General features: G+C 64.7%; 102 protein-coding genes and 2 pseudogenes (2 of these 104 cut by a window edge). 54 read left to right on the plus strand and 50 right to left on the minus strand.

Annotated elements, in window-relative coordinates:
* On the minus strand, positions 1-324 hold the beginning of the coding sequence (locus tag XH96_RS30135; RefSeq protein ID WP_194389187.1) for a tetratricopeptide repeat protein. 1473 nt of this gene lie to the left of the window's left edge; the window shows 324 of its 1797 coding nt (coding positions 1-324); the start codon lies at positions 322-324; its stop codon lies off the left edge, out of view.
* Positions 325-608: 284 nt separating this feature from the next.
* Positions 609-2270, minus strand: a complete 1662-nt coding sequence (locus XH96_RS30140) for an electron transfer flavoprotein-ubiquinone oxidoreductase (protein WP_194389188.1) — start codon at positions 2268-2270, stop codon at positions 609-611.
* Between the two features lie 135 nt (positions 2271-2405).
* Between XH96_RS30140 and XH96_RS30145 the strand changes: the two genes are divergently transcribed.
* A complete protein-coding gene (locus XH96_RS30145; RefSeq protein ID WP_194389189.1) occupies positions 2406-3218 on the plus strand; it encodes a uracil-DNA glycosylase family protein in 813 nt (270 codons plus the stop codon).
* A gap of 125 nt (positions 3219-3343) precedes the next feature.
* Here XH96_RS30145 and XH96_RS30150 read toward each other — a convergent pair whose 3' ends face one another.
* The 4 genes from XH96_RS30150 to XH96_RS30165 all read right to left on the minus strand — a co-directional run bounded on the left by XH96_RS30150 (position 3344) and on the right by XH96_RS30165 (position 7672).
* Entirely contained in the window at positions 3344-4852 is a 1509-nt protein-coding gene (locus XH96_RS30150; RefSeq protein ID WP_194389190.1) for a glycosyltransferase family 39 protein, read from the minus strand.
* Between the two features lie 232 nt (positions 4853-5084).
* The gene (locus XH96_RS30155) at positions 5085-5957 is read right to left on the minus strand and encodes a ribonuclease HII (protein WP_194389191.1); all 873 of its coding nucleotides are present in this window, start codon (positions 5955-5957) and stop codon (positions 5085-5087) included.
* 72 nt (positions 5958-6029) lie between these two features.
* Positions 6030-6485, minus strand: coding sequence for a VOC family protein (locus XH96_RS30160; protein ID WP_194389192.1), 456 nt, complete (start codon positions 6483-6485; stop codon positions 6030-6032).
* A 23-nt stretch (positions 6486-6508) separates the two neighbouring features.
* Positions 6509-7672: a PA0069 family radical SAM protein gene (locus tag XH96_RS30165; protein WP_194389193.1), complete on the minus strand. Its 1164-nt coding sequence runs from the start codon at positions 7670-7672 to the stop codon at positions 6509-6511.
* A gap of 209 nt (positions 7673-7881) precedes the next feature.
* Between XH96_RS30165 and XH96_RS30170 the strand changes: the two genes are divergently transcribed.
* From XH96_RS30170 to XH96_RS30185, 4 genes are all read left to right on the plus strand, one after another.
* Positions 7882-10296 (plus strand): phosphoketolase, encoded by a 2415-nt coding sequence (locus XH96_RS30170; RefSeq protein ID WP_194389194.1) that lies wholly within the window; start codon positions 7882-7884, stop codon positions 10294-10296.
* A 2-nt stretch (positions 10297-10298) separates the two neighbouring features.
* Positions 10299-11489, plus strand: a complete 1191-nt coding sequence (locus tag XH96_RS30175; RefSeq protein ID WP_194389195.1) for an acetate/propionate family kinase — start codon at positions 10299-10301, stop codon at positions 11487-11489.
* 83 nt (positions 11490-11572) lie between these two features.
* Entirely contained in the window at positions 11573-13501 is a 1929-nt protein-coding gene (locus XH96_RS30180) for a hypothetical protein (protein WP_194389196.1), read from the plus strand.
* 10 nt (positions 13502-13511) lie between these two features.
* Entirely contained in the window at positions 13512-15122 is a 1611-nt protein-coding gene (locus tag XH96_RS30185; protein ID WP_194389197.1) for a PEP/pyruvate-binding domain-containing protein, read from the plus strand.
* Here XH96_RS30185 and XH96_RS30190 read toward each other — a convergent pair.
* On the minus strand, positions 15116-15955 hold the full coding sequence (locus XH96_RS30190) for an RMD1 family protein (protein WP_246789789.1): 840 nt from the start codon (positions 15953-15955) through the stop codon (positions 15116-15118). The genes XH96_RS30185 and XH96_RS30190 overlap by 7 nt on opposite strands.
* A 322-nt stretch (positions 15956-16277) precedes the next feature.
* Between XH96_RS30190 and XH96_RS30195 the strand changes: the two genes are divergently transcribed.
* On the plus strand, positions 16278-16853 hold the full coding sequence (locus XH96_RS30195; RefSeq protein ID WP_194389198.1) for a glycosyl transferase: 576 nt from the start codon (positions 16278-16280) through the stop codon (positions 16851-16853).
* A 63-nt stretch (positions 16854-16916) separates the two neighbouring features.
* A complete protein-coding gene (locus XH96_RS30200) occupies positions 16917-17876 on the plus strand; it encodes a helix-turn-helix domain-containing GNAT family N-acetyltransferase (RefSeq protein ID WP_194389199.1) in 960 nt (319 codons plus the stop codon).
* A gap of 270 nt (positions 17877-18146) precedes the next feature.
* On the opposite strand, the gene moaB is transcribed toward XH96_RS30200, so the two are convergent.
* Both moaB and XH96_RS30210 read right to left on the minus strand, forming a co-directional pair.
* Positions 18147-18710 carry a molybdenum cofactor biosynthesis protein B gene (gene moaB, locus XH96_RS30205; protein ID WP_194389200.1) on the minus strand — a complete coding sequence of 188 codons (564 nt, stop codon included), beginning with the start codon at positions 18708-18710 and terminating at the stop codon, positions 18147-18149.
* A 157-nt stretch (positions 18711-18867) separates the two neighbouring features.
* Entirely contained in the window at positions 18868-19809 is a 942-nt protein-coding gene (locus tag XH96_RS30210) for a neutral zinc metallopeptidase (RefSeq protein ID WP_194389201.1), read from the minus strand.
* Positions 19810-20227: 418 nt separating this feature from the next.
* Here XH96_RS30210 and XH96_RS30215 point away from each other — a divergent pair, with 418 nt between their 5' ends.
* The 3 genes from XH96_RS30215 to XH96_RS30225 all read left to right on the plus strand — a co-directional run bounded on the left by XH96_RS30215 (position 20228) and on the right by XH96_RS30225 (position 22684).
* Positions 20228-21358 carry a site-specific DNA-methyltransferase gene (locus XH96_RS30215; protein WP_194389202.1) on the plus strand — a complete coding sequence of 377 codons (1131 nt, stop codon included), beginning with the start codon at positions 20228-20230 and terminating at the stop codon, positions 21356-21358.
* A 192-nt stretch (positions 21359-21550) separates the two neighbouring features.
* Positions 21551-21877 (plus strand): hypothetical protein, encoded by a 327-nt coding sequence (locus tag XH96_RS30220; protein ID WP_194389203.1) that lies wholly within the window; start codon positions 21551-21553, stop codon positions 21875-21877.
* Between the two features lie 126 nt (positions 21878-22003).
* Positions 22004-22684, plus strand: coding sequence for a glutathione S-transferase family protein (locus XH96_RS30225; RefSeq protein ID WP_194389204.1), 681 nt, complete (start codon positions 22004-22006; stop codon positions 22682-22684).
* A gap of 58 nt (positions 22685-22742) precedes the next feature.
* On the opposite strand, the gene XH96_RS30230 is transcribed toward XH96_RS30225, so the two are convergent.
* The 4 genes from XH96_RS30230 to XH96_RS30245 all read right to left on the minus strand — a co-directional run bounded on the left by XH96_RS30230 (position 22743) and on the right by XH96_RS30245 (position 28915).
* Entirely contained in the window at positions 22743-24752 is a 2010-nt protein-coding gene (locus tag XH96_RS30230; protein ID WP_194389205.1) for a methyl-accepting chemotaxis protein, read from the minus strand.
* Between the two features lie 259 nt (positions 24753-25011).
* Complete coding sequence (locus tag XH96_RS30235; protein ID WP_194389206.1) at positions 25012-27558, minus strand: HWE histidine kinase domain-containing protein; 2547 nt, start codon at positions 27556-27558, stop codon at positions 25012-25014.
* Positions 27555-28139, minus strand: coding sequence for a biliverdin-producing heme oxygenase (locus XH96_RS30240; RefSeq protein WP_194389207.1), 585 nt, complete (start codon positions 28137-28139; stop codon positions 27555-27557). The genes XH96_RS30235 and XH96_RS30240 overlap by 4 nt, the downstream gene beginning before the upstream one ends.
* Positions 28140-28471: 332 nt before the next feature.
* On the minus strand, positions 28472-28915 hold the full coding sequence (locus tag XH96_RS30245) for a nuclear transport factor 2 family protein (RefSeq protein ID WP_194389208.1): 444 nt from the start codon (positions 28913-28915) through the stop codon (positions 28472-28474).
* A 91-nt stretch (positions 28916-29006) separates the two neighbouring features.
* On the opposite strand from XH96_RS30245, the gene XH96_RS30250 reads away from it, so the two are divergent.
* The gene (locus XH96_RS30250) at positions 29007-29930 is read left to right on the plus strand and encodes a LysR family transcriptional regulator (protein WP_194389209.1); all 924 of its coding nucleotides are present in this window, start codon (positions 29007-29009) and stop codon (positions 29928-29930) included.
* Between the two features lie 93 nt (positions 29931-30023).
* Here XH96_RS30250 and XH96_RS30255 read toward each other — a convergent pair whose 3' ends face one another.
* On the minus strand, positions 30024-30644 hold the full coding sequence (locus XH96_RS30255) for a glutathione S-transferase family protein (RefSeq protein WP_194389210.1): 621 nt from the start codon (positions 30642-30644) through the stop codon (positions 30024-30026).
* 128 nt (positions 30645-30772) lie between these two features.
* On the opposite strand from XH96_RS30255, the gene XH96_RS30260 reads away from it, so the two are divergent.
* Complete coding sequence (locus XH96_RS30260) at positions 30773-32050, plus strand: flavin-dependent oxidoreductase (protein ID WP_194389211.1); 1278 nt, start codon at positions 30773-30775, stop codon at positions 32048-32050.
* A gap of 151 nt (positions 32051-32201) precedes the next feature.
* Here XH96_RS30260 and XH96_RS30265 read toward each other — a convergent pair whose 3' ends face one another.
* On the minus strand, positions 32202-32624 hold the full coding sequence (locus tag XH96_RS30265; RefSeq protein ID WP_194389212.1) for a PaaI family thioesterase: 423 nt from the start codon (positions 32622-32624) through the stop codon (positions 32202-32204).
* Between the two features lie 202 nt (positions 32625-32826).
* Between XH96_RS30265 and XH96_RS30270 the strand changes: the two genes are divergently transcribed.
* Positions 32827-34572: a sensor domain-containing diguanylate cyclase gene (locus XH96_RS30270; RefSeq protein ID WP_194389213.1), complete on the plus strand. Its 1746-nt coding sequence runs from the start codon at positions 32827-32829 to the stop codon at positions 34570-34572.
* Positions 34573-34576: 4 nt separating this feature from the next.
* On the opposite strand, the gene mutY is transcribed toward XH96_RS30270, so the two are convergent.
* Entirely contained in the window at positions 34577-35674 is a 1098-nt protein-coding gene (gene mutY, locus XH96_RS30275; protein ID WP_194389214.1) for an A/G-specific adenine glycosylase, read from the minus strand.
* Between the two features lie 160 nt (positions 35675-35834).
* Between mutY and XH96_RS30280 the strand changes: the two genes are divergently transcribed.
* From XH96_RS30280 to XH96_RS30315, 8 genes are all read left to right on the plus strand, one after another.
* Positions 35835-36326, plus strand: coding sequence for a DUF721 domain-containing protein (locus tag XH96_RS30280; protein ID WP_194389215.1), 492 nt, complete (start codon positions 35835-35837; stop codon positions 36324-36326).
* 127 nt (positions 36327-36453) lie between these two features.
* Positions 36454-37110 carry a DsbA family protein gene (locus XH96_RS30285; RefSeq protein WP_194389216.1) on the plus strand — a complete coding sequence of 219 codons (657 nt, stop codon included), beginning with the start codon at positions 36454-36456 and terminating at the stop codon, positions 37108-37110.
* A gap of 217 nt (positions 37111-37327) precedes the next feature.
* Positions 37328-40792, plus strand: coding sequence for a chromosome segregation protein SMC (smc, locus tag XH96_RS30290; RefSeq protein ID WP_194389217.1), 3465 nt, complete (start codon positions 37328-37330; stop codon positions 40790-40792).
* A 113-nt stretch (positions 40793-40905) separates the two neighbouring features.
* On the plus strand, positions 40906-41883 hold the full coding sequence (locus tag XH96_RS30295; RefSeq protein WP_194389218.1) for a small ribosomal subunit Rsm22 family protein: 978 nt from the start codon (positions 40906-40908) through the stop codon (positions 41881-41883).
* Between the two features lie 137 nt (positions 41884-42020).
* On the plus strand, positions 42021-42581 hold the full coding sequence (locus XH96_RS30300; RefSeq protein WP_194389219.1) for a LemA family protein: 561 nt from the start codon (positions 42021-42023) through the stop codon (positions 42579-42581).
* Positions 42582-42710: 129 nt separating this feature from the next.
* Positions 42711-43916, plus strand: a complete 1206-nt coding sequence (locus XH96_RS30305; protein WP_194389220.1) for a M48 family metallopeptidase — start codon at positions 42711-42713, stop codon at positions 43914-43916.
* A gap of 196 nt (positions 43917-44112) precedes the next feature.
* Complete coding sequence (locus XH96_RS30310) at positions 44113-44865, plus strand: hypothetical protein (protein WP_028179390.1); 753 nt, start codon at positions 44113-44115, stop codon at positions 44863-44865.
* Between the two features lie 60 nt (positions 44866-44925).
* Positions 44926-45594: a hypothetical protein gene (locus XH96_RS30315; protein WP_194389221.1), complete on the plus strand. Its 669-nt coding sequence runs from the start codon at positions 44926-44928 to the stop codon at positions 45592-45594.
* A 37-nt stretch (positions 45595-45631) separates the two neighbouring features.
* Here XH96_RS30315 and XH96_RS30320 read toward each other — a convergent pair whose 3' ends face one another.
* The 5 genes from XH96_RS30320 to petA form a co-directional block, all read right to left on the minus strand.
* On the minus strand, positions 45632-46171 hold the full coding sequence (locus XH96_RS30320; RefSeq protein ID WP_018323310.1) for an adenine phosphoribosyltransferase: 540 nt from the start codon (positions 46169-46171) through the stop codon (positions 45632-45634).
* Between the two features lie 148 nt (positions 46172-46319).
* On the minus strand, positions 46320-48485 hold the full coding sequence (locus tag XH96_RS30325) for an anthranilate synthase component I (RefSeq protein ID WP_194389222.1): 2166 nt from the start codon (positions 48483-48485) through the stop codon (positions 46320-46322).
* A gap of 383 nt (positions 48486-48868) precedes the next feature.
* The gene (locus XH96_RS30330) at positions 48869-49543 is read right to left on the minus strand and encodes a dienelactone hydrolase family protein (protein WP_194389223.1); all 675 of its coding nucleotides are present in this window, start codon (positions 49541-49543) and stop codon (positions 48869-48871) included.
* A gap of 262 nt (positions 49544-49805) precedes the next feature.
* Positions 49806-51878: a cytochrome b/c1 gene (fbcH, locus tag XH96_RS30335; RefSeq protein WP_194389224.1), complete on the minus strand. Its 2073-nt coding sequence runs from the start codon at positions 51876-51878 to the stop codon at positions 49806-49808.
* Positions 51879-51940: 62 nt separating this feature from the next.
* Positions 51941-52471: a ubiquinol-cytochrome c reductase iron-sulfur subunit gene (gene petA, locus XH96_RS30340; protein ID WP_194389225.1), complete on the minus strand. Its 531-nt coding sequence runs from the start codon at positions 52469-52471 to the stop codon at positions 51941-51943.
* A gap of 279 nt (positions 52472-52750) precedes the next feature.
* On the opposite strand from petA, the gene XH96_RS30345 reads away from it, so the two are divergent.
* The 6 genes from XH96_RS30345 to XH96_RS30370 all read left to right on the plus strand — a co-directional run bounded on the left by XH96_RS30345 (position 52751) and on the right by XH96_RS30370 (position 56986).
* The gene (locus XH96_RS30345; RefSeq protein ID WP_061878523.1) at positions 52751-53209 is read left to right on the plus strand and encodes a tRNA (cytidine(34)-2'-O)-methyltransferase; all 459 of its coding nucleotides are present in this window, start codon (positions 52751-52753) and stop codon (positions 53207-53209) included.
* Positions 53210-53227: 18 nt separating this feature from the next.
* Entirely contained in the window at positions 53228-53860 is a 633-nt protein-coding gene (queE, locus tag XH96_RS30350; RefSeq protein WP_194389226.1) for a 7-carboxy-7-deazaguanine synthase, read from the plus strand.
* Between the two features lie 134 nt (positions 53861-53994).
* Positions 53995-54882, plus strand: coding sequence for an oxygen-dependent coproporphyrinogen oxidase (gene hemF / locus XH96_RS30355; protein ID WP_194389227.1), 888 nt, complete (start codon positions 53995-53997; stop codon positions 54880-54882).
* Positions 54879-55631 (plus strand): HAD family hydrolase, encoded by a 753-nt coding sequence (locus XH96_RS30360; RefSeq protein WP_194389228.1) that lies wholly within the window; start codon positions 54879-54881, stop codon positions 55629-55631. Before hemF ends, XH96_RS30360 begins: the two co-directional genes overlap by 4 nt.
* A gap of 322 nt (positions 55632-55953) precedes the next feature.
* Entirely contained in the window at positions 55954-56163 is a 210-nt protein-coding gene (locus XH96_RS30365; RefSeq protein ID WP_194389229.1) for a YodC family protein, read from the plus strand.
* Between the two features lie 352 nt (positions 56164-56515).
* Entirely contained in the window at positions 56516-56986 is a 471-nt protein-coding gene (locus XH96_RS30370) for a GNAT family N-acetyltransferase (RefSeq protein WP_194389230.1), read from the plus strand.
* Positions 56987-57124: 138 nt separating this feature from the next.
* On the opposite strand, the gene XH96_RS30375 is transcribed toward XH96_RS30370, so the two are convergent.
* Both XH96_RS30375 and XH96_RS30380 read right to left on the minus strand, forming a co-directional pair.
* A complete protein-coding gene (locus tag XH96_RS30375) occupies positions 57125-57808 on the minus strand; it encodes a hypothetical protein (protein WP_194389231.1) in 684 nt (227 codons plus the stop codon).
* A 210-nt stretch (positions 57809-58018) separates the two neighbouring features.
* A complete protein-coding gene (locus XH96_RS30380; RefSeq protein ID WP_194389232.1) occupies positions 58019-58753 on the minus strand; it encodes a hypothetical protein in 735 nt (244 codons plus the stop codon).
* 254 nt (positions 58754-59007) lie between these two features.
* Here XH96_RS30380 and XH96_RS30385 point away from each other — a divergent pair, with 254 nt between their 5' ends.
* Both XH96_RS30385 and XH96_RS30390 read left to right on the plus strand, forming a co-directional pair.
* Complete coding sequence (locus XH96_RS30385; RefSeq protein WP_246789790.1) at positions 59008-59514, plus strand: hypothetical protein; 507 nt, start codon at positions 59008-59010, stop codon at positions 59512-59514.
* A gap of 520 nt (positions 59515-60034) precedes the next feature.
* Positions 60035-61099, plus strand: a complete 1065-nt coding sequence (locus XH96_RS30390; RefSeq protein WP_194389233.1) for an SDR family oxidoreductase — start codon at positions 60035-60037, stop codon at positions 61097-61099.
* Positions 61100-61150: 51 nt separating this feature from the next.
* On the opposite strand, the gene XH96_RS30395 is transcribed toward XH96_RS30390, so the two are convergent.
* Positions 61151-63022, minus strand: a complete 1872-nt coding sequence (locus tag XH96_RS30395; protein WP_246789791.1) for a tetratricopeptide repeat protein — start codon at positions 63020-63022, stop codon at positions 61151-61153.
* Positions 63023-64963: 1941 nt separating this feature from the next.
* Entirely contained in the window at positions 64964-65329 is a 366-nt protein-coding gene (locus tag XH96_RS30400) for a hypothetical protein (protein ID WP_246789792.1), read from the minus strand.
* Positions 65330-65858: 529 nt separating this feature from the next.
* Here XH96_RS30400 and XH96_RS30405 point away from each other — a divergent pair.
* Complete coding sequence (locus XH96_RS30405; RefSeq protein ID WP_194389234.1) at positions 65859-66557, plus strand: Crp/Fnr family transcriptional regulator; 699 nt, start codon at positions 65859-65861, stop codon at positions 66555-66557.
* 231 nt (positions 66558-66788) lie between these two features.
* On the plus strand, positions 66789-67043 hold the full coding sequence (locus XH96_RS30410) for a hypothetical protein (protein WP_194389235.1): 255 nt from the start codon (positions 66789-66791) through the stop codon (positions 67041-67043).
* A 155-nt stretch (positions 67044-67198) separates the two neighbouring features.
* On the opposite strand, the gene XH96_RS30415 is transcribed toward XH96_RS30410, so the two are convergent.
* The 3 genes from XH96_RS30415 to XH96_RS30425 all read right to left on the minus strand — a co-directional run bounded on the left by XH96_RS30415 (position 67199) and on the right by XH96_RS30425 (position 69765).
* Positions 67199-68170 carry an ABC transporter substrate-binding protein gene (locus XH96_RS30415; RefSeq protein ID WP_194389236.1) on the minus strand — a complete coding sequence of 324 codons (972 nt, stop codon included), beginning with the start codon at positions 68168-68170 and terminating at the stop codon, positions 67199-67201.
* 1111 nt (positions 68171-69281) lie between these two features.
* Positions 69282-69515: a type VI secretion protein gene (locus XH96_RS30420; RefSeq protein WP_246789794.1), complete on the minus strand. Its 234-nt coding sequence runs from the start codon at positions 69513-69515 to the stop codon at positions 69282-69284.
* Positions 69516-69570: 55 nt separating this feature from the next.
* On the minus strand, positions 69571-69765 hold the full coding sequence (locus XH96_RS30425; protein ID WP_194389237.1) for a hypothetical protein: 195 nt from the start codon (positions 69763-69765) through the stop codon (positions 69571-69573).
* A 574-nt stretch (positions 69766-70339) separates the two neighbouring features.
* Here XH96_RS30425 and XH96_RS30430 point away from each other — a divergent pair.
* From XH96_RS30430 to XH96_RS30445, 4 genes are all read left to right on the plus strand, one after another.
* Positions 70340-70555: a dodecin family protein gene (locus XH96_RS30430; RefSeq protein WP_194389238.1), complete on the plus strand. Its 216-nt coding sequence runs from the start codon at positions 70340-70342 to the stop codon at positions 70553-70555.
* A gap of 161 nt (positions 70556-70716) precedes the next feature.
* A complete protein-coding gene (locus XH96_RS30435; RefSeq protein ID WP_194389239.1) occupies positions 70717-71022 on the plus strand; it encodes a hypothetical protein in 306 nt (101 codons plus the stop codon).
* 157 nt (positions 71023-71179) lie between these two features.
* The gene (locus tag XH96_RS30440; protein WP_194389240.1) at positions 71180-71365 is read left to right on the plus strand and encodes a hypothetical protein; all 186 of its coding nucleotides are present in this window, start codon (positions 71180-71182) and stop codon (positions 71363-71365) included.
* A gap of 39 nt (positions 71366-71404) precedes the next feature.
* Positions 71405-71731 carry a GcrA family cell cycle regulator gene (locus tag XH96_RS30445; RefSeq protein WP_194389241.1) on the plus strand — a complete coding sequence of 109 codons (327 nt, stop codon included), beginning with the start codon at positions 71405-71407 and terminating at the stop codon, positions 71729-71731.
* Between the two features lie 88 nt (positions 71732-71819).
* Here XH96_RS30445 and XH96_RS30450 read toward each other — a convergent pair whose 3' ends face one another.
* From XH96_RS30450 to XH96_RS30475, 6 genes are all read right to left on the minus strand, one after another.
* A complete protein-coding gene (locus XH96_RS30450; RefSeq protein WP_194389242.1) occupies positions 71820-73496 on the minus strand; it encodes a hypothetical protein in 1677 nt (558 codons plus the stop codon).
* 253 nt (positions 73497-73749) lie between these two features.
* Complete coding sequence (locus XH96_RS30455; protein ID WP_194389243.1) at positions 73750-74520, minus strand: sulfite exporter TauE/SafE family protein; 771 nt, start codon at positions 74518-74520, stop codon at positions 73750-73752.
* Between the two features lie 176 nt (positions 74521-74696).
* Positions 74697-75953: a CCA tRNA nucleotidyltransferase gene (locus tag XH96_RS30460; protein ID WP_194389244.1), complete on the minus strand. Its 1257-nt coding sequence runs from the start codon at positions 75951-75953 to the stop codon at positions 74697-74699.
* A gap of 10 nt (positions 75954-75963) precedes the next feature.
* Positions 75964-76227 (minus strand): DUF6111 family protein, encoded by a 264-nt coding sequence (locus XH96_RS30465; RefSeq protein ID WP_194389245.1) that lies wholly within the window; start codon positions 76225-76227, stop codon positions 75964-75966.
* Positions 76224-76859 (minus strand): CoA pyrophosphatase, encoded by a 636-nt coding sequence (locus XH96_RS30470; protein WP_371740184.1) that lies wholly within the window; start codon positions 76857-76859, stop codon positions 76224-76226. The genes XH96_RS30465 and XH96_RS30470 overlap by 4 nt, the downstream gene beginning before the upstream one ends.
* A 38-nt stretch (positions 76860-76897) precedes the next feature.
* Positions 76898-77509 (minus strand): DUF1285 domain-containing protein, encoded by a 612-nt coding sequence (locus XH96_RS30475; RefSeq protein ID WP_194389247.1) that lies wholly within the window; start codon positions 77507-77509, stop codon positions 76898-76900.
* Positions 77510-77780: 271 nt separating this feature from the next.
* Here XH96_RS30475 and XH96_RS30480 point away from each other — a divergent pair, with 271 nt between their 5' ends.
* From XH96_RS30480 to XH96_RS30495, 4 genes are all read left to right on the plus strand, one after another.
* Positions 77781-78779: a MoxR family ATPase gene (locus XH96_RS30480; protein WP_092261549.1), complete on the plus strand. Its 999-nt coding sequence runs from the start codon at positions 77781-77783 to the stop codon at positions 78777-78779.
* Complete coding sequence (locus XH96_RS30485) at positions 78779-79723, plus strand: DUF58 domain-containing protein (RefSeq protein ID WP_194389248.1); 945 nt, start codon at positions 78779-78781, stop codon at positions 79721-79723. Before XH96_RS30480 ends, XH96_RS30485 begins: the two co-directional genes overlap by 1 nt.
* Positions 79720-82533 carry a DUF4159 domain-containing protein gene (locus tag XH96_RS30490; RefSeq protein WP_194389249.1) on the plus strand — a complete coding sequence of 938 codons (2814 nt, stop codon included), beginning with the start codon at positions 79720-79722 and terminating at the stop codon, positions 82531-82533. Before XH96_RS30485 ends, XH96_RS30490 begins: the two co-directional genes overlap by 4 nt.
* 130 nt (positions 82534-82663) lie before the next feature.
* Positions 82664-84727, plus strand: a complete 2064-nt coding sequence (locus tag XH96_RS30495) for a hypothetical protein (protein WP_194389250.1) — start codon at positions 82664-82666, stop codon at positions 84725-84727.
* 12 nt (positions 84728-84739) lie between these two features.
* On the opposite strand, the pseudogene XH96_RS30500 reads toward XH96_RS30495, so the two are convergent.
* Positions 84740-84883 (minus strand): annotated as a pseudogene (locus XH96_RS30500) (IS630 family transposase); the annotation flags it as partial.
* Between the two features lie 148 nt (positions 84884-85031).
* Between XH96_RS30500 and XH96_RS30505 the strand changes: the two are divergent.
* The 6 genes from XH96_RS30505 (at position 85032) to XH96_RS30530 (ending at position 92103) form a co-directional block, all read left to right on the plus strand.
* Positions 85032-86171 (plus strand): epoxide hydrolase family protein, encoded by a 1140-nt coding sequence (locus XH96_RS30505; RefSeq protein WP_194389251.1) that lies wholly within the window; start codon positions 85032-85034, stop codon positions 86169-86171.
* 218 nt (positions 86172-86389) lie between these two features.
* Positions 86390-86794: a DUF2946 family protein gene (locus XH96_RS30510; protein ID WP_194389252.1), complete on the plus strand. Its 405-nt coding sequence runs from the start codon at positions 86390-86392 to the stop codon at positions 86792-86794.
* 145 nt (positions 86795-86939) lie between these two features.
* Positions 86940-89309, plus strand: coding sequence for a TonB-dependent receptor (locus XH96_RS30515; protein WP_194389253.1), 2370 nt, complete (start codon positions 86940-86942; stop codon positions 89307-89309).
* A 601-nt stretch (positions 89310-89910) separates the two neighbouring features.
* Positions 89911-90759: a sulfite exporter TauE/SafE family protein gene (locus XH96_RS30520; protein ID WP_194389254.1), complete on the plus strand. Its 849-nt coding sequence runs from the start codon at positions 89911-89913 to the stop codon at positions 90757-90759.
* 18 nt (positions 90760-90777) lie between these two features.
* Positions 90778-90957, plus strand: a complete 180-nt coding sequence (locus tag XH96_RS30525; protein ID WP_194389255.1) for a hypothetical protein — start codon at positions 90778-90780, stop codon at positions 90955-90957.
* A 33-nt stretch (positions 90958-90990) separates the two neighbouring features.
* Positions 90991-92103 carry a LuxR C-terminal-related transcriptional regulator gene (locus XH96_RS30530; RefSeq protein WP_194389256.1) on the plus strand — a complete coding sequence of 371 codons (1113 nt, stop codon included), beginning with the start codon at positions 90991-90993 and terminating at the stop codon, positions 92101-92103.
* A gap of 110 nt (positions 92104-92213) precedes the next feature.
* On the opposite strand, the gene XH96_RS30535 is transcribed toward XH96_RS30530, so the two are convergent.
* The 3 genes and pseudogenes from XH96_RS30535 to XH96_RS30545 form a co-directional block, all read right to left on the minus strand.
* On the minus strand, positions 92214-92729 hold the full coding sequence (locus XH96_RS30535) for a GNAT family N-acetyltransferase (RefSeq protein WP_194389257.1): 516 nt from the start codon (positions 92727-92729) through the stop codon (positions 92214-92216).
* 55 nt (positions 92730-92784) lie between these two features.
* A pseudogene (locus XH96_RS30540) lies at positions 92785-92922 on the minus strand (glycosyl transferase); the annotation flags it as partial.
* Positions 92923-93013: 91 nt separating this feature from the next.
* Entirely contained in the window at positions 93014-93505 is a 492-nt protein-coding gene (locus XH96_RS30545) for an NUDIX domain-containing protein (RefSeq protein WP_194389258.1), read from the minus strand.
* A gap of 92 nt (positions 93506-93597) precedes the next feature.
* On the opposite strand from XH96_RS30545, the gene XH96_RS30550 reads away from it, so the two are divergent.
* Positions 93598-94479, plus strand: a complete 882-nt coding sequence (locus XH96_RS30550; protein WP_194389259.1) for a metallophosphoesterase — start codon at positions 93598-93600, stop codon at positions 94477-94479.
* 120 nt (positions 94480-94599) lie between these two features.
* On the opposite strand, the gene XH96_RS30555 is transcribed toward XH96_RS30550, so the two are convergent.
* The 3 genes from XH96_RS30555 to XH96_RS30565 form a co-directional block, all read right to left on the minus strand.
* On the minus strand, positions 94600-95154 hold the full coding sequence (locus tag XH96_RS30555; RefSeq protein WP_194389260.1) for a hypothetical protein: 555 nt from the start codon (positions 95152-95154) through the stop codon (positions 94600-94602).
* 198 nt (positions 95155-95352) lie between these two features.
* The gene (locus XH96_RS30560) at positions 95353-95565 is read right to left on the minus strand and encodes a hypothetical protein (RefSeq protein WP_027575539.1); all 213 of its coding nucleotides are present in this window, start codon (positions 95563-95565) and stop codon (positions 95353-95355) included.
* A gap of 32 nt (positions 95566-95597) precedes the next feature.
* The gene (locus XH96_RS30565; RefSeq protein WP_194389261.1) at positions 95598-97229 is read right to left on the minus strand and encodes an isocitrate lyase; all 1632 of its coding nucleotides are present in this window, start codon (positions 97227-97229) and stop codon (positions 95598-95600) included.
* A gap of 230 nt (positions 97230-97459) precedes the next feature.
* Here XH96_RS30565 and XH96_RS30570 point away from each other — a divergent pair, with 230 nt between their 5' ends.
* Positions 97460-98905, plus strand: coding sequence for a short-chain fatty acyl-CoA regulator family protein (locus XH96_RS30570; RefSeq protein ID WP_194389262.1), 1446 nt, complete (start codon positions 97460-97462; stop codon positions 98903-98905).
* A gap of 158 nt (positions 98906-99063) precedes the next feature.
* On the opposite strand, the gene XH96_RS30575 is transcribed toward XH96_RS30570, so the two are convergent.
* Positions 99064-99357, minus strand: coding sequence for an antibiotic biosynthesis monooxygenase (locus XH96_RS30575; protein WP_035676462.1), 294 nt, complete (start codon positions 99355-99357; stop codon positions 99064-99066).
* Positions 99358-99585: 228 nt separating this feature from the next.
* On the opposite strand from XH96_RS30575, the gene XH96_RS30580 reads away from it, so the two are divergent.
* Both XH96_RS30580 and XH96_RS30585 read left to right on the plus strand, forming a co-directional pair.
* On the plus strand, positions 99586-100386 hold the full coding sequence (locus XH96_RS30580; RefSeq protein ID WP_194389263.1) for a hypothetical protein: 801 nt from the start codon (positions 99586-99588) through the stop codon (positions 100384-100386).
* Positions 100387-100561: 175 nt separating this feature from the next.
* Positions 100562-100912 carry a hypothetical protein gene (locus XH96_RS30585; RefSeq protein ID WP_194389264.1) on the plus strand — a complete coding sequence of 117 codons (351 nt, stop codon included), beginning with the start codon at positions 100562-100564 and terminating at the stop codon, positions 100910-100912.
* A gap of 179 nt (positions 100913-101091) precedes the next feature.
* On the opposite strand, the gene XH96_RS30590 is transcribed toward XH96_RS30585, so the two are convergent.
* Together XH96_RS30590 and htpX are read right to left on the minus strand one after the other, a co-directional pair.
* Positions 101092-101733 carry a tetratricopeptide repeat protein gene (locus XH96_RS30590; RefSeq protein WP_194389265.1) on the minus strand — a complete coding sequence of 214 codons (642 nt, stop codon included), beginning with the start codon at positions 101731-101733 and terminating at the stop codon, positions 101092-101094.
* A 135-nt stretch (positions 101734-101868) separates the two neighbouring features.
* Entirely contained in the window at positions 101869-102828 is a 960-nt protein-coding gene (gene htpX / locus XH96_RS30595; protein WP_194389266.1) for a zinc metalloprotease HtpX, read from the minus strand.
* Positions 102829-103111: 283 nt separating this feature from the next.
* Between htpX and XH96_RS30600 the strand changes: the two genes are divergently transcribed.
* The 5 genes from XH96_RS30600 to XH96_RS30620 all read left to right on the plus strand — a co-directional run bounded on the left by XH96_RS30600 (position 103112) and on the right by XH96_RS30620 (position 109848).
* On the plus strand, positions 103112-104467 hold the full coding sequence (locus tag XH96_RS30600; RefSeq protein WP_194389267.1) for an HlyD family efflux transporter periplasmic adaptor subunit: 1356 nt from the start codon (positions 103112-103114) through the stop codon (positions 104465-104467).
* Entirely contained in the window at positions 104467-106404 is a 1938-nt protein-coding gene (locus tag XH96_RS30605; protein WP_246790199.1) for a glycosyltransferase, read from the plus strand. Before XH96_RS30600 ends, XH96_RS30605 begins: the two co-directional genes overlap by 1 nt.
* 120 nt (positions 106405-106524) lie before the next feature.
* Positions 106525-107820 (plus strand): lytic murein transglycosylase, encoded by a 1296-nt coding sequence (locus tag XH96_RS30610; RefSeq protein ID WP_194389269.1) that lies wholly within the window; start codon positions 106525-106527, stop codon positions 107818-107820.
* Between the two features lie 244 nt (positions 107821-108064).
* The gene (locus XH96_RS30615) at positions 108065-108568 is read left to right on the plus strand and encodes a DUF1993 family protein (RefSeq protein WP_194389270.1); all 504 of its coding nucleotides are present in this window, start codon (positions 108065-108067) and stop codon (positions 108566-108568) included.
* Positions 108569-108747: 179 nt separating this feature from the next.
* The gene (locus XH96_RS30620) at positions 108748-109848 is read left to right on the plus strand and encodes an alkene reductase (RefSeq protein WP_194389271.1); all 1101 of its coding nucleotides are present in this window, start codon (positions 108748-108750) and stop codon (positions 109846-109848) included.
* Between the two features lie 186 nt (positions 109849-110034).
* Here the strand turns inward: XH96_RS30620 and XH96_RS30625 are convergent, their stop codons facing one another.
* The 6 genes from XH96_RS30625 to XH96_RS30650 form a co-directional block, all read right to left on the minus strand.
* Positions 110035-111777, minus strand: a complete 1743-nt coding sequence (locus XH96_RS30625; protein WP_194394325.1) for an ABC transporter substrate-binding protein — start codon at positions 111775-111777, stop codon at positions 110035-110037.
* Between the two features lie 130 nt (positions 111778-111907).
* Positions 111908-112237, minus strand: a complete 330-nt coding sequence (locus tag XH96_RS30630) for a DUF2160 domain-containing protein (RefSeq protein WP_194389272.1) — start codon at positions 112235-112237, stop codon at positions 111908-111910.
* 10 nt (positions 112238-112247) lie between these two features.
* The gene (locus XH96_RS30635; RefSeq protein WP_194389273.1) at positions 112248-113054 is read right to left on the minus strand and encodes a carbohydrate ABC transporter permease; all 807 of its coding nucleotides are present in this window, start codon (positions 113052-113054) and stop codon (positions 112248-112250) included.
* Positions 113054-114028 carry a carbohydrate ABC transporter permease gene (locus XH96_RS30640; RefSeq protein ID WP_194389274.1) on the minus strand — a complete coding sequence of 325 codons (975 nt, stop codon included), beginning with the start codon at positions 114026-114028 and terminating at the stop codon, positions 113054-113056. The genes XH96_RS30635 and XH96_RS30640 overlap by 1 nt, the downstream gene beginning before the upstream one ends.
* Positions 114028-115113, minus strand: coding sequence for an ABC transporter ATP-binding protein (locus tag XH96_RS30645; RefSeq protein ID WP_194389275.1), 1086 nt, complete (start codon positions 115111-115113; stop codon positions 114028-114030). The genes XH96_RS30640 and XH96_RS30645 overlap by 1 nt, the downstream gene beginning before the upstream one ends.
* 12 nt (positions 115114-115125) lie before the next feature.
* On the minus strand, positions 115126-115343 hold the 3' portion of the coding sequence (locus XH96_RS30650; protein ID WP_194389276.1) for an ABC transporter ATP-binding protein. It continues 862 nt past the right edge of the window; the window shows 218 of its 1080 coding nt (coding positions 863-1080); its start codon lies off the right edge, out of view; the stop codon is at positions 115126-115128.

Genomic DNA, 115343 nt, shown 5'->3' on the forward strand with positions numbered 1-115343 from the left:
GACCGCCTCCTCGAGGTCGCCGTCGGCGACCGACGAGATGAAGGCACGGTCGAGCAGCTCGTTGTTCTTGGGATCGGTCCGGAGCGCCGAACGGTAGAATGCGGCGGCGGAGGCCGCGTCACGCTCGACGCTGGCGTGGCGGGCGGCGAGATAGCTGCCGGCACCGGTGAGCGACTTCAGATCGTTTCGGGTCGGAAACTGCGCCGCCGTGTTCTCCGGGTGATCCGGCGTCTGCGCCAGGACCGCACCGGGGACCGCCACGATCGCGGTGCCCGTGAGAGCGATGGCGGCAGCAGTCCAGCGGATGAAACGATTTGAAAACATCAGGGGCTCGCCTTGAGTTGGTAGTGCCGGGTTTGCAACAGGGGGCCGTATCGCATGCGAACGCGGCCGGTGGCATAGGGACCCGGAACCGTCGGGGCGACAATGCCGCTTTTGGCGCTTCGCCGCAAGGATTCGGGCCGGCCGTTCCCCGCGCTTGCCGAAATCGGCCAGACGAAACCGCCGGGAGAGCCCCAAGACGCCGCTACTATGGCCTTATCGTGGCCGCGGCGCGTGGCCGCAGCCGGGTCCTCACGCGAACGTGCGCCAGATCACGCGCCCCGCCCTTACATCGCCTCGTAATTCGGGCCGCCGCCGCCCTCGGGCGGAACCCAGGTGATGTTGCCATTGGGGTCCTTCACGTCGCAGGTTTTGCAGTGGACGCAGTTCTGGGCGTTGATCTGGAAGCGCGGGCCTGAGCCCTCCTCGATCCATTCATAGACGCCGGCCGGGCAATAGCGGTTCGAAGGACCTGCGAAGACGTCATGTTCGGAGGTCTTCTGAAGGTTCATGTCCGTAACCTTCAGATGGACCGGCTGGTCCTCCTCATGATTGGTGTTGGACAGGAACACCGAGGACAGCTTGTCGAACGATATCTTCCCGTCCGGCTTCGGGTAGGCCTTGGGCGTGTGCTGCCGGGCCGGATCGAGCGTGGCGCGATCAGGCTTGGCGTGCGACTGGGTGCCGAACAGCGAGGCGCCGAACAGCGTGTTGCACCACATGTCGAAGCCGCCCAGCGCGACGCCGAGCACGGTGCCGAACTTCGACCACAGCGGCTTGACGTTGCGGACCAGAAACAAATCCTTGCCGACGGACGACGTGCGCCAGGCATTCTCGTATTCGACGAGTTCGTCATTGGCGCGATCGGCGGAAATCGCCGCTGCGACGTGCTCGGCGGCGAGCATGCCGGTGCCCATCGCATTGTGCACGCCCTTGATGCGCGGCACGTTGACGAAGCCAGCCCCGCAGCCGATCAGCGCGCCGCCGGGGAAGCTGAGCTTCGGCACCGACTGATAGCCGCCCTCGGTGATCGCGCGCGCGCCGTAAGCGAGCCGCTTGGCGCCTTCGAAGGTGCCACGGATCGAGGGATGGGTCTTGAAGCGCTGGAATTCGTCGAAGGGGGACAGATAGGGATCGTCGTAGTTGAGATGGACGACGAAGCCGACGGCGACGAGATTGTCGTCATAATGATAGAGGAACGAGCCACCGCCGGTCTTCATGTCGAGCGGCCAGCCGAACGAATGCTGGATCAGGCCCTTCTGGTGCTTGGCGGGATCGATTTGCCAGACTTCCTTGAGGCCGATACCGAACTTCGGCGGCTCGCTCTTGGCGTCCAGGGCGAATTTGCTGATGAGCTGCTTGGTCAGGCTGCCTCGGGCGCCTTCGGCGAACAGGATGTATTTACCGAGCAATTCCATGCCACGGGTAAAAGAGTCCTTCGGCTTGCCGTCGCGGCCGATGCCCATGTCTCCGGTGGCGATGCCCTTGACCTTGCCGTCCTCGTCATAAAGCACTTCGGCCGCCGCAAAGCCCGGATAGATCTCGACGCCGAGCGCCTCGGCCCTGCGCGCCAGCCAGCGGCAGACATTGCCGAGCGAGCCGATGTAGCAGTGATGATTGTCCATCAGCGGCGGCATCAGAAAATTCGGCAGCTTGATCGCGCCACCGGCCGTCATCCAGTAGAAGCGATCGTCCTTGACCTGCGTCTTCAGCGGGCAGTCGGCATCCTCGCGCCAGTCGGGGATCAGCTTGTCGAGCCCGGCCGGGTCGATCACCGCGCCCGAGAGAATATGCGCGCCGACCTCGGAGCCCTTCTCCACCACGACCACGTTGAGATCGGCGTTGAGCTGCTTCAGCCGGATCGCAGCGGACAGACCCGAAGGGCCGGCGCCGACGATGACGACGTCGAATTCCATGGATTCGCGCGGGGGAAGTTCTTCGGTGCTCATCTGATCTCAGCCCTTGAGACGGTCCTCGGTCGTTTGCGCCCTCTTGTTTCCGATTTTTCCGGGTAGGACAACCATGGAAATGCGTTTCGTCGGGGTGCAAGGCCGTCCAAGGTGATATAAAAGTCAGACTTTCCCATGATCCCTGAACCCGCACCCACCGTCCGAGAGCTGCTCGCCTTCTATCTGGAGGCCGGTGTCGACTGCGCGCTTGCGGAGGAACCGATAGATCGCCTGGCGGAAATCGATGCTCCGCCGCCCAGCCCGCGCACGCCGCCGGTCGAGGCACCGCGGCCGGTCGCCGCGCCCGCGGTCATGCGCGGCGAAGCCGCGCCTGCACCGGACGTCGCCATCGCCTCGGCACGCGAGGCCGCGCGCACAGCGCCGACGCTGGAGGCACTGCGCGAGCTGATGCAGGGCTTCGAGGGCTGCGCGCTGAAGCACACCGCAACGCGGCTGGTGTTCGCCGACGGCAATCCGCAGGCGCGCATTATGTTCGTCGGCGAAGCGCCGGGCCGCGACGAGGACATTGAGGGGCTGCCTTTCGTCGGACGCAGCGGCAAGCTGCTCGACCTCATGATCGGCGCGATCGGGCTCAACCGCACCACCGCCTACATCGCGAACGTCATTCCCTGGCGACCGCCCGGCAACCGCACCCCGACGCCGCAGGAAACGCAGATCTGCCTGCCCTTCATCCAGCGCCATATCGAGCTCGTGAACCCGGACGTGCTGGTGACGCTCGGCAATCCTTCGACGCAGACTCTGCTCGGAACGCGTGAAGGCATCATGCGCACCCGCGGCCGCTGGTTCGATTACGACACCGGCGGGCGCACCATCCGCGCGCTGCCGACATTCCACCCGGCCTATCTCTTGCGCTCGCCCTCGTACAAGCGATTGGCGTGGCAGGATCTGCGATCGATCGCGAAGGCGCTGGCGGAACGGGCGGTGTAACCGCAAACGCAGTCATTCCGGGGCTCGCGAAGCGAGAGCCCGGAATCCATCGAGCGGCAGAGTTTGCGGACGAATGGATTCCGGGCTCGCGGCTTCGCCGCGCCCCGGAATGACACTAGTCTAGCCTACGTCCCCTTTGGCCGCACGATGGCCCAGCCGATGCGGAGCAGCTGCTGGCGGCCGGTCACCAGCCATTCGAAGGCGCGCGGGACTTCCGGCACGATGCCGGGGAAGCGCTTGAGGATGTCCGGCGGCGGGGTGCCGGCGGTATCGGATGCGCGCCAGACCACGACGCCCCCGGTCTCGCTGAATTTTGCCTGATTCATCCACGGCGTGCGCGCAGGATCGGCATCGATGAACAGATGCGGCCGGCCGGAATGCAGCGCGATCAGGCTGGCGAGTTGCGTCTCGCCGGCGACGGCACGCAGGCGATGGTTGGTGCGACGGGCAAAGCTCTCGTCGAAGAAGTCCGAGATCGCGCGCGCCGGCATCGAGGTCGCAATCTCGTTGGCGCCGGTCCACGGCAGGAACAGGACGGCCAGCACCACGCCGGCGGCGGGCGCGACGATGGCAGCAGCCCATACCGTGCGCAGCATCCGCGTGCGGCGCATCGCGATGAGATCTCCGGCCGCAACGACCACGGCAAGCCCGGGCATGACCAGCACGACACCGGCGCCGCCGACGACGGAGTCGAGCCCGAGCAGGCCGGAGATCAGCACCGCGCCGAGCGGCGGAGCCAGCGCGAAGAAATACACGAAGTTGCGCGCAAGCGGCTGGACCGTCGGGCGGTAGATGATCGGCGGTTCCTCGCCCTTGCCGTCGAACAGCCCGGTGTTGAGGAAGGTCAGCGCCGGGATCGCGGCAGCCCCGAGCACCAGGCCGCCGAACAGCCAGGCCGCATGCAGCGCACGAGCGTTGAGCTCGGCGACTTGCGGCAAGGCCGGCATCGTCAACGTCTCGGCCCGCATCAGCCACACCGCATAGGGCAACGCCAGCACGGCGACGACGATCAGTGCAAAGAGCGGATCGAGCCCACGCAGGGTCCGGCGGCCGCCGGCGGTCGAGACCGCGAAGACGACGATCAGCCCGAGCAGAAAGATCGCCGCCGGCGTCGTCAGCAGCAGGAGGCCCGCTTCGATCGACCAGGCGAACCAGGCATTGCCGCGGCGCAGGCCGATGATCTGCCAGGAATGCAGCAGCAACAGCGCCCAGAGCGGCCGCGCCAGCACCAGGGGACCGAAGTCGAGCGCAGGCGAGGAGAAGGCCAGCACTGTCATCGTCAGCAGCACGGCGAGCACCGCCTGCTGCGAGCCGACCACGGCGCGGGAGAGATGATAGAGCGCGATGAAGGTCGCGATCTCGCAGAGCTGGGCGAGGACATAGACGCCCAGCATGTGGCCGCCGGCGGCGCGATAGGCGATGTCGGCGAGCCAGACCGGCAACGGCGGGCCGAGATCGGTGCCGACCTGGTATTCCCTGCCGAAGGCCAGCAGCGTCGCGAGGCTGCCGGGCGGGCTGCGGTAGAACACCAGCGCCACGAACAGCCACATCAAAGCCTGGAGCAGCACGGCAATCCACACGATCAGCCGCGGCCGGGCGCGAATGAGCTCGATGACCAGGGAGGTAAACCGCATGCAACGTCCGAATGATGCAGCCAGTCCAGCCGGCCCTATTCGCTCACGAACACTTTGATAAGGGGCACCGCGCGTCGTGGCAACTTCGGTCTGCCCCCTCTCCCCGTTCTTACCGGCTGAGGCACAAGCACACCTGAGCTATCGGTCGTCATGCCCGGGCCTGGGACGATGCGTAAGGCGTGGATGGCCGGGTCAGCCCGGCCATGACGGATGGTAGAGCTGTGGGGTCGATTTAGAGATTTGCCGAGACGTCGATCTCGACGGCTGTGTCCACTTGCACCTCGACCGCTGTCACCGCGAACAGATCCTGCACCGGCTCGACCGTCCACGGCATGTGCTTGGCGCGGGCGGCGACGACGGGAGCGAAGAAGCTGCGGTGGTGGATGGTTGGACCCAGGCGGTCGAGCGCGTCGAGGTGCTCGGGGACGGCGTAGCCCTTGTGCTGCTCGAAGCCGTAGCCGGGGCAGTCCTGCGCCAACGCGCACATCAGCCGGTCGCGCGTCACCTTGGCGACGATGGATGCCGCGGCGATCGACAGCACGATACCGTCGCCGCCGATCACGGCCTCGCAGTCGCATTCGGTGTCGAGCCGGTCGCGGCCGTCGACGAAGACATGCCTGGGCGTCTCGGGCAGTGCCACCACGGCGCGCTTCAGCGCCCACAGCGAGGCACGCAGGATGTTGTCGCGGTCGATCCGCGAGGGCGAGGCGACGGCGACCGAGACCTGCGCGGTGGCGCAGATCTTGTCGAACAGCTTCTCGCGCTCCTCGGCAGTCAGCCGCTTCGAATCATCGATGCCGCGCGGGATGCGATCGGGATCGAGAATCACAGCCGCCGCCACCACGGGACCGGCCAGCGGGCCGCGGCCGGCCTCGTCGCACCCGGCAACCGGCCAGACGCCGCGCTTGATCAGCGCACGCTCGCGGCGGAAGCTGGGGGGAGCAATGGCAATGATGCCTTTCCTGCCGGCAGGAACCTTCGGAGCCTTGACTGCAGATGTTTTGGCCGCAGGCGTCTCAGCCAGCTTGGCAGACGCAGCCTTCTTCGCAGACGCCATTTTTGGCGCGTCCTTGGCTGGGTTCTTGGCGGAATTGTCCCGAATCATAGCCGGGATCGTGCGCAAGGGGCTTCGCCGGCGCAACCGGGAACCCAGGATATTCCCACTATTCAGGCCGTCCTAGTCCGCCAGATGCACCCGGCGGTCCTCGCCCACCTCGATACCGGGCGCGACCACGACCTCCCAAGGATGGCCGTCGGGGTCGGTGAAATAGCCGGAGTAGCCGCCGTAGTCGGTCTCGTGCGCCGCCTTCAGCAAGCTGGCCCCCTTCCCGATGGCGAAGGCCAGCACCGCATCGACCTCCTCATGCGTCCGGCAGTTCCAGGCGAGCGTCATGCCGCGAAAAGTCGACGGCCTCGGCGCGTCCTGCAAGGTCGCATCTGCAGCGAGCTGCTCCCACGGATACAGGGCGAGCACCGGACCGCCGGTATCGTAGAAGGCGACGGCCTCGCCGGTTGCCTTCAGCCGGCGCGAGAAGCCGAGTGCATCGTAAAAGGCGATGCTGGCGCGGATGTCTCTCACGCCAAGCGTGACGACGGTGAGCCTCGGCACCGGAGCCGCCAATTCCTGACTCATACCATGCCTCTTCCACCTTCCCGTCAGAACAGGCTGAGCTGATCGCCGTTCCGCTTCGGCCGCGCAAAGTGATCCGTGGTCAGCTTGGAACGCCGCTTGTTGAGACCGAGCCTGTCGCAGGCGATCTCGAAGCGGCGGCCGATGGTCCAGGCCATCGGGCCGGTACCCTTCATCCGCTCGCCCCATTTCGCATCGTAGTCGCGCCCGCCGCGCATGTCGCGAATCAGGGTGAAGACGTGGCGATAGCGGTCCGGATAGTTCGCCATCAGCCATTCGCGGAAGAGATCGCGAACCTCGAGCGGCAGTCGCAGCAGCACATAGGAGGCTTCCTTGACGCCGGCATGGGCGGCGGCATCGAGGATGCGCTCGATCTCGGAATCGTTCAGCGCGGGAATCACGGGCGCGACCATCACCGTGGTCGGAATGCCGGCATCCGAGAGCAGCTTCAGCGCCTCCAGCCGCTTCGGCGGCGTCGAGGCCCGCGGCTCCATGGTGCGCGCGAGCTTCGGATCGAGCGAGGTGACAGAAATGGCGACCTTGGCGAGGTTGCGCTTGGCCATCCGCGCCAGAATGTCGATGTCGCGCACCACCAGCGCCGATTTGGTGACGATGCCGACCGGATGGTTGGCGCGTTCCAGCACCTCGAGGATTCCGCGCATCATCTTTCGCTCGCGCTCGATCGGCTGGTAGGGATCGGTGTTGGTGCCGATCGCGATCATCCTGGGTTCGTAGCCTGGGGCGGCGAGTTCCTTCTCGAGCAACGCCGGCGCGTCGGGCTTCACGAACAGCTTCGACTCGAAATCCAGCCCAGGAGAGAGGCCGAGATAGGCATGCGTCGGTCGGGCGAAGCAGTAGACGCAGCCGTGCTCGCAGCCGCGATAGGGATTGATCGAGCGGTCGAAGCCGATGTCTGGGGAATCGTTGCGGGTGATCACCTTGCGCGAGGTGTCGACACCGATACTGGTCTTGAACGGCGGCAGCTCTTCCAGGCTCTGCCAGCCGTCATCGAAAGCGACGCGCGCCTCGGCCTCGTAGCGGCCGCTGGCATTGGATTGCGCGCCCCGCCCTCGCCTTCGCGCGCGATCGATGGCGACGCCAAGCTCGGGGAAATCTGAAGGCGCACCCGCCGGCTCGGAGGGCGCCGTGACCGGCGGGTGCTTGAGAGCATGAGAGGATGCTGGACTCATGCAATCAAGATAGCATGCATAAGGAACAAATCAAGAACACAAACAAAAAACGTGAAAACAACCCCATGCAAAGTAGCCGCCCAAATTTCGGGCGCGCACCTTTGACCTCACGCAACACGCCCGTCACGAGGATTTCGTTTGATCCCCAACAGGGATCGATCGTGCCGGAACAAAGTTGGTGACGATCGCTGGGTGAAAGCCGAAGGAACATGACAATTCAACAAAAAACGGCCGCCGCGACCGGCGACCTCGATCTGCTCGATCGCTATTGGCGCGCCGCCAACTACCTCTCGGTCGGGCAAATCTACCTGCTCGACAATCCGTTGCTGCGCGAGCCCTTGCGGCCCGAGCACATCAAGCCGCGTTTGCTCGGCCATTGGGGCACCACGCCCGGCCTGAACTTCATCTATGCTCATCTCAATCGCGTGATCCGCGCCCTGGACCTCAGCATCATTTATGTCTGCGGCCCCGGCCATGGCGGCCCCGGCATGGTCGCCAACACCTATCTCGAAGGCAGCTACAGCGAGATCTATCCCGACATCGCGCGCGATGCGGACGGATTGCGCAAGCTGTTCAGGCAGTTCTCCTTCCCCGGAGGCATTCCGAGCCATGCGGCGCCGGAAACGCCGGGCTCGATCCACGAAGGCGGTGAGCTCGGTTACGCGCTGGTGCACGCCTATGGCGCGGCATTCGACAATCCTGATCTGATCGTCGCCTGCGTGGTCGGCGACGGCGAGGCCGAGACCGGCCCTCTCGCCGCGTCCTGGCACTCGAACAAGTTTTTGAACCCGGCTCATGACGGCGCCGTGCTCCCGATCCTGCATCTCAACGGCTACAAGATCGCAAATCCCACGGTGCTCGGACGGATGGGCGATGCAGAGATCCGCGATCTCTTCCGTGGGTTCGGCCACGAGCCGCTGTTCGTCACCGGCGATGATCCCAAATTGATGCACCGTGCCATGGCGGATGCGCTCGATGTCGCACTCGCCAGCATCCGCTCGATCCAGCTGCACGCCCGCGACGGGCGGCCAAGCATCGAGCGGCCACGCTGGCCGATGATCGTGCTGCGCAGCCCGAAGGGCTGGACCGGCCCGAAGGAAGTCGACGGCAAGAAGGTCGAGGGCTTTTGGCGCGCGCATCAAGTGCCGGTCGCCGGCTGCCGCGAAAACCCGGCACATCTGAAGGTGCTCGAAGACTGGATGCACAGCTACGAGCCGGAAAAACTGTTCGACGCGAACGGCGCGCTCGCTCCCGAGCTTCAGGCGCTCGCACCCGAAGGTGTCAGGCGCATGGGCGCCAATCCTCACGCCAATGGCGGCCTGTTGAAGAAGGAGCTGAAGCTGCCCGACTTCCGCAGCTTCGCAGTCGAGGTGCCGCAGCCGGGCGGCACCATCGCCGAAGCGACGCGCGAGATCGGCAAATTCCTGCGCGACGTCATCCGCCTCAACGCAAAACAGCGCAATTTCCGCATCATGGGGCCCGACGAGACCGCGTCGAACCGGCTGGATGCCGTGTTCGAGGCCACCGAGCGCGTCTGGATGGAGCCGATCGAATCCTACGACGTGCACCTCGCCCAGGACGGCCGCGTGATGGAGGTGTTGAGCGAGCATCTCTGCCAGGGCTGGCTCGAGGGTTATCTGCTCACGGGACGGCACGGCTTCTTCTCCTGCTACGAGGCCTTCATCCACATCGTCGATTCCATGTTCAACCAGCATGCCAAATGGCTGAAGGTCACGCGCGACCTGCCGTGGCGTCGCCCGATCGCCTCGCTCAACTATCTCCTGACCTCGCATGTCTGGCGCCAGGACCATAACGGCTTCAGCCATCAGGACCCCGGATTCGTCGATCTCGTCGCCAACAAGAAGGCGGACATCGTCCGCATCTACTTCCCGCCGGATGCCAACACGCTGCTGTGGATCGCCGATCACTGCCTGCGCACCTACAACCGCATCAACGTGATCGTCGCCGGCAAGCAGCCGGCGCCGCAATGGCTCTCGATGCGGGACGCGGCGACGCATTGCGCTGCCGGGATCGGCATCTGGACCTGGGCGGGAACGGAGGATGGAAAGGGCGAGCCCGACGTGGTGATGTCCTGCGCCGGCGACGTGCCGACGCTGGAGACGCTCGCCGCCGTCGACCTCCTGCGCAAGGCGCTGCCGGACTTGAAGATCCGCGTCGTCAACGTCGTCGACCTCATGACGCTGCAACCCAGGGAGCAGCACCCGCACGGCCTCTCCGACCGCGACTTCGACGGCCTGTTCACGTCGGACAAGCCCGTGATCTTCGCCTATCACGGCTATCCCTATCTCATTCACCGGCTGACCTATAGCCGCACCAACCATGCCGGCATGCATGTGCGCGGCTTTGCCGAGGAAGGCACCACGACGACGCCGTTCGACATGGTCGTGCTCAACGGGCTCGACCGCTATCATCTCGCGATCGAGGCGATCGAACGCGTGCCGGGTCTGGCGGCCAAGGCCGCGCATGTGAAGCAGCAGTTTCGCGACAAATTGATCGAGCACTCCCGCTATGTGCGCGAGCATGGCGAGGACATGCCCGAGATCCGCGACTGGGTCTGGCCGAACAGCGCCGGCGGCGACACGCCGGCCGAAGCCAGCGACTAGCCATGCCGGACACGATCCTCGTCCTCAACTCGGGATCGTCGAGCATCAAGTTCGGCCTGTTCGATGTCTCGGCGGCTGAGCCCTCCCTGCTCTGCAAGGGCCTGCTCGACGAGCACGAGGCAAAACCCCGGCTCGTGGTGAAGGGCCCCGCGGGCGAAGACCTGTTCGAGACACGACGGGACGCGCCGGACGCCGATGGCGGCCATCTGTTCGCCGACGTGCTCGGCTTCATCGAGGACCGGTTCGGCGAACGCAGCCTGCGGGCCGTCGGTCACCGCATCGTTCACGGCGGGCCGGATTATTCCGGCCCGGTCGCACTGACGGACGACATCACCGCGAAGCTGGAGGCATTGACGCCATTGGCGCCGCTGCACCAGCCGCGATCCCTTGCGCCAGTCCGGACCTTCGCGGCGATCCGGCCCGAGCTGACGCAGATCGCATGTTTCGACACCGCCTTCCACCACGGCCTCGCGCCGCCGGCGAGCCGCTTCGCCATCCCCAGGCGATTCGAGGCGCGTGGCATCCGGCGCTACGGCTTTCATGGCCTCTCTTTCGAATATGTCGCGGGGCGCCTGGCCGAGATCGCGCCGGAGTTCGCGACCAGACGGATTGTCATCGCGCATCTCGGCAACGGCGCCAGCCTCTGCGCGTTGCGCGATGGTCGCAGCATCGACACCACGATGGGGCTGACGCCGCTCGACGGCCTCGTGATGGGCACGCGCTGCGGCACGATCGATCCCGGCGTGCTGCTCTATCTGCAGCAGCACGAGAACATGTCGGTCGACGAGGTCCAGCACCTGCTCTATCACGAGTCAGGCCTGTTCGGCGTCTCCGGCACCTCCGCGGACATGCGCACGCTGCTGGCGAGCAGCGCGGCTGCGGCGCGAGAAGCCGTCGATCTCTTCACCTTCCGTGCGGCGCAGGCTGTCGCGATGATGACGACCACCCTCGGCGGCCTGGACTGCCTGGTCTTCACCGGCGGCATCGGCGAGCATGCCAAGGAGATCCGCGGCGCGATCGGCGAGCGTCTCGCCTGGATGGGCGTGCGCATCGATGCCGCCAGCAACGACCCAGCGCGCGGGCGCATCAATCGCGGCGACAGCACCGTCGATATCTTCGTTATCCCGACCAATGAAGAGATGACGATCGCGCGCCATTGCGCCGCTCTGATCCGTGGGCGCCACGTCACGTGACATTTTTATGAATGATCTGCCGCAATGCTGCCGCCGTGGTTTCGCGGCACAGATACCGCATCAATCCTGGTTGCGGACCGATCATGAAGACCCAGATCATCGAAGAGCTCGGACAAGGCAGCATCCTGTTGCCCGCGCTGGTGGCGGAAGGGCTCGCCGCCAACGACCGCATCAAGGTGCGGATGAGCGCGTTGCAGGCGGCGGCCCGGCATGCGCAGGAGCCTGACCGACCCGCGAATGACCTTGCCGTCGAAAGTCAGACTGCAGGCATCGCCCCCGCGGGGATCGCGGCGCTGATCGGAGGCGCCCGTCTGATCGGACAGGGCCGGCTCGCGGCCCCCGATCTTGCCAAGCTGATGCAGGAGATTGCGGACGATGCTGCGGCCATGATCCGCGCCGTCGGCGCCGGCGCGGTGAGCGACGGCGAACGGGCGCAGGCGCGGCTCGACGCGATCCGCACAGCCGGCCTGCTCGATGCCACCGGCGAGATCGAGATGTCCCGCATCTCGCGCCTGACCGGCGTCGCCGACGCAGGCAGCGACAGCCTGCATCGCCTCGTCATGGATCTGCACAAGCAGCTCAACAGGCTTGCGGCGAGTTGCTCGGAGGAAGCGCTCGACGGCGCCCATGTCTTCGGCTTGCACAGCGAGGACCGGCCAGCCGTCGCGGCCTTCATGAAGGGCCTGAACGCGACGCGGGGTCTCAAGTTCAACCATCCAGGCCTCGACACCATGGCTACGCGCGCCGGCGGCCGGCTGCTGATCCAGAACGACATCGGCACCACGGACGCCCATGTCGTCGTGATCGCGGTGAAGAAGAACGCGGTCACCGTCACCTACACGGACGTGCACCTGGCGCGGGCGAAGTTCTTCATCTCGCTGTTCGACGAATTCGAAGCAACCTGGAGCGGGCTCGATCGCCACACCGCAGCCGGCCTCGGCGAGGACAACTCATTCTATCTCGTCACCGGGCAGTATCAGGCCGGTCACGCCGCGGATCGCAACGAATTCCTCGCAGCGCTCGGTGCCGCACTGGTTTTCCTGATCGACTGGAACAAGGCGCGCAAGCTGCTCAGGACCTGGGTCGCCAAGGATGACGCGGCACGCATCCTCGAATGGGCTGCGCGTCAGCGGATCGGCCATCGCGGCTTCCTCGAGCTCGGCGGCAACGATCTGCTCGGCTCCGCTGTCCGGAACGCCGCCCCCACACGGATCGGATTCGGCGAGCGGCTCGACCAGGCGCTCGGCCGCAACGCTGCGATCGATTTTCTGAAGGCATCTCTGCGCGCCTCCACCGAGGCACTGCTTGCAGGCCGCTCGGTCAGGACGGTGCGCGACCAGATCGAAGCCGATCTGATGCGGCACCTCGATCGCGTCGACGGCACTCTGCTGGCAGCCGTGCTGCGTCAGATCGGCCTCGCCCACGATCTCGTCGCGGCGATCTCGCGCCATATTGCCGCGCTCCGCGCGAACCAGCCCGCCGACGGCAAGCTGTTGACGCAACGCTGCGGCGCGATCGAGCAGAAGGCCGACAGAATCGCGATCGAGAGCCGCAACGAGGTCGACCGCCTCAATGCCCGCCCGCTGATCGGCCAATTGATCGATCGCGCCGAGGAAGCCGTCGACGAGCTGGAGCAGGCCGCATTCATCGCCGCGCTGATGCCGGAAAGGACCGATCCATCCCTGCTGGAATCGCTGGCCGAGCTTTGCACCGTGGCAGAGACCGCGACCGAAGTGGCCGCGAGCGGCGTCGCGGCAGCGATCGACGTGCCGGAAGGACGGCGCGCCGATTCCGAGGACGCGCTCTCCGCCGTGACCCGCCTGATCGACGCCGAACACGCCGCCGACCGTCGCGAACGGGCGATCACTGCACTGGTCTTCCGCGGCGGCTTCGACGTCGCGACCTCGCTGTCGGTGATCGAGCTCGCCCGCGCCGTCGAGCGCGCCACCGACCGCTTCGCCGCATTCGGCCATCTGCTCCGCCGTCACATCATGATCGATCTCGCAGCTTGAGGAAGCCACCATGCATATCGTTCGTATCGGCGCTGAGGCTGCCGAACTGCAGCCCGCCGAGGAGATCGGCGCCAAGGCCGCCAATCTCGCCCGCATGGCGGCGCTGGGCCTGCCGGTGCCGCCTGCCTTCGTGCTCCCGGTCAAGCTCTGCGCCGACATCATTGCCGGCCAAGCGCAGGCCACGCGACACCTGCGCGATGGCTTGAAGGAGGGAATCTCGTTCCTGGAGAGCGCCACCGGAAAGCGCTTCGGGGACCGCCGGCAGCCGCTCCTGGTGTCGGTGCGCTCGGGGGCGGCGCGATCAATGCCGGGCATGCTCGACACCGTTCTCAACGTCGGCTGCACGGTCGATGCCGTGCACGGCCTGATCCGCGCGACCGGCCGGCCGCGGCTCGCCTGGGATTGCCGCCGCCGTTTCCTGGAGAGCTTTGGCGAGACCGTGCTCGAGCTCGACCCGGCCGCCTTTGCCGCCTGCATCTCGGAGCTCGTCGGAGCGGAAGACGCCGGCAGCGACCGTGAGCTCGACAGCGACGCGCTCGAGCGGCTTGCCGGCCGCGAGCAGGCGCTGGTCGAGGATCGCGCCGATGCCCCGCTGGAGGACGCCTTCGCGCAGTTGGAGGCGGCGGCCCAGGCGGTTTATCGCTCCTGGATGAGCGAGCGAGCGCTGACCTATCGAAGCCTCCAGCACCTCGAAGCGCTCGAGGGTACCGCCGTGACCGTACAGGCGATGGTCTTCGGCAATGGCGGACTTGCCTCCGGCGCGGGCGTGGCATTTTCGCGCGATCCATCGACGGGCGCGCGGCGCCCGATGATCGACCTCGTCCTCGATGCGCAGGGTGAGGACGTGGTTTCCGGAAGACACACACCTGACACGGCCGAGGCGATCGCCCGCGAGCTGCCGAAACTCGAATCGGAACTCGGCGATGTCCTGAGGCGACTCGAGCACGCGTTCGCCGACGTCCAGGACGTCGAGTTCACGGTCGAGAATGGCCGGCTCTGGATCCTCCAGACCCGCACCGCCAAGCGCACGCCGCGGGCCGCCGCCAGGATCGCGATCGACCTCGTGCATGAAGGCCTGATCTCGAAGGACGAGGCCTTGGAGCGGATTGCGGAAATCGACCTCGCCTCGCTCACCGAGACCAGGCTGGTTTCCTCCAGCAAGCCCGCGACGACCGGCATCGCCGCCTCCGGCGGCATCGGGATCGGACGCGCGGCGTTCTCGTCCGAAAGCGCCCAGCGCCTCTCGGCGGCGGGCGAGCCGGTCATCCTGCTGCGCCCCGATACCAGCACCGCCGACGTCGCAGGCTTCGCGCTGGCTGCCGGCATCGTCACGTCGGTCGGTGCGCGCACCTCGCATGCGGCCCTGGTGGCGCGGCAAATGGGCAAGCCCTGCGTGGTCGGCTGCCGCGAGTTGAAGATCGATCTCGTCGCAAAGCGAGCCCAGCTCGGCCAAGTCGGCTTTGCCGAAGGCGAGTGGATGACGATCGAGGGCGACGCCGGAGAGCTCTATCTCGGACGCTGCGAGACGATCCGGACCCGGCCCGAAGCCGAGCTTGCCGAGATCGCCACGTGGCAGGCGCAATCCGGCCAACACGGCAGGCGCGCCGCCGCGCCTCAGTGAGTGCCGGTCAGGATCTGGAAACAGCCGATCGCGACCTCGATCACGATCAGCACCACGACCGCAATCTCCAGGCGGAGCGAGCGCTGGGTGTCGATGATGTCGGTCAGTGCGTTGGCGGTCTCCGACACCGCACTGAGCTTGCGCTCGAGCGTGTCGAGACGCTCCTTCAATTCGTACTCGTCTTCGAGACGGGAATAGAGCCGGTCGAGCTCGGGCTTCTCCCAGAGCACGTCGGGCTTCTCGGCGATCGCGACGCGGCCGGCGACGCGCTGCTGCACCAGCAGTGCATTGCCGATCAGTTGCAGAATGCCCTTGCGCCGGCGCGGCGTGCGGCCGCGTTCGGCGAGCTCCCGCGCAAAGGGCTCGATCACGTCGAAGACCGCGGCGACGCGGCGCTCGTCGCGCGCCAGCGACGTGCTCTTGGCGAGCGCATCGGCAACCAGCAACAGCCGGTCGTCGGAGAATTTGGCGAGGCAGATCGGCCCGCCCGGCTGGATCGCCTCTGCGGCTTCGTCGTGGCAGAGCTGTGCCTGCGCGATCTCCTCCTCGAACGGGCTGAGCTCTCCGGTGACGCGTGACTTCAGGTTGTCGATGAGGACCTTCTCCTCGGACGGAAGCAGCCCGATCAGCACGACGACGCCGTAGCGGAAGATCACGGCAAGACCGCCATGGACGCGGAAGGCGGCCGGCGTCGAGGACACCAGCGTGCCGATCTCCAGCCCCGACGCGTTGATGCGGTCGCCCAGCATCAGCGCCCGGATCCGCAAGGTCGGCGCAGCCTCCTGCTTCGGCGACGCAGGCGCCATGCCAGCGGCGAGTTGATCGGCGTTCATGTGAGGCCTCCCCCGGGACCAGGATCGCACATTCTCCGTTCGACCTTATCTGGCAGGCTTCGTCCTCGTCTGCGAGAGGCCGACCGCGCGCAACGAAGTGTTGCCATGAAACTTCGGGCTAATACCGCCGGGATGACCTTGTGCCGAAACATTCGGCAATATCCAGGCCCGCACATGACACATTTGGCTGCGATGACTGGCTGCGGTTTACCATCGCATGCCGAAGCGCCGCCGGAAAGTTGCACTCGGCGACGCTACGGGTTTATGACAACATCATATAAAACTACGCTTCTCCCGAAGTGCAGACACTGAAGCCTCAATCATGCTGAGCGTCATCATTCCGACCGAAGGTGTCGAGCAGACGGCGGTCGCAACCCTGGCCGCGCTGGTCCCCGGCGCCGCCGCGGGCGTCATCCGGGAGGTCCTTCTGGTCGACCGCACGCGCAATGGCGTCATCGAGCGCGTTGCCGACGTCGCAGGCTGCCGCTTCATCGCTTTCGAGGGACACTCGCAAGGCGCCGCGCTCGCCGCCGGCGCGCTCCAGGCCCGATCGCCTTGGCTGATGTTCCTGCCCGCAGGCGCCGTGCTGGAAACCGGCTGGATCGAGGAAACCACCCAGTTCATCCAGGCGGTCGCCAGCAGTGGCCGGGATCGCGCAGCCGTGTTCCGCTATGCACGCTCGCCTTACGTAAATACCGCATTCCGCGACGTCGCCTGGGCCGTGGCGCGCAAGCTCGTGGGTCCGCTCGGCGATCAGGGGCTATTGATTGCGCGTGATCATTACGACCGGATCGGCGGCTACCCGCCCCAGGCCCGCCATTCCGAGGCGCGGCTGCTCCGGCGGCTCGGCCGGTCGTCCCGGACCATGCTGCGCAGCCGGATCGTCATGGTCGGCTGAAGCGCCGAGATACTTGCCAATGTCAACCAATTAATTGACAATGGCAAATATCGAGGTGATCCCATGCTGTCGAAAGCTTCGTCGTCAAGCGCCGTGGCCGAAGGGGCCGACGACGACCACGTCGCAGCGGTTCGCGCCTTCAACCGCTTCTACACCCGCAAGCTCGGTGTGCTCGACCAGCACCTCGGCAAGAGTCCGTTCTCGCTCAGCGAGGCGCGGGTGCTCTACGAGCTCGCCCATCGCCACGACCTTGCCGCAAAAGAGATCGGAAACGAGCTCGGTCTCGATCCCGGCTATCTCAGCCGCATCGTCCAGAGCTTCGACGAGAAGGGGCTGATCACGCGGAAGCCCCTGCCCGCGGACCGCAGGCAATACCAGCTCAGTCTGACCGCCAAGGGCCGGCAGGCTTTCGCCAAGCTCGACCTGAGCTCGCAAAACGAGGTCGCCGCGATGCTGGCTCAGCTCTCGCCCGGCGATGCGACGCGGCTCACGCAGGCCATGGCGACCATCGAGGCCGTGCTGGAGCAACGCCGAAGCCCGCCCGCGGCGTTCATGCTGCGCAGCCACCGCGTCGGCGACATGGGCTGGGTCGTCTCCCGGCAGGCTGCCGCCTACGCCGCGGACTACGATTGGGACATCAGCTACGAGGCGCTGGTCGCCGAGATCTGCGCGCAGTTCATCAGGAATTACGACGCCGCGCGGGAGCACTGCTGGATCGCCGAGGTCGGCGGCGAGCCGGTCGGCTCGGTGTTCCTGGTCAAGGCCACGGACGAGATCGCAAAACTCCGCCTGTTGCAGGTGGAGAAGAAAGCGCGAGGCCTCGGCGTCGGCCGTGCGCTGGTCGAGCAATGCATCCAGGGCGCCCGCGAGCGGGGCTACAGCAAGATGACGCTGTGGACGCAGAGCATCCTGGTGGCTGCACGCGGCATCTATCAAAGCGCAGGCTTCAGGCTCGTCGCCACCGAGCCGCATCACAGCTTCGGGCAGGATCTTGTTGGGGAGACCTGGGAGCGCGATCTCTAACGCTCTTGCAGCGAGCGAGGTGCGCATAAATGGGCCCTCGCCCCTTGTGGGAGAGGGCATGTCAACCGGCAGACACGGGCTCGCCTGGGTGAGGGGTATCTCTCCGCGCGCGCCGTGTCGATAGATACCCCTCATCCGGCGCCATAGCCGAAGCTCCGCTTCGGCGTTCTTAAGAACGGCGGCAGAAGGCCGCCTATGCTACCTTCTCCCACATCCGCCTTCGCCAAGGCCTCGGCGGACATGAGGGAGAAGGGACGAAACGGCGCGCGCCTACACCGTCGCGCCTTGCGCCTTCGGCCGGCGCAGGTGCTCGTCCAGCCGCGGCATGATCTCGACGAAATTGCAGGGGCGCGTGCGGTAGTCGAGCTGGGCTGCGAGGATGCCGTCCCAGCCATCGCGGCAGGCCCCCGGCGAGCCAGGGAGACAGAAGATGTAGGTCGCGCCGGCGACGCCCGCGGTGGCGCGGCTCTGGATCGTCGATGCGCCGATCTTGGCGTGGCTCAGCATGTGGAATGCGATCGAGAAACCGTCCATGCGCTTCTCGAACAACGGCTCGATCGCCTCCGGCGTGACGTCGCGTCCCGTAAAGCCGGTGCCGCCGGTGGTGATGACGACGTCGACGCCGCCATCTGCAATCCAGCGGCGGATGACGGCGCGGATCGCCTCGACATCGTCGGTGACGATCTCGCGCGCGGCGAGATGATGACCCGCCGCGGTGAGGCGATCGACCAACGTCTGGCCGGACTTGTCATCCGCAAGCGCACGCGTGTCGGACACGGTGAGCACCGCGATGTTGAGCGGGATGAACTGCTTCGTTTCGTCGATGGAGGCCATGTTGCGTCTTTCGTGTCCCGGACGAGGTGCGGCGCATCAGCGCCGCGCCGCAGAGCCTGGACCCACTTGAGAGATTTGTGAGACCGGCATTGTGGGCCCCGGCTCTGCAGCGCACCGCTGAAGAAGCGCTGCGCTGCGTCCGGGGCACGAGCCTTCCTTACAACGCCCCCGCGCCGAACGTGTTGCAGGCCTGGACCGTGCCCTGCTGGTAGCCGGTCATGAACCATTGCTTGCGTTGCGCCGCCGAGCCGTGGGTGAAGGAATCCGGCACGACGCGGCCCGTGGACTTGCGCTGCAGCGTATCGTCGCCGATCGCGCTCGCCGTGGTCAGCGCAGCCTCGATGTCGCCGGGCTCCAGGAAGTTCGGACGCTTCTTCGCCTCGCGGTTGACCCAGACGCCGGACAGGCAGTCGGCCTGCAACTCCACCTTCACCTGCAGCGCATTCGCCTCGGCCTTCGAGCCGACCTGCTGCTGCAGCCGCGTTACGCGCGGAATGATGCCGAGCAGGTTCTGGATGTGATGGCCGGCTTCATGCGCGATGATGTAGGCCGTCGTGAAATTGCACGCCGACTTGCCGGAGCAGCCGCGAAAGCGCGTCTCGACCTCGCGGAAGAAGGCGGTGTCGAGGAAGATGGTCCGGTCGGGCGGACAATAGAACGGCCCCATCGCCGACTGCGCCATGCCGCAGCGGCCGCCGTTGGTGGCGTTGCGGAACAGCACGATCTTCGGACCGGTGTAGGACTGGCCGCTGGCCTGGAAGATCTCGCTCCAGCGATCATCGATCTCGCCGAGAATGCCGGAGATCATGCTGCCCATCTCGTCGGTCGGCGCGCCGCGCTTGCCCGAGGACGCCTGGCGATCGGTCTGGTAGGTCGGCGCATGGCCGCCGCCGGTCAGAATCTCGGCGCCGCCGATCAGGATGCGTGGATCGATGCCAAAGGCGTAGCCGACCAGGCCGAGGATAATGATGGTACCGATGCCGAGCCCGCCGCCGCCGATCGGCAGGCCGAACCCGCCTCCGCCGCCGCCGCCAAAGCCACCACCTTCGTCGCGACGATCCTCGATGTCGTCGCTGCGGCGGAAGTCATCGTAACGCATGGCGGCTTTCCCTCGGGGGTCCCTGATTCAGTTTCGACGGCGCACAAGTACGCGAGAAGCTCAACGCGCCACACAGGTAAAATTTCCGTTGCCTTTATCAATATCGTGGCCGGCAAAAATTGCCTAGTGCGACAGCATGTCGATGCGAGCAATTTTTTCCGAGGGTCGAGCAATTTTTTCCGAGAGAAATTTGCGGCCTTCTTGCGGCCATGATTGTTGCAGCGAGCCGAGCAAACGCGAAATACACTGCAAAACACGGCGAATGCGCACAACAACGTTCGCACAACCGGCAAGGCGAGGGCTGCTCACGAAAGCGGCGGGTTAAGTCGTTTTTTACTTTGCCCCTTCAATGTAACGGCCAGTCGGTTGTTTGGTCCCGCGTCGCCGACAGCGTCGCCTGAGTCAGAGTTCTTGAGTCATGGTAGAGTCGCGTCGCGGGGCGTCTGCAAGGGCGCCCCGCACAAATTTCGAGTCTCCTTCGCATCGCATCATTCTCGGCGATTGCGTCGCCGAGATGTCGAAGCTTCAAGCTGGTTCGGTCGACCTGGTGTTCGCCGACCCGCCCTACAATCTCCAGCTCAAGGGCGATCTCAAGCGCCCCGACGAATCCCATGTCGATGCCGTCAACGACGACTGGGACAAGTTCGATTCGTTCTCCGCCTATGACGACTTCACCCGCGCCTGGCTGCTTGCCGCCCGCCGCGCGATGAAACCGTCGGCGACGATCTGGGTGATCGGCTCCTATCACAACATCTTCCGCGTCGGCGCGATCATGCAGGACCTCGGCTTCTGGCTCCTGAACGACATCGTCTGGCGCAAGACCAACCCGATGCCGAATTTCCGCGGCCGCCGCTTCACCAACGCGCACGAGACCATGATCTGGGCCGCGCGCGACGAGAAGGCCAAGGGCTATACGTTCAACTACGAGGCGCTGAAGGCCGCCAACGAGGACGTGCAGGCGCGGTCCGACTGGCTGATCCCGCTCTGCACCGGCGAAGAGCGCCTCAAGGGCGCGGACGGCAAGAAGGTGCATCCGACGCAGAAGCCGGAAGGCCTGCTCGCGCGCGTGCTGCTGTCGTCATCCAGGCCCGGCGATCTCGTGATCGATCCCTTCAACGGCACCGGCACCACCGGCGCGGTCGCCAAGCGCCTCGGCCGCTCCTATATCGGCTTCGAGCGCGACAAGACCTACGCCAGGGCGGCCGAGGCGCGCATCGCCGCGGTCGAGCCGCTGCCGGAAGAGAGCCTCGCCCCGTTCATGACCGCGCGCGAAGCGCCGCGGGTGGCGTTCGCCGAGCTGATCGAGCGCGGCATGATCATGCCCGGCACGAAACTGTTCGACGCCAAGAAGAAGCTGGGCGCGCTGGTCCGTGCCGACGGCGCCATCATGCTGGGCGACAAGGTCGGATCGATCCACCGCATCGGCGCCGTGGCGCAAGGCGCGCAGGCCTGCAACGGCTGGACCTTCTGGCATGTCGAGACCAAGAAGGGCCTCAAGCTGATCGACGAGCTGCGCGCCGAGATCCGCGCCGGCATGGCGGCGGAATAGTTTCCCCACGCCGTCATTCCGGGGCGCGCGCAAAGCGCGCGAGCCCGGAATCCATTCAACCGCGTCCCATGCCGCCCCATGGGTCCCGGGCTCGCGCTTCGCGCGCTCCGGAATGACAGCGGCGTGAGTTGAAAGCCGCCGCCGCCAGGACTAGATTGTTCCGATCAGCCCCGTCCTGACCGGTTGGGCTCCATGCGACGACATTCCGAGACATTGCTGCTGGTGCCGCTGCTGCCGATCTTCCTGGCCGGCATGTTTCCGATGTTCCTGATCGCGCTGTTGGGATTTTTCGGGCTCGCGCTGTTCGGCATGCTCGTGATTTGCGTCGGGCTCGCCAGCTCCAACGAGGCGCACGACAATTTCAACCACGACGTCATCGTCCACGGCTACGCGCGCGGGCCGGAGCGCGCGGCGCGGGCTTCCGACATGCATCTGGCCGCGCGGCTCGGGCTGCGGCTGGAGGCCGTGGGCGCGGCCATGGTCGTTACGGCGACAATCGGCCTTTGTTACGCCGCTTGACCTGCGCACCGCGCAGACACCGCCCGGCAAACTCGCCGGTTGCTCTCCCGCAACGGGTTCAGGCAAGACAAGGTCCGCCTAACCACGCCGCGTCCGCGCGCGCAACAGACACCGAGGAGATGCTCGATGCTCAAATTCTATTTCAACGGATCGCCGAACCCGACCAAGGTTGCGCTGTTTCTGGAGGAGTCCGGACTGGCCTTCGAGCCGGTCAAGATCGACACCCGCAAGGGCGAGCAGTTCGCGCCCGAATTTCTGAAGATCAATCCGAACGGCAAGGTGCCGGCGATCGACGACAATGGCACGATCGTGTTCGACTCGAACGCCATCCTGCTCTATCTCGCCGAGAAGACCGGCAAGTTTCTGCCCTCGAACCGCGCCGAATTGCTGTCCTGGCTGATGTTCGTGGCGACCGGCGTCGGGCCCTATTCGGGTCAGGCCGTCCACTTCAAGCATTTCGCGCCGAAGGACCAGAACCACGACTACGCCCACAACCGTTACCAGTACGAGACCGATCGCCACTACAGGATTCTCGACGATCACTTGAAAGACCGCCGCTACATGGTCGGCAACGACTATTCGATCGTCGACATGGCGTTGTGGGGCTGGGCGCGGATGGTGCCGTTCAAGCTCGGCGACGACGCCTTTGCGCGATACCCGAACGTGAAGCGACTCGTGGACGAGATCTCGGCCCGCCCGGCGGCGGCACGCGCCATCGCGCTGAAGGACAAGTTCACCTTCAAGGCCGAGATGGACGACGAGGCGCGCGCCAACATGTTCAAGCACATGACGACCAAAGTGGCTTGATCACGTCACCTTCAACGTTAGAGGCCACGCGCATGCGCGTGGCCTCTAGGCCTTGACTTCACGCGGCGTGGACCGAGCTCAGGAACTTGGCCACTTCGAGCTTGAGGCGGTTGCTGTCGGCCGAGAGCGAGCGTGCCGCCGACAACACCTGCGAGGAAGCGGAGCCAGTCTCCGAGGCGCCGCGCTGCACGTCGCCGATGTTGGACGACACCAGCTGGGTGCCGTGGGCCGCCTGCTGGACGTTGCGCGAGATCTCCTGCGTCGCAGCGCCCTGCTGCTCCACGGCGGCGGCGACCGTCGACGAAATTTCCGACAGCCGCTCGATGGTGCCGCTGATCTCCTTGATCGAGCCGACGGATTCTTCCGTGGCGGCCTGGATGCCGGAGATCTGCTGGGCAATCTCGCCGGTGGCCTTGGCGGTCTGCTCGGCGAGCGCCTTGACCTCGGAAGCCACCACCGCAAAGCCGCGGCCGGCTTCGCCGGCACGCGCCGCCTCGATCGTGGCGTTCAGCGCCAAGAGGTTGGTCTGGCCGGCGATGGTGCTGATCAGCTCGACGACGTCACCGATGCGCGCGGCGGCCTTGGAGAGCGCGCCGACACGCTCGTTGGTCCTGCTCGCCTGACCGACGGCCTCGGTGGCGATCCGGGCAGATTCCTGCACCTGGCGGGCAATCTCGGATACCGAGGAGGAGAGCTCCTCGGTCGCCGAAGCGACCGCCTGCACATTGGCCGAGGCCTCCTGCGAGGCGCTGGCGACCTCCGTCGAGAGGTCCTGGGCCCGCGCGGCGGTCGTGGTCAACGTGCCTGCGGAGGCTTCGAGCTCGTTTGACGCCGACGACACCGTGTTGACGATCTCGCCGACCGCCTGCTCGAACTGATCGGCGAGCCTGACCATATCTTTCTTGCGGTTCTCGGCCTGCCGCGCCTCGAGCTCGGCCTGCTCGGAGCGCATGCGCTCGGTCTCGATCATGTTGTCCTTGAACACCTGGATCGCCTTGGCCATGTCGCCGATCTCGTCGGCCCTGCCGCGGCCGGGAATCTCGACCTCGAGATTGCCGCCGGCCAGCCGTCCCATCGCGCCTGTCATCGAGGTCAGGGGACCGACGATGCTGCGGGCGATCAGGAAGGCGACGATGCCGCCGAACAAAATGGCGAGGCCGCCGGCGACCTCCTGAACGGTCGTCGTGCCGGCGATCACAGCTTCGGCATTGTTGCGCGAGTCCTGGTAGTCCTTCTTCAGGGTCGTTTCCACGACCTTGAGCCTACCGATGCTGTCGACGATGAGGGGCGCGAGATTCTTGTGGTAAATCTCGTCGGCCTGAAGCATCGCTGCGGAGGTCGTCTCGAACGCCGACTTGTAGATTCCGAGCGAGGCCTTCACCGGCGCCAGCGTGGCTCGCAACTCCGTCGCCTGCGGGCTCTTTTCGAGTGCCGCGAGCCGTTGCGCTGCCCTGTCGACGCTCGCCCTGAAGGTCGCAGGGCCCTGCGTATCGCGAAGGGCCAGAAACCGCCAGTTTGCGATCCTCACGAGCAGGATTCGCGATTCGAGATCGGCGACGAGGGCCGCGGTATCTTCGTCGACGGCGGCGCGCGCCACGTCGACGAGCTTGCCCGTCTTGACGGCCAGATCCTCCCCGCTCGGCAGCAGCGTCGCCTTGCCCGTTCTCGCCTCGTTGACGGCGTCGCCGAGATTGTCACGCAGGCGTCGCATCTTGGCGATGTCGTCGATGAGGCCGTTGTAGAGCGCTCGCCGCTCCTCGGAGGCCGTCCCCTTCGCGCCGATCCGCAGCAGCTCGGTCGCCGCGGTCTCCCGCTCCGCCGCTTCCTTCATCGCGGCTTCGTTGGCGTCGTAAACGTAGCGAAGATTGGCCCGCTGGATCGCCTGAAGGTTGGTCGAGATTTCCAGCACCCGCGCCGTGCTGTCCGAGAGGGCGGATTGTCTTGCGACCTGACCCTGCACGTCCTGCAAATTCCAGACGGCAACCACCGCCATCACGAGACCGACCGCCACCAGGGCCATGAAGCCTGCGTACAGGCGCCCCCTGATCCGCAAACGAAATTTCGGCATTCCCACTGTCCACCCAGATGCATTTCACTTCGAGCGGCCGAGCAATTCCGGCGATCGTCGCCGGCCACCCCGGCAGCCGCGTATCGCGTCTTTGCGACTCGCGCTGCACCGCGACACAATGGGGGACACTCGTTAATTGAACCTTCAAATCTTTCGCGCGATTGAGGTCGGCCGGCACGAAATCTGCTGTTTTTGTCGGCAGCTATGCAAAGTTCGCGCGCGAATGCGCAGCGTCATGCGGAGCGCTGCATGCGAACGCTCACGAGGCGCCGGCCTTCTGCAATTTGTCGAGTGCATGCTCGACCACTTCCAGCGTGTAGGGCTTCTGGACCACCGGCGCCGACGCCAGTTGCTCGGGGATCGGCGCGCGCTCGCCATAGCCGGTCGCGAAGATGAAGGGCACCCCGATCTCCTTCAGCTTCTGTGCCACCTTGATGCTGCTCTCGCTGCCGAGGTTGAGATCGAGCAAGGCAAAGCTCGGCCGTGTGCGCTCGATCGAGCGTAGCGCCTGGTCGACGGTTGCCGCAGTGTCGACGTGGCGGGCGCCGAGATCGAGCAGGATGACCTCCGCCGCCATGGCGATGATCAGATTGTCCTCGACGATCAATGCCGTGTCGGAAATCCTGGGTCGGGCGGACTGCTGCTCTTCGACGCGCATGGCGGCTCCTGCGATGGACGGGACCAATTCGACGAAATTGGGGGGAATCACGAACTTCGCCTGCACGCCCAGGAGGTCGAAGCGGATCTCGGCATCGCCCTTGAGGTCGAACGGCACCGATCGCTCGATGATCGTCGTGCCGAAGCCGCGCCGCGACGGCGGCTGCACCGGCGGACCGCCGCTCTCCTTCCATTCGATGACGAGACTGGAGGACGGATCGAGGCGCCAGACCACCTCGACACTGCCGGTGGAATCGGCAAGTGCGCCATACTTGGCGGAATTGGTCATCATCTCGTGCACGACCAGAGCCAGCGTGGCGAACGCCTTGGGATCCAGCGCGACGTCCGGACCGCCCATCTTCACCCGTCCCGCGCGCGCGCCGAGATAGGCGCCGGCCTCGGACTCGACCAAGGTGCGGAGCGCGACCGGGGCCCAGTTCAGGTTTGTGATCTGATCGTGGGCGCGTGCCAGAGCCTGGATGCGGCCGCCGAGCACGCCAGCGAACTCCTCGACGCTGGTCGCAGTGTCCTTGCTCTGCGCCACCAGGGCGCGCACGAGGCTCAGGATGTTGCGGACGCGGTGATTGAGCTCGGCGATCATCAATTCCTGCCGCTCCTGCGCCCCGCGGCGCTCGCGTGCGGCGAGGTCGGACAGTTGCAGGATCACTTCTAGCAGCGTGACGCGCAGGCTCTCGGCGATGCGGATGTCGGCCGCCGACCACGGCTTCGACTGCCCCGCCACCGTCTCCTGCCAGAGCTCGAAGCTCTTGCGCGGCGTCAGGCGCGGCCCGTGCGGACCTTCGTCGTAGACCTTGTTGGGATCCCCGGCCCATTTCACGGCCTGCAGGACCTCGCGCCGGAAGAAGATCAGGCAATCGCGCGGAGTGCGCGAGATCGGGATGGCGAGAAAGCCCGCCGCGCGGTCACGGAAGGCCTGGCCGGCGGCATAGACCTTGGCGATCTCGGCGCTCGCGAAAATCCGCCCCGGCGAAGTCCGGTTGATGAAGGCGACGAGATCCTTCACCTCGTCTTCGGTCGGCGTCTCGCCCTCGAGCGCGATCTTGTTGTCGGACCAGACCGCGACGCCGTCGCACTCGATCATCTTGCGGTAGTCACTGAGGAAATCGACGATCGCGCGGCGGCTGTGCCCGTGGGAAGCCGCCATCTCGATCAACCGCTCCTGGACCTGATGAGCGCGGGCCTCGTAGGCGACGTCGCCCTCGCGTTCGCGGCCTTCCACGATCCAGGAGAACATCTGACCGAACAGCTCGGAGGCCGTACGCTTGTCGAACGAAATATACCGCGGCGAATAATGATGGCAGGCAAACAGACCCCACAGCTTGCCGTCGCGCAGGATCGACACCGACATGGAGGCGGCAACGCCCATGTTGCGCAGATATTCGACGTGGATCGGCGAGACCGAACGCAGCACGCTCATCGAAAGATCGAGCAGCCCTGCGTTGTGCGTAGCCGTCGACACCAGCGCGGCCGGCTCGGCATTGACGTCGGCGATGATGCGCAGCCAGTTGCGCTGGTAGAGGGCCCGCGCCTGCCTTGGAATGTCCGATGCGGGATAACGCAGGCCAAGGAAGGATTCGAGCCCCGCCTCCGCGGTCTCGGCGACCACCTCGCCCGATCCGTCCGGATGAAACTGATAGACCATGACCCGGTCGAATCCGGTCAGCACCTTGAGCTGGCGCGCCGCCTCCCGCGCCAGATCAGCCATGCCGCGCGTCTTGCGGATCCTCTCGAGCATCAAGCGCACGAGTTCGCCCGAATTGACGCCGGGCTCGTGCGCGCTCGGCTCCGCCTCGATGATCAGATAGACGCCGGAAAGATGAATCGAAAGATCGAAGGGCGGCTTGCCTGGCTGCAGCTCCACGCCGAACAGGCGTTCGGTCGCGTCCGGGCCACCGAGATGGTCAACGTGTCCGCGGATCGTTTCGACCGCCGTCGCAGAGACGACGTTCGACAGCGGTTGCTGGAGCAGGTCGGCAACATCCGTCCCAAGGAAGCTCCCTGCGTTGTTCGATGCCATGCAGATCGTGAGATCCGACAGCACAGCCAGCAGGAAGCCAAACGGCTGCACGCTGCCGGGAATGTGAATCGGCTCGCGGTCACAATTGGTGAGATTGACCGCCTCGTTCATGCCCGGTCCGCCGCCCGCTCGAATGCGTCGAAAGCAATGCGAGCGAAATCGATGATCTCGTTCTCGTCACCCGGCTCTTCGCTCGCGAGCTTCACCAGAAAGCTCTGCCAGAGCCGCTTGCCCGCGCCATGGCGGAGATAGGTGGTGGCTTCACTGATGCGCGGATCGCCCGCGTCCGCGACTGCCTTCAGCAGGAACTTCGCGCCAAGCCGCGAGCCCTCCAGCACATACATCGTGCCCAGCACCCCGCTACGCGTCAGCCGCGGCACCGACACTGTCGACGCAGCGCTCGTGCCGAGGCGTCCGAGATCAACCGCAATCGCAGCGCTGCGCGACCGTTCGGGCCAGTCCGGAAACATGCGCTCCACGCCCGCCTCGACGAGCGCGACTTCGAGCGGAAGAAGAGCTCCGGCGCTGGCCTGAAGAAAGCGGCGATAGCCGGCCAGCCCGCCGAGATCGAATGCGGAAAGCTGGGTGTCGAGCGCGCGGTGCGCAGCCGAGGTCGCTTCTCTCAGTCGTTCGCGGAGTCCGGAGAAGCTGCAGCCCACCTGTGTTGAAACGTGCGAAGCCCCAGCCAGCATGAAATTCCCGGAAAAGCAGGTTGCCGGGGCGCGATCGCTCCCGAGCGGAGGGAACGCCGGCGGAAACCGAAGGTTCCGCCGGGATCGGAAGGAAATAGAGGCCACTCCGCCTCTATTTCCGCCGGACAGGTTTTCTCAGCTCGTACTCGATCTCCGACCGCGTCATTCCGCAATCGAGAAGTTCCCGCTCGCTCATGGCGGCGAGCTGGCCATGTATCCGCGTGCGCTCTCGCCGGAGCCGGATGATCTCCGACAGCTTTCGCCAGAACCGGATGCCCCTCACAGACCGGAACGAAGGGCGCCAGCCGGCAGACCAGATGGTGCTCAAACCGCTAGCCCGCGGCTCTCGCGACCGTTTGTGGAAACGGACCGAGCGCGCTCTCGGTCAGGATCGAGTCGCAGTATTCGCGGATCTCCTTGATCTTGCCGTCCGCGAGGCGAAACACCAGGCAATAGTCGTTGTCGTAGCGCACGCCTTCGGGCGTGACGTTGTCGCCCTTGGCTTCCACGACGACGATGTCCCCGTCGGCGATGAAGCGGTGAGCGATTGTTCGCGTCCGGTCGCGCAGGCGCGTCCGCACATAGCCGTGCAGGTCGTTGAGGATCGCCTCCTTGCCTGAAAAGGTGCGGGACCAGGAATATTGCCCGGTCACGACCCATTTGGCGTCGTCGGCAAGACTGGCGGTGAACAAGGCTCGGTCGCGCACGGCCGGATCGGGATTGGCGGCGGCGGCAAAGATATCCTGCATCAGTTTCTTGTTGGCGGCAGCGCTCATGGCGGCATCTCCGTGGTGTGACATCGCGAAGATCATCACCGGCCGGACGGCATTCTTCAAATCGATAGTGAATATGATATAAATTCACCTTATGAATTTGAATTCGCTTGACCTCAATCTGCTGACCGCGCTCGATGCGCTGCTGCGCGAGGCCAATGTCAGCCGCGCCGCGCTGCGGCTCGGGCTGTCGCAGCCGGCGGCGAGCCATGCGCTCCAGCGCCTGCGCGACATTTTTGGCGATCCGCTGCTGGTACGCACCGGCGCGCGGATGGAGCTGACGCCACGGGCCCTGGCGCTGCGCGCCCCGCTGGCGCAGGCGCTGGATCAGGTGCGCGGGCTGTTCGTGCCCGACGATTTCGACGCCGCGCGGAGCGAGCGGCAATTCCGCCTGATGATGCCGGATCTCGCGGTCGAGCTGTTGATGCCGCGCTTCATGGAGAAGGTGACGCAGGCCGCGCCCAACGTCCGCATCGACGTCGTGCCGTGGCGGGGATCGGCGATCTTCCATGCCGAATTCGCCCGCACCATCGATCTCGTGATCTCGATCGGAAACGCCTTCAAGGGTTTTCACCGCCAGCTGCTCTATACCGACAGCGACGCATTGGCGGTGCGGCGCGGCCATCCGATCGGCGCGAAGCTGAAGCGGCGCGAGACGTTCCTGGCTGCGCGCCATGTCGGCGTGATCATCCGCGGCGGTGCCGAGGACCTGATCGACCCCTGGCTGCGAGCCAAGGGCATCGAGCGGCACATTGCGCTGGTGGTGTCAGGCTATCTCGAGGCGCTGCACGTCGCCGCCCGCACCGACCTCGTCGCCTTCGTGCCGCGCCGGCTGATCGCGGCGCTGTCGAAACAGCTCGGCCTCGTCACGGTAACGCCGCCGCTCGATCCCGGGATCGACGAACAGTTCATGTTCCCTCCGACCCGCGCGCAGATGGACCCCGGCTCGATCTGGCTGCGAAGGCTGATGCTGGAGACCGGGCGGGAATTGGAGCAAGCCAAGCGCAAGCTCTCGTAGGGTGGGCAAAGCGGAGCGTGCCCACCACCTCTCGCCGTCCGAGAAAGACGGTGGGCACGGCGCTTTGCGCCTTTGCCCACCCGACAAGAGCCCTTACGCCTTCTGCGCCGCCATCACCTTGCTCACCGCGGGGCGGTCGGACATGCGCTTGAAGTGATTGGCGATCTTCGGCGTCGCATTGATGTCGACGCTGTCGCCTTCGAGCCAGGTCGAGAGCGTGTAGAGATAGGGATCGCAGATCGTGAACTGCTCGCCCATGACCCAAGGTCCCCGAAACATCTTCTGCTCGATCAGCTTGAAGCAGGCGGCCATGGTCTTCGGGACCATTGCCTTCATGTCGGCGAACGAGCTCTCCTGCGTCGCCCAGCGCGCGCCGCGCATCTTGTGGGCGTGGTTGATGTGCACGGTCGAGCAGAGATAGGAGTTGAACGACTGCACCTCGGCGAAGTCGAAGGGATCGTCGAGCGGCGCGAGCTTCGCCTTGGGGAACACTTGCGCGATGTAGGCCAGCATCGCCGGCGTCTCGGTCAGGACGCCGCGGTCGGTGACCAGCGCCGGCACCCGGCCCTTCGGGTTGATCGCGAGATAGTCCGGGCTGGTCTGCTGGTTGTCCTTGAAGCTCAGCCGTTCGGCCGAGTAGTCGGCACCGGCTTCTTCCAGGGTGATGTAGGTGGCGAGCGCGCAGGTGCCGGTGGCGTAGTAGAGCTTGAGCATGTCGGACCTCATGGGAAAGCCGAAAATTAACGACTGTCGGGCCCGACGTCCATAGCACAACATCCTCTTCGCAGTTGCCCACCGCCATCCGGCTGTGCCAAGACGCCTGCGATAGGGAGGGGTTTCTCATGACGGTACTCATCGCCGGTGGCGGCATCGGCGGGTTGACACTTGCGCTCAGCCTGCACGGAATCGGCGTTCCCGCAAAAGTGTTCGAGAGCGTCGCGGAGCTGAAGCCGCTCGGCGTCGGCATCAACGTGCTGCCGCATGCGGTGCGCGAGCTGATCGAGCTCGGCTTGATGGACAAGTTGGACGCCAGCGGCGTGCGGACGCGCGAGCTCGCCTATTTCTCCAAGCACGGCAAGCCGATCTGGAGCGAGCCGCGCGGACTGGAAGCCGGGTACAAATGGCCGCAATTCTCGATCCACCGCGGCACGCTGCAGCAGCTCCTGCTCGACGCCGCGATCGAGCGGCTCGGCCGCGAGAACATCCTCACCAGCCACCATCTGACCGGCTGGACCGAGACGGCGGACGGCGTGCGCGCCGAATTCATCGACAAGGCGACCGGCAAAGCCGCCGGGACCTACGACGGCGCGATTCTGATCGCCGCCGACGGCATCCATTCCGCCGTGCGCGAAAAGCTCTATCCGGGCGAAGGCCCGCCGATCTGGAACGGCCGCATCCTCTGGCGCGGCGTGACGCCCGCGAAGGCTTTCCTCAGCGGCCGCACCATGATCATGGCGGGGCACGAGATCCTGAAATTCGTCTGCTATCCGATCAGCAAGGCGCCGGATGCGGCAGGCAACTATCAGATCAACTGGGTCGCCGAGCGGCACATGCCCCCGACCTATCAGTGGCGGCGCGAGGACTATAACCGCACCGCGCGGCTGGAAGAGTTTTTGCCCTGGTTCGAAAGCTGGACATTCGACTGGCTCGACGTGCCCGGGCTGATCAAGAACTGCCCGCACGCCTATGAATATCCGCTGGTCGACCGTGATCCGGTGTCGCAGTGGACCTTCGGCCGCGTCACGCTGATGGGCGATGCCGCGCATCCGATGTACCCGATCGGCTCGAACGGCGCCTCGCAGGCGATCCTCGATGCCCGCGTCATCACCCGCGAGATTCTCGCCCATGGCCCGACGAGCGCCGCCCTGCTCGCCTATGAGGCCGAGCGGAGGCCCGCGACCACCGACCTCGTCCTGCTCAACCGCAAGAACGGCCCCGAGCAGGTGATGCAGCTCGTCGAGGAGCGCGCGCCCGACGGCTTTGAGGTCGTCACCGACGTCTTGTCCCAGCAGGAGCTGGAAGGCATCGCCGCGAACTACAAGCGCGTCGCGGGATTTCAGGTCGACGCGCTGAATGCGAAGCCGCCGATCGTGAGCAAGAACGCGCGGGCGAGTGCGTGAGGCGCTCGCTCAAGGCGAGATGCGCATGAATGCGCCCTCGCCCCTTGTGGGAGAGGGCAGCTCCGCTGGTGCGCGGAGAGAACCCCTCATCCGGCGCTTCGCGCCACCTTCGCCCACAAGGGGAGAAGGAAGAGCAGTGCGCAACGCTAAACTATTTGCCCACCACCCTCGCCGCCTCCAGCAGCCGCTCGCTCGCGCTGGCCGTCGCCAACAGCGTGCCGTCCTCCGCCATCAGCTTGGCTTCGACGAAGGCGATGGTCTTGCCGAGCTGCGTCACCTTGGCTTCACCGACGATCGGACCGGGCCTGGCCGGGGCCAGAAAGTTCACGGTCATGCTGATCGTGGTGGTGTAGAGCCGGCCCTCGCTCATCATCAGCACGGCCGGGCCCATCGTGTCATCGAGCATGGCCGAGAGCATGCCGCCCTGAATGAAGCCCGCGGGGTTGCAGAACTCCGGCTTGCCTTCGAAACCGAGCTTGATCCAGCCCTCCTGCGGTCGGGCATCGAGCAGACGCCATCCCAGCAGCTCGGCACAGGGTGGCCTTCGGAAATTGTCGAGCGCGGTCTTGACCATGCGGCACCTCCGTTGCCCGTCCAGCTAGCAGGGAGTTGCTGACAGCCTGGTGTCAGCAACGGCGCGGCCGTCCACTCAAATTAAGGCCATTTCAACCAACCGGCTTTACGGCCTGTTCAATACGATCCGAATGCCCGGCTGGACAGTCAGCGGTTGAAAGTTACCACATGGGACAAGCGACGGTGACACCGGAGCCCTCTCCATGCAAGCCCTCTTGCAGCAGGCCGCCAGCCGCCTGCACGCGATCGAAGATCGATTGACCGTCAGGACGCAGATCGCTGCGGCCGTCGCAGCAATGTCCATCGTGCTGGTCGGCACGCTCGCCGCCGGCGCGGCCCTCATCAGCTACCGGCACACGGCCGCACTGATCGAGAGCAATGTCGCTGGAATTGCATCCAACACCTCCGCCCGGCTCGATCGATTCATGGCGACCCGTCAGCAGGAGATGAAGCTGTTCGCCGAACTCCAGCCGATGCAACGGCTGTGGCAGGGCAATCCTGATGAATTGCGCAGCGCGCTCGAGGCGCTGCAGCGCTCCTTCGACTTCGCCTGGATCGGATTTGCCGACGTCGAAGGCAACGTCGTTGCCTCGACCGGCGGCCTGTTGCAAGGCAAGTCCGTGGCTACACGTCCCTGGTTCAAGCAAGGTCTCGATAGAATAGCCGTCGGCGACGTCCACGAAGCCATGCTGCTGGCCTCGCTGCTGACACAGCGTGCCAACAACGAGCCCTATCGCTTCGTCGACATCGCCGTCCCCGTCCACGACGCCTCCGGCAAGCTGCTCGGCGTGCTGGGCGGGCATTTGGACTGGACCTGGGCCAGCAATCTGATCAAGGACGTCGAAGCCAATGGCGGCCATACCGACACAAGGCTCTCGATCCTGAGCAAGGCTGGTGTCGTTCTGGTCGGCCCGCAGCAGGAGACCACCCGCTATGCGGGCGACGAACTCGCCGGCATTCTGAAGGTCGGCGACGGCACCCTCCGGGAAACGGCGGACGGACGGCAGATTCTGACCGCATTTCATGTCGGCCGCGGCTATCGCGACTATCAGGGGCTGAACTGGATCGTGACCGCCAGCCAGCCAGCGGGCGTCGCGCTCGCCGCCGCGATCTCATCGGCGCAGACGATCCTGGCGATCGGTGCGGTCACCGCCCTGATCGCGCTATCGCTGGCCGTGCTGGTCTCGCGCCGGATCGCGGCCCCCATCATCGCCATCACGCAGGAAGCCGACCGCATCGGACGCATCCACGGCCCGACCATGCTGGCGCGCCAGAGCGGATCCGCCGAGGTGGTCCAGCTCTCGCGCGCGCTGCGTTCGCTTCTGCGCCGCATCGGCCTTGCCGAAGAGCGTACCAAGGAGGCCGAGCTCCGCGCGACCGAGAACGCGGTGCAGCTTCAGGAGGACATGCTGAAGCTGCGCCAGCTCGCCGACACCGATTTCATGACCGGTCTGATGAACCGCCGCTCCTTCCTCGCCGTTGCCGACGACGCGGTCGCGTTCTGCCGCCGCTACAAGCGCAACATGGCAACGCTGATGATCGACATCGATCATTTCAAGAAGATCAATGACACCCATGGCCACGCTGCGGGCGACGACGCCATCAAACGCGTCGCCGAGATCGTCAGCCAGTCGATCCGGACCACCGACAAGGCCGCCCGTTTCGGCGGCGAGGAGTTCGTCGTGTTGCTGCGCGAGATTGATGAGGAGACCGCCGTGCTGCTCGCCGATCGGATCCGGACCTCGATCGAAAGCGCGACGGTGCGCTATGGCGACACCGTCATTCCCCTCACCGTCTCCGTCGGTCTTGCGCTGTTCGACGAAAGCGACCGCGACGTGCAGGACGTGATCGAGCGCGCAGACCAGGGCCTCTATGTCGCCAAGAAAAACGGCCGCAATCGCACCTTCCTGATGACGGCGACGGACGAACGCGCCGCGCATGCCGCCTGAGCGCTTAATCCAGCGCGTGCGCGATCACCTTGCGCATGACGTTGGGCAGCGCCTCGTCCGCGAGCGTTGCGATCGGCACCCAGCGCATGCCCTGAGGCGCGCGGGTGCGGGCGTCCACCTTCGCGGTGTAGACCACCAGCTCCAGCGGAAAATGCGTGAAGACATGGGTGACGACACCCACCTTGCGCTGCCAGCGCGACAGCCCCTTCAGCTCCGGCGCCTGCTGCTTCGCCGCCGCATCCTCCTGTCCGGCGAGCCAGTCCGAGCCCGGCACTTCCGTCATGCCGCCGAGCAGGCCCTTGTCGGGCCTCGACCGGACGAGCAACTCGCCGCCGCGTGTGACCACGAACGCTGCGCCACGCCGCAGTGCCCCACTCTTCTTCGGCGCCTTGCGCGGAAAACTCTCCTGCGTGCCCCGCGCGCGCGCCGTGCAATCCTCGTTCAGCGGACACAGCGAGCAGGCCGGCTTCTTCGGCGTGCAGATCGAGGCCCCCAGATCCATCAAGGCCTGTGCGCTGTCGCCGGCGCGGGTGTCGGCAAGCAGCGTCGCGGCCAGCTGCTGGATCAGCGGCTTGGCCTGCGGCAGCTCCTCCTCGACCGCGAACAGGCGCGACACCACCCGCTCGATGTTGCCGTCGACCGGCATGGTGCGGCGGTCGAAGGCGATCGCGGCGATCGCCGCCGCCGTGTAGGGCCCGATCCCCGGCAGCGCGCGCAAGCCCTCCTCCGTATCGGGAAACACGCCGTCATGCTCGCGCGTCACCGCGACCGCGCAAGCATGGAGGTTTCGCGCGCGCGAGTAATAGCCGAGCCCCGCCCACATCCGCAGCACGTCGTCCAGGGAAGCCCGCCCCAACGCCGCGACATCCGGCCAGCGCGCGACGAATTTCTCGAAATAGGGGCCGACCGCCTTCACCGTGGTCTGCTGGAGCATGATCTCCGACAGCCAGACGCGATAGGGATCCGACGTCTCACCGGGAGCCGCGCGCCAAGGCAGGCGGCGACGGTGGCGGTCGTACCATTGGAGGAGCGCCAGCGGTCGAGCCAAACGTTCCGGTTGCACTGGTTCCGATTTTGCCCTGCGGGCCGATTGGAGGGGCATGCTCGCACTGTAACGACGTCGGGCCGATCTCTCCACGGCATGCCCGCGCTTGTCGCAGGCATCCACGTCTTTCTTCGCGGCAAGACGTGGATGACCGGGACAAAGCCAGGCCATGAGGTCAGCAGTTCCTGAGGCGCCGCGCGCGGTGCTATAAGGTCCCATGTCCAAATTCCCTCCCAAGCCCGGTCCCATCAGCGCCAAGCCGCTCGGCATCCTGCTCGACGACGTCTTTGCCGAGGCCTATGCCAAGCAGGGTTTTGCCGCGCGCGAACTGGTGACGCGGTGGGCGCAGATCGCGGGACCGGAGATCGCGGCCCATGCCGAGCCGCTCAAGATGCAATGGCCGCGCCCGGTGGAGGGCCAGCCGCAGGAGCCGGCGACCCTGGTGCTGCGGGTCGAGGGACCGATGGCGCTGGAGATCCAGCACTCCGCCGATGTCATCCTGGAGCGGGTCAACCGCTTCTTCGGCTGGAACGCGGTCGGCAAGCTCGCCTTCCGCCAGGCTCCTCTGTCGCGCGCCCAGCGCCGGGTGCGGCCCGGCCCGCCCGACCCCAAGAGCGTCGCCAAGGTGGCGGAGAGCCTGGGTGGCATTGAGGATGACGAGCTCAAGTCGGCGCTGGCCCGGCTGGGGGCCGCCATCAAGCGAAATTGAGCCTCATTCCGCCGCCAAACTGGACCCGTCCGTGCGGCTCGCCATTGCCTCAATCGACGTTTCGAGCTAGCGACAGGCCGTCCGGGCGGGAACCTCGGACGAACCTTGCCAATCCCGGGAGCCGACCTTGATCATCACCCGCCGCGCCTTCACCACGATGCTGTCGCTGACCGGGCTTGCCGCGCTCACCGGGCTCTCGCCGCTGCGGTTCGTTTCGGAAGCCATGGCGCAATCGGCCGCCGATGTGGCCAAGCCCGTGTCCCTGCCCGACATGGCGCTCGGCCCGAACGATGCCGCCGTGACCATCACCGAATACGCCTCGATGACCTGCCCGCACTGCGCCGCCTTCAACGAGCAGGTGTTCCCGAAGATCAAGAAGGAATACATCGACACCGGCAAGGTGCGTTACATCTTCCGCGAGTTCCCGCTCGACATCAAAGCCGCCGCCGGATCGATGCTGTCGCGCTGCATCGCCAATGGCGACGCGCCGAAATATTTCGCGGTCACCGACATGCTGTTCCGCCAGCAGAACGACTGGGTGTTGAAGAACACCACGGAGACCTTGACGCGGATCGGCAAGCAGGCCGGCCTCACCCAGCAGCAGGTCGAGGCCTGCCTGAAGGACCAGGCGCTGCTCGACAAGATCGCTGCCGACCAGAAATATGCCAGCGACGTGCTGAAGGTCGATTCGACGCCGACTTTCTTCATCAACGGCGAGAAGATCAAGGGCGAGGCCTCGTTCGAGGAATTCGCCAAGAAGATCAATCCGCTGCTCAAGAGCTGATTCGCACGCGACAATCCTGATTCGCGCATCTCGAGCCGCATTCTTCCCGACACAAATCCCTTGGGAAAAGCGGCTTTCGCAGGTTGCCCTCGCGGCGCACCGCGGCCATTGTCCAGCCGCATGAGCCGCCTCGCGCGACTCACCCAGACAGCGACATTGCCTTCCATGGTATTGTCCCGGCAGGGAGATTCGCGCCTGCCAACAGAGATGCGTGCTTATGAAAATCACCCGCCTGCGCCTTCACGGCTTCAAGTCCTTCGTTGAGCCCACGGACTTCGTCATCGAGCCCGGCCTGACCGGCGTGGTCGGTCCCAACGGTTGCGGCAAGTCGAATCTCGTCGAAGCGCTGCGCTGGGCGATGGGCGAGACCTCGTACAAATCGCTCCGCGCCGCCGACATGGACGCGGTGATCTTCGCCGGCTCCGGCAACCGTCCCGCGCGCAACCACGCCGAAGTGACGATGACGATCGACAATGCCGATCGCACCGCGCCGGCGGCGATGAACGACAGCCAGCTTCTGGAGGTCTCCCGCCGCATCGAGCGCGAGGCCGGCTCGGTCTACCGCATCAACGGCCGCGACGTGCGCGCCCGCGACGTACAGATCCTGTTCGCGGACGCCGCCACCGGCGCGCGCTCGCCGGCGCTCGTCCACCAGGGCAAGATCGGCGAGATCATCCAGGCCAAGCCGGAACAGCGCCGCCGCGTGCTGGAAGACGCCGCCGGCGTCGCCGGCCTGCACGCCCGCCGCCACGAGGCCGAGCTGCGGCTCAAGGCTGCCGAAACCAACCTCACCCGCGTCGAGGACGTGATCGGCCAGCTGGCGGGCCAGATGGAAGGCCTGAAGAAGCAGGCCCGTCAGGCGGTGCGCTATCGCGAGGTCGCAGCCAAGGTCCGCAAGGCCGAAGCCACGCTGTACCATCTGCGCTGGATCGGCGCGCATGCCGACGTCAACGAATCCGCGCAGACCCACGATCTCGCGGTGCGCGAGATGGCCGAGCGCACCCAGCACCAGGCCGAAGCCGCCCGCATCCAGGCGATCCGCGCCGCCGAAATGCCGGCGCTGCGCGATGCCGAGGCACGCGCCGCAGCCGGGCTCCAGCGCCTGACCAATGCCCGCGAGCTGCTCGACCGCGAGGAAGAGCGCGCCAAGGAGCGCGTCGCCGAGCTCGAGCGGCGCCTCGCGCAGTTCGAAGGCGACATCTCCCGCGCCCAGCAGCAGACCATGGACGCCGACGTCGCCCTGCAGCGGCTCGACGCCGAAGACGCCGAGCTGAAGGAGGAGATCAAGTCGCGCGTCGAGAAGCGCTCCGGCGTCGACGAACGCGTCGCCGAAGCCGAGGCGGTGCTGACCGAAACCGAGCAGAGTTTCGCCGAGCTCACCACCGCGCTCGCCGACCTCACCGCCAAGCGCAACCAGCTCGAGGCCAACGTCCGCACTCACCGCGACAAGCTCGCCCGGCTCGACCAGGAAATCGCGAATGTGGCGGCCGAGGAGCAGAAGCTTGCGCAGGAGACCGGTGGCTTCGGCGATCTCGATGAGCTGACCGCTCTGGTCGAGACCGCGGAGCAGACGCTGGCCGCTTCAGAAGCCGCCGCCCAGGCGAGCGAGGCTGCGCACGTGGCCGCGCGCCAGACGCTGGAATCCTCCCGCTCGCCGCTGGTCGAGGCCGACAAGCGCGTGCAGCGGCTCGAGACCGAGGCGCGCACGATCTCCAAGATCGTCAATGGCGAGACCAAGAATCTGTGGCCGCCGATCATCGACGGCATCAACGTCGACAAGGGCTTTGAAAAGGCGATCGGCGCCGCCCTCGGCGACGATCTCGATGCGCCGATCGACCCGTCGGCGCCGATGCGCTGGACCAATGTCGGACACACCGAAGGCGATCCGGCGCTGCCCGAAGGCGTCGTGCCGCTCGCCGATCACGTGCAGGCGCCGGCCGAGCTGGCGCGCCGCCTGGCGCAGATCGGCGTGGTGCCGCGCGAGCGCGGGGCGGAGCTGGTCTCGCAGCTCAAGACCGGCCAGCGGCTGGTCTCGCCCGAGGGCGACGTCTGGCGCTGGGACGGCTTCGTCGCCGCGGCTCACGCCCCGACCGGGGCGGCCCGCCGCCTTGCCGAGCGCGCCCGCCTCGTCGACATCGAGAACGAGCTGGAGCAGGCCCGCATCGACGCGCAGATCAAGCGCCAGGCGCTGGAGAACGCCGAGTCCGAGCTGCAGATGGCGGCCAGCACGGAAGGCGCGTCGCGCGAAGCCTGGCGCGCCGCGCAGCGCGAGCTCAATGTCGCGCGCGAGCGCCATGCCACCGCCGAGCGCGAGATCAGTCGCCACGCCGCACGCAAGGCCACGCTGTCGGAAGCGCACAGCCGTCTCGCCGCCGACCGCGCCGAAGCCGAGGCCGCCTACGAATACGCCGAAGCCGGCATCAGCGAGCTGCCGTCGAGCGAGGACACCGAAACGCGTCTCGCTGCCGTCCGCAGCGACATCGAGGGCCATCGCCGCATGGCCGCCCAGGTCCGCGCCGAGGCGCAGGCGCTGGCACGCGAGGCCGAGCTCGCCGACCGTCGCGTGCAGGCGATCCTCGCCGAGCGCACCGAGTGGCAGAACCGCAAGGAGAGCGCGGCCTCCCATATCGACACCATCCAGGCCCGCATCGCCGAGCTCACCATCGAGCGCAGCGAGCTCGAAAACGCGCCGGCCGTGTTCGCGGAGAAGCGCAGCGCGCTGATCACCGAGATCGAGTACGCCGAGAACGATCGCCGCATGGCCGCCGACGCGCTCGCTACCGCGGAAAGCGCGATGGCGGAGACCGATCGGGTCGCCAAGCTGACGCTCGAGGCACTGTCGAGCTCCCGCGAGGCCACTGCCCGCGCCGAGGAGCGCATGGAAGGCGCCCGGCGCCGGCTGGAGGATGTCGAGCGCGAGATCCGCGACATGCTCGAGGTCGAGCCGCAGGCGGTCGCCGGCCTTGCCGAGATCGAGCCAGGCGCCGAGCTGCCCCCGCTGCACGACATCGAGGAAGACCTCGAAAAGATGCGGCGCGACCGCGAGCGCCTGGGCGCGGTCAATCTGCGCGCCGAGGAGGAGCTGCGCGAGGTCGAGACCCAGCATACCGGCCTCGTCACCGAGCGGGACGACCTCGTCGAAGCCATCAAGCGGCTGCGCCAGGGCATCCAGAGCCTCAACAAGGAGGCGCGCGAGCGGCTCCTGACCTCGTTCGAGGTCGTCAACAACCACTTCAAGCGCCTGTTCGTCGAGCTGTTCGGCGGCGGCGAGGCAGCGCTGCATCTGATCGAGAGCGACGACCCGCTGGAAGCCGGCCTCGAAATCATCGCCAAGCCGCCGGGCAAGAAGCCGCAGACGCTGTCGCTGCTCTCGGGCGGCGAGCAGGCCCTGACCGCGATGGCGCTGATCTTCGCGGTGTTCCTCACCAACCCCTCTCCGATCTGCGTGCTGGACGAAGTCGACGCACCGCTCGACGACCACAACGTCGAACGGTACTGCAACCTGCTGCACGAGATGACCAGCTCGACCGACACGCGCTTCATCATCATCACGCACAACCCGATCACGATGGCGCGGATGAACCGCCTGTTCGGCGTCACCATGGCCGAGCGCGGCGTCTCGCAGCTCGTCTCGGTGAGCCTCGCCGAGGCCGTGGACATTCTCGACCAGAACGTGGCGTGATCTTGGGCCGTCATTCCGGGGCGATGCGCAGCATCGAACCCGGAATCTTGCGCGACAACTTCTGGATTCCGGGTTCGCGACTTCGTCGCGCCCCGGAATGACGGTGGGCAAACATGATCGCCCCCACCCTTCCCGCCGAACTGAAGGCCGCCCTCGACGTCAAGCTCCAGGGCTTCTCCCGCACCGACGCCGCACAGCGCTCCCAAAAGATCTCGACGGCCTATCGCGCCGGAGGCACATCCAGCACGATCAAGTCGGAAGCCGATGCCCTCTCCTACGCACTGGCGCGCATGCCGGCGACCTACGCGGCTGTGGTCGCCAGCCTCAATGCTCTGGCTGAGATCGCACCGGACCTCGCGCCCGAAACGCTGCTCGACGTCGGCGCAGGCCCGGGCACCGCGAGCTGGGCCGCCGCGGAGGCGTTTCCCTCGCTGCAGGATTTTACCCTGCTCGACGCCAACGCCACGCTGAGCCGGCTCGCGCTCGAACTGGCGCGCGGCAGCTCCCGATTGGCGGAGTGCCGCTATCTGCCCGGCGATGCCGGCGGTAACCTCGCCGAGGTCTCGCCAGCCGATCTCGTCGTCGCCAGCTACGTCATCGGCGAGCTCAGCGAGGATGGTCAGCGCAAGCTGACCGAGGCGATGTGGGGCAAGGCGCGCCACGCGCTGGTCGTGATCGAGCCCGGCACGCCCGCCGGCTACGCCCGCATCCTCGCACTGCGCCAGCAATTGATTGCGGCCGGCGCCTACGTCGCCGCACCCTGCCCGCATGAAAGGTCGTGCCCGCTCATCGCGCCCGACTGGTGCCATTTCAGCCAGCGCCTACCGCGCTCGCAGGCGCACCGCCAGATCAAGGGTGCCGAGGTGCCGTTCGAGGACGAGCGCTTCATCTACGTCGGCTTGACCCGCACACCGCCCGCAATGCGCGCGGCGCGCGTGCTGGCCCCGCCGGATGTCGGCAAGGCCGAGATCACGGCAAAGCTCTGCGGCCAGGGCGGCGTTGAACTTGCGAAGGTACCCCGCCGCGACAAGACCGCCTATGCACGAGCCCGGCGCTGGCGCTGGGGCGATGCCGTCATTGCCGAAAGTTAACCCTGTCAAGGGCTTTCGCCTTGAACTCGGATGCCTCCCGATCCGACCAAGTCTAACCTCCCTCTGCATCGGGCTCTCATCCTGCGCCAATCTGGTCTACGCTAGCGCCCGCCTTCTTCCCTCTTCAGGAGTTCTCCATGTCGACCGGCTGGATCGTTCTCGGCGTCATCGTCGTCCTCGTGCTGTTCGCCTTCAGCGCCTATAACCGCCTGGTGGCGCTGAGCCAGCGCGTCGGCCAGGCCTTCGCCGATATCGACGTGCAGCTCAAGCAGCGTCACGACCTGGTCCCGAACCTGGTCGAAACCGTGAAGGGCTATGCATCGCACGAGCGCGGCACGCTCGACGACGTCATCAAGGCGCGCAACTCGGCGATGTCGGCGCAGGGACCCGCGCAGGTGTCCGCGGCCGAGAACCAGCTCTCCGGCGCGCTCGGCCGGCTGATCGCGCTGTCGGAGGCCTATCCCGACCTCAAGGCGAACGCCAATTTCCAGCAGCTCGCCAGCGAACTCTCCGACCTCGAGAACAAGATTGCGGCGAGCCGCCGTTTCTTCAACAACGCGGTCCAGGAATACAACACCGGCATCCAGCAAATGCCCGCCGCGCTGTTCGCCGGCATGTTCGGCTTCACCAGGAAGGACTTCTTCGATCTCGGCGCCAGCCGTGCCGAGGTCGAGACCGTACCTCAGGTGAAGTTCTGATTGCCTGACATGCCCATTGTTTTTCTCCGTCATTCCGGGACGTCGCGAAGCGACGAACCCGGAATCTCGAGGTTCCGGGTTCACGCCTTCGGCGCGCCCCGGAACGACGGACATTGACGAAGACGCGTCATGGCCGCGTATGGTCTCTACACGCACATCGCCTCGAACAGGTTTCGTTCGATGCTGCTGCTTGCCGGCCTGTTCATGCTGGTCTACGTGCTGGTCTTTGCCGGCGCTCTCGTCGCCGAAGTTCTCATCGACAGCAACCGGACCGTCGCCTTCTACCTGAGCCACGCCTTCCAGGATCTGAAGGTCGCAGCGCCTATCGCCACGGTCGTGGCGGCGGCGTGGACCGTGATCGCCTATTTCTTTCACCAGTCGATGATCGATGCCGTGACCGGCGGCCACGACGTGACCCGGCAGGAGGAGCCGCGGCTCTACAATCTGCTGGAAAACCTCTGCATCTCGCGCGGCATCACCCTGCCGAAGCTGAAGATCATGGAGAGCCCGGCCCTGAACGCATTCGCGACCGGCCTCAATCCGCGGCAATATTCCATCACCGTCACCACCGGCCTCCTCGCCGCACTGAACGACAAGGAGATCGAGGCGGTGCTGGGCCACGAGCTGACTCACATCAAGAACGGCGACGTGCAGCTCATGGTGGTCGCGGTCATCATCGCCGGCGTGGTCGGCTTCTTCGGCGAATTGTTCTTCCGCCTGTTCACGAACTTCAACTGGAGCTCCGGGGGCTCGGGGTCCTCCTCATCCCGGTCGTCCTCGTCATCGAGCGACAGCAAAAGCTCCGGCGGCGGCGCGGCGATCGTGATCATCATCGCGATCGTGCTGATCGTGGTCGCCTGGCTGCTGTCCCAGGTGGTGAAGCTCGCACTGTCGCGGTCGCGCGAATTTCTCGCCGACGCGGGCTCCGTCGAGCTGACGAAAGATCCGGATGCGATGATCTCGGCGCTGCGCAAGATCGAAGGTCGCGGCGAACTGCCTGGCGCGACCTCGGCGGTGATGGAGCTCTGCGTCGACAATCCGCGCGAGGGCTTTGCCGATTTGTTCGCGACCCACCCTTCCGTGCAGTCCCGGGTCGATGCGCTGGTCAAGTTCGCCGGTGGCCACGACCCCGGTCCGCTGCCAGACCCCGCCGAAGAGACGGATCAACCCGGGACGGAACAACCCGAGGCACAGGCCAACCCACAGGATGCACAGCCGCTGCCGCACGGGCCGTGGAACGACACGGGCAATCCGGCTGGACCGCCGCCCGTGCCGGCCCCAGGCCCCTCGGGAGCACCGGCGGGCAATGCGATGGGACCTTGGGGCCGCCATTGAGCGCGTGATTTACCGCTACACGCGGCGGTTTTCCGGGTGATCCGGAAAAACCACTGGAATTGCCGCAACTGCGGCCCAAGGAATTGAATTCTCCCTTGTTTCTGCCATGTTCGCGCCCAACAGCAGACTCGGGACATCGATCTGGGGCCCGGCCGATTGCGATCTCGCGATCGGGGGCGCGCGTTAGGGGACAGCAATGGCAAAGCCGGCAGTGGTTGTGGTGGGCGCGGATAAGGGCGGGGTCGGCAAGACCACGGTGTCGCGGACCTTGCTCGATTATTTCTCAGCCAACAACGTGCCGACCCGCGCGTTCGACACGGAGTCTCCGCGCGGAACCCTGAAGCGCTTCCACCCTGACATCACCGAGATCGTCGACATGACGACCACGGCCGACCAGATGAAGATCTTCGACACGCTCAACGCCGTCAGCCCGTCGGTCACCGTCATCGACGTCCGCGCCGGCCTGCTCTCGCCAGCCCTCGCCTCGCTCCGCGACATCGGCTTCCTCGACGCCGCCAAGGCCGGCCAGATCACCTTCGCGGTATTCCACATCCTTGGACCCTCGATCGCCTCGCTGGAAGAGATCGCCGAGACCGCAGGCTTCATGGGCGGCGCGAAATATTTCCTGGTGAAGAACTTCATCAACGACACCCAGTTCTTCCAGTGGGACCAGGCGACCTACAATTCCTACTTCCACCGCATCAAGGACGCGACCGAGCTGACCATCCCCAAGCTCAACGAAATGGCCTATGAGCAGGTCGAGGTGTCCTCCGTCCCGTTCCTGAAGTTCGTCGCCAACAAGGGCATCAACGACGAGGCCGCCAACTACTCCTTCGTGCTGCGCGGCTATGTCCGGCACTGGCTGGCCAATGTCTGGAGCGAGTTCGACCGCATCCGGCTGACCGACATCGTCGGTTCGAAGCCCGCGACCCGCAACAGCGAAAAATAGTTGCGCAAGCCGGGCGGATACGGCTGGATTGGGCAGTGAGTTGGCCTGATATAGCTGCCGATGCCCGCGACACCCGTCTACATCATCTGTTCGCCCCGCCCGCAGGTCGGCAAGACCTTGCTGGCGCGGCTGCTGACGGAATTCCTGCTGCTCAAGAACGGCAACGTCGCGGCCTTCGACGTCAACCTGAAGGAGCCATCGCTGCTCGATTACCTGCCGAAGGTAACCGAGACCGCCGACGTGATCGACACCTACGGCAAGATGCAGCTGATGGACCGCGTCATCCTCGACGACGGCGTTGCCAAGGTGATCGACCTCGGCTTCCACGCCTTCGACGAGTTCTTCAAGATGACCGACGAGATCGGCCTCCTGAAAGAGGCCGCGCGCCGCCATGTCGCACCGCAGATCCTGTTCGTCGCCGACACCGATCGCGCCTCGGCCCGCGCCCATGAGATGCTGCGCGGGCAGATCCCGCGCATGAACCTGATCACGGTGGACAACGAATATATCGTGCGCGGCGAGCTGCCGCCCGCGATGGAAGGCGGCCGGCTATTCCGCCTGCCCGCGCTGCCCGGCTTCCTCAAGACCTATATCGACCGGCTGAGCTTCTCCTTCACCGGCTATCTGCGCCAGGAAAAGGACGCCTCGACCGAGCTGCACCAGTGGACCCGGCGGAACTACATCGCCTTCCGGGAACTCGAGCTCAGCCTGATCCTGCAGCGGTCTTGATAGCAATCCATCCGGGCGTATCCTCCGCCCGTCCCGCTCAATGCCCCTCGAACGTCATCAGCGTGCGCACCGGCACGTCCATGGCGCGCAGCTTGGCGGCGCCGCCGAGCTCGGGCAGGTCGATGATGAAGCAGGCGGCAACCACGTTGGCCCCGATCTGACGGAGCAGCTTCACCGCGCCCTCGGCGGTGCCGCCGGTGGCGATGAGGTCGTCGACCAGGATGACGCGCTCGCCGGGCTGAATCGCGTCGACATGCATCTCCATCTCGTCGATGCCGTATTCGAGCGAGTAGGCGATGCGCACCGTGGTGTGCGGCAGCTTGCCCTTCTTGCGGATCGGCACGAAGCCCGCCGAGAGTTGATGCGCCACCGCGCCGCCGATGATGAAGCCGCGCGCCTCCATGCCGGCGACCTTGTCGATCTTGTTGCCGGCCCAGGGATTGACGAGCTCGTCCACCGCGCGGCGGAACGCGCGCGCGTCCGCGAGCAGGGTCGTGATGTCGCGGAACATGATGCCCGGCTTGGGATAGTCGGGGATGGTGCGGACGCTCGCCTTGATGTCGTGGTCAAAAGTCATGGTTATCTCGCTCTGGCTTTTCCACCGTCATTGCGAGCGAAGCGAAGCAATCCAGATCTTCTCCGCGGCAGCAGTCTGGATTGCTTCGTCGCCAGCGCAAAATTGCTTCGCAATTTTGTCGCAGGCTCCTCGAAATGACGGTCCTTACTCAATTCGCCCCCGCTTCCAGCCGGAAGGCATTTTCGACAATACGCAAGCCCACCTCGCCGCCGAGCGACATCAGCGATTCCGGATGGAATTGCACGCCCGCCACCGGCAGGGACTTGTGCTCGAGCGCCATGGCCACGCCGTCCTCGGTGCTGGCCGTGACGTTCAGCACCTCCGGCATGCTGTCGCGCTCGACATAGAGCGAGTGATAGCGGCCGATGACGATCTCGTTCGGCAAATTGCGCATCAAGCGCCCGCCGCGCACCTGGACCCGCGACGGCCGGCCGTGGGCGGGATGGGTGAGCTGGCCGAGCTCGCCGCCGAAATATTCACCGATCGCCTGCACGCCGAGGCAGACGCCGAATACCGGCAGCTTGTTCTCCAGCGCCGCATCGATGGTCTTCTTGATCCCGAAATCTTCCGGCCTGCCCGGGCCGGGCGACAGCACCAGCAAATCCCACCTCTTCTGCTTGAGCATGTCGAGCGCATGCACATAGCGGACCACGGTGACGCTGGCGCCGACCTGGCGGAAATAGTCGGCGAGCATGTGCACGAAGCTGTCGTCGTGGTCGATCAGCAGCACCTGCTTGCCCGAGCCGGTGGCATCGGGTGCAAAGGTCGACAGCGGCTTCGGCGGATCGCCGCGCAGCGCCTGGAACAGCGCGGCAGCCTTGACCTGGCATTCGCGGTCTTCCGCGGCAGGATCGGAATCGAACAGGCAGGTGGCGCCGACCCGCACCTCGGCAAGCCCATCCTTCATGCGGATGGTGCGGATGGTGAGGCCGGTGTTGATGCTGCCGTCGAAATTCACCGCGCCGATCGCCCCCGCATACCAGCGCCTCGGCGAGCGCTCGTGATCCTCGACGAACTGCATCGCCCAGAGCTTTGGCGCGCCTGTGACGGTCACGGCCCAGGCATGGGTGAGGAAGGCGTCGAGCGCGTCGAAGCCGGGGCGCAGCATGCCCTCGACATGATCGACGGTGTGGAACAGCTTTGAGTAAGTCTCGATCTGGCGACGCGCCAGGACCTTGATCGTGCCCGGCACGCAGACGCGCGCCTTGTCGTTGCGGTCGACGTCGGTGCACATGTTGAGCTCGAACTCGTCCTTTTCCGAGTTCAGCAGCTGGCGGATCTGCTCGGCATCGCCGATCGCGTCGGCGCCGCGCGCAATCGTGCCCGAGATCGGGCAGGTCTCGACCCGGCGACCGTCCGAGCGCACGAACATTTCCGGCGAAGCCGAGACCAGAAACTCGCCCTCGCCGAGATTCATCAGCGCGCCATAGGGCGACGGGTTGATGACGCAAAGCCGCTGGAACACTTCGGCCGGCGAGCGGTCGCACGGCTCGGCGAAGAGCTGCCCCGGCACGGCTTCGAACAGATCGCCCCGCGCAAACGCCGCGCGCGCGGTCTCGACCGTCGCCTGATACTCACCGGGCGCGTGATCGGCAAAGCCCTGGCGCGGCGTCTTCAAGTACGGGCTGTCGGCGGTCTCGCGCGGCAGGCCCTCCGTGGATTTGCCCTTCCAGGCGAAGTCGTAGGTAAGCACCACGCCGCGGCCGGTGGCGCGGTCATAGGCCAGCAGGCGATCGGGCACATAGAGCACGATGTCGCGCTGGTCGGCCTCGCGCGGACGCTTCTGCACGAGATCCTCGATCTGGAACACGAGGTCGTAGGCGAAGGCGCCGAACAGGCCGAGCAGCCCGTCATCATTGGCGGAGAAGGCGGCGACGAGGTCGCGCACCAGCGACATCACGCTGGCGCGCCGCGTGCGCTGGTCCTCCTCGACCGGCGCATCGCCGCGGATGATGTGGCCGGCAAGGCGTGTGGCCGATTTCTCGGATATCACCACGCAGGGCTCGCGCAGCACGTCGCCAAGGAAGGCGATCAGCACCTGCCCGCGCCCGTTCAGCGCTTCCAGCCTGAAATTGACGCCTGTGGTCTCGAGCTTGAGCGGCGGGTCAGAGAAGCCGAGGTCGAAGCTCTCATAGCGGCCGGGCACGGTCGTGCCCGAAGACAGCACCACGCCGCGGCGACGGTCGAGCAGGCTGACGAGGTCGTCGAGCCTGTTGGCGCCGCCGGTAAACTGCTCCGCCACGCGCGTGATCGCAAGACCTGCGCGGGTCACATAGTCGCTTCGGGCCGGGAGGGCAAAGACGGTCCTGTTCATGGGGTCCTCTTACGAGACTTGCCGAGGGAACGCCACACAGGACAAACGATCAGGCCGCCGCACTGCGCTGGCGACCTCAGACGATTTGGGAAAGAAAAATCGCACCGGCCACCTCTTCAGGAGGTGCGCCACCAAAGACGGGCTGGGCGGACGGCGGTGCTCATGGGCGGGATACTCACCATGGCACGGGGGCGGCGTCAAGGGCGGCCGGGCTGCGGGTCAGAGGCCACACTTTCTTCCAGAGGACTGCCATCTCGGCATCGCTGGCAAACTCGCCGCGCTCAGCTTGATCGAGCCCCTCGCGAACGGCCGCCCTGTACTCCTCCGGGATCGCGAAGACCTCGCGCTCCCGCTTTTTGTTCTCGGATCGGTCTGGCACGCCCCTAGCCCAGATGTTTCCTGAAAAACTCCGTCGCCCTGCCCCAGGCAAGCTCGGCGGCTTCGCGGTCGTGCACGGCCTGGCGCTGCTCGTTGACGAAAGCGTGCTCGGCGTCATAACGGAACAGCTCCAGCGACTTGCCGGCGGCCTTCATCGCCTTTTCGAAGCCATTGACCAGCTCCGGCGTGCACCAATCGTCCTTGTTGGCGAAATGGGCCTGGAGCGGGATCTTGACGTCGGCGGGCTTGGCCGCCTGCTCGGGCGGGATGCCGTAGAACACGACGCCGGCCGCGAGCTCCGGGATCTTGGTCGCGCCGATGATGGTCACGGCGCCGCCGAGGCAGAAGCCGGTCAGCCCGACCTTGGCGCCGTTGCGCGCAAGATATTGCGCGGCGCCACGCACCGCCTGCGTCGTGGCGTCCATGAAGTCGAGGGAGCTCATCTCCTTGTTGGCAGAATCGGTGTCGTGATAGGGCACCACCTTCCCCTTGTAGAGATCGGGCGCCAGCGCGTCGAAGCCGGCCAGCGCAAAGCGGTCGCACAGGCCCTTGATCTGGTCCGACAAGCCCCACCATTCCTGGATCACGACCACGCCCGGCGCGTTGCCGCGCGCGGCGTTGGCGAGATAGCCCGCGGCGTCCTTGCCGTCCGGGCGCTTGAACGTGATGGTGGTTCCCATGGTGTCCTCCGACGCGTTTTTGGGGGAGCGGTTGAGGGCTATTGTGGCGATTGAGCGAGCGATACGCAATCGCGCCAAGCAACACACTCTCGTGCCCCGGATGCAATGCCGCGCGCCGCCTTCGCGGCGTGATGCGTTGCTGATCCGGGGCCCAGCCACACGCATCCTGGGTCCCGGCGCGCGCTTCGCGCGTCCGGGACACGAGTCCGACAAAAAAGCCCCCTTCCGGGGGCTCTTTCTTTTCTCGCTCGTCTTGCGCGGCTCAGTGCGAGGCGGCCCAGACCTTCTTCTTGGTGAAATACATCAGCCCCACGAAGATGATCAGGAACACGAAGACCTGGAAGCCGAGGCTCTTGCGCGCTTCCATGTGCGGCTCTGCGGTCCACATCAGGAACGTGGTGACGTCCTTGGCGTACTGCGCGACCGTGGTCGGCGAGCCGTCGTCATAGGTCACCTGGCCGTCGCTGATCGGCTTCGGCATCTTGATGGCGTGACCGGGGAAGTACTTGTTGTAGTACGAGCCCTCCGGGATGGTCACGCCCTCCGGCACCTTCTCCTCATAGCCCTGGAGCAGCGCGGCGACATAGTCAGGCCCCTGCTCCTGGTACTGGGTGAAGACGTCGAAAATGAACCAGGGGAAACCGCGCTTGTAAGAGCGCGCCTTGGTGATCAGGGACAGGTCGGGCGGCGCCGCACCGCCGTTCGCCGCACGCGCAGCCTGCTCGTTCGGGAATGGCGAGGGAAAATAATCCGCCGGCCGGCCCGGACGCTCGAACATGTCACCCGCATCGTTCGGACCGTCCTTGACCTTGTACTCGGAAGCAAACGCCGCGGCTTGCGCCACCGAATAGCCGGGGCCGCCGGCCTCGGCGAGGTTGCGGAAGGCAATGTAAGACAAGCCGTGGCAGCTGGAGCAGACCTCCTTGTAGACCTTCAGGCCACGCTGCAGCGCCCCGCGGTCAAACGTGCCGAAAGGGCCCGAGAACGACCATTTGTTGCCGGGCGGCGTATCGCTGCCTTCAGATGCTTTCGCGCTGTCGATCGAGCCAGCGAACAGCGAACCGGCGAGCGCCAGCACGATCGCGGTGGAGACCATCGGCGTCGACCGGCTGCCGGTCTTGGCCAGGACTGCATCCGAGATCGAGTTCGGCACCGGCCGCGGCTTCTCGATGCGCGCGAGCAGCGGCAGCACGATCAGGAAGTAGGCGAAGTAGCAGACCGTCAGGACCCGGCCGGCAATGACGTAGATGCCCTCCGGCGGCTGCGCGCCGAGATAGCCGAGCAGGATGCAGACCGCGACGAAGATCCAGAAGAACTGCTTGGCGAGCGGACGGTACTTCGACGACTTCGTCTTGGCGGCATCAAGCCAGGGCAGGAAGCACAGGATGATGATCGCCCCGAACATCGCGATGACGCCTGCGAGCTTGTTCGGGATCGAGCGCAGGATGGCGTAGAACGGCAGGTAATACCATTCCGGCACGATGTGCGGCGGCGTCACGCCCGGGTTCGCCGGAATGTAGTTGTCGGCGTCGCCGAGATAGTTCGGCATGTAGAAGATGAACCAGGCGTACAGCAGCATGAAGCAGGCAACGCCGAACATGTCCTTGATGGTGGCATGCGGCGTGAACGGCACCGTGTCCTTTTCCGTCTTCGGCTCGACGCCGTCGGGATTGTTCTGGCCGGCGACGTGCAGCGCCCAGACGTGCAGCACGACGACGCCCGCGATCACGAACGGCAACAGATAGTGCAGCGAGAAGAAGCGGTTCAGCGTCGGGTTGCCGACCGAATAGCCGCCCCACAGCAGCGTCACGATGCTGTCGCCGACATAGGGAACGGCTGAGAACAGGTTGGTGATGACGGTGGCACCCCAGAAGCTCATCTGGCCCCAGGGCAGCACGTAGCCCATGAAGCCCGTCGCCATCATCAGGAGGTAGATGATGACGCCAAGGATCCACAGCACCTCGCGCGGCTCCTTGTAGGACCCGTAGTACAGGCCGCGAAACATGTGGACGTAGACGGCGACGAAGAACATCGAGGCGCCGACCGCGTGCATGTTGCGTAGCAGCCAGCCGTAGTTCACGTCGCGCACGATCAGCTCGACCGACTTGAAGGCGAGATCGGCATTCGGCGTGTAGTGCATCGCCAGGATCACGCCGGTCAGGATCTGCATCCCCAGCATGAAGGACAGAATGGCGCCGAAGGTCCACCAATAGTTCAGGTTGCGCGGGGTGGGATAGGCGACGAAGGAGGAATGGATGAGACCAAAGATCGGCAGGCGCCGCTCGATCCATTGCAGGGCCGGATTGCTCGGCTGGTAGTCGGATGGTCCGCTCATGATGCGATCCTGAGGAAATAGTACGACGAGACGGCGCGAAGCTTCGGACTAAGGCCCGAAGGTCAGCCGATCTGGATTTTGGTGTCGGAAACGAACTGATACGGCGGCACGGGCAGGTTCGAGGGCGCTGGGCCCTGGCGAATGCGGCCGGACGTGTCGTACACCGAACCATGGCAGGGGCAGAAGAACCCGTCGTAGCTGCCTTCATGAGCGATCGGGATGCAGCCCAGATGGGTGCAGATGCCGATCACGACCAGCCACTGCTCGTGGCCGGACTTGACCCGGGCCTCGTCGGTCTGCGGATCGGGCAGGCTCGCCACGTTGACGGCGCGCGCCTCCTCGATCTGCTTCTTGGTGCGGTGGCTGATGTAGATCGGCTTGCCGCGCCAGAACACCTTGATGTCCTGGCCTTCCGCGATCGGGCTGAGATCGACCTCGATCGGCGCGCCGGCGGCGATGGTCGAGGCGTCAGGATTCATTTGGGAGATGAAGGGCCAGAGCGCAGCCGCGCCCCCTACTGCTGCAGCTGCCCCCGTTGCAACGAATAAGAAATCACGGCGTGTCGGATGGTCCGCCGAAGACGCTGTCGTCACGATTCCAACCCTTTCTTCTTGTGCTACCGGTGGAACCGCTCCGAGGGGCGCCCAAGAGGTCCCCGGAAAGGCTGCCGGCGCCCGCGGCCCCCCGCGGCGGCAGAACTTCGCTTGTCCACCTCTAAACGGGTGAAACAGCAGTCCAGAATCGTTCTATTGGCACCCTTGCCGGGCGAGCGCAAGCCCGCTAACGGCGTGGGAGCGTGCCATGCACGAATTCCCGGGCGGGCGATGTTTTATTGAGACATTCCCGCCCGCATCGACCCCCGAACACAGCCCATGCAGATAGCGCTTTTTCAGCCTGACATCGCTCAGAACACCGGCACGATTCTCAGGCTTTGCGCCTGTCTGGGCATGGACGCCCATATCATCGAACCTGCGGGCTTCCCCGTCTCCGACCGCTTGTTCCGCAGGGCGGGAATGGATTACCTCGACCATGTCCGGCTGACCCGCCACGACTCCTGGTCGAAATTCGAGGACTGGCGCGCGGCACAGGGCTACCGACTGCTGCTGTTCACCACCAAGGCTGCGACCGACTACCGCGATTTTCATTACCAGAGGTCGGACATCCTGCTATTCGGACGCGAGAGCGCCGGCGTCACCGACGCGGTGGTCGAGGCCGCCGACGCGCGGCTGGTGATCCCGATCGAGGCGGGACTGCGGTCGCTGAATGTGGCGATGAGCGCGGCCATGGCCGCAGGCGAGGCGCTGCGGCAGATCCGGAACCCGCAAGTCTGACAGGTTGAGGAGAGACGATTGAGTTACGCGGTCAAGGAAATCTTCCTGACCCTGCAAGGCGAAGGCGCCCATGCCGGGCGTGCGTCCGTGTTCTGCCGTTTTGCCGGCTGCAACCTCTGGAGCGGCCGCGAGGCCGACCGCGCCGACGCGACCTGCAAGTTCTGCGACACCGATTTCGTCGGCACCGATGGCACCCTCGGCGGCCGTTATGCCTCGGCCGTGGAACTCGCGGACACCATTGCCGCGCAATGGACCGCCTCGGGCGGCAATCGCTACGTGGTGCTGACCGGCGGCGAGCCCCTGCTCCAGGTCGATGCCGAGCTGATCGAAGCGCTTCACGCCCGCGGCTTCGAGATCGGCGTCGAGACCAACGGCACGATCCCTGCGCCTGATGGCCTCGACTGGATCTGCGTCAGCCCCAAGGGCGGCAGCGAGCTGGTCCTTCGCCAGGGCCACGAGCTGAAGCTCGTCTATCCCCAGGCGCTGGCTGCGCCGGAGACTTTCGAGGATCTGGCTTTCGAGCGCTTCTCGCTGCAACCGATGGACGGGCCCGAGGTCATCAGGAACACTGCGCAGGCGATCGACTACTGCCTGCGCCATCCGCAATGGCGGCTCAGCGTGCAGACGCATAAATCGCTCGGCATCAGATAGGGACAGATTTTGTAGGGTGGGCAAAGCGGAGCGTGCCCACGATTCAAGATCACGGTAAGAGACGTGGGCACGGCGCAAGGGCGCCTTTGCCCACCCTACGGCACACTCCACGTGGTAAGCGACCGGGAATGCAGATGGACGCCTCAACGATAGACGACCGCAAGGCCCGCGCCCGCGCCTGGTTCGAGCGATTGCGCGACGACATCTGCGCGAGCTTCGAGCGGCTCGAGGACGACGCACCGCCAAGCCTCTATCCCGGCGAAACCGGCCGCTTCAGGCGCACGCCCTGGCAGCGCACCGATCATACCGGCGCGGCCGGCGGCGGCGGGGTGATGTCGATGATGCATGGCCGCCTGTTCGAGAAGGTCGGGGTGCACTGCTCGACCGTGCACGGCGAGTTCGCGCCCGAATTTCGCGCACAGATCCCGGGCGCCGCAGAAGACCCGAAGTTCTGGGCCTCCGGCATCTCGCTGATCGCGCATATGCGCAATCCGAACGTGCCCGCCGTGCACATGAACACCCGCTTCGTCGTCACCACCAAGGCCTGGTTCGGCGGCGGCGCCGACCTCACGCCGGTGCTGGAGCGAAGGCGGACGCAGGAGGATGCTGACACGATCGCCTTCCACGCCGCGATGAAACAGGCCTGCGCGCAGCCGAATGGCGTCGCCGACTACGACAGGTACAAGAAGTGGTGCGATGAGTATTTCTACCTGCCGCACCGGAAAGAGGCGCGCGGCATCGGCGGCATCTTCTACGACTGGCACGACAGCGGCGACTGGGACGCCGACCTCGCCTTCACCCAGGACGTCGGCCGCGCCTTCCTGAAGATCTATCCCGAGATCGTGCGGCGCAATTTCGCGACAGGCTGGAGCGCGGAGGATCGCGAGGAGCAGCTGATCCGGCGCGGCCGCTATGTCGAGTTCAACCTGCTCTACGACCGCGGCACCATCTTCGGACTCAAGACCGGCGGCAATGTGGATTCCATCCTGTCGTCGCTGCCCCCGGAGGTGAAGTGGCCATGACCACGATGAAACTTGCAGTGAGGCCGCTGCCGCGCGCCATGCTGATCGACATGGACGACACCATCCTGTCGGCCTATGGCCGGCCCGAGATCGCCTGGAACACGATCGCGAACGAGTTTGCCGAGGAGCTTGCGCCGCTGCCGCCGGCCCAGGTCGCCACCGCGGTGCTGGCCTTCGCGCGAAACTTCTGGGCGAACGCGGAAGCGGCGTGGCGGATGAAGCTCGCCGAGGCGCGGCACCTGACGGTCAAGGGCGGCTTTGCCGCGCTTGCGGCGGCCGGCCACCGCGCCCTGCCCGACGATCTCGCCGTTCGCCTCGCCGACCGCTTCACCGCCTATCGCGAGGAGGAGATGTTCGTGTTTCCCGGTGCGCATGAGGCGATCGACCGGTTCAAGGCGCTCGGCATCAAGCTCGCGCTGGTCACCAACGGTGCCGCGGACATGCAGCGCGCCAAGGTCGAGCGCTTCGAGCTGGCGCACCGCTTCCACCACATCCAGATCGAAGGCGAGCACGGCTTCGGCAAGCCCGAGGAGCGCGCCTATCTGCACGCCATGCAGGCGCTCGGCGTCACCGCCGAGGAGACCTGGATGATCGGCGACAACCTGGAATGGGAAGTCGTGACGCCGCAGCGTCTCGGCATCTACTCGATCTGGATGGACGTGCATGGCGACGGCCTGCCCGAAGGCTCGACGGTCAGGCCCGACCGCATCATCCGCTCGCTCGGCGAGCTGCTGCCCGACCAGGCGTAACCAGGCAAAACAAAAACTGCGAAAACAACCCCATGCACAGTAGCCGGCTGCTGCAGAATCAAGGATTTACGGATTTTTCGAAATCCGCTTTGACCCGTCGGGCAAAACAGGGGTATGATGTCATCGTCGCGGGCTTGTGATGGACGGGCTTCTGCGTGAGCCGCATCATCAACCAGTGCCAGCCGGACCCGCCGATCACGCGCAAGCGCCTGAGACCGTAGCGCGACGCCCCCGCCGAATTTCCCGGGACGCGCAGCCGACGTGATCGGCATGTCATGACCGCCTGCTAGCCTCACGGCCGATCAACCCGAAAGGACAGTCCATGGAATTGAAAGCCGGCGACGTGGTGATGCTGAAATCCGGCGGCCAGCCGCTGACCGTTGCGGAGGTGAAGGCGGACGAGGTGCTGTGCCTGTGGATGGGCATGGAAGGCGACCTGTTCCGCGAGACGCTGCCGCTGGCCGTGCTCGTGCAGGTCGAAGAGGATGATGAGGATGAGGATGAAGAGGAGGACGACGACGAGGAGGAGTAGGCGCGCCTGACACTGCATCCTCGTTGGATCGGAGCGTTCCGCTGCGACGCTCCCGATCTCCGCTTCTCTGCCAACAGCAGTGCAGCAGAGGTCATCGCTGGATGTCGCAGGAGGGCCAACAGGCGACATCACAGACGTGAGCGTGGCCGGGCCAGCAGCGTACACGCTGGACAACTTTACCGAGAAGTGGCAGTCTTCATCGCATGGATAACAATCGCTCGCGCGCTTCTAAGAAGTTTAGCACCGCCCATTCGTTGGCGGGTTAGCGCGCGGTCCATAGTGTTCGCACTACCCGCCCTGGAGGCGGGATTTTTTGTGCCTGTCTCCCGGTTTCACATTGAAGGAGACAGCTATGCTGGAGAAGCAGATCGCAATTAGGCGCGCCACGGCTGATGATTGCCATGCCGTCCACGACATCGTTTTACGGGCGTTACGCGAAACCAATGCCAGGGACTATCCGGCGTCTGTGATCGACCGCCTGGTTTTGACATTGCCAGAAAAGGTCGCGTCAAACCTTGAGGGCTGGCATGCCTTCGTCGCCATCGTGGATGGGCGGGTTGTTGGAACCGCAAGTCTCAGCGGCGATACCGTCAAGTCTGTCTTCGTCCATCCTGACCATCAGCGGGGGGGCATCGCGACGAAGCTCATGGGCGCGGTCGAAAACGTTGCCCTTGCTCAATCCATCCGCGCGTTGAACGTGCAGTCTTCGATTACGGCACAGCCCTTCTATGCGAAGTGGGGCTTCAATGTCGTTCGGGAAGAGTTCTACGGGGAAGAGCGGACAATCGTCATGTCGAAGCCATTTCGGGGGGCGTCGGACTAACGTTCGATCAACCTGGACGGATCAAGGGATTACCTTGAGCAGCGGGAGAGGTCGCCTTTGGGCGACAAGGCGACCTATCCAACGCCGGAGCAGCCCGTCAGTATCGGCTGCCTTCACCCGCAACAGCATTCCCTGCAGCTACCCCAAGACCCTGCAGCGGTGGAGTTCGAAATCGTCGAAGTCTGCATCGCTGAGTGTGGACCTGAGCGCCTCGACGAGGCGATGGCTCATAAAGATGCGGCTTTGGCTTATCCCAGCGCACATCCACAGATCGGACCCAGCCAGAGCAGCGGACGAAACCGCAATGTCGCCATCCTTGAGATTCAGCAGCGACCAAACGGACTGACCTGTTTGGCGGCTAACACCGATTTTTTCGATGTTGGTGCTCGCATCCGGAAGGAAACAGTCCTTCGTAGGCCCGAAATTGACGATATAGAATGGACCGGGCAGCGGTGTTTTCTCGTCCGCCTCGTAGATGGTATGGGGCACGAGCCCGCCGCCAACACCGAAATCGAACTTGGAAAGGACCTCGGCGACTTTACCCTTCGCGGCGAGGAAGGCTCCTATAAAGAGAACGTCTTTTGCGCGCTTGAAATGCGACATGCTGTACACGGCCGAGGCCTCCGGCAGCTCTTCGCGCTTCATTGTCTGGCCCGCCGCATGCTTTAAGATGGCCGCAAACACCTTCTCGCTTTTCTTTGGAACGCGGTGTTGTACGTAAGGCGCTTCCCACGGTTCGCCGAACCATTTTTGGCGAAGACCGAGTTTGTCACCGAGCACGCCATTGCTCATCACTTCGCTTATCCAGACTTGACCATTCATGCTAAGCTCGCACTCGCTGCGTAGCTTCCAATCCCGCGGTGATCTTGACATGCGAGTTCCGCAGTTGCGATCGCATAGGGCCGGAATGTCCGCAACGGCTCAAAAGCTGCCGCCGGGCATACGGCATCGATTGGTCCGCCAAGGGGCCAACAGCGGAAGCCTAGAATTTGCGATCCAAGACGCCAGCCGAGAAGCGATTGTTGGGTGCTCTCATTTGCTTCGACGGCTTTTTTGCACGAGGTCATCTACATACGCCTTGCACATATGGAGGTCGGCACCTGTTTCCGCCCGGACAAGGGCGATGGCTGCGATGGGGTTGCGGTCTTGTAGGAGGCTCGCCACGCGATCAAGCACAGTGCGTTGCAAGGTGATCTCTGGACCTCGATCCGCCTGACGAGGCTCTGGCTGGATCGCTGGAGCAATCTTGGCGGTCCATTTGACCATGTCACCGCAACGTTCGGCATATCCGCACGCGACGAGCGCGGCAATCTCGCTATCAAATTCGGCCGTCGGCTTGAACGGTTCAGAGCCTGAAAAGAGCTGCGTCCCGGCAGGGCCGTATTCGCAAGCGGTCTCGACATATGCCTCCAGCAGGCGTTTGAACAACACATACGAAATCTCACCACAGGCAAGCACTCGCGCTCGTGTTTCGTGAGCTTGGAAGAACTTATAGACGGCAAATGTTTCCTCGCCCGGATGCCCCTTTGCATCGACATATTGCTGCCGAGTCATCCCTTGGTAGCCAGTCGCAGTCGTTACCAAGGTCAAGGCGACGCCAAGCTCCCAAAGCACATCGCATCCATCTTCGAACGGAGTTTGCGCGTAGTGCCAATAGTAGTCTGGCAGGTCGCCAGGTTCGAGCGTCATTGAAAGGCGCCGCGCGAGACCGACGGCAAGTTCCGCGGCCAACCGAAGGTGTTCTGATGGTTGATCGGCCTTGGTCATTTCATGATCAATCCAGTATCGGACGACGCGCAGTTCGCCGCAAAACCTACATCCGGAAAGTTAGGATTTGGTCATCGGCTGAGTCTGCAATGGGCCATGACCGGACATCCTAAAGCAAACTAAGCTTTACCAGCGCGAAGTCGAACGAATGGCGAAGGTCTTTCGGTTGTGAACATTCATGCTTCAACTTGAATACGAAAGTGGTACTCTCAAGCAGCGGGAGCGGAATTGACCGTCCCGCTTTGGGGAGAAACATGGTCATGACGTTGTCGTCGCACTTGGTTGCGCGTAGCGCTTTCGCCGTCTCGTCAATCACACTGCCGTTGCTGTGCGCCCTTGCCGGCACGGCTATGTCGCAACCGACGCCGCCCGGGGCCGAGCTTCCAAGCGTTACCGTCGAAGCGCCCAAGCAGATGATGCGGTCCAAGCCTGCGCATCGTGTGGTCGCGCGCAGTAGAAGGTTCGCCGCCATCTCTCCTGCCGCGGCAATAGCCGCGCCGACCTCGGATGTCACCAAGCTTGCCAAGCTCGCCGCCACCACCAACAACTGCGTCGGCGGCTGCCAATCGAGCTTCAAGTTGGGCGACAAGCCCTGGGTTGGCTGCAACGTTTCGGGCGGCGTGTACTCGGCAACGTGCCGCAACGTCGGCAATTACAAGAGCTACGAGGAATGCAAGGAAGCCGGACGGCTCACTGGCTGGCGGTCAGGCGAGACCTCGGCTTATTGCAGCAGCGTGGCGATAGCAGCGGGCTGGCGTTGAAGCAAAAGTCGGCGGCTGGGTTTGTGGCGGACGCGTCGGCTCAAATGGCTCCACGGAGCGCAGAGACATCCTGCATTGCCGTCAGGGCCATCCCCTCATGGCGAACTACGCCCGAAGCCTGCACAGCGCAAGTCAGCTTAGGGTCACATTGAGAAAGGCTCAACGGAGCAATTCGCGTCCGCTGAAATCTGCGAAGCGGGCTATTCGATGGGGTTTGACACGGCAGTTCGCGCCCAATCGATTGCTGATGCGATTTCCTTCCTTCAACGAAGCATGCGATCGTAGAGCAAAGACGACGTCTTTGCTGCACATTCGACTGGTGCATCAGATGTCCGTTCAGGGTCATGAGCGCCTAGCCTGATGCGGTTCGGGTCACCTTCAGGACGCAGGGCTTGCGGCGTGTCGACCAAGATCGGCCACGGGCCAGAGCCGGACCAACTCGCAACATCACGAATCGGGGATTCGGATTGCTTGCGCTTCATCGGCGCCCCATCTCGAATGGATCGCAAAGGATCCGAAGATGGAACGTTCCGCACTTGTCGCAGGAGCAACCGGCATAGTGGGCAACAACCTGGCCCGGCATCTCCTGGCGCGCGGGTGGTCCGTGTCCGGGCTGGCGCGCAGGCCAGGAACTGATATCGCGGGTATGTTGCCGATCGCCGCTGATCTGTTGGATCCGGCGTCGCTCGGATCGGCGTTGCGCGATCTGCGTCCCACGCACGTTTTCTTCACCTCGTGGCTTGCACAGAAAACGGAGGCAGAGAATATCCTGATCAACTCTGCGATGGTGCGCAACTTGCTGGATGCATTGTCATCTGCCGGGTCGGTCAGGCATGTCGCACTCGTAACCGGCCTCAAGCACTATCTCGGGCCGTTCGAATCCTATGGTCAAAGCAGCTTGATCGCCACGCCGTTTCGAGAGGATCAGCCTCGGCTCGATACTGAGAATTTCTATTATGCCCAGGAAGATGCCGTGTTCGCGGCGGCGAAACGAGACGGCTTCAGCTGGAGCATTCACCGGCCACATACGATCATAGGCTATGCCGTCGGGAATGCCATGAACATGGGCACGACGCTCGCTGCGTATGCCACGATCTGCCGCGAGATCGGACGGCCTTTTCTGTTTCCAGGCTCTGCAACTCAGTGGAACGCACTAACGGATATGACGGACGCCAGACTGTTGGCCAGACATCTGGAATGGGCGGCCACGACAGATGCTGCCCGCAATCAGGCTTTCAATGTTGTCAACGGGGACGTGTTCCGTTGGAAGTGGATGTGGGGGCGCCTGGCGGCCTGGTTCGGACTGCAGCCAGCAGCGTTTCCGAGCGAGCGCCTTCCGCTTGAGCGACAGATGAGCGACGCCGGCCCGATCTGGTCCGACATCGCCCGGAAGCATCATTTGGCAGAACCGGATCTCAACCGACTGGCGTCTGCGTGGCACACCGATGGAGACCTCGGCCGGCCGATCGAGGTTGTCACCGACATGGGCAAGAGTCGTCGGCTGGGATTCCTCGACTATCAGGCGACGGACGAAAGTTTCTTCGACCTGTTCACGACTCTGCGAGAGAAGCGAATCATACCGTGAGCGAGGCGGCTCGCTCGAGGTGTTCGAACCGACCGCAACTTCCGCTTTGGGTCAGCGGACGCTGCCTGTCCGTTGTGCCAGATCAAGTTCGTTGTCGGTCAAACTTTGCAAGTCTCGACGCACGCGATCGATGACGCTGCCATACTCCCGGCGCTCGCTTTGCCTAAAGAGGCGAACGGTCGGATACCAGGGGCTGTCTTCGCGATGGAGGAGCCAGCGGTAATCCGGCATAAAAGGCAGCAAAATCCAGGTCGGTTTCCCAAGCGCGGCCGAAAGATGAGCAACGCTGGTATCCACAGTGATGACAAGATCGAGGCAAGAAATCAGAGCCGCGGTCTCCACGAAATCGGTAAGATGCTGTGCAGCGTCGAAGATATCAACTCGGGCCAGCAGTTCAGCTCGGTCGTTCGGCCTGACGTCCTTTTGGAGACTAACAAAGCTCGCTTTGGCATCCAAAAGGCCTGATAGCATCCGGAGCGGCATGGACCGATTGTGGTCGTTCAAATGTTCAGGATTACCTGACCAGACAAGTCCTACTCGCGATCGAGCACGCGGACCAAGCCGACTCTCCCAAGCTTGAACGCGCTCTCGAGAAGGCTGTGGCAAATAGGATACCGCCGCTGGAATGGTTTCCAATCGGGTTCCAAAGACGAGCGGCAGGTTGCTAAGAGGACAATGAAGGTCGAAGGGCGGCAAGAGAGCCCCCGATGATCCCGGCAGGCATTGCCAGACGCCCTCGATTTTTGAGAATAGCGGCCGCAATGCGTCCTGCACCGTCAAAATGACGCGCGCACCACGGCCAGCAAGCAGTGGAATATAGCGCACGAGTTGAATGGCATCCCCCAAACCCTCGTCAGCGCAGACCAGTATCGTTTTGCCGGCGATGTTTCCGTCACCGAGCCATTTAGGTCCAGGAAGCGGCGGATATCCGTTCGGCAAGCCCGGAACCTCCCAACGCGCCTGCATTCCCTTGAGGCCACGTTTGAAATCGCCGGTAAGCATCTGCAGCAAAGCAAGATTCCAGACGGACCTCGAATGCTCTGAGACAACGGCCGCGGATCGCTTGTAAGCAGACATTGCCTCTTCGACACGCCCCAAGTCGGAAAGTACGCTTGCCCGGCCGACAAGGGCCTTTCCGGCATTAGGATTGATCTTCAAAGATCGGTCGAAGAAGGACAAAGCCTCTTCCAAATGGCCTTGTGCTCGCAGGAGAGCACCAAGGTTAGCTAGAGTATCAGGGTTTTGGGGATCCAGTTTGGCTGCGCGCCTGCAATCTGCCACTGCCTCTTCGATCCTCCCGAGGCCGTTCAAGACGAGTGCACGCGTGTGCAGGGTCGGCGCAATATCGGGCTGCAAATCGATGCTACGGTTCAGATATGCGAGCGCCTCCGCAAGTTGTCCCGCCCCATGCAGAAGATGGCCTGCCTTATACGCAGCGTCAGCATGCCCAGAATCAAGTTCGAACGCGCGACGAAAGCAGAGTAAAGCTTCGCTTTTTCTTCGAGCCCGGATCAGCGCATCTCCCATCTGCCGCCAAAGTTCGGCGTCGTTGGGCTTTAGCTGTATAGCCTTGTCAAAGACTCTCAGAGCCTCGTCAAGGCGGCCAGCACTCGCAAGCGCATTACCCAGCGTGGCCAGGTAGGCCGGTTGGGGGTCTTTCCGGATCGCACGGGAGGCCCAATCTATCGCTCTGTCTGCGTGGCCGGCGGCAGTATCTACAACGGCCATGAGGTGCATGCTTTCGGCGCTCTCCGCATCCAGCTTGAACGCTTCCTTGACGCGGGACTGCGCCTTCAGGAGCTGCCCGCTTCGCAAATGTTCGATCGCGGCGGCATGAAGTTCCTCGAGGCGCATTGCTGCACGGAGATTTCTATCGACCGGCTCGGATTTCTGCTGGACGATTTGACGTTCGGAATGTGCCATTGGAACTCCACGAGTAGCCAGGCACAATCTCTAGGTGATTCGCTTTTAACGCGTAATAAATCGTAAGACAGCCTATCGTATGCATCAAACGTAAGGCTGCCTCGGTGGATTTGCATAGCCTGCGGAGCGTCCTCTACAAGAAGCCCAGCGGCAGTCTGGTCACCGGTCGTCGAGGCGCCGGATGCAGCCTGACCACTCGGCAATATGCGCGACCATTTGGTGGTCAATCTTGAGAACGCTGGTCAAGCGGGGACTTGCAAGAGCTAGAAGTGCAAACACGTGACCGTCAGATTGAAGGCATCAAACCAGTTCATCGCGTGCTTGATATCGATGCTCTTTGGAATGCGGAACGCTCTGGGTGAATTTTCGCAGACGGGGCGAGCCCGACAATCAGCTGATCACGTATAGTGACCATCCACTCAACTTTGTCGGGTTGATGGGACTGCATCTGTTGTTCGTCGTTATCGGTTGCTTAGGATGCGTTCTCTTCGTGCGAACGCTTCGTTCTTGGCTCAAACAACACAACTCTGGCAGATAGATTGAGGCATGTCGGCGATGGGCCAAGCGCAGACTAAGCGTCCGCAAGCGAACGGCGGTGGATTAAGGGGCCACTATCGGACTTCAGATCCGGATCAAGCGAAGGCCAGTGACCAACGCCACAGTTATCGACAGGCTATATGCTCCCAACCGAAGGTTGCACAGGCCGGTATGTATGCTAGGGTGCACTTACCGGTACGGCATCTTCCGCCCGGACCTGGAAGGGCATGATCATGAGATTGTCATCGAGCCTTGTCGTGCCTTCAACCGTCGCTGTCTTGTCGACTGTCTTGCTGTGCGCCCCGGCGGCGTCGCAGATCCCAACCGGCTCCGCCGCCACGCTTCCTCCCGTCACAGTCGATGCGCCGAAACAGGTGGCGAAGCCGCACGTCTCGGAGCGGGGAACAAACACGACGGCGCCGCGTCGGACTGCATCAACAATGCGACCGTCAACCGCGCGCGCGCCTGCATATGCGCCAGGTTCTGTGATGGGGAGGATTGCCAGCCTTGAGAAAGTCGCCAGCAGCTGCAACGGTGGCTGTGCATCTAGTTTTCCGAAAGGCAAGGAGCCCTGGATCGGATGTAGCGAGTCGGGCGGCCAAATAGATTACGGACCCTTCTCACCAACCTGTCGAGACACCATCACCCACACATCTTACCTGGGTTGCGTCGAAACAAAGACGTTCTTGGGCGAAGGCCGCAACAAGGCCCACTGGTTGTGCAGCAGCCTGGCCGCTGGAAACAGGTTTAAGGTCGCAGAACTCAAGCGATCAGGGCGCCGCTAGTCCATATTGCCTTTGGTCACGCGCAAGCACAGCGCACTGAGCGACGTTGAGACCAAACGGGTTCGCGTGCTGGCGCTGCGGGCTGCCGTCTTCAATTCGGCTCTCTTCAAACGCTCTGGCGAGCGGGAGTATGACCCTCGAGTCCGCTCTGGGTCAAAGAGGCCCTGAAGAGCCTGCCCCGGGCTGTTCGCATGATCATCCGGAAACAGACTTCGCAGCGCTCCGGGCTAGGATCAGCCACGGGCCACGAGCGGAATCGTCGGCGCGGACAATTGAGACCTCCACGGTCCTTCTTGATGATCGCTCGCATGGCTAATGACGCCAATCGGCGCACCCTCTATGCCGCCAGCCCACTCGCGCCAATACGTCGGGAACACATGAACGGGCAAACCGGTCTGTGAATTTATCCAACCACGAAGCACGCGGCGGCATGGGAAGACGAGCGCGTGTACCTCACCGGCAGGATCGAATACCGCCAGTTGCAGGTTACAATCAAACGGTGCCGTTGCCGTGGATTGCCACATGACGCGCTCCCCTTCTTCGCAGGCGGGAGCGCGATTGGTCTCTCTGCCACTGACGCCTACGGGGCAGAGCCTCGGCCAGTGATGCAATCAGTATATCAGGTTCGCCGGGGAGCCGCATAAATTGATGCGCCAGGGGAGTTGCCCCTCTCGCGCAGGCGATGACAAAAATCTTCAAGCACCGTTTGCAAGTTTTCGCAGCTTACGAGCAGCCGCTCCGCTTGTTCGCGCTCCGCGGTGCCGAAGGGAAGGCCATTGCGCATGTCTCTGACACGGTTCACCCGGTCACGGCCCTCTGCCACTCTTTTCTCGGCAAATTCCAGGTGCTCCAGATCATGCGCGAGCTTATCGAGTTCAGCGATCAACAGCTTGGTGATATTCGTTCGCTTGTCAGACGTAAGATCGCTGCCGTTCAGCAGGCCGATAAAGTGATCTACGTTGGCTTTGGCGACAAAGCGGTGCATTGGATTCCCCTGGTCCACGCCCCACGACGACCGATTTTGCAACCGAACCGGGCAATAAGAAATCTACTTCCTGGTCACCTCGGCGTGAAGGTAGAAAAGGCCGCCGTGGCGCAGCCTGTGTCGCAATGGAAGGGACACCCCGCGCTCGGGGGGCGTGCCGGGTCGCCATTTATCAAAGCCGGACTGCTGCCGCCGTCGCGCACCGCCGTTATAGGCGAGAAAGGGGCCACCTCACGATGGCCCCCTTGCCGGTCGCAATCTTGTTCGTACTGAAATGCCAGCCCCGGCCCACGTATTTCTAATTGATTTTATGGAGCTGGCGAGTCCGGGAATCTGCGGTGTTCCTGTGCCTGCATTGGCAGTGTCGCGACGTAGTCGTCTATCACGCATCCCCTCTCTTGGTCCGAGCCAAGTTGATTTATCGATGCTCATTGGGGCCACGGCCGGCAGCACCGATATTTGATCGCGATCAAGTTCTGGTCCGACCTTGAAGCTACGAAAGATGAAAAGCACATGCGGACCCCACAAGATGAAACAGGCAACAGGGCCAGCCATTTACTCGGTCCACCCGTGGGACCCGGGCAATCCTGAGAAAGGTGCCCGCCATCAGCTCCTAAGCGAGGATGAGCGCGCGAAGCTTGCAAAAATTGCGCAGATTGTACGCTTCGCCAAGGGCCAGGAAATCTACGCGGAAGGGTCGGTCGCGCAATCGGCATTCAACGTCATCGACGGAGTGGTCGTGGCTTACAACGCAGAGCATGTAGTCTCCTTCCTTCATCCCGGCGACCTGTTCGGTTTGTCGGAAGAAGGGCGGTATGCCAGTACAACAAGAGCTGCAACGCCTGTGACGGCCTACAAAATGCCGCTGGCCGCTGTGCGCCGCATCCTGGCCAACAACGCCGATCTCGACGTCAATCTCATCATAAAGCTTTGCGAAGAACTCCGCCTAGCCCAGCGCCATGCCGTTCTTCTCGCCCAAAAAAAAGCAGCAACGAAGCTTACGATGTTCTTGGGGCTCCAGGAACACCTGCAAGCTGCGCGAGGTGAGCCAATCTCCGAGATACATCTTCAAATGGATCGATCGAGCGTTGCTGCCTACCTAGGCATAACTCTGGAGGCGCTCAGCCGCGCCTTTCGATCATTGACCTCGAAGAAGCTCATTTCGGTTCGGGACCGCCAGCACATAACCGTGCTCGACCGAGAAGCATTCAACCGGGTGCAGGCATGACATCAATGAAGGATACCGAGACTAAAGTCGCACGAGTCCGGCAGCCGGTAGAGCTATTCTGCGCGTTGAAGGGAAAAAGAAGCCCGCTCAGGTTGGGGGACTGAGCGGGCCAACCTACATTGAGCTGGGGTTCTTGGGGTTGGTGCTCAATGTAATCCACTTGGTTCAGGCGTTCGCGCGATCTCCGCCTCGGGATCGCAACACGTCAACGGATGGGGGCTCCGTACGGTCGTGCTGCTGAAATCTAGAGCGCAGAGCGGATTCCTCTTCCGCAAGCCGGGTTCGAAGATACGAGCGTTCGATGTCCGTCAGACGAGTCTGAAGCAGGCGATGGTAACGGAAGATGTTGTTACGGTGCGCTTTGATGATGGCATCGTCTGCAACAGGCATCATTTTCCTCCCCTATTCGGAGAAAGATTGACCGTCGATCCGAACGCGGACTTGATCCAGCTCAATACTCGCGAGCGCTGTTTGGCAGATTTTTGATCGCGATCAAACCAAGCGGTACCTCAGGAGAATTACTGCGATGTCGGCTCTGCATCGCCAACATCGGACAAGACCCGCACCTGTTTCGGACGCATTGGCGCCCGGATGGCGCGCGGGCTGGGACGGGCCTCCTGCACCGCGACAAAAAGGTGCATCTACTCGATCACCTCATCAGCGCGGACGAGTAGCGAGGGCGGCACGGTGAGGCCGAGCGCCTTGGCGGTCTTCATGTTGATTATCAGCTCGAATTTCGTCGGTTGCTCAACCGGCAGGTCGGCAGGCTTGGTGCCCTTGAGTATCCTGTCGACGAAACTGCCCGCACGGCGAAACAGATCGGCTGTATCCGCGCCGTAGACGGACAATCCGCCATTGGCGTAGACTCGAAACAAGTAGTTTGCGGGCAGACGATGTTTCGCCGCGAGCGCGATTATTCGCGGAGCCTCGACATAGGTGAGCGGATCACCGAAATCGATTATCGCATCGGCATTCTGGGCGGAGGCCGAAGCAAAGGCGCTGTCAAGTTCCTCGGCCGAGGCCGCTTCAACTGTCAGCAGCTCTATGCCGAGCCTCCGCGCCATGTTGCGTGTCTCTTCCACGAGGTAGAGCATCGGGTTCTTTGGATTGATCAAGATCGCGATTTTCGAGGCGCCGGGCACGAGCTCGCGAAGGATCTCGACACGCTTTCCGAAGAAATCTTCAGGCACATTGGTGGCAATACCCGTTATGTTGCCACCCGGTCGCGATAGACTTTGCACGAGGCCGAGGCGGACGGGATCAGCCACAGCCACGAATACGATCGGAATGGTGGCGGTTGCCGATTTCAGGGCTAAGGCCGCTGCAGGTCCCGCAGCGACGAGTACATCGGGATTGAGAGCCAGCAGGTCGGCGACCGAAGCTGGCAATCGATCGGCAGGATGAGAGAAGCGGAATTCGATAATGAGGTTTCCATCCGTCCAGCCGTAGCGTCGGAGCCCATCAAGGAATACACGCTCGGCTGGATTAAGGGCCAGCCCGCTCCCATCACCTATGGCAAGAAAGCCGATGCGACGAGACTTCCTCTGCGCCCACAGACACCGGGGCGAAGCGAGCAACACAGCAGTAGCCGCTATGAACTTCCGCCGCTTCATTCGATCCTCATCAGATGTGAGGACGCCGGGCGCGAGAGTATCACATCTTGATAGTGGTCGCACTCACTGCGGCGCCGGAAGGCGCGCGTGCCTGCTTCGCGACAGGGCAAGAGGCGAGATCTAAGACGGTCGCGAACTCCGGCGCGCCGGCTGGTGCAGACTGCCGCTGCAATCAACGGCCGCCCTGTCAGCCTGCAGCAATTCGATGGCGCATCGGATCATCGCCAGGCTGAGCGCATCCATTCCCGGCGATATCAATCGGCGGAACTGTCCGATCTCATTGTCTATCTGGTCGCACTTGTTGCACATGCGCATCCCGCGGCTTGCAGGCGGGAGCAACGAGCTCTCAGTCACCCATAGCAGCCCACGAATCCGAAAAGGTGATTGAGCTTAAAGCCGATCGTCCGGCGGCGTTCCGCGAAAGCCGTATGAAATCGCTTTCAGCCTCCAGACGTCGCATCGGGCGGCTTGCCGACGCATGCAAAAACGCCGCCCGCTTGAAATAAAGCGCAGGCGGCGTCCTACCAGCCCCGGGAGGGTGAGCGTAAAATCCCGACAGGTATTGGTCGCCGCGTTGCGTGCCAAGGTTCATTCACATCGGGCCATGGCGCGAGCTAAAAAGCGATGTGATCAGAATGAATCGTCATCGCGCTCCAGATTGTCGTTTGAGCATGATCCCTTTCGGAGAATCGATGCACACTTCTCCGGATCATGCTGCAAATCTCAACGTGGCGGCTGCAGTCCCGGCGAGGTCAGCCACTTGTTGACCTCTCCGGCGGCATCGATCTGCCGGGCCTTTCGCAAAAGCTCTGTGCGGCGGACGCCAAGGGGCATCCCTTTGGCCTGCTGACGAAGGTTGAGTGCCTCTTGTGCCAGGCGGTATTCGAATGTCGAGGTTGGTTCCGGGGATCGACGAGCCGACATGTTTGATGCTCCGCTGCGGGGTTGAGCGGGAGCGCAACTCGCGTTCACACCACCGGTAGATGCTGCGGGCCGCTCGGCGGTGGCGAGACAATGCTCCCTTGTCTGCCGGATAGCGAGCGCTTTCGTCATTCAGCTGCCCCTCTGAATTGGAGCGCGAAGTTCAGGAGCGCGCCGCGGTCGGTGCCACTCAGCAATCGCGGCAGATATTCTTCAGCTTCGCAGCGACTCGGGCCTCTTCGGCGAGAAAGGGGTCCTGGTAGCCGGACGATGAATCGACGGTGGTTTTGGCGGGCCGCCCTGTTTTTGGAGGAAAAGCCGCATCGTAACAGGACAGGCGCGCGTTGGCGCTTTCGATCGCACGGCAGTTCGGCTCCGCGGCAAGAGCTGCGGGCGTGGATGTGCCCAGCGCCGATGCCAGCAAAAGCGCCGCGATCCATGTGCCTGGTCGAGCCATCCTCATGCCGAACACTCCATCGCTATTTGGTTCCGCTCGCCCAGATGGGACGCTCGCCGGTCCAGGCCGGTAGAGCATCCCATTCGGACCAGCGCATCCTGCGCTCCTCGCCTCCGACCCTGACGAAAACAAAGGGAGCATCGTCCCGACCTGTTTTCGAACCCACGAAAATCGCCGGAACGCCGTAGGCATCCCTGATCACTGCTGTATTTGCCATTCCCGCCTCCTGTCTCGGTTCACGCCCTGGCTCGAGTCCTTGCTTGAAGGCGGCTCCCATTGAACGGACCTGCCGCTCATAGAACGGCCACGATCGCGATCAGCAACACGAGGAAGATCGGCACCAACAGCGGTGGCACCAGCCACTCACGAATATCGAATTTGACCTGATTGGACATCTGACCGCCTTCTTTCGGGTGGAGGCGGGAGCGTAGAGCTCTCAGTCACCGATAACAGCCACGTCGCGTGCGGTGATGCCAGCTGTGTAGCACCCCCCTCACCAACTAGCGAGGCCAATCTTGGCCGATGGTCGATTGCGACAGGGGTTGCTTCGAGTGACGTTGCGCCCACTGCAACAGGCAATCTCCTTGCTTCCAGTGAGCTTGATCGAACGCCAGGTTCCGCCCTGGCAAAGCCTCTGCAGTTGGCTTCAGGATATGATCTTGCCGGCGAATGACGTCATTGCCGCAGGAAAACGACAGCCAATCAGACCCTTTTCGGCGTTATCTCGCGAGACGTATCAGCGTCGAGATACCGATGCTAGATTTCCTGCTCCTGCCCAATAGGAGGACGACATGTCCGATAGCGTCTACAAGGTCATCGAACTGGTGGGTACCAGCACGGACTCATGGGAGAAGGCAGCCGCCAATGCGGTCGAACGAGCTGCAAAATCTCTCCGAGATCTTCGAGTTGCGGAGGTCGTCAAGCTCGATATGCAACTGGATGACAAGGGGAAGGTCGAGGCCTATCGCGCCAAGCTCAACGTATCGTTCAAGTTCGAGGGCTCCTGAGCCTCGGCACCTCGCCCCCACTTGCGGGGCGAGGATGGCTCATTGGAAAGGGTGCGTTGCGCAGCGCCCAGCCGGACGATGTCGCCCGTAGCGAAAGTTGCCCTGGTCCGACTGGGACGATATGCTTTGATGCGAGGGGGCGTGTGGCGCATGGTGGCCCCATGTACATGGTCATTCGCAAGTACACCAGTGTTCGTTCGGTCGCGGACGCCGCTCGTCGCGCCAAGAGCGGCGTCGGTGAGATCCTGAGGCAGTCGCAGGGATTCAGATCCTACCATGTGATGGACGCGGGCGACGGTGTCGGTATCGCCGTGATGATATTTGATGACCGCGAAAGCGCCAACGCAGCGAACGCCAAGATACTCGCGTTTGTTCAGGCAAGTCTGCATGACCTCGATCTTGGGGTTCCCGAAGTCACCACCGGCGAGGTCTTGGTGGACATAGAGCATAATGGGCTTCGGGTTTGAAATAGCCCAAACGTCACCCGTTGCGTGGTGGGTGCGGCCGCTGCTCGCGTAGTCGACCTGATGTCGTCCTTGCGCCTGCAACGATCGCGCCATGGACATGCGCGCCCCCCGGACGGGAATATTCGACGGCGCGTCCTTTTCGAGGAGCAGCAACGACATGAAGCAACACACCTCCGAAGCATTTTCCACCACAGCGAACGGCTGGACAGCACTCATGCTCATGGGCGCCGCGATGCCGCCCCGGGATCCCGATGAAGACGAGGAGGACGAAGACGATGATGAGGACGATGAGGAAGGCGATGCCGACGAACCGGCGGTCGTGCGCGAGCCCGACGAAGACTAGACTAGCCCGCGTCCGGCAGTCGGCGCTATAATCTCTTCCATGAGCTGGGATGCAAAAGACATCGCGCTTCTCAAAAGGCTCTGGTTCGAAGGACAGAGCGCGGCGCAGATTGCGCGCCGTCTCGGCTGCAGTCGCAACGCGGTCTGCGGCATGCTGACCCGTCTTGGCCTGAAGCGCGGCCACAAGTCGCCCACAGCACGGCCCAAGATAAGGCCGGCCCCGAAGCTGAGGCCGTCGTCGGCCCCCTGCCCCGGTCCGGTCACACAGAAGGTGTCGTCGAGGAGAGCGGAGAGGCAGCAGCCCAAGGAATTCAGCAGGCAGCAGCTTTACGCCATTCTGGCCGAGGCGGTCAGAAACACCGGCTAAGCGACAACCACGAGCGTCCTTGTGCTCCGTCAGTGTCTTGGCAGTGTCTTGGCCCAGTTCGATGGGTTCGGGCCATTGCATCTCGTCGTCAGGCGAACAGGAAGTCGTTTGCTGTGAGCGAACCTGCGAAGTTGTGCAGAGTCACTTGATCCGCTCCCGCGGTAACGAGGGTGTCAGTTCCAGATTGGGTGATGACAAGATCGTTGAACGCGTGCACGCCCGCCACATTGCTGAACTTGATCTGATCATGCTGGCTCTGGCTGAAATCTTCGATAGTGTTCCGGGTCCCGACTGTCGCCGGGCCATCGTCTTTGAACACGAACAGATCTCGGCCGCCATCAGCGCCGCCTTGCAACAATCCGTCACCCCACATCACATTACTGACTGTCCCGCCGGGAGCTGCGGTTCCGGCGAACAAGATATCGTCGCCGCCTTCGGCGCAGCCGGATAAGGATTCCGCATCACCATAAAGAATGTTGCTCGCCGAGCCAGTGCCGAAGTTGTCGCCGCCGGCAAGACTATCGTCGCCGCCCCCGGCGCAGCCGGACATGGATTTCGCGTCACCGAAAAGAATGTTGCTCGTCGAGCCAGGGCCGAAGCTGTCGCCGCCTGCGAAGGCGTCGTTGCCGCCCTGAGCACGGCCGGACATGTCGCCGCCCGCGTCACCGTAGAAGGTGGTGGAGCCAGTAAGGGAGCTGTTGCCGCCCGTGAAGGTGTCATCGCCGCCCCGAGCTCGGCCCAACATGTCGCCGCCCGCATCGCCATAGAAAGTGTTGGTAGAGTCGTTACCTCCGGTGAAGATGTCGTTGCCGCCCCGAGCATGGCCAGCCATGTCGGCGCCGGCATCGCCAAAGAAAACGTGAGAGGCAAGACTGCCGCCGGTGAAGCTGTCGTTGCCCCCCTGAGCAGAACCGGAAATGTCGCCGCCCGCATCGCCGTAGAATGTATTGGAAGCGCTGCTGGAGCCCGTGAGAGCATCGTCGCCGCCCCGAGCATGGCCGGCCATGTCGCCGCCCGCATCGCCATAGAAAGTGTTGGAGGAGGGAGCAGGGAGGTCGATGATGCCCGTGAAGATATCGTCCCCGCCGTGAGCATGGCCGGACATGTCGCCGCCGGCATCTCCCCAGAAAGTGTTGAAGGAGAACGCGCCGCCGGTGAAGGTATCGTCGCCGCCCTGAGCACGGCCGGTCATGTTGCCGCCCGTATCGCCGTAGGACATGTTGGAGGTGAAAGAGCCGCCCGTGAAAGTGTCGCTGCCGCCCCGGGCATGGCCGGACATGCTGCTGCCCGCATCGCCGTAAAACGTGTTGGTGCCCCCACCGCTGCCGCCCGTGAAGGTATCGTCGCCGCCCCGAGCATGATCGGACATGTCACCGCCCGCATCACCGTAGAAAGTGTTGGTAGCGGGCCCAGTTCCGCTGAATATGTCGTTGCCGCCCTTGCTGTGGTCGGACATGTCGTCGCCCACGTCGCCGTAGGCAGTGTTGCTCGGAGAAGCGAACGTGAAGGTATCGTCGCCGCCACGAGCAAAATCGAACATGTCGCCGGCCGCGTCACCGTAGAAAGTGTAGTGGATGGGGGCGCCCCCCGTAAACGAGGGCCCGGTGAAGGTATCGTTGCCGCCCCTCGAAAAATCGAACATGCTGCCGCCAGCATCTCCGATCAAGATAGTTGTGTTTGGGTCACCCGCGAGGACGTCATCGGTGCCCCATTGATGATTGGTGAGATCACCAGGGGTAAATGGAACGCGCTTAAACTTGAACATGGCAAGTTCCCCCGCGATTCAGATGACCACCTCAGAACGCGCATGATGCTCAAATCGGAGCGGGATTATTGACGAAGGTCAACTCGCGGGGCGCGGCATCGGTTTAGCCGCCAAGCGAACACGGCCTGACTGATTGGCGTCAGGGGCTCCATCGCTCCTGTCATCGGAGGAGCTTAGCAGCTCCCGGCTTGCGCTCGCAGCCGACGTCTGCAGGCACGATGGTCCGGTGCGAACGCCAACTGACCGGCGTCATCTACGCGACGAGCTGTCTCGCCGCGGCCGAGATCATCACCAGCCCGCCCGTGATGACCGCGACGTCGAGGATCGCGGCGTGGATGTGCACCGGCATCCGTACGACGACGGCCTTTGCGAGAAATGCGCCGGGGATTGCGATGCCGCCGATCAGAAGCGCGAAGGCGAGCACCTGCGCCGTCACGGCGCCGGCGAGGCCGAACACCGAGATCTTGATGAGGCCGGTGCCGAGCGAGATCATCGCATCGGTCGCGATCACGGCGGCGCCTTCGAGCCCCGTGGCCATCAACAGCGACAGCAGGATCACGCCGGAGCCCGAGGTGCCGCCGACCAGCACGCCGTAGCCGACGGAGCCGGCCGCAAGGCCGGTGTCGCCGATCCGCACGCTGCGCCGTCGCAGCACGCGGCGCAGCGGCACGCTCAGGATCAGCATGGTGCCGATCACGAGCGCCGCGCCCGCACCGGTCAGGCGCGTATAGCCGTAAGCGCCGAGCGCCGTCGTCAAGCCTGCGCAGGCGAGCACGATCAGCGCGCGGCGGCGGTCGGCGTAGCGCAGATAAGCGATGGCGCGGCTGAGATTGGTGAACATCGCGGAGATCGCGATGATCGGCACCACGGGCTCGGCGCCGACCAGCGGCACCAGCACCAGCGGCATCAGGGCGCCGGTGCCGTAGCCGGCGAGACCACCGATGACCGAAGCAAACAACGCCATCGTTGCGACCAGCAGGAGCTGCAGAAGCGAGATGTCGGCGAAGCCTGAGACGATGGTCAATTTTTCTGATCGCGGCTGATTCGAGCCGCAGCCTGATCTGCAATGGAAACGAGCACGGCCTCGTCTAGTGGAGAATCCGCGGCCAGGCAACCGCCGAGGCACGCGGCGGCCGAACCGGCCCGCCCTGATGACGGGGGTGAACCGCGGGCGGCCCCTGGCGCCGCCTTTGGCCAAGGTCACGTTTTCTCATCGCGGCGGATTCGCGTCACAGCTTGATCGGCGATGGCAGCGAGCGCGACTTCCTCCAGTGGAAAATCCGCCGCGAGCCAGGCGTCCTCGGCGAGCGTCAACACATGTCCGAGCGCGGGTCCTTCGGCCAGACCGCGTGCGATGAAGTCGGCGGCCTTCAGCGGAAATTTCGGTGCGGTCCAGCGCTGCGGCAGCTCGGCGAGCGCGCGCCAGCGCGGCGAGGTGACGTCGCCGCCGTTCCTCGCCCAGCCCAGCAATACGCGATCCTGATAGCGCTCGGCACCGAGCCGGTAGAGCAGCCGCCGTGCATCGGCTTCGTCCTTGGCGGCCAGGCGCCACCAGCGATGCCCCATCGAATCCAGCGCCTTGGTTTCGGCGTTGGAGAGCCGCAAGCGCGCAGCGACGCGCTTGGCGTCTTCGGTGACGGCGACCGACAGCGCGGCCAGGCGTCGCGTGCTGCTTGGCGCGAGACCGAGCTCGCGCTCGATCGCGATCATCGTCGCCAGGGGGCCCGTATAGACGACGCCGCCGATCAACGCCTGCAGCAAGCCGCCCTCGGCCATGGCCAGCACGGCCGCGGCTGCACCGCCGGCCACCAGCAATTTCAGCATCTCCATGCGCACCCGCTCGGCCGAGAGGCTGGCGAGGCCCGCGCGCCCGCGGATGCAGGCGAGATAGCCATCACGGTCGGGCTCTCCGGCACCGAAAGCGGCGTGGATGCGGAAGAAGCGCAGGATGCGCAGATAATCCTCGGCGATGCGCTGGTCGGGATCGCCGATGAAGCGCACGCGGCGGGCTCTCGCATCGGCGATGCCACCGACATAGTCGTACACGACACCATCAGCATCGACCGACAAGCCGTTCATGGTGAAGTCGCGCCGCTCGGCATCCTTCACCCAGTCGCGGCCGAACGCGACCTTGGCCTTGCGGCCGAAGGTCTCGGTGTCCTCGCGCAGCGTGGTGACTTCATAGGGATGTCCGTCGATCACCAGCGTGACGGTGCCGTGGTCGATGCCGGTCGGCACGCCCTTGATGCCGGCGGCCTTGGCACGCCGCATCACCTCGTCCGGCAGCGCCGTGGTCGCGATGTCGATGTCGCCAGGCAGGAGACCGAGCAGCGCATTGCGGACGGCGCCGCCGACCACCCGCGCCTCCTCGCCATCGCTGCCGAGCAGTTGCAGGACACGCGCGGTCCCGCCTGCGGTCAGCCAGGGCGCATGGGCGAGTAGCGGCTCGGCGCTCATCGATGGGCCCCTATTTTTCCACGCCCGGCACGAGCTTGCCGTTCTCGATATGGGCGGGAACGTAGGTCGAATCCGGCGGCGCGCCGGAGTACTGGGCAAGGCCGATCAGGCCGGCGATCACGAGCGCGAGCGCGACCAGGGTGAGGCGCGCAACGACGGTGACCGGCCATGAGGAGCGTTCGAACAGGCCTGACCGCGTTGCGGCGAGGAACAGGGCATAGACGGCAAAGGGGATGAGGAAGATTCCGATCTCGGTCAGAATCGTCCGGATCATGATGAATAGATCCGCTCATACAGCACACGCAACATTCCGGCCGTCGCACCCCAGATGTAGCGTTCCGCGAACGGCATCGCGTAATAGGATCGCGCCAGCCCACGGAATTCCTTGCTGTGCACCTGGTGGTTCACCGGATCCATCAGGAAGGATAGCGGCACCTCGAACGCATCATCAACCTCGGAATGGTTGATGGTGAGCGAAAAGCCGGGCCTGACCCGCGCGACCGTCGGCAGGATGCGGAAGCCGAAGGCGGTGCCGTAGAGATCGAGATAGCCGAGCGGCTCGACGAAGTCTCTGGACAGCCCGACCTCCTCCTCGGCCTCGCGGAGCGCCGCATCGAGCGGCGAGGAATCGGTCGCGTCGATCTTGCCGCCGGGAAACGCGATCTGACCGGCATGGTCGTTGAGATGGGCCGAGCGCTGCGTCAGCAGGATGGTGGGCTCGGGATGGTCGACCACCGCGATCAGGACCGCCGCCGGCCGCACCGGCTGCTCGCGCGCGATGATCTCGAGCATCTTGTCGGTGCCGGGATCGCCCGAGGCGGGGATGATGTTCGGATCGTACAGGCCCGGTGGCACGTCGAAGCCGAGCTTCGCCCGCGAACGGGCGAAGAAATCCTCAGCTCCCATCGCGACGGGCGCGTTCGTCAGGATAGGCTTGTTCAAATTCAAAGCGCGGCCCTCACCTGCTCCGCATCGGCCATGGCGAAGAATTCGCCGGCCGACTCGACGCCGAACATCGGCTGGCCATCGACCATCCGCTCCTCGCCCATGTCAACCAGATCGTAATAGAGCGCCCTCGTGACCTTGGCCCAGAGATCGGCGCGGACGTGCAAGTATGGCGTCAGTCCGCCATCCGGTGCCTGCTCGAAACGCAGCCGGTGCCCGGCATCGCAGGTGACCCAGTCATCGACATTGGTGCGGAAGCGCAGCACGCGATGGTTGCCCTCGCCGTCCTTCTGCATCTCGACCGCCATGAACGGCGCATCATCGACGCGGATGCCGACCTTCTCCACCGGCGTGACCAGGAAATGCCTGTCGCCCTCGCGCTTGAGGATGGTCGAAAACAGGCGGACCAGGGCAGGACGTCCGATTGGCGTTCCCAAGTAGAACCAAGTACCATCGGATGCGATTCGGATATCGAGATCGCCGCAAAACGGCGGATTCCACAGATGCACCGGAGGCAGCCCCTTTTTGGCGCCTTCGGCATTGGCAGCGCTTTTGGCGGCCGCAGTCAGCCCATCGAGACCGCGATCGGCGCTCTGCCCTTGGTTCGCCATGGTTTGCCCTGACTCTGTGATTGGCACGATTGGTGCAGGTCTACGTTGTACTCGGGTGTGCGGTTCCATCCGGAATAGCCCGGTGTGGAGGTCGCCACTTCGTGATGCCGTACATACCCCGAAGCCGATAAGGTGGGGATAGGTTAATTCAACGAATACATGGCCTTCCTGCAAGTCTAGCATAGGGCCCATGACGTGGCGTGATGACCCGACGTGACGTGGTGACGTGACGATGCAGGCAAGCCGCGTGGCAGGCTGAAGGAGCGAGCGAATGGCGGAGAGTGTCGAGAAACTCGAGGACGGGATCGTCCGTTCGGCCGAGCAGGTGTCGAGCCAGATTCGCGCCGCAAAGGAAGCGATCGCCTCCGTCATCTTCGGCCAGGATCGCGTGATCGAGAACACGCTGGTCACCATTCTCTCCGGCGGCCATGCGCTCCTGATCGGCGTGCCGGGCCTTGCCAAGACCAAGCTGGTGGAGACGCTCGGCGTCACGCTCGGTCTCGACGCCAAGCGCATCCAGTTCACCCCGGATCTGATGCCGTCCGACATTCTCGGCGCCGAGGTGCTGGACGAGAGCACCGCGGGCAGGCGCGCCTTCCGCTTCATCGCCGGCCCCGTGTTCGCGCAGCTGCTGATGGCCGACGAGATCAACCGCGCCAGCCCGCGCACGCAATCGGCGCTCTTGCAGGCGATGCAGGAGCAGCACATCACCGTCGCCGGCGCGCGGCACGATCTACCCAAGCCGTTCCACGTGCTCGCGACGCAGAACCCGCTGGAGCAGGAAGGCACCTATCCGCTGCCCGAAGCCCAGCTCGACCGCTTCCTGATGGAGATCGACGTCGACTATCCCGATCGCGATGCGGAGCGCCGCATCCTGTTCGAGACCACCGGCGCGGAGGAGACGCTGGCCAGGGGCTCGATGACCGCAGATGCGCTGATCACCGCGCAGCGGCTGATCCGGCGCCTTCCGGTCGGCGATTCCGTCGTGGAGGCGATCCTGTCGCTGGTGCGCTCGGCCCGCCCGGGTCCGGACGCCGGCGAAGCCGGCAAGTTCATCGCCTGGGGACCCGGCCCGCGCGCCAGCCAATCGCTGATGCTGGCCGTACGCGCACGTGCACTGATCGACGGGCGCCTCGCGCCCTCGGTCGACGACGTGCTCGACCTCGCCGAACCCGTGCTGAAGCACCGCATGGCGCTGACGTTCCAGGCGCGCGCCGAAGGCCGCACGATTCCGGACGTGATCCGGCAATTGAAGACACGGATCGGTTGATGGCAGCGGAGAACGGGCGCGCAGCGAAGGAAACACTGGCGATCCGACGTGCCGATGGCGAAAGTCGCACGCTCGCCGCTTCGCTGCCGCGTCTGGTACTCGAGGCCCGCCGCATCGCCGCCAACGTCATCCACGGCCTGCATGGAAGGCGCCGCGCCGGCGCCGGCGAAAACTTCTGGCAGTACCGCCGCTTCGTCTCGGGCGAACCAGCGCAGAACGTCGACTGGCGCCGCTCTGCGCGTGACGACCATCTCTATGTCCGCGAGCTCGAATGGGAAGCTTCGCACACGGTCTGGATCTGGCCTGACCGCTCGCCCTCGATGGCGTTCGCCTCGAAGACCGCGCGCGAATCCAAGCTCGAGCGGACGCTGATCGTCGCCTTCGCGCTGGCCGAGCTGCTCGTCGCCGGCGGCGAGCGCGTCGGCATTCCCGGGCTGATGGCGCCGACCGCAAGCCGCAGCGTCATCGACAAGATGGCGCAGGCGATGCTGCATGACGATGCCGACCGGCTGAGCCTTCCGCCGTCCTTCGTGCCCGCAGCGCTGGCCGAGATCATCGTGCTGTCGGATTTCTGGTCGCCGATCTCCGAGATCAGGACGATGCTCGCAGGGCTCTCCGGCTCCGGCGCGCACGGCACGATGGTGCAGGTCGTCGATCCCGCCGAGGAATCGTTTCCCTATTCCGGCCGCGTCGAGTTCGTCGAGCCCGAAGGCTTTGGCGTGATCACCGCCGGCCGCGCCGAGAGCTGGGCACAGGACTATACCGCGCGGCTCGCGCTGCATCGCGACCAGATCCGCGCCGAGACCAACAAGCTGGACTGGCTGTTCACGACGCACGCGACCGACCGTTCGGCCGCCGAGCTGCTGCTGTTCCTGCATGCCGGCATGCAGGTGAGCAAGTCGGGCGCCCGCACCACGACGATCAAGGCGGGGCCGGCCGCATGATGGGATTGCCGCTCGCCTTCACCCAACCGCTGCTCCTGATCGGCCTCGTCAGCCTGCCCGTGCTGTGGTGGCTCCTGCGCGTGATGCCGCCGCGGCCGCGCCGCATCGAGTTTCCGCCGACGCGGCTGCTGTTCGACATCGCCCCTAGGGAGGAGACGCCCTCGCGGACGCCGTGGTGGCTGACGGCGCTCCGCCTGCTCGCCGCCGCGCTGGTGATCTTCGCCGCCGCCGGCCCGATCTGGAATCCGCAAACAGGCAGCGCCGGCAGCAGGGCGCCGCTGATGATCATGTTCGACGACGGCTGGAGCGCCGCATCGCACTGGGATGTCAGGATCCGGACCGCCGACGAGCTGATCGCCAATGCCGACAACGACAGCCGCGCCATCGCGCTGGTGCCGCTGTCGGAGCCGAACCGCGACATCACCCTGATGCCGGCGGGTGCGGCGCGCGTCGCGCTGCGGCAACTCGCGCCGAAGCCCTATTCGATCGACCGCGTCGAGACGCTGGCCGCGGTCGACCGTTTCCTCAAAGTCACCGGCGACTGCGAGATCGCCTGGCTCTCCGACGGCATCGACACCGGCCGCGGCGAAGACTTCGTGCAGGGCCTCGGCAAGACCATCGGCGATCGCAGCCTGACCGTGTTCGAAGGCGGCACCTCCTCACCGCTGGCGCTGGTCGCGGCCGAGAACGCCGCGGCGAAGATGACGGTGAAGGTGCTGCGCACCGACGGCGGCATCGCGGTCGGCACCGTGCGTGCGCTCGACCAGAAGGCCGCGCCGATCGGAGAAGCGCGCTATTCGTTCGGCCCGCAGGACAAGGAGACCGAAGCCGCGTTCGATCTGCCGGTCGAGCTGCGCAACGACATCACCCGGCTTGAAATATCCGGCGAGCGCTCGGCCGGCGCCGTGCAGCTGCTCGACAAGCGCTGGCGCCGCCGCGCCATCGGCATCGTCTCGGGCTCGACCAGCGAGACCGCGCAGCCGCTGCTGGCGCCGACCTTCTATCTCACCCGCGCGCTGGCGCCGTTCGCCGACGTCCGGCTCGCCGACAAGGGCTCGCCGCAGCAGGGCATCACACAATTTTTGGACCAGAAGCTGCCGATGATCATCCTCGCCGATGTCGGCACCATCTCCCCTGAACTCCGCGAGCGCATCAATGCCTGGATCGACCAGGGCGGCGTGCTGGTTCGCTTCGCCGGCCCCCGGCTGGCACAGGCCGAGGACGACCTCGTGCCGGTCAAGCTGCGCAAGGGCGGTCGGACGCTCGGCGGCAGCCTGACCTGGGAGAAGCCGCAGCATCTGGCCTCGTTCGCGGCCGACGGCCCGTTTGCCGGCGTGGCGGTCCCCAAGGACGTCACCGTAAGTCGCCAGGTGCTGGCCGAGCCCGACGCCGTGCTCGCCACCAAGAGCTGGGCCTCGCTGGAAGACGGCACGCCGCTGGTGACCGGCGAGCATCGCGGCAAGGGCCTCGTCAGCCTGTTCCACGTCAGCGCCGACATGCGCTGGTCGGACCTGCCGATGTCGGGCACCTTCGTCGAAATGCTGCGGCGGGTGGTCGACATGTCCGGCTACACCGCCAAGCCCGGCGCCGGCGTTGCCAGCGAGGCGACCACTGAAACGGTGGCGCCGCTGCACATCCTCGACGGTTTCGGCGCGTTCGGCCCGCCGCCGGCGACCGCAAAACCGCTGCCGGCCGATTATCGCGATCGGGCCACACCTGATCATCCGCCGGGCTTCTATGGTCCGGCAGAAGGACCGCTTGCCGTGAACACGCTTGCTGCCGCCGACCGCATCGCGGCCCTGAACACCGCGAGCCTGCGCGCCCGGCACGCCACCTACACCAATGCCGAACCGCGGGACCTCCGCGGCTGGCTGCTGTCCACCGCGCTCGCGCTGTTCCTGGTCGACGCCATCATCGTCGCGGTGCTCGGCGGCGGGATTGCCGCGCTGCTGCGCCGCCGCGCCGCGCCCGCAATGATCGTGTTCGCTCTGGCGCTCGCAGGCCTGATGTCGTTTGCACCGGCGCCGGCGCGCGCCGACAGCGCCGCGGACGAGTTCGCGATGAAGGCGGTGTCGCAGACGCGACTCGCCTATGTCGTGACGGGCAATGCCGACGTCGATTCCATCGTCAAGGCAGGGATGAACGGGCTGACGCTGTTCCTGGCCCAGCGCACCGCGCTCGAGGCCGGCGATCCCGTCGGCGTCGATCCGGCGCGCGACGAGCTCGCCTTCTTCCCGCTGATCTACTGGCCGATCGTGCCGGGCGCGCCGAAACCGCCGCAGGACGCCATCAACAAGATCGACGCCTACATGAAGCAGGGCGGCACCGTGCTGTTCGACACCCGCGACGCGATCGAGGCACCGCCCGGCGCGAACGGGGCGTCGCAGACCCCGGGCATGCAGACGCTGCGCGAGATACTCTCCTCGCTCGACGTGCCCGAGCTCGAGCCGGTGCCGCGCGAGCACGTGCTGACCAAGACCTTCTATCTGCTGCGCGACTTCCCCGGCCGCTTCACCGCCGGCCAGACCTGGGTCGAGACGCTGCCGCGCGAGGAGGACGAGGACAGCGCGCAGCGGCCGGCGCGCGGCGGCGACGGCGTCTCGCCGATCATCATCACCTCGAACGATCTCGCCGGCGCCTGGGCGGTGCGGCCCGACGGACAAGCCATGCTGCCGGTGACCGGCGGCGACGCCCGCCAGCGCGAATTTGCCTACCGCGCCGGCGCCAATATCGTGATGTACACGCTGACCGGCAACTACAAGGCCGACCAGGTGCACGCTCCGGCGCTGATCGAACGGCTGGGGCAATAGAGATGCGCGCGACGCGCTTGATCCACACACTCCGTCATTCCGGGATGGTCCGAAGGGCCAGACCCGGAATCTCGAGATTCCGGGTTCGATGCTTCGCATCGCCCCGGAATGACGTTGACAAGGTGGTTTGATGAATTACGGCATCGCATTCACGCCGCTTGTTCCCGCGATCGTGCTGTGGCTCGCGCTCGCCGCGATCGTCGTCATTGCGCTGGTGCTGCTTCTGGCGCGCGCACGCGGCGCCGCGGTGCGCGTCGCCGCGCTGGCGCTGGTCCTGCTGGCGCTCGCCAATCCCTCCTTCACCCGCGAGGACCGCGATCCCCTCACCTCGGTGGCGGCCGTCGTCATCGACAAGAGCCCGAGCCAGAATTTCGGCAACCGCAACCGTGAGGCCGCCCAGGCGCAGGAAGCGCTGGTCGACAGCCTGAAGAAGATCAAGGGCCTCGAAGTCCGCGTCGTCGAGGCCGGGCAGGCCGACGGCGAGACCGACGGCACAAAACTGTTCGGCGCCCTCGCCTCGGCCTTGGCGGACGTCCCGGTCGACCGCGTCGCCGGCGCGTTCCTGATAACCGACGGCCGCGTCCACGACATTCCGGCGAACGCCGCCGCGCTCGGTTTCCAGGCGCCAGTGCACGCGCTGGTCACGGGGCAGAAGGACGAGCGCGACCGCCGCATCGCGATCACGGCGGCACCGCGCTTCGGCATCGTCGGGCAGACCCAGACCATCAACTACCGGCTCGACGACCAGGGTGTCTCCGGCGAGCGCGCCAGGGTCACGATCCGCCGCGACGGCGAGGTCATCAACGAGCGCACGCTGGGAAGCGGCCAGGCCGCCAGCGTCGACGTCGACATCAAGCATGCCGGTCCGAACATCGTCGAGATCGAGGCCTCGCCGCTCGAACGCGAACTGACGCCGGTGAACAACCGCGCCGTCGTCGCCATCGACGGCGTGCGCGACAAGCTGCGGGTGCTCCTGGTCTCGGGCGAGCCGCATTCGGGCGAGCGCACGTGGCGCAATCTGCTCAAGTCCGACGCCAGCGTCGACCTCGTCCACTTCACCATCCTGCGCCCACCGGAGAAGCAGGACGGCACGCCGATCAACGAATTGTCGCTGATCGCGTTTCCGACCCGCGAGCTGTTCCAGCAGAAGATCAACGAATTCCAGCTGATCATCTTCGACCGCTACGCCCGCCAGGGCGTGCTGCCGATCGCCTATTTCGACAATATCGCGCGCTATGTCCGCTCGGGCGGCGCGGTGCTGGTCTCGGCCGGGCCCGACTACGCCTCCAACACCAGCATCTGGCGCACGCCGCTGGATTCCGTGCTGCCGGCCGAGCCGGTCGGCGTGACGGAAAAGCCGTTCTACGCGCACCTGTCCGACATCGGCAAACGCCATCCCGTCACACGCGGGCTGGAAGGCTCGGCGAGCGAGCCGCCGCACTGGAGCCGGTTCTTCCGCACCGTCGACACCCGCAATGCCGTCAACCCGCCCGTCATGACCGGCGCCGACGGCAAGCCGCTGTTGTTCCTGTCGCGCTTCGGCGAGGGCCGCGTCGCGCTGCTGCTCTCCGACCACATCTGGCTGTGGGCGCGCGGCTATGAGGGCGGCGGACCGCATCTCGATCTGCTCAGGCGGATGTCGCACTGGCTGATGAAGCAGCCTGATCTGGACGAGGAAGCGCTGCGGCTCCAGGTGCAGGGCAAGGACCTCGTCGTGGTGCGCCAGACCATGGCGGACAGCGTCCAGCCGGTGAGCGTCACCTCGCCATCGGGCGTGTCGCACGACTTGACGCTGGCGGCTGCAGATCCCGGCGAGTGGCGCGCCAGCCTTCCGGCGAACGAGCTCGGCCTGTGGCAGGCCACCGACGGCACGCTCAAGGCGCTGATCAATGTCGGCCCGACCAATCCGAAGGAGTTTTCGGAAGTCACCTCCACGGTCGATACCTTGAGGCCGCTGACGCAGGCAACGGGCGGCGACGCCGTGCGCGTGGCCAGTGGCTCCAGCGTCGAGCTGCCGCGCATCCTGCCGGTGCGGTCGGCCAGCGTCTTCCACGGCGACGGCTGGATGGGCGTGCGGATGCGCGACGCCAGCGTGGTGAAGGGCGTCGGCGTGCTGCCGATCTTCTCCGGCCTGATCGGCCTGTTGCTGCTGCTCGGCGCGTTTGCGGCGACGTGGGTACGCGAGGGGCGCTAGAGCTGTTTCCGATCAAGTTGGGTCATAGGCGTCGTAGCCTGCGGCGGCGAGATAGTTGCGGCACTCGTCAGAGGTGAAGCGGGTAAAGGCTTGCCGGATGGCGGCGCGAAGATCTGGGTCGGTGCGGGCTTCCGCGGTCCGAAGCAGCGCTTTCAACAGCCGCCTTTTCGTTGCAATAAGACGAGTTAACTTTGTGTCACGCGAGACGATGCAACCGCAAGCATTCGGATGCCGCGGCGGCGGCGGCCTTTCAAGCGGCCAACGGGCGTCACGCGGCGAGCGGCAGCGGAGCGAGGAGACGGCGATGGCGACGCCCTACAAGATCGAGATTTCCGACGACCGCCTCGCGACCATCGCGCGCAAGGTCGCCGCCTACGACTGGAGCGAGCTTCCCGACGCGGGAGGTTGGCGATCGGGCGTCGGGGTCGCCGACCTCCAGCGGCTCGTCACCTATTGGCGGGATGTCTACGACTGGCGTGCCGTCGAGCGGCGCCTCAATCGGCTTCCGAATTTCATGACGGATATCGACGACGAGCACCTGCATTTCGTGCATTTGAAGGGCGACGGCTCGAAGCCGCCGCTTCTACTCCTGCACGGCTGGCCAGGCTCGTATCTCGAGTTCGAGCCGCTGCTGGAGCCGCTGGTGGCGGACGGTCACGACGTCGTCGTCCCGTCGCTGCCGGGCTTCGCTTTCTCGAAGCCGATCACCGGCCTCGTCGGGCCGCGGCGGGCCGCGGCGCTGATGAACGGGCTGATGGGCGAGCTTTACGGTGCCGAGCGCTTCATCGTCCAGGGCGGGGATTGGGGTAACGCCATCGCCGCGTGGATGGCGCACGACTGGCCCGACGCGCTGCTCGGCATCCACCTCAACATGGTCAACCTGCACGCGGAGGATGCCGCACCAACGAGCGACGCGGAAAAGGCATTCGTCGCCAAACGGGACGAACTCTTGGAGCTGGAGAGCGGCTACAGTCACCAGCAGGGGACGCGCCCGCAAACGCTCGGCGCGGCGATGGCCGACAGCCCCGTCGGCGCGGCCGGCTGGATGCTCGAGAAGATCGGCAAGTGGGCCGATCTCCCGGTGGCGCCCGATGGCCGCCCGGACATCTGGAGCAAGTTCTGCGAAGAAGAGCTGCTCACCAACATCATGCTCTACGTCGCGCCGTCCTCGGTCGTCACCGCGACCTGGATCTATCAGGGCAGGCGCCTCGAAAAGTCGAACAAGTTTCCCGCTGGAACGCGCATCAAGGTGCCGACTGGCGTCGCCGCCTTCCCCGACCCCGTATTCATCCCGCCGCCGCGCTCCTTTGCACAGAAGACCTACGACATCGTGCACTGGAGCGACATGCCGTCGGGCGGCCACTTCGCCGCTTGGGAGGAGCCGGACCTGATGCTGAGCGACCTGCGGGCGTTCGTCGCCCTGGTCCTCGGCAAAAGCTCGTGACGTCGGCAATCTTGGCGACCGCGGAATTGGCAGCTATACCCGCGGCCCTGCCGCGGGCGTGGCGGAACTAGCCTAGTTGCCCAAACGACACATCAGGTCCTCGGTCTTCATGCGCCGATCCCGCCGCCGTTGACATCCGCAGACCGATCCGGCGATGTTACACTATAACATCGCGACGTCCTGGAATTGACGTCCCGATGTGGGGGTGGCGTTTCCAGATGAAGTGGTTCCGGTCGCATATCAGGCACGGCGCCCGGCTCGCGTTGTTCGCGATGCTGGTGCAGCTCGCGCTGACATTCGGCCACAGCCACTGGTTCGCGCAGGCCGCGCCACTCGCCCAACCCTCGCTGCAGCAGACCGACGGCTTCAAGGGCGTTGCCGCGATCGACCGCGCCGCGGTCCAGAAGCAATCGCCGGCCGGCCCCGACCGCGAGCATCAAGGCGACGACAGTTGCGCGATCTGCGCCGTCGTCGCCATGGCGGGCACGATCCTGTTCGCGACGCCGCCTCTGTTGCAGCTGCCGCAGGCGATCGATCTGCTCTACCGCACCACCGACGCCGAATTTCTCCATCTGAAATCGGCCGGCACGGCATTTCAGCCCCGCGCCCCTCCCGCGTCCTGACTTCCAACGCTTGATCACGCCCAGCCTCGCCGCTTGCAGGCCAATGGCCGGGAGAAGTTGAAGTCGAATTCCGTCGCACTGCGACGGCAGGCCGCCTCCGATCAGCAAACCATCATCCGGACGGCGCCTGACTGGAATCAGGACAATGTCATTCAAATCGCGACGCGCGCAACGACTTGGCGGAGCAAGCCTGCTCCTGCTCGGCGCTGCCGCCACGCCCGCCTTCGCTCAAGAGCCAGCCCAAGACAAATCATCGACGGAAATCCCAGCCGTCACCGTGACGGCGCCGAGCCCGATCGTGCGCAGGGCGGTGGTTCCGTCCCGCAACGCCGGCCGCGGCACGCGGACCGCGCGGGTGCGCAGCCGCGAGCAAACGGCGGAAGCAACGCCTGCGGCTTCCGCGCCCGCCGCGCCTCAGCCGGGCGTGCTGCCAATCGTGACCAACCAGTTCGCCACCGTCACCGTGGTGCCGAACGAGGAGATCCGCCGCGAAGGCGGCGGCCAGCTCGGCGATCTCCTGTTCTCCAAGCCCGGCATCACCGGATCGAGCTTCGCGCCCGGCGCATCCAGCCGGCCCATCATCAGAGGTCTCGACGTCAACCGCGTCGGCATCCTCGAGAACGGCACCAATGCCGGCGGCGCCTCCGACCTCGGCGAGGATCATTTCGTGCCGATCGATCCGCTCGCAACCAACCAGGTCGAAGTGGTGCGCGGGCCGGCGGCACTGCGTTACGGCTCGACCTCGATCGGCGGCGTGGTCAGCGCCACCAACAACCGGATTCCGGATGCGCTGCCCTCCTGCGCGCCGTCGTTCCAGAGCTACGGCCTGCCGACCAAGGCGCCGCTCGCGAGCGCCGCGACGTCGCCTTGCGTCACCGCCGAGACGCGCACCGCGTTTAGCTCGGTCGACCGCGGCGTCGAGAGCGGCGTGCTGCTCGATACCGGCGGCGGCAATTTTGCCTTCCATGCCGACGTCTATGGCCGCACCACCTCGGACTATTACATCCCGAGCTATCCCTATCTGACCGACCAGTCGCGTCCCGTGAACGGCCGCCAGCCCAACTCGGCGACGCGCTCGGACGGCGCCTCGATCGGCGGCTCCTACTTCTTCCAGGGCGGCTATATCGGCGCGTCGATCACGCAGAACGACTCGCTCTACCATATCCCCGGCATCGACGGCGCCGACCACAACACGCGGATCGACGCGCACCAGACCAAGATCAACGTCAAGGGCGAGTACCGCCCCGACGCGGCCGCGATCGACACGATCCGCTTCTGGGCCGGCGCGACCGACTACCGGCACAACGAGATCGGCCTTGCCGATCCCGCCGACCTCAACACCGACGGCATCAGGCAGACCTTCACCAACAAGGAGCAGGAAATCCGCACCGAGGTGCAGCTGATGCCGTTCAACGCCCGCTTCGCCGAGGTGACGACGGCGCTGGGCTTCCAGGTCGGCCATCAGGAACTGAGCGCGCCGAGCCCGGACAATCCCGGCACGCTGTTCAACGGCTTGTGGGACCCGAACAACAGCACGCGCGTTGCCGGTTACGCCTTCAACGAGTTCAGGTTCACGGAGACGACGCGGGCGCAGATCGCCGGGCGCATCGAGCACGTCGAACTGCACGGCACGACGCCGAACTTCCCCGCGGACTACCTGCCCGACGGCACGCCGCAGACGCCGATCGCGCGCAATCCGTCCTTCACGCCGAAGAGCGGCAGCATCGGCCTGTTGCAGGACCTGCCGGGCGGCATGGTCGGCAGCATCACCGCACAATATGTCGAGCGCGCGCCAAAGGCGGCCGAGCTGTTTTCCCGCGGCGGTCACGACGCGACGGCGACGTTCGACATCGGCAACCCGAACCTCACCATCGAGACCGCGAAATCGGTCGAGCTCGGGGTGCGCAGGGCGACGGGGCCGTTCCGCTTCGAGGCGACCGTCTACTACACGCATTTCGACAATTTCATCTATCGCCGCCTCACCGGGGTCATGTGCGACGACGACTTCGCCTCGTGCGGTGCGCCCGATGGCGAACTGAACCAGGCGGTCTACTCGCAGCGGAACGCGAACTTCCGCGGCGGCGAATTCCAGTCGCAGCTCGACGTCGGCGCCTTCCAGGGCGGCATCTGGGGCATCGAGAACCAGTTCGACTTCGTCCGCGCCACCTTCAGCGACGGCACCAACGTGCCGCGGATTCCACCCATGCGCATGGGCGGCGGGGTGTTCTGGCGCGACGACAACTGGCTGATGCGGATCAACCTGTTGCATGCCTTCGCGCAAGACAACGTGGCCGAGATCGCGGAAACGCCGACAGCGGGCTACAATCTGTTGAAGGCCGAGGTCAGCTACAAGACCAAGCTCAATCCGAATCCGTTCGGCGCGCGCGAGATGCTGGTCGGCCTCCTCGGCAACAACCTGCTCAACGAGAACATCCGCAACTCGGTATCCTACACCAAGGACGAGGTGCTGCTGCCCGGCATCGGCGTGCGGGCGTTCGCGAACTTCAAGTTCTAGCGCTCATACGCCATGAATTGTGCGGGAGGGCCTATCCCTCCCGCGTGAGCGGAATACAGAACCTCGATCATGCTCTAGTTGGCAACGAAGTGCGCGTGGCGAAGGCCCTTGTGATGGCCGTCGGCCGGCGGCTTTCCTGCAATCAACGCAATGCCAACGGCCAAGCCGATCGTTGCCGCCAGCAGTCTGACCAGAGAAGGACGCATTCCATCCTCGACATTGCGGCGTCAACATCGTGGCGCCGACATCGTCGGCGCGAACATGGGTTCTGCTTTGCCAAACTAAGCAGCGAAACTATGACGGAAAGGGAACTATCGTTCTGATTGCATATCCATGAAACACAATTCTATTAAACGTTTTGGATTTGCGACTGAAGCGCACAATTTTTGAGCAACGCGACGCGACATTCACCGCGCGTGTTTGATTGCCGGTGTTCCACCATTTGTCACCCGGTCGGGTGACGCTGCGTTGCTTCGCAGTCATTAGCATCAGAAGCACCGAGCCCGATATTCGGCTCGACGTCGTGAATTGGTTCACACGCATTATTCTACCGCGCGAGTAGGGTCATCGGAGATCGATACCCGCGATTGCCACCAAAGTCTTGCTGTCGGAGGTTTTAATGCCGCCTATCGATCCAAAGGCAGCTTCCGCTTTCTCCGTCGTCAGATCATTTCCAGCAATTCCCACGGTCTGTCTGGGAATCTTCGCCGTCGCACTTGCCATCTCGTCGAGTGCGACGAAAGCAGCTTGCTGGGTCGTGCTGCTGTCCGCGCTGGTTTCGAGTATCGCAGGCTTCGCATTCTCGCCGATCGCCGGTGCCTTCCTCTTCCATAGCTTGAGCGAGCCGATCACGATCGTCCGGATTCTCCTGGTGGCTTCGATCGCCCAACAAGTCTACTGCGTCTGGCGCTTGCGTGAATCGATCGAGATGCGCCGGTGCGCTCCCTACCTCTTCGGCAGCATCTTGACGTTGCCCATCGGCCTTCATCTCCTCTGCAACACTTCGGCGTCCACCTTGCTGCCGATGTTGGGAGCTCTGTTGATCACCTATGGCACCTTCACGGCGCTGAAGCCGACTCTGCGGTCCGGGAAAAATCCCTTGTGGGGACGCATCACGGTTGGCGCGCTGGGAGGCATTACCGGAGGCCTCGCAGCATTTCCTGCCGCTTTCGTTTCGATGTGGTGCCATGTCCAAGGTTTCGACAAGCACCGCGCCCGCGCAATCATCCAGCCCTTCATCCTGGTCAACCAGCTCCTGTCGCTGTCCCTGCTGATGGTCTTGCGGCCGCCAGAGGCGATGCCGCTCGGCCTCCTCTTCTATGCAGCCCCCGCCGTGCTCGGCGCCTATGTCGGGCTGATGATCTTCAACCGCGTCGATACCGCTACGTTCAACCGCATCGTGGGCCTGCTGCTGATGGCTGCCGGGATCGGCTTTGTCAGGCCCCTCTGAAGGTTCGGAGTATTCCCCATGCAAAAATCCCCGCAGGATCTCCCCCAGTCAGACCGCCCCGTGTTGCGCAAATGGCGGCTTGCGGTCGTCAGCTTCTATGGATCGCTGCTGGCCGTCATGCTGATGCTGGCGCTGACGATCAGTCATGATGTTCAAATTGCAGGCACGAGCGTGCCTCTCGCGTCTCTGAAGAAGTAGAAGGGCTCGTCTGGCGCATCTGGGATCGCAATAATGGAACGCATCCTCGATTTGATATACGAGGCCGCCGGCCAACAAGACCTCTGGCCTGCCGTTCTCACCGCTATCGCCGATCTCACAGGAAGCGAAGGCGGGATATTGTTCGGACAATCGGTCGCGGCCGAGCAGGTCTACTTCGATTTCAACGGCCGCTTGAACCAGCAATGCAATCAGGCCTACCAGGAACGCCATATGCAGAATGCCTGGTCGGAGGCCATGGAGGACAAGCCGATAGGGCAAGTGGTCCTGTCGGACGAAGTGGTGCCGCTGCGCGAACTCGAAAAATCGGCCTTCTACGACGAGGTCCTCAGGCCGCAAGGCATCGGACACAACGCGATGATTGCGCTGGCAGCGAAGGATGACTTCCGTGTGGCCTTCAACATCTGCCGCAGCAGGCGCCGCGGAGAATTCGACGCAGCCGGCCGTAAACACATCGAAATGCTGGCTCCCCATCTGCGGAGATCCGTCACATTGGGATTTCGCCTGACCGGGTATCACGCATTGAGGAGAGCCGCGTTCGACGTGATCGATCAACTGGCGGACGGCGTCGTCGTCATGGGTCCCAGGGCACATGTCATCTTTGCGAACCAGGCGTCCTGTTCGCTGGAAGCGGAAGGGACTCTCAAGCTCAGGCCTTCGATGGCGACCTGGTCAGCCCCGCATTCGAGACGCCTCGCAAACCTTGTCCGGTCGACATTGGCCGGCGGAGCCGGCGGAACGATGAGTGTTCCCGCGGTGGAGGGGACGCGGCTTCTGACTATTGTCGTCGTGGGACTGCGCAGCGAAGAAGTCGGGATGCTCGGTGGGGCCTTCATCCGCAACGCGGCCTGCGCCGCCTTCGTGATCGATCCCTCGCAAAGAGGAACGGCGAGCTCGCAGCAATTGACGGACGCATATGGCTTGACCAGGGCGGAAGCGCGCGTGGCAGTTGCAGCGTCCTCCGGCGGGACGACATCCGAAGCAGCCGTCATGCTGGGACTGTCCGCCAATACGGTCAAAACGCATCTCAGGCGAGTCTTTGTCAAAACCGACACGAGAGGTCAGGCTGAGCTTGCCGCACTTCTCGCGACGATAGGTGTCGTCAGATCCCCTGGCGAGGCCTCGTAGCCACGATCGAGCGGAGCGAGAGCCGGGACTTGTCCGCCTGGCCTTGGACTGCGCCTTCGCCCTTCGAGCTACGGCGGACGCTCCATCCGGACGTGGAGCTGCGGCTGCAGCTACCCCCGCGCCTTGCTCCAGTCGGGGCCGACCGGGCCCGACACGCCCTCAAAGGCGCCGTCGACGAGCTCGAACACCAGGATACGGGCGGCATCGACGGGGCCCGGCATGGTGACGCGGCCCTTGGGGACCGGCTTGAAACCGACGCGGCTGTAATAGGGCTCATCGCCGACCAGCAGCACGAGCCGGTGGCCTTTCGCTTTCGCATCCTTCAGCGCGCGCTCCATCAACGTACGGCCGACGCCGCGGCCGCGGAACGGCGGCTCGACGGTGAGCGGCCCGAGCAGCAGCGCGGGCGTGTCGCCGATCAGGATCGGCAACTGCCTGACCGAGCCGACCAGCAGCGTGCCGATGCGGGCGGTGAAGGACAGTTCGAGCAGATGGTCGACGTGCTCGCGAATCCGGTAGGCGCTCAGCACGAAGCGGCCGGGACCGAAGGTACGTTCGTGCAGCCGCTCGATCGCCTGAGCGTCGCCGGCGGCCTCGGGAAGGATGGTCAGTGAGAGGTCGGTCATGTCATCCGGCGGAGTAGCATCTGCGAATGCGGAGGTCCATGGGCGCGGCCCCCACTCAGTCCCGTTTCAACGCAGGCTGGGACAGGTAGGCCAGCATCTTCATCTCTCGCCGCCCCCGCGTGACCGTGTCGAGCACGAGCCCGGACGACGCCGACAGCAGGGCCATGATCATCAGGCCCGTCGACAGCACGGATCGCAAGACAGATCAGACCGAAAGCGGGTTTGGCAATCTTCATCCGGTTTTCCGTGGCGGCGGTCGAGCCGGTCACTGGCACAGGCCGCCCTCAGCGCCACGTCGCAATCAAGGGCCGGTCGTCGAGCACTTCCGCGATCCGCAGCCGCGTGCCGGGCGTGGTGCCCTCGGGCAGCGCCGTGATCGCGAAGAACCCGCATTCGACGATCTCGCGGTTGGGCGCGGGCAGGCGGGCCTGCCTGAACTGCCTGACGACATAGACCGCGACATGGTCGCGGCGGGAGACGTGGCTGTTGAGGAAGATGCCGTGCAGCATGGCGTCTCCGGTGAGATCGATGTCGCCCTCCTCCTTGAGCTCGCGCCGCATCGCCTGCTCCATGGTCTCGCCGTGGTCGACGCCGCCGCCAGGCAGATACCAGCCGCTGACGTAGCTGTGCCTGACGAGAAAGACCCGATCCTCGGCATCCAGCACCACGGCGCGGACGCCGAGCGTCATGCCGCGGACGAGCAGGAAGTAGGCGTGGAAGAGCCGCCGCAGCAGCGGCTCGGCTTTCCGTCGGACACGGTTCAGACTTTCTCCCATCAGACTTCCCCGCCGCCCCGTTTCAGGCCCTGCTTGCGCGCCGGGCGCGACCTTGCCATTACGGTAGAGCAATAGCGAGGCAATCGCGCGTCATGGCTCCCTTCACGCTCGCCCATCTGTCCGACCCGCATCTGCCGCCTTTGCCGAAGCCTCGGCTGATCGAGCTCGCGGGCAAGCGCGCGCTCGGCTATGTCAACTGGACGCGCAACCGCCACAAATACCAGCGCCGCGAGGTTCTCGACGCACTCGTCGCCGATATGAGGGCGCAGGCGCCCGACCACATCGCGGTGACGGGCGATCTCGTCAACCTCGCGCTGGAGGCGGAATTCGCGCCGGCCCTCGCCTGGCTCGAGAGCGTCGGCCCGCCTGAGCGCGTGACCGCGATTCCCGGCAACCATGACGCCTATGTCCGTGCCACCTTTCATCGTTTCGGCGAGACGTTTGCGCCCTATCTTGCCGGCGACGACGGCCGCATCGGTTTTCCGTCCGTGCGCCGGCGCGGACCGCTTGCGCTGATCAGCCTGTCCACGGCGGTACCGACCCTGCCGCTGATGGCGACGGGCACGCTCGGGCCCGATCAGCTCGCCTCGCTCGAACAGGTGCTCGAACGGCTCGCGGCGGAGGACGTCTTCCGCGTGCTGCTGGTGCATCATCCGCTGAAATCCGATGCCCGCCAGAAACGGATGACGGACGCGCCCGCGCTGCTGGCGCTGCTCAAGCGTCACGGCGTCGAGCTGATCCTGCACGGGCACGACCACGTTCATTCGACGATATGGGTCGAAGGTCCCAACGGAAACATTCCCGCGCTCGGCGTTCCCTCGGCCTCCGCACTCGCGCACGGACGCTACCCGGCGGCGGCGTATAATCTGCTGACGATCGAAAAGGACAATGCCGGCTGGCGCTGCGAGCAGACGGTGCGGAGCCTGGGGGCTGGATTTCAGGTCGGGCAGATCAAGCATGCGAGGTTGATTTAGTTGGCTGTCATTCCGGGGCGCGCGGCAGCGCGAACCCGGAATCCATTCACCCGCATGCGCTGTTGCTCGATGGATTCCGGGCTCGCGCTTCGCGCGCCCCGGAATGACGAGGAGAGAGTCTCACCAGCTCCGCAGGGCGGCCAGCACCGCAACCCCGAACAACGCGGCAGCGCCGAGCACGAACCCGAGCACGAACGGCCAGACGCGCGAGCGGCGCGGCGGCACGGTGGCCGGTGCCTGCGGTTCGGGCGGGACCACCATCGCACGCTCGCGCTCGACCATGCGGCGCGCGACATAATCGGTGACGGCCTCGACGATCACAGCGGTGTCGTGCGATTCGGCGAGCACGATGCGGCCGAAGCGGGTGTCCTGGACGAAGCGGTACATCCGCTTGTCGCGCCCCATCACGATGTGGGCGACGACGTCGATCCAGAGTCTTGGCGTATCGCCCTGGCTGATGCCGCGGTCGAACAGGTCGATCTGATCAGGCACCTGCGCGAACAGGGGATCGAGCCCGTCGTTGAGGATCTCGAGCCGCGCCACCTCGGCGTCCCTGAGATCGACCACGACGCCGGTCCGGTCGGCGGCCTCGATCCGTGCGCGCAGCAGTGCATCGCGCAGCCGCACCGGGCGCGGCTGGCCGGGATGGGTCCCGCTGGTCTCGGGCTCTGACATTGTCGGCCTCGTCCTCGACTTTCCACCATTAACCTATCAGCAACCACATCCTCCGCAAAGCCCCACAATTCCAGATACTTACAGCGCCCCACAGCCTTTACACCTGTGCCAAAAACAGACGATCCCACCCAGGCTCGAGGCCTGGATGGGACCATCCGTCCTTGGACGTCTTCTTAGGTGAGTTCGGCAGCCGCCTGATCAGGCTGCCGGGGCGCGCTGCGGCTCTTCCACGATCGAGAAGCGGACGCCGGCCTTGTGGCGGCTCTCTTCCGACACCTCGCGCCAGCAGTCCTCAGCCTCCTTGCGGGACTTGAACGGACCTTTGACCTGGGCCGAGCCTTCCACGAGCTTGTGGAAGTTCATCGAACCGAACTCGCCGCCGATCACCCAGAAATTGCTGCCTTTGGTCATTGTCAGTCTCCTATCGAGAGTAGCGTGGTTCGTTAGCCGAACTGGTTCATGGTGTTGTGGGCGCCGCCCGCCTTCAGGGCCGCTTCGCCGGCGAAGTACTCCTTGTGGTCGTCGCCGATGTCGGAGCCGGCCATGTTCTGATGCTTCACGCAGGCGATGCCCTGACGGATCTCGGCGCGCTGGACGTTCTTGACGTAGCCGAGCATGCCCTGCTCGCCGAAATACTCCCTGGCCAGATTGTCGGTCGAGAGCGCTGCCGTGTGATAGGTCGGCAGCGTGATCAGGTGGTGGAAGATGCCGGCGCGCTTGGCCGAATCCGCCTGGAAGGTGCGGATGCGCTCGTCGGCTTCCTGCGCCAGCGGCGTGTCGTCATACTCCGCCTTCATCAGCTCGGCCCGGTTGTACTTGCTGACGTCCTTGCCGGCTTCCTTCCAGGCATCGAAGACCTGCCAACGGAAGTTGAGGGTCCAGTTGAACGACGGCGAGTTGTTGTAGGCGAGCTTGGCGTTCGGCACGACCTTGCGGATGCGGTCGACCATGCTGGCGATCTGCTCGATATGCGGCTTCTCGGTCTCGATCCAGAGCAGGTCGGCACCGTTCTGCAGCGAGGTGATACAGTCGAGCACGCAGCGGTCTGCACCGGTGCCGGGGCGGAACTGGTAGAGGTTGGAGGGCAGCCGCTTCGGACGCATCATCTTGCCGTTGCGGTTGATGATGACGTCGCCGTTGCGGGCGTTCTCCGGCGTGATCTCCTCGCAGTCGAGGAAGCTGTTGTACTGGTCGCCGATGTCGCCGGGCTTGTGGCTGACGGCGATCTGCTGCGTCAGGCCGGCGCCGAGCGAATCGGTGCGGGTCACGATGACGCCGTCTTCGACGCCGAGCTCGAGGAAGGCGTGGCGGCAGGCACGGATCTTCGCCAGGAAGACCTCATGCGGCACGGTGACCTTGCCGTCCTGGTGGCCGCACTGCTTCTCGTCCGAGACCTGGTTCTCGATCTGCAGCGCGCAGGCGCCCGCCTCGATCATCTTCCTGGCGAGCAGATAGGTCGCCTCGGCATTGCCGAAGCCGGCATCGATGTCGGCGATGACGGGCACGACATGAGTCTGGAAGTTGTCGATCTTCTCGATCAGCTCCTTCTCGCGGGTCTTGTCGCCTTCCTTGCGCGCCTTGTCGAGGCTGCGGAAGATGTCGTTCAGCTCGCGCGAATCCGCCTGGCGCAGGAAGGTGTAGAGCTCTTCGATCAGCGCCGGCACCGAGGTCTTCTCGTGCATCGACTGGTCGGGCAGCGGACCGAACTCGGAGCGCAGCGCGGCGATCATCCAGCCCGAGAGATAGAGGTAGGTCCGATCGGTCTTGCCGAAATGCTTCTTGACCGAGATCAGCTTCTGCTGGGCGATGAAGCCGTGCCAGCAGCCGAGCGACTGGGTGTACTTGGTGGGGTCGCCGTCATAGGCGGCCATGTCCGCGCGCATCAAGGCCGCGGTGTAGCGGGCGACGTCGAGACCGGTCTTGAAGCGGTTCTGCAGGCGCATGCGCGCGACGGCCTCGGCCGTCACTCCGTTCCAGGTCGGCTGGGTCTCAAGGAGCGCCTGGGCTGCCTCGACCTCGCTCTGATAGGAGGCCGGACGCAGGAGGGGGCTGATGCCGCGGGGCTGGTAGTTCATGGACCTGATCCTTTCGCTGACGATGGCGATGGCTAGCCATCGACATTCTTGACAGTGCATTGCGAGATGCGTGTCAGGAGCTAAACGCGAAAACGGAAAATTCGGATAGAGGGCTTGTTTCTGATTGGTGATGTCATGTAACATCAGAACATGTAATAGATGTTATTTTGTAAATTTTGTAAATTAATGGGTTAGCAAGCCTGACCTTGATGAGCCTGGAGGCCTGAGACATGCCCGCCGTTTCCGGCAAGAAACTCTTCGTCGGCCCGCGCTTCCGGAGGATCCGGCAGCAATTGGGGCTGTCGCAGACCCAGATCGCCGAGGGGCTCGGGATCTCGCCGAGCTATGTCAACCTGATCGAACGCAACCAGCGCCCGGTGACCGCGCAAATCCTGCTGCGCCTTGCCGAGACCTATGACCTCGACCTGCGCGACCTCGCCACCGCTGACGAGGACCGCTTCTTCGCCGAGCTCAACGAGATCTTCTCCGATCCCTTGTTCCGCCAGATCGACCTGCCCAAGCAGGAGCTGCGCGACCTCGCCGAGCTCTGCCCCGGCGTCACTCACGCGCTGCAGCGGCTCTACGCCGCCTATACCGAGGCGCGCCAAGGCGAGACGCTGGCCGCCGCGCAAATGGCCGACCGCGACGTCGGCACGCGCTATGAGGCCAATCCGGTCGAGCGCGTACGTGAACTGATCGAGGCCAACCGCAACTATTTCCCGGAGCTCGAACAGGCCGCAGAGACTCTGCGCGACGAACTGAACGTGCCGGCCGAAGGGCTGTATGCGGCGCTCGCGGCGCGCCTGCGTGAAAAGCACTCGATCCAGACCCGCATCATGCCGGTTGACGTGATGCGCGAGACGCTGCGGCGCTTCGACCGGCATCGCCGCCAGCTCTTGATCTCGGAGCTGGTCGACCCGCCCGGCCGCGCGTTCCAGCTTGCCTTCCAGCTCGGCCTTGGCGAATGCGCGCAAGCCCTGGAGACCATCGTCGGCCGCGCCGGCCCGCTGGACGACGCGCCGCGCCGCCTGTTCCGCATCACCCTCGGCAATTACTTCGCAGCGGCGGTGATGATGCCCTATCCGGCCTTCCTTGCCGCAGCCGAAGCGCTGAATTACGACATCCACGTGCTGGCGCAGCGCTTCAATTCCGGCTTCGAGCAGGTCTGCCACCGCCTCACCACCCTGCAGCGGCCGAACGCGCGCGGCATTCCGTTCTTCCTCTTGCGCGTCGACAATGCCGGCAACGTCTCGAAGCGCTTCTCCTCCGGCACCTTCCCGTTCTCGAAATTCGGCGGCACCTGCCCGCTGTGGAACGTGCACTCGACCTTCGACACGCCGGACCGCCTGCTCAAGCAGGTGATCGAACTGCCGGACGGCACGCGCTATTTCTCGATCGCGCAGATGGTGCGCCGCCCCATCGCGCCGCACCCGCTGCCGCAGCCGCGCTTCGCCATCGGCCTCGGCTGCGAGATCCGTCACGCCGCACGCCTGACCTATGCCGCCGGCATCGACCTGGAGAAAACCGAGGGCACGCCGATCGGCGTCAACTGCCGCCTCTGCGAGCGCGAAAACTGCGCCCAGCGTGCCGAGCCCCCGATCACGCGCACGCTGATCCTGGACGAGACGACGCGGCGGGTGAGCTCGTTCGCGTTCTCGAATGCACGGGAGTTGTGAGGGGGCGATTGGTGTGCACTACGCACACCACTGTCATGCCCGCGCAGGCGGGGCATCCAGTACGTCGCGGCCCATCGACTCTATCACTGCTGTCACGGAGTACTGGATTGCCCGCCTTCGCGGGCAATGACCGCGGAATGTGTGGCGACCGCCAGAGCCTACGCCAGCGTATGCACGATCACCGGCCCCGCCACGGCGCGCGCGTCGCCGGCCAGCAGCGGGCCCAGGTTCTTCTCGATCCAGGCGATCGCGCGCCGGTTCGCCTCCTCGGCCTGCTCGAACTTGTCGAAGATCGAGATCGCGGTGACCGTGTCGTCGCCGGCATAGACGACGTAGTAGGCGCGAAAGCCATCGACGTCGCTGATGATCGGAACGGCGCCGTCCTTGATGCGGCGCGCCAGCTCTTCCGCGCTCCCGCTTTTCGCCTTGGCCTGACGGATGGCGGCATACATGGCATCCTCCTCCGGCTATCTGGACTTTGGGCCTGTGACCCGGAGCCGATGATACGCCGATGCAGGCGGCCGATCCACGCTTGGTTAACCCCGCGCTAATCCGCCCGTGCGATCTGCAACCAGAGATTAAACACGCCTCAACATCGGCGCCCTAGTCTCGCCCCACTCACGTTTCGCAAGCAACGGCGGCCTATTCTGCCGGGCGAAGTGACATCAGGGGGCTTCATCATGCGCATTGCGTTGCTGCTGACCGCAACCATCGTCGGCGCGCTCTTCGCCAATCCATCTCGTGCCGGGTCGCTCGATGCCGACGCAGCGCCGTCGTTGCCGCCGGGCTTCCAGGGCTACCGCGGCTACATGTTCGACCTGTCGGAGAATTCCGACCGCAAGGACGTCGACAAGCTCACCGACAATCTGAAGCAGCAGATCGACGCCGTCGAAGCGGCCGGCCTGTCGCCGCGCGTGCTGCGCTTTTTCCGCACCGTGCCGATCATCGCGAGCGAGCTCGCCTGCCTCGACGAAGGCGCCGCGACCGCCTGCTACGGCCGGGTCGCTCCCAACGTCGAGCGCCGCGTTCCGCGCACCCTGACGGTGTGGGACCACGACAAGCAGCGCTGGACCAATCCGAACGCCGTCGACCTCGCGGTCGACTCGGGGCTCGGCGTGATCATGCTGCGGCCGGACATGATGCGCTACGAAAAGGAGGCCGTGCTGCTGCACGAGCTTCTCCATGCCTATCACGCACGGCTGCTGCCGGACGGCTACGCCAACAAGGGCGTGATCGCCTATTACGCGCTGGCCAGGTCCAAGGACATGTTGCCCAAGGAAGCCTACGCGATGAAGAATCCCATGGAATTCTTTGCCGTGACCGCGAGCATCTTCCTGGCCGGAAAAAGCGAATTCCACGACCCGAAGTCGCGCGAGGCGCTCAAGGAGAAGATGCCCGACTATTACAAGTACCTGGTCGGCGTGTTCGGCTTCGACCCCGAGCCGACGGCGTCGAACGGCCCGGTGGCCTCGCTGAAGTAAAGCAGACAACGCGTCTGCCCAAGCAAGCCAGCCAAAAAGCCGCGCAATATGCGCGGCTTTTTTTGCTTCGCAAGCTGGAAGCTGCGGATGACGCGCTGGCGGGAATTGCCAAGGCGGGGCCCGATCTGCATAGTCCCGCCGCATCGATACCGTTTTTCGAAGAGGATGAGAGAACATGGCGGACGCAGACCTGGATGTCGTGATCCGGCAACTGGCCAGACAGCTGCATACGGGCCTGATGACCCGCGCCAAGGAGCGGCGGGATCGCTTCAACGGCCTTGCGGCCAAGGCCAAGGGCAAGGAGACCGGCGAGCGCTTCAAGATGATGGCCAAGGCCACCATGGAGCAGGCCACCGCCGCAGCCAAGCGCCTCCAGATGTCCGCCGACAACGTCGCCGACAGCTACGCGCGATCGATGCGCCTGGCCGCCAGTGCGCCGATTGCGGTGAAGATGGAAAAGAAGGCGAAGGACAAGCCCGAAAAGAAGGCCAAGACGAAGAAGGCGAAGGCCAGGAAGGCGAAGTAAGCGCTTTCTTCCTTCTCCCCTTGTGGGAAAAGGTGGCGCGAAGCGCCGGATGAGGGGTTGCTAACTGGACTGCGAGATTTTCACTTGCGGAGAGATACCCCTCACCCGTCTCGCCGCGTCGCGGTGACCCACCCTCTCCCACAAGGAGAGCGGGGAAGAGCCCGCAGCTCTGGATATTTCTACCGTCTCGGCGCCGACACCTGTGTCGGCTCGGCGCTGGCGAGCTCGGCGAGCTTGGCGCGCGCTGCCTCTCGCGCGGCGCCGTTCTTGCCGGCGGGCAGCGCCAGCGCGGCCTCGAAATCGGCGCGGGCATCGTCGGCCTGACCGCGGGCGAGGAACGCGAGGCCGCGATCGAGACGGGCCTGCGCATCGGAGGGGTCGAGGCGGACCGCGGTGTTGTAGCTCAGGATGGCCCGATCGAGATCGCCCATGGCGGCAAGCGCAAGGCCGCGCTGGTGATAGGGTGCGGCGAGCTTGGGATCATGCGCGATCGCCTCGTCATAATCCGCAATGGCACGCTCCAGATCGCCGTTCAGCCGAAGGGCCATCGCCCGGTCGCGATAGAGCGAGCCACGGTTGGGATTGAGATGGATGGCCTCGTCGAAATCGGCGATCGCCCGCCTGAAATCGCCGTGACGCAGCGCGATCCGCCCGCGCCCCGCATAGGCGAAAGCGATCAGCGAGCCGCGAAGCGGCGAGAAGCCGATCACGGCCGAGCAGATGTCGGGATCGTCCTCGTCGCCGCAATTGACGACCATGTGCGTGGACAGGCCGATGAGCACGCAAAGAACGATCAGCAAGAGTACGGCAGCTCTGGTCATCTTCGACGGTGGCCGGAAGCGGACCGGCCACGCATCCCCTTTCGAAGGAATGGTCACGTCGAGGTGTTAACACCGGCCGGGATGACCCAATGTGCGCCAGGTCACAAAGCCGCAAATCCTCACCGGTTCCGTTGGCTAGCCCCAGGGACCGCGGGAAGGACCGCGGGAAGATCCACGTGACGAGGAGCGGCCCCAGGGACCGCGCGGCGGGTAGTTCTCGTTGGCCCCGACCGACGGCGCCGCCCGCCCGCCAAGCTCGGACGCGAGCTGTTGGAGGGCGGCGACACGGTTCTGGGTCGAGGGGTGGGTCGCGAACAGATTGTCCACACCATGTCCCGACAGCGGATTGATGATGAACATGTGCGCGGTCGCGGGATTCCGCTCGGCCTCGTAGTTCGGCACCTGATGCGCGGCGCCCTCGATCTTGACCAGCGCCGAGGCCAGCCACATCGGCTGTCCGACGATGCGCGCGCCGAGATTGTCGGCGGCGTATTCGCGCGTGCGGCTGATCGCCATCTGCACCAGCATGGCGCCGAGCGGAGCGAGGATCATCATCAGGATCGAGCCGACGATGCCCAGACCATTGTTGTTCTCGCGATTGCCGCCGAAGAACATGCCGAACTGGGCCAGCATGGAGATCGCGCCCGCGATGGTCGCAGTGATGGTCATCAGAAGCGTGTCGTGATGCTTGATGTGGGCGAGCTCGTGCGCGATCACGCCGGCGAGCTCCTCGCGGCTGAGCTGGTTCATCAGGCCGGTGGTGACGGCAACTGCGGCGTTCTCCGGGTTGCGGCCGGTCGCGAACGCATTGGGCTGCATCTCGTCCATCACGAACACGCGCGGCATCGGCAGGCCGGCGCGCCCGGCAAGCTCGGCGACGAGGCCGACCAGCTCCGGTGCGGTCGAACGGTCGACCTCATGGGCGCCGTACATCGACAGCACCATGCGGTCGGAGTTCCAGTAGGTGAAGAGATTGGTCGCGGCGGCAATGACGAGCGCGATCATGGCGCCCGAGGCGCCGCCGATGAGATAGCCGACGCCCATGAACAGGGCGGTCAGGCCTGCGAGCAGCATTGCGGTACGAAAATAGTTCATGGCCGTCTCCTGGAGCGGCCGCGGGCAAGCCTTCGGCCGGCTTCCCCGAAGTATGAATGCCGCCGACGACCGCAAGGTTCGTGCGTCGCCGGGCCGCAGATCCATGGCAGTGTGGCCAGCCTTTCGGTTCCCGCTAAACCTTGACGGTTATTTACGCAAAAACACACGTGGGTGCTTAGCAACCTGGAAAGCGCAGGATTGGCTTAATCCGCGGTTGCCGGGCACGTCGTACGGTTCCTGCGCGTTGCCCCTTTGTCGGCATTCCGCTCGCAAGGTGACCGTCATGATGGACCGCTCGCGCGCCGCCTCCGTCGATCCCGCATCTGCCCCTGTGCCTGCCCCCTCCCCTGACCAGAAGACTGATGCGAAAGGCTTGCAGGAGGCGCTGCACGAGCAGCTGTTCGCCAATGACGAGCCCAGCCATGCGCCGGACGGGCAGACGGCGCCGGAAACCGGACGTCGCTGGTCGTATCTGCGGCGCGGTGCCAAGATCGCCATCGGGCTCGCCATCGTCGCCGTGTTCGGCTGGCTGCCGCTGCGCGCGATCTGGGAGAATTCGAGCGTCGAGGCGGTGCTGAACTCCCGCCTCGTCACGTTGCGCACGCCCATCGGTGGGCGCGTCGCGGCCGCCCAGCGCGTCACCGACCAGACCGAGCTGGAGGCCGGAACCGTCGTCCTGCGCGTCGTCAACTCGCGCGGCGATCGCACCCTGCTCGACGATCTCCGGCGGCAGAAATCGCGCCTGGAGAACGAGCGGCCGAGTCTTGCCGCCAAGCTTGCCTCGGCGCAGGCCGCGCAAAAGGACCTGGCGCGACAGGCCGCGCAATTCCGCAATGGACGCGTGCTCCAGCTCGAGGCCCGCATCGCCGAGATCCAGACCTCGATCGAGGCGGCGGCGGCGCGGCGCGAAGAGGCCAGTGCCGCCGTTGAACGCGCCGCGGCGCTGGCCAAATCCGGCAATGTCTCGACCGTCGAGCTGTCGCGGCTGACGCGCGAGCTCTCCGTGTCACAGCAGACCGAGCTCGGCGCACGCAAGCGGCTGGATGCCGCCAGGGTCGAGCTCGCCGCGGCGCAGAGCGGCTCGTTCCTCGGCGACAGCTATAACGACCGGCCGAGCTCGGTGCAGCGCGAAGAGGAGATGCGTCAGCGCGCCGGCGACCTCGAGGCCGATCTCGTCCGCACCGACACCGACATCGCCTGGCTTGCCAACGAGATCATCGTCGAGGAGGTCCGCTTCGCCGATCTGTCCGAAGCCAACATCACGACACCCGTCGCGGGGCGCGTCTGGGAAATGATGACCTCGCCCGGCGAGGACGTGCAGGCCGGCCAGCCCCTGCTCAAGGTGCTCGATTGCAGCGGCGCCGTCATCACCGCCAATGTCACCGAAGCCGTCTACAACCGCCTGCAGCTCGGCGATCGCGCGACCTTCGAGCCGAATGACGGCGGCGAGCCGGTCTTCGGCACCGTGGTCAATCTGACCGGCGCCGCCGGTGCACCCGCCAATCTCGCCATCAATCCGGATGCGCTGAGCAAGGAGCCCTATCGCGTGACCGTGGCATCGCGCGATGCCGCGACCCGCGCCTGCACCGTGGGACGCACCGGCCGTGTCGTATTCGACCGGCGCGAGACAGCGCCGTGATGATGGCGCTGACGCCCGGCCTGATTGCGCTCGGCGCCTTCATGGCGATCGTGCCGCTGCTCAGGCGCGACAGCACGATGGCGCGCTCGTTCCTGACCATCGTGTCGGTGGCCCTGCTGCTGCGTTATCTCCATTGGCGTGTCACCTCGACGCTCCCGCCGCCGCATCTGACCCTCGATGCCGTGGTCGGCTACCCATTCCTGCTGCTGGAAGCGGCCTCGCTCGTCGCGGTCGCGCTGTCCCTGCTGTTCCTGAGCCGGACGCGCGACCGCACCGGCACAGCGAGGGTCGACGGCCGTGCCACCGATCCGCGTGCACCGTTGATCGACGTCTTCATCTGCACCTACAACGAGGAACGGCCGATCCTCGAACGCACCATCATCGGCGCGACCGGCATGGCCTACGGCCACTACCGCGTCTGGGTGCTGGACGACGGACGGCGGCCCTGGCTGCGGCGCCTTTCGGGCGAGCTCGGCTGCCATTATCTCACGCGGCACGACAACCTCCACGCCAAGGCCGGCAACATCAACCATGCACTCAGGCATGTCGGCGCGCTGCCGGAGCGGCCGGAATTCGTCGCCATCCTCGATGCAGACTTCGTGCCGCGGCCCGATTTCCTTGCGCGGACCATCTCGCTCATGGACGACGAGTCGGTCGGCGTGGTGCAGACGCCGCAGCACTTCATCAATCCAGATCCGATCCAGACCAACCTCGCCACGACCGATGTCTGGCCCGACGAGCAGCGCTTCTTCTTCGACATCCTGCTGCCGGCCAAGGACGCCTGGGGCGTCGCGTTTTGCTGCGGCACCTCGTCCCTCATTCGCTATGCCGGGCTGACGCAGATCGGCGGATTTCCGACCGATTCGGTGACCGAGGACTACCTGGTCACGCTGCGCCTCAAGGAATACGGCCTCAACACGATCTATCTCAACGAGCGCCTGACGATCGGGCTCGCGCCGGAGGGGTTGAAGGAATACATCACCCAGCGCGCCCGCTGGTGCCTCGGCTTGATGCAGATCGTGCGCGGTCGCAGCGGACCGCTGTCGCGGCACTCGAAGCTGTCCTTGATCGACCGGCTCTCGCTGACCGACGCCTTCATGAGCTGGTCGGCGGTGTACGCGTCGAAGGTGGCGGGCCTCGTCGTGCCATGGTTTTTCCTGCTGTTCGGCATCAAGGCGGTTCAAGCCGACCTCACCGAGCTGTTACGCTTCTTTCTGCCTTTCTATGTCTGGCATGGTCTCAGCATGGCCTGGCTGTCACGCGGCCGCTCGCTCGCGATGATGACGGACGTCTCGCAGCTCATCGCGGCGCCTGCAGTGCTCCAGGCGGTGGCCGCCGGCCTGCTGAAGCCGACAGGACACAAGTTCAAGGTCACCGCGAAAGGCGGCGACCGCAACAGGCGATTCGTCGAATGGCCGCTGCTGCGGCTCTATGGCGGCGCGCTCGTCATCACGCTCGCAGCCATCGCCTATGCCTTCATCCTGCACCTGCGCGGCGAGAACATCGCCTATGGCGGACTGGCCCTGGCCTGGAGCCTCTACAACGCGGTCATCCTCACCGTGGTCTGCTTTGTCTGCATCGAGCAGCCGCGCAAGCGAAAGGCGGAGCGGTTCAGCCGCAATGAGACCGTCCTGCTGCGCCACGACGGCAGGTCGCATCTCGCGCGGCTCGGCGACATCTCCATCACGGGCGCGCGCCTGATCGATCCCGATCCGCCGGCGCCGGGCAGCACCATCGAATGCCGCATCTACGGCCGCCCGATCGCGGCCATCGTGGTGCGGCGGACCGCGGACGGATTCGCAGTGCGGTTCGAGGAAGGCATGGATACGCGCGTGCATGCGATCAGGGCATTCTATGCCGGCGAGTATGTTCGCGCCTTTCGGGGAGTGAGGGCGCTGCCGGTCGGGAAAGCGCTGCTGATGCGGCTGTTCGGCTAGGCCTAGACGACATCGCCCGCATTCCCTGCGCTGGCGGAGCATGGAAAGGATGGCCTGAGGCCGTCACTTCACCTAAACTTCAGCCGAATCCACGCCTGTCCTTTCCCCGCCGGAACCCCCATGGTCCAGACCCGATTTCTGATCGCGGCCGTCACGCTTTTCGCGTGCACCGCCACCGCTTCCGCCCAGATGCTTCCACCTCCCGCCAGGCCGGCAGCGCCCAAGGCGCCCTCGCCGCGCGCGGCCTCGTGCCACAATGGCGCGAGCTTCGATCGCTTCCTGGCGGACGTGAAGCAACAGGCGGTGGCTACCGGCGTGTCGCAGCGCACGATCGCGGAGTCTTCGCCGTATCTCGTCTACGACCAGGGCATCGTCAACCGCGACCGTGGCCAGCGCGTGTTCGGCCAGCTCTTCACCGAGTTCGCCGGCCGCATGGCGGCGCCCTATCGCATGCAGAACGGCCAGCAGCACATCAAGCAATACGCCGCGGCCTTTGCACGCGCCGAAAAGGAATATGGCGTGCCAGCGGCCGTGATCGCCGCATTCTGGGGCCTCGAGAGCGACTTCGGTGCCAACATGGGCAATCTGCCGACGCTGAAATCGCTGGTGTCGCTCGCCTATGACTGCCGCCGCTCCGAGATGTTCGTGGGCGAGACCATCGCCGCGTTGAAGATCATCGATCGCGGCGATCTGCACCCCGACGAGATGATCGGCTCCTGGGCCGGCGAGCTCGGGCAGACGCAGTTCCTGCCCGTACACTACGTCAACTACGCGGTCGATTATGACGGCGACGGACGGCGCGACCTGCTGCGGTCGCCGGCCGACGTGATCGGCTCGACCGCGAACTACATCGCCAATGGTTTGAAGTGGCGGCGCGGCGAGCCGTGGCTGGAGGAGATCAAGGTGCCGCCCAACCTGCCGTGGGAGAAGACCGATCTCACGGTGCGCGAGCCGCGCTCGACATGGGCGCAGCTGGGCGTCACCTATCCGGACGGACGGCCGCTGCCGAATGACAATCTTGCAGCGTCCGTGCTGCTGCCGATGGGCCGCTTTGGTCCGGCCTTCCTCGCCTATCCGAATTTCGCGGCCTACACCGAGTGGAACAACTCACTGATCTACTCGACCACCGCGGGCTATCTCGCCTCGCGCATCGCCGGCGCCGCGCCGATGCGCAAGCCCTCCGCGCCGGTCGCGCAGCTGCCGTTCAACGAGCTGAAGGAATTGCAGCAGCTGCTGGTGCGCGCCGGCTACAATGTCGGCAAGGTCGACGGCGTGCTCGGCCAGCAGAGCCGCACTGCGGTGAAGGCGATGCAGATCAAGTTCGGCCTGCCGGCCGATTCCTGGCCGACGGCGGAGCTGCTGGCGCGAATACGCGGCGGCACGGCGCAGGCGCAGCCCCAGGCGACGATCAGATAGACAATCTCTCCGCAGTCATTCCCCGCGAAAGCGGGGAATCTAGTACGCCGCAGCTTCTCGATTCAATCACTGCCGTCTCGGCGTACTGGATCGCCCGCCTTCGCGGACGATGACGGCGGAGAGTGACGAAGCGGAATTTTCGCATCGCACAAGCCGCGCTCTGCGATTGTATTTTTCCATGAGGCCCCCATGTGAGTGGCTCAGGTTTTCTCCTGAAATTTCCCACCATTGAAGCGAGCATCACATGTCCTTCTACGACGCCGTCGTCCCCGCCTATCTGCAGATGCTGAACAGCGTGACCGGGCTGCTCACCAAAGCCGAGGCGCATTGCGCGGCGAAAAAGATCGATCCCGGCGTCCTGCTCGGCTCGCGCCTGTTCCCGGACATGTTGCCGTTGTCGAGGCAGGTCCAGCTCGTCAGCGATTTCGCCGCCAAGGGCTGCGCCCGGCTCACTCACAGCGAAGTGCCCACGACGCCCGACACCGAGACCAGCTTCGCGGAATTGAAGCAGCGGCTGGCGAGGACGATCGACTACGTCAAGTCGTTCAAGCCCGAGCAGTTCGAGGGCGCCGAGACCAAGGACGTCACCTTCCCGTCCGGCCCCAACAAAACCACCACGATGAAGGGCCAGGAATTCCTCAGCTCGTTCTCGCTGCCGAACTTCTATTTCCACGCCGCGACCGCCCACGGCATCCTGCGTCACAACGGCGTCGAAATCGGCAAGCGGGATTTCATGGGCACGAACTGATTTTCAGGATCGCACGGCCGCGTAGCGGAATTCGGCCGCGGCGGCCGGAATTGCACATGATTTATGCTACGCGGGCGCTGCCGCGTAGCTCGCCTGCACTTTCCGTATGGCTCATCCCTTGCGCCTGATGTCGCGATGCACAACTGTTCAAAACCTCTCACCGCCTGGAAGCATTCACAATGAGCCGTTCGACCAAATTGTTTGAGACCTACAAGCTCGGGCCGATCACGCTGGCCAATCGTCTGGTGATGGCGCCGCTGACGCGCAACCGCGCAGCGCCCGGCACGTTCGTTCCGAGTCCGCTGGCGGCCGACTATTACGGCCAGCGCGCCTCCGCAGGGCTCCTGATCACCGAAGCGAGCCAGGTCTCGCAGCAGGGTCAGGGCTACCAGGACACGCCCGGCATCTACAGCAAGGACCAGGTCGCCGGCTGGCGCAAGGTCACGGACCGCGTGCATGAGCGCGGCGGCAAGATCTTCATCCAGCTCTGGCATGTCGGCCGCATCTCGCATGTCGACCTTCAGGCCAACGGTGCAGCCCCGGTCGCGCCGAGCGCGATCCGCGCCAAGGGCAAGACCTTCGTCAACGGCACCTTCGCCGACGTCTCCGAGCCGCGCGCACTCGAACTCTCCGAAATTCCCGGGATTATCGACGACTTCAAGCGTGCGACGAAGAACGCGCTGGAAGCCGGCTTCGACGGCGTCGAGATCCACGGCGCGAACGGCTATCTGCTCGACCAGTTCGCCAGGGACGGTGCCAACAAGCGCACTGACGCCTATGGCGGCTCGATCGAGAACCGCGCGCGGCTGATGCTGGAAGTCGCCAAGGCCGTCGCCACCGAGGCCGGCAGCGATCGCACCGGCATCCGCATCTCGCCGGTCACGCCGGCCAACGACCTCTCCGACAGCAACCCGCAGCCGCTGTTCGATCACATCGTCGACGGGCTCAACGCCCTCAAGCTGGTCTATCTCCACGTCGTCGAAGGCGCCACCGGCGGGCCGCGCGACATCGCCCCGTTCGACTATGCATCCTTGCGCAAGCGCTTCGCCGGCGCCTACGTCGCCAACAACGGCTACGATTTCGAGCTTGCGACCAAGGTGCTGGACGCGAACGCGGCCGATCTCATCGCCTTCGGCAAGCCCTTCATCTCCAACCCCGACCTGGTCGAGCGGCTGAAGAAGGGGGCGCCTCTGAACGACTGGGACAAGAACACCTTCTACGGCGGCGGCGCAAAGGGATACACGGACTATCCGACGCTGGCGGCCGAACCGGCGGAGTGATGTCCGCTTCCTCCGCCGTCATTGCGAGGAGCGCTTGCGACGAGGCAATCCAGAATCTTTCCGCGGTGACAGCCTGGATTGCTTCGCTTTGCTCGCAATGACGACGCGGAGGCAGTCGAGTTCAGTAACGAGAAAAAGGCCGGGATCGCTCCCGGCCTTTCGTGTTTGTGACTGTCCAAGCGCCGCTTACTTCGCTTCCGCGCGCTTGGGCGGGCTCGCCGGCCACGACTTGATCAGCGTGTCGTAGTCGACCGTCTCGCCCTTCGGCTTCTCGTTGGCGAGCTTGCGCTGGGGCGCGACGGTGCCGTCCTTCTCGGCCTTGGCGAACCAGTACTCCGGCTTCTCCTTCTTGTGGAGCTTCGGACCGCAGGCACCCTGCACGCCGGACTTCTCCAGGCGCTCCATCACGGAGTCCTGAGCGGCCGCGAGGGCATCCATCGCCTGCTGCGGGGTCTTCGCACCGGACGACGCATCGCCGATGTTCTGCCACCAGAGCTGCGCGAGCTTCGGATAGTCGGGCACGTTGTTGCCGGTCGGGGTCCACTGCACGCGCGCGGGCGAGCGGTAGAACTCGATCAGGCCGCCGAGCTTCGGCGCACGCTCGGTGAACGACTTGTCCCAGATGTCGGATTCACGGATGAAGGTGAGACCGACATGGCTCTTCTTCAAGCTCACCGACTTGGAGACGATGAACTGGAGATAGAGCCAGGCTGCCTTGCGGCGGTCCGGTGGGGTCGACTTCAGCAGCGTCAGCGAACCGGCGTCCTGGTAGCCGAGCTTCATGCCTTCCTTCCAGTACGAGCCGTGCGGCGAGGGAGCCATACGCCATTTCGGCGTACCGTCCGCGTTCATCACGGCGATGCCCGGCTTCACCATGTCGGCGGTGAAGGCGGTGTACCAGAACATCTGCTGGGCGATGTTGCCCTGCGCCGGCACGGGTCCCGACTCGGAGAAGGTCATGCCCTGGGCCTGCGGAGGCGCGTACTTCTTCATCCACTCGAGATATTTGGTGATCGAGTAGACCGCTGCCGGTCCGTTGGTGTCGCCACCACGCTCGACGGAAGAGCCCACCGGACGGCAGCCCTCCATGCGGATGCCCCATTCGTCGACCGGCAGACCGTTCGGAATGCCCTTGTCGCCATTGCCGGCCATCGACAGCCAGGCGTCGGTGAAGCGCCAGCCGAGCGAGGGGTCTTTCTTGCCATAGTCCATATGGCCATAGACCTTGACGCCGTTGATCTCCTTGACGTCGTTGGTGAAGAACTCGGCGATGTCCTCATAGGCGGACCAGTTCACGGGCACGCCGAGCTCGTAGCCGTACTTGGCCTTGAACTTGGCCTTGAAGTCGGGATTGGTGAACCAGTCGTAGCGGAACCAGTAGAGGTTGGCGAACTGCTGGTCGGGCAGCTGATAGAGCTTGCCGTCCGGCCCGGTGCCGAACGACTTGCCGATGAAGTCGTTGACGTCGAGCATGGGGTCGGTGACGTCCTTGCCCTCACCGGTCATGTAGTCCGACAGCGCGATGGTCTGGCCGTAGCGGAAATGGGTGCCGATCAGGTCGGAGTCGTTGATCCAGCCGTCATAGACGTTCTTGCCGGACTGCATCTGGGTCTGCAGCTTCTCCACGACGTCACCTTCCTGGATGAGGTCGTGCTTGAGCTTGATGCCGGTGAGTTCGGAGAACGCTTTCGCCAGCGTCTGCGCTTCGTATTCGTGGGTGGTGATGGTCTCGGAGACGACGTTGATCTCCATGCCCTTGAAGGGCTCGGCGGCCTTGGCGAACCACTCCAGCTCCTTCTTCTGGTCTTCCTTCGACAGCGTCGAGGGCTGGAATTCCGCGATCCATTTCTGGATCACGGCCTCATCGGCGGCGCGGACCGGCGCCGAGACCGCAAGCGACACCGCAACGATCGCGGCGGCGCTGGACATGGTCAAAAAGCTATTCTTGGTCAATGGACCTTTCCTTCTCCTAAACTGTCGCATGTTGTTCCTCCGTTGCAGCGACAAACTTTTATACAGGCCCGGGTTGGTCCCGGATCTGGCCGTCCCTTCGCCAGTTTCAGACCGTGCGGAAGATGAGCACGGCCGTGACCAGCGAAATTCCGCTTGCGAGCCACAGGCTCGAAATCTCGAAACCCTCCTCTCCGATCGGCAGCGTGGCGATGGGGTCGGTGCCGACGAGACCGATCCACGCGAGGTGGATGACGGCGGCCGCGATCAGCGAGATGAACAGGCGATCACCGCGCGTGGTCGGGATGCGCAGCACGCCGACGCGCTCGGCCTCGGGATACACCGCGGCGAGCCAGGTCATTACCGCGAGCGTGCAACCGAGCGCGGCGAAGAAGATCGCGGTCGGCAGCGTCCAGGCCATCCATGCGATTGACTCCATGGTCGCCTCCCTACACGCGGCCGAGCGCGAAACCGCGCGCGATGTAATTGCGGACGAACCAGATCACGAGCGCGCCCGGGATGATGGTGAGCACGCCGGCGGCCGCGAGCAGGCCCCAGTCCATGCCGGCCGCCGACACCGTGCGCGTCATGATCGCGGCGATCGGCTTGGCATGCACCGAGGTCAGCGTGCGCGCGAGCAAGAGCTCGACCCAGGAGAACATGAAGCAGAAGAAGGCGGCGACGCCGATGCCGCTCGCGATCAGCGGCACCAGGATCTTGATGAAGAAGCGCGGGAAGGAATAGCCGTCGAGGAAGGCGGTCTCGTCGATCTCGCGCGGCACGCCGGAGACGAAGCCTTCGAGGATCCACACCGCCAGCGGAACATTGAAGATGCAATGCGCCAGCGCGACCGCCCACGGCGTATCGAACAGGCCGATCGCCGAATAGAGGTTGAAGAACGGCAGCGCATAGACCGCAGCCGGCGCCATGCGGTTCGACAGCAGCCAGAAGAACAGATGCTTGTCGCCGAGGAAGCGGTACCGCGAGAACGCGTAGGCCGCGGGCAGCGCGACCGAGATCGAGATGATGGTGTTGAGGATGACGTATTGGAGCGAGTTGATGTAGCCGGAGTACCAGCTCTCGTCGGTGAAGATGCGCTGGTAGTGCTGCAGCGTCGGGGTGTGCGGCCATAGCGTCATCGTCGAGACGATCTCGCTGTTGGTCTTGAAGCTCATGTTGACGAGCCAGTAGATCGGCAGCAGCAGGAAGACCAGGAACAGCCCCATGATGAGGCGGCGGCCGGGGATCGAATGCATCAGGCCACTCCTTCCCTAGGCTCGAGTGCGGGCACGGGCTTGAGCGCGGCCGAAGGCTTGGGCTCCACCGCCGGCTCGCTCGAAGCCTGGACTTTGCGTTCCACGCCAGCGTTGGTCATGACGGTGTAGAAGATCCAGCAGACGATCAGGATGATGAGGTTGTAGACCAGCGACAGCGCCGCGGCCTTGCCGAGGTCGAACTGGCCGAGCGCGATCTTGACGAGCTCGATCGACACGAAGGTCGTGGAATTGCCGGGCCCGCCGCCGGTGACGACGAACGGCTCGGTGTAGATCATGAAGCTGTCCATGAAGCGCAGCAGCACCGCGATCAGCAGCACGCGGTTCATCTTCGGCAGCTGGATCGCCTTGAACACGGCCCAGCGCGAGGCGCCGTCGATCTGCGCCGCCTGGTAATAGGCCTCGGGAATCGACTTCAGGCCGGCATAGCAGAGCAGCGCGACGAGGCTGGTCCAGTGCCAGACGTCCATCACGATGACGGTGACCCAGGCATCGAACTCGTTGGCGACGTAATTGTAGTCGAAGCCCATCGCGTTGAGGACATAGCCGAGCAGGCCTATGTCCGGGCGGCCGAAGATCTGCCAGATCGTGCCGACCACGTTCCACGGAATCAGCAGCGGCAGAGCGAGAATCACAAGGCAGGCCGCGACCGTCCAGCCCTCGCGCGGCATCGAAAGCGCGACGACGATTCCGAGCGGCACCTCGATGGCGAGGATCACCAGCGAGAAGAACAGGTTGCGGCCGAGGGAAGCGAGGAAGCGGCCGCCGAGATCGGTCGAGGGATCGAGCAGCTCCTTGAACCAGCCGACACCGTTCCAGAAGAACTGGTTGTTGCCGAAGGTGTCCTGCATCGAATAGTTCACCACCGTCATCAACGGCAGCACCGCCGAGAAGGCGACGACCAGGAACACCGGCAGTACCAGGAACCAGGCTTTTTGGTTGACGGTCTTGTCCATCAGGCGGCTCCCTCCACCAGAAGGCTGTCGGCATAGACGTGCACGTGCGACGGATCGAATTTCAGCCCGGCGCTGCTGTCCGCGCTGGTGAAGCCCGCCGGCGCGCGCGCCGCCAGCTTCGCGTTGCCGACGCGCACGCGCGCGAAGCGGATGCGGCCGAGATCGTCGATGCGCTCGATCCTGGCGGCGAGCAGACCGGGCGCGGGCGCAACGACCTCCACGAATTCGGGACGGACGCCGATCTCGATCTTCGCGCCCGAAGGCAGATTGTCGTAGCTGCGATCGAGCGCGATGACGTGGCCGCCGATCTTGGCCTCGCGCCCTCGCACCTCCGCCGGCAGGATGTTCATGCCGGGCGATCCGATGAAATAGCCGACGAAGGTGTGCGCCGGCTTGTCGAACAGTTCGGCCGGCGGGCCGCTCTGCACCACGCGGCCGTCGTGCATGACGACGACGGTGTCGGCGAACGTAAGCGCTTCGGTCTGGTCGTGGGTGACGTAGATCATCGTGAGATCGAGTTCGCGATGCAGCGCCTTCAGCTTGGAGCGGAGCTGCCATTTCAGTTCGGGATCGATCACCGTCAGCGGCTCGTCGAACAGCACGGCCGCGACGTCCGAGCGGACGAGGCCGCGGCCGAGCGAGATCTTCTGCTTGGCATCGGCGGTGAGTCGGGTGGCCTTGCGGTTCAGATATGGTTCGAGGTCGAGCAGACGGCCGATCTCGGCGACGCGCTTGTCGATCTCGGCCTTCGGCACGCCGCGATTCTTCAGCGGGAAGGCCAGGTTCTGCCCCACCGTCATGGTGTCGTAGATCACGGGAAACTGGAACACCTGGGCGATGTTGCGCTTCTGGGTCGACAACGGTGTGATGTCCTTGCCGTCGAACAGGATCTTCCCACGCGACGGCGTGATGATGCCGGAGATGACGTTGAGCAGCGTGGTCTTGCCGCAACCGCTCGGGCCCAGCAGCGCATAGGCGCCGCCCTGCCGCCAAGTCATAGTGACAGGCTTGAGCGCAAAGCTTTCCGGGGCGGCGTCGTTGCCGCCGTAGGAATGAGCGAGATCGACGAGGTCAATGCGGGCCATGGCGCACCTCCCTCAAACTTGACCGGGAGCCGCGACCAAACGGTCGGCAGCATCGAACACGAAAACATCATTCGGGTCGAGCACGGCGTCGAGCGTCTGGCCCGGCTCGAATTCGTGCACGCCGTGCAGCACCGCCACCCAGTTCGAACCATCGCGGGTCAGATGCACGAAACTCTCCGAACCGGTGATCTCGGTCACCGTGACAGTGGCATGGAAGGCATGGCGGTCGG

Origin of the sequence: Bradyrhizobium sp. CCBAU 51765 (genome assembly GCF_015291725.1) — a bacterium.
Classification (GTDB): domain Bacteria; phylum Pseudomonadota; class Alphaproteobacteria; order Rhizobiales; family Xanthobacteraceae; genus Bradyrhizobium; species Bradyrhizobium liaoningense.

Coding starts and splice junctions, on each gene's coding strand:
- XH96_RS30140 (WP_194389188.1), bottom strand. CDS start 2,270: ATGAGCACCGAAGAACTTCCCCCGCGCGAATCCATGGAATTCGACGTC.
- XH96_RS30145 (WP_194389189.1), top strand. CDS start 2,406: ATGATCCCTGAACCCGCACCCACCGTCCGAGAGCTGCTCGCCTTCTAT.
- XH96_RS30150 (WP_194389190.1), bottom strand. CDS start 4,852: ATGCGGTTTACCTCCCTGGTCATCGAGCTCATTCGCGCCCGGCCGCGG.
- XH96_RS30155 (WP_194389191.1), bottom strand. CDS start 5,957: ATGATTCGGGACAATTCCGCCAAGAACCCAGCCAAGGACGCGCCAAAA.
- XH96_RS30160 (WP_194389192.1), bottom strand. CDS start 6,485: ATGAGTCAGGAATTGGCGGCTCCGGTGCCGAGGCTCACCGTCGTCACG.
- XH96_RS30165 (WP_194389193.1), bottom strand. CDS start 7,672: ATGAGTCCAGCATCCTCTCATGCTCTCAAGCACCCGCCGGTCACGGCG.
- XH96_RS30170 (WP_194389194.1), top strand. CDS start 7,882: ATGACAATTCAACAAAAAACGGCCGCCGCGACCGGCGACCTCGATCTG.
- XH96_RS30175 (WP_194389195.1), top strand. CDS start 10,299: ATGCCGGACACGATCCTCGTCCTCAACTCGGGATCGTCGAGCATCAAG.
- XH96_RS30180 (WP_194389196.1), top strand. CDS start 11,573: ATGAAGACCCAGATCATCGAAGAGCTCGGACAAGGCAGCATCCTGTTG.
- XH96_RS30185 (WP_194389197.1), top strand. CDS start 13,512: ATGCATATCGTTCGTATCGGCGCTGAGGCTGCCGAACTGCAGCCCGCC.
- XH96_RS30190 (WP_246789789.1), bottom strand. CDS start 15,955: ATGAACGCCGATCAACTCGCCGCTGGCATGGCGCCTGCGTCGCCGAAG.
- XH96_RS30195 (WP_194389198.1), top strand. CDS start 16,278: ATGCTGAGCGTCATCATTCCGACCGAAGGTGTCGAGCAGACGGCGGTC.
- XH96_RS30200 (WP_194389199.1), top strand. CDS start 16,917: ATGCTGTCGAAAGCTTCGTCGTCAAGCGCCGTGGCCGAAGGGGCCGAC.
- moaB (WP_194389200.1), bottom strand. CDS start 18,710: ATGGCCTCCATCGACGAAACGAAGCAGTTCATCCCGCTCAACATCGCG.
- XH96_RS30210 (WP_194389201.1), bottom strand. CDS start 19,809: ATGCGTTACGATGACTTCCGCCGCAGCGACGACATCGAGGATCGTCGC.
- XH96_RS30215 (WP_194389202.1), top strand. CDS start 20,228: ATGGTAGAGTCGCGTCGCGGGGCGTCTGCAAGGGCGCCCCGCACAAAT.
- XH96_RS30220 (WP_194389203.1), top strand. CDS start 21,551: ATGCGACGACATTCCGAGACATTGCTGCTGGTGCCGCTGCTGCCGATC.
- XH96_RS30225 (WP_194389204.1), top strand. CDS start 22,004: ATGCTCAAATTCTATTTCAACGGATCGCCGAACCCGACCAAGGTTGCG.
- XH96_RS30230 (WP_194389205.1), bottom strand. CDS start 24,752: ATGCCGAAATTTCGTTTGCGGATCAGGGGGCGCCTGTACGCAGGCTTC.
- XH96_RS30235 (WP_194389206.1), bottom strand. CDS start 27,558: ATGAACGAGGCGGTCAATCTCACCAATTGTGACCGCGAGCCGATTCAC.
- XH96_RS30240 (WP_194389207.1), bottom strand. CDS start 28,139: ATGCTGGCTGGGGCTTCGCACGTTTCAACACAGGTGGGCTGCAGCTTC.
- XH96_RS30245 (WP_194389208.1), bottom strand. CDS start 28,915: ATGAGCGCTGCCGCCAACAAGAAACTGATGCAGGATATCTTTGCCGCC.
- XH96_RS30250 (WP_194389209.1), top strand. CDS start 29,007: ATGAATTTGAATTCGCTTGACCTCAATCTGCTGACCGCGCTCGATGCG.
- XH96_RS30255 (WP_194389210.1), bottom strand. CDS start 30,644: ATGCTCAAGCTCTACTACGCCACCGGCACCTGCGCGCTCGCCACCTAC.
- XH96_RS30260 (WP_194389211.1), top strand. CDS start 30,773: ATGACGGTACTCATCGCCGGTGGCGGCATCGGCGGGTTGACACTTGCG.
- XH96_RS30265 (WP_194389212.1), bottom strand. CDS start 32,624: ATGGTCAAGACCGCGCTCGACAATTTCCGAAGGCCACCCTGTGCCGAG.
- XH96_RS30270 (WP_194389213.1), top strand. CDS start 32,827: ATGCAAGCCCTCTTGCAGCAGGCCGCCAGCCGCCTGCACGCGATCGAA.
- mutY (WP_194389214.1), bottom strand. CDS start 35,674: ATGCCCCTCCAATCGGCCCGCAGGGCAAAATCGGAACCAGTGCAACCG.
- XH96_RS30280 (WP_194389215.1), top strand. CDS start 35,835: ATGTCCAAATTCCCTCCCAAGCCCGGTCCCATCAGCGCCAAGCCGCTC.
- smc (WP_194389217.1), top strand. CDS start 37,328: ATGAAAATCACCCGCCTGCGCCTTCACGGCTTCAAGTCCTTCGTTGAG.
- XH96_RS30295 (WP_194389218.1), top strand. CDS start 40,906: ATGATCGCCCCCACCCTTCCCGCCGAACTGAAGGCCGCCCTCGACGTC.
- XH96_RS30300 (WP_194389219.1), top strand. CDS start 42,021: ATGTCGACCGGCTGGATCGTTCTCGGCGTCATCGTCGTCCTCGTGCTG.
- XH96_RS30305 (WP_194389220.1), top strand. CDS start 42,711: ATGGCCGCGTATGGTCTCTACACGCACATCGCCTCGAACAGGTTTCGT.
- XH96_RS30310 (WP_028179390.1), top strand. CDS start 44,113: ATGGCAAAGCCGGCAGTGGTTGTGGTGGGCGCGGATAAGGGCGGGGTC.
- XH96_RS30315 (WP_194389221.1), top strand. CDS start 44,926: ATGCCCGCGACACCCGTCTACATCATCTGTTCGCCCCGCCCGCAGGTC.
- XH96_RS30320 (WP_018323310.1), bottom strand. CDS start 46,171: ATGACTTTTGACCACGACATCAAGGCGAGCGTCCGCACCATCCCCGAC.
- XH96_RS30325 (WP_194389222.1), bottom strand. CDS start 48,485: ATGAACAGGACCGTCTTTGCCCTCCCGGCCCGAAGCGACTATGTGACC.
- XH96_RS30330 (WP_194389223.1), bottom strand. CDS start 49,543: ATGGGAACCACCATCACGTTCAAGCGCCCGGACGGCAAGGACGCCGCG.
- fbcH (WP_194389224.1), bottom strand. CDS start 51,878: ATGAGCGGACCATCCGACTACCAGCCGAGCAATCCGGCCCTGCAATGG.
- XH96_RS30345 (WP_061878523.1), top strand. CDS start 52,751: ATGCAGATAGCGCTTTTTCAGCCTGACATCGCTCAGAACACCGGCACG.
- hemF (WP_194389227.1), top strand. CDS start 53,995: ATGGACGCCTCAACGATAGACGACCGCAAGGCCCGCGCCCGCGCCTGG.
- XH96_RS30360 (WP_194389228.1), top strand. CDS start 54,879: ATGACCACGATGAAACTTGCAGTGAGGCCGCTGCCGCGCGCCATGCTG.
- XH96_RS30365 (WP_194389229.1), top strand. CDS start 55,954: ATGGAATTGAAAGCCGGCGACGTGGTGATGCTGAAATCCGGCGGCCAG.
- XH96_RS30370 (WP_194389230.1), top strand. CDS start 56,516: ATGCTGGAGAAGCAGATCGCAATTAGGCGCGCCACGGCTGATGATTGC.
- XH96_RS30375 (WP_194389231.1), bottom strand. CDS start 57,808: ATGAATGGTCAAGTCTGGATAAGCGAAGTGATGAGCAATGGCGTGCTC.
- XH96_RS30380 (WP_194389232.1), bottom strand. CDS start 58,753: ATGACCAAGGCCGATCAACCATCAGAACACCTTCGGTTGGCCGCGGAA.
- XH96_RS30385 (WP_246789790.1), top strand. CDS start 59,008: ATGGTCATGACGTTGTCGTCGCACTTGGTTGCGCGTAGCGCTTTCGCC.
- XH96_RS30390 (WP_194389233.1), top strand. CDS start 60,035: ATGGAACGTTCCGCACTTGTCGCAGGAGCAACCGGCATAGTGGGCAAC.
- XH96_RS30395 (WP_246789791.1), bottom strand. CDS start 63,022: ATGGCACATTCCGAACGTCAAATCGTCCAGCAGAAATCCGAGCCGGTC.
- XH96_RS30400 (WP_246789792.1), bottom strand. CDS start 65,329: ATGCACCGCTTTGTCGCCAAAGCCAACGTAGATCACTTTATCGGCCTG.
- XH96_RS30405 (WP_194389234.1), top strand. CDS start 65,859: ATGAAACAGGCAACAGGGCCAGCCATTTACTCGGTCCACCCGTGGGAC.
- XH96_RS30415 (WP_194389236.1), bottom strand. CDS start 68,170: ATGAAGCGGCGGAAGTTCATAGCGGCTACTGCTGTGTTGCTCGCTTCG.
- XH96_RS30425 (WP_194389237.1), bottom strand. CDS start 69,765: ATGGCAAATACAGCAGTGATCAGGGATGCCTACGGCGTTCCGGCGATT.
- XH96_RS30430 (WP_194389238.1), top strand. CDS start 70,340: ATGTCCGATAGCGTCTACAAGGTCATCGAACTGGTGGGTACCAGCACG.
- XH96_RS30435 (WP_194389239.1), top strand. CDS start 70,717: ATGTACATGGTCATTCGCAAGTACACCAGTGTTCGTTCGGTCGCGGAC.
- XH96_RS30440 (WP_194389240.1), top strand. CDS start 71,180: ATGAAGCAACACACCTCCGAAGCATTTTCCACCACAGCGAACGGCTGG.
- XH96_RS30445 (WP_194389241.1), top strand. CDS start 71,405: ATGAGCTGGGATGCAAAAGACATCGCGCTTCTCAAAAGGCTCTGGTTC.
- XH96_RS30450 (WP_194389242.1), bottom strand. CDS start 73,496: ATGTTCAAGTTTAAGCGCGTTCCATTTACCCCTGGTGATCTCACCAAT.
- XH96_RS30460 (WP_194389244.1), bottom strand. CDS start 75,953: ATGAGCGCCGAGCCGCTACTCGCCCATGCGCCCTGGCTGACCGCAGGC.
- XH96_RS30465 (WP_194389245.1), bottom strand. CDS start 76,227: ATGATCCGGACGATTCTGACCGAGATCGGAATCTTCCTCATCCCCTTT.
- XH96_RS30470 (WP_371740184.1), bottom strand. CDS start 76,859: ATGGGAGCTGAGGATTTCTTCGCCCGTTCGCGGGCGAAGCTCGGCTTC.
- XH96_RS30475 (WP_194389247.1), bottom strand. CDS start 77,509: ATGGCGAACCAAGGGCAGAGCGCCGATCGCGGTCTCGATGGGCTGACT.
- XH96_RS30480 (WP_092261549.1), top strand. CDS start 77,781: ATGGCGGAGAGTGTCGAGAAACTCGAGGACGGGATCGTCCGTTCGGCC.
- XH96_RS30485 (WP_194389248.1), top strand. CDS start 78,779: ATGGCAGCGGAGAACGGGCGCGCAGCGAAGGAAACACTGGCGATCCGA.
- XH96_RS30490 (WP_194389249.1), top strand. CDS start 79,720: ATGATGGGATTGCCGCTCGCCTTCACCCAACCGCTGCTCCTGATCGGC.
- XH96_RS30495 (WP_194389250.1), top strand. CDS start 82,664: ATGAATTACGGCATCGCATTCACGCCGCTTGTTCCCGCGATCGTGCTG.
- XH96_RS30505 (WP_194389251.1), top strand. CDS start 85,032: ATGGCGACGCCCTACAAGATCGAGATTTCCGACGACCGCCTCGCGACC.
- XH96_RS30510 (WP_194389252.1), top strand. CDS start 86,390: ATGAAGTGGTTCCGGTCGCATATCAGGCACGGCGCCCGGCTCGCGTTG.
- XH96_RS30515 (WP_194389253.1), top strand. CDS start 86,940: ATGTCATTCAAATCGCGACGCGCGCAACGACTTGGCGGAGCAAGCCTG.
- XH96_RS30525 (WP_194389255.1), top strand. CDS start 90,778: ATGCAAAAATCCCCGCAGGATCTCCCCCAGTCAGACCGCCCCGTGTTG.
- XH96_RS30530 (WP_194389256.1), top strand. CDS start 90,991: ATGGAACGCATCCTCGATTTGATATACGAGGCCGCCGGCCAACAAGAC.
- XH96_RS30535 (WP_194389257.1), bottom strand. CDS start 92,729: ATGACCGACCTCTCACTGACCATCCTTCCCGAGGCCGCCGGCGACGCT.
- XH96_RS30545 (WP_194389258.1), bottom strand. CDS start 93,505: ATGGGAGAAAGTCTGAACCGTGTCCGACGGAAAGCCGAGCCGCTGCTG.
- XH96_RS30550 (WP_194389259.1), top strand. CDS start 93,598: ATGGCTCCCTTCACGCTCGCCCATCTGTCCGACCCGCATCTGCCGCCT.
- XH96_RS30555 (WP_194389260.1), bottom strand. CDS start 95,154: ATGTCAGAGCCCGAGACCAGCGGGACCCATCCCGGCCAGCCGCGCCCG.
- XH96_RS30560 (WP_027575539.1), bottom strand. CDS start 95,565: ATGACCAAAGGCAGCAATTTCTGGGTGATCGGCGGCGAGTTCGGTTCG.
- XH96_RS30565 (WP_194389261.1), bottom strand. CDS start 97,229: ATGAACTACCAGCCCCGCGGCATCAGCCCCCTCCTGCGTCCGGCCTCC.
- XH96_RS30570 (WP_194389262.1), top strand. CDS start 97,460: ATGCCCGCCGTTTCCGGCAAGAAACTCTTCGTCGGCCCGCGCTTCCGG.
- XH96_RS30575 (WP_035676462.1), bottom strand. CDS start 99,357: ATGTATGCCGCCATCCGTCAGGCCAAGGCGAAAAGCGGGAGCGCGGAA.
- XH96_RS30580 (WP_194389263.1), top strand. CDS start 99,586: ATGCGCATTGCGTTGCTGCTGACCGCAACCATCGTCGGCGCGCTCTTC.
- XH96_RS30585 (WP_194389264.1), top strand. CDS start 100,562: ATGGCGGACGCAGACCTGGATGTCGTGATCCGGCAACTGGCCAGACAG.
- XH96_RS30590 (WP_194389265.1), bottom strand. CDS start 101,733: ATGACCAGAGCTGCCGTACTCTTGCTGATCGTTCTTTGCGTGCTCATC.
- htpX (WP_194389266.1), bottom strand. CDS start 102,828: ATGAACTATTTTCGTACCGCAATGCTGCTCGCAGGCCTGACCGCCCTG.
- XH96_RS30600 (WP_194389267.1), top strand. CDS start 103,112: ATGATGGACCGCTCGCGCGCCGCCTCCGTCGATCCCGCATCTGCCCCT.
- XH96_RS30605 (WP_246790199.1), top strand. CDS start 104,467: ATGATGGCGCTGACGCCCGGCCTGATTGCGCTCGGCGCCTTCATGGCG.
- XH96_RS30610 (WP_194389269.1), top strand. CDS start 106,525: ATGGTCCAGACCCGATTTCTGATCGCGGCCGTCACGCTTTTCGCGTGC.
- XH96_RS30615 (WP_194389270.1), top strand. CDS start 108,065: ATGTCCTTCTACGACGCCGTCGTCCCCGCCTATCTGCAGATGCTGAAC.
- XH96_RS30620 (WP_194389271.1), top strand. CDS start 108,748: ATGAGCCGTTCGACCAAATTGTTTGAGACCTACAAGCTCGGGCCGATC.
- XH96_RS30625 (WP_194394325.1), bottom strand. CDS start 111,777: ATGTCCAGCGCCGCCGCGATCGTTGCGGTGTCGCTTGCGGTCTCGGCG.
- XH96_RS30630 (WP_194389272.1), bottom strand. CDS start 112,237: ATGGAGTCAATCGCATGGATGGCCTGGACGCTGCCGACCGCGATCTTC.
- XH96_RS30635 (WP_194389273.1), bottom strand. CDS start 113,054: ATGCATTCGATCCCCGGCCGCCGCCTCATCATGGGGCTGTTCCTGGTC.
- XH96_RS30640 (WP_194389274.1), bottom strand. CDS start 114,028: ATGGACAAGACCGTCAACCAAAAAGCCTGGTTCCTGGTACTGCCGGTG.
- XH96_RS30645 (WP_194389275.1), bottom strand. CDS start 115,113: ATGGCCCGCATTGACCTCGTCGATCTCGCTCATTCCTACGGCGGCAAC.